We start from the raw sequence: 115,343 nt of genomic DNA, 5'->3' as shown, positions 1-115,343 counted from the left end.
AAGGAGGAATACCGGGTAGCTATTGAAAACTACCTGGAGCCGCTCATGAACTACTACGTGGTTGAAAGCTACGATGACGCAGTGAAGGCTATAAACCTGCTCAGCAATTCGGCTAAAGGGCGTGCAAATTTCTTTGTGCTGAATAATTATGCAGGCGAGGCGCCTGCCCAGGTCGGCTTTGAAAAGGAGGGGGCTATCCCTGCGCTGAGTGTTATTGAGGTTGATAAACATTACCTGCCGCTTTGTAATTACCTGCTTAAGGGTGTTTATTTGGTTGATGACGATAAGGAAGGGCAAATCAACAGCGAAACTTTGCCGCAGGGCGTGATGCTGATTGGTAAAAGCGGCAAGTTCAATAAATCAAAACATACTATGGCCGGTGGGTCGGTGGGTTTGTTTGAGGGCAAAAGGATCGGTCGTGCTAAAAACCTGGAAAATTTAGCCAAAGAGATTCGCGGCATAGAGAACCAGGTAGGGGCGTTCAGAACAAAATCTGATGAATTGCAGAACAAACTTGCTGCTTTGCGTTCGTCAACAAAGGCAGCTGAGATCAATGAGCAGCAACAAATTCTGAACAGGTTAAATAACGAACTCATCACCGTTAAGACCCGCCAGGAGCAATATCAAACCTTTATTGAAAACAGTCTTAACCGCAAAGAAGACATCGCCCGCAAAATTGCAGGGATAAAGGATGAAATGGCTGCCCTGCAACCGCAGTTGGCCGAGCTGAAAACCCAGCGGCAGATCCAAAGTGATTTATTGGCCGATAAGCAAATGGCTTTTAATGAACTGAACGAATACGTATCGGTACAATCAAACGCTTACAACCAGGAAAACATCCGTTTCCATCAGCAGCAAAATAAGGTATCGGGTTTAGTGAAAGACCTTGACTATCGTGATACCCAGCAGGAAGGCCTCGAAACACGCATAAGGCAAAATAGCAGCGAACTTGAAAAGGTAAAAGTTGCCATACAGGAAAACCTGAAGCTGGCCGATAACTCGGACGATAACCTGCTTGAAATGTACGAGCAGAAGGAAAACCTGGAAAAAGCTACGCAGCAAGCCGAACAGGAGTATTATCAATGGCGTGGCCTGATCACCGAAAATGAAAACCAGGTAAGCTCGTTAAGGCGAAAAAAAGAAAACAGCGAAGTTATTGAGAACGAGCTGCGCGATGAACGAAATAATTTAAAGATAGACCTGAACGCGCTGAAAGAACGGCTTTCGGTGGAGTTTAATATAGATATTGAAGACTTGCCCGAAAGCGAAGTGCCTGAAGGTGAAAATGAGCAGGACCTGCGTGAAAAAGCCGAAAAGCTGAAAAAACAACTGGATGATTTTGGCGCCATAAACCCGATGGCAGTTGAAGCTTATAACGAAATGAACGAGCGTTATACCTTTATCCAGGCGCAAAAGAAAGATCTGAGTGAGGCTAAAGCTTCGTTGCTGGCTACCATTCAGGAAATTGATGATACCGCTAAGGATAAGTTCATGACCGCTTTTATTATGGTGCGCGAAAACTTTATCAAAGTATTCCGCTCGCTGTTTAATGAAGAGGATTCATGCGACCTGATCCTGACTGATCCTGATCATCCGCTCGAATCGGATATCGATATTATCGCGAAGCCAAAAGGCAAACGGCCATTATCTATCAACCAGCTATCGGGCGGGGAAAAAACGCTTACGGCAACGGCTATCCTGTTTTCACTGTACCTGCTAAAACCGGCCCCGTTCTGTATTTTTGATGAGGTTGACGCGCCGTTGGATGATACCAATATTGATAAGTTCAATAACATTATCCGTACCTTCTCCAAAGATTCACAGTTTATCATTGTGTCCCACAACAAACGGACTATTGCCAGTACAGATGTTATTTACGGCGTAACCATGGTTGAGCAAGGGATCTCCCGCGTGGTGCCTGTTGATTTAAGGGAACTGGCCGATTAGTTGCTGAAAGCTTAAAGCTAATAAAACTCTATATCTGTATGATTTTATTAATCACTAAAGTCGGTTAACATAGCATACAGTTGTTGGTGACAACACCAACAACTGCAAAGGGGATTGTGCGATTCCCTCCCTTGGGAGGGTAATAGCCTATAAAAAAGACAGTAACGGGAAATGACAAGCCGTACAGTTGACTCACCCGGTCTCCGCTACGCTGGATTACCCTCTCTATCCTTCGGATAAAGAGGGTAAGAAAAAACAAATTAAAATCCTCTTTACGCTTGCGTAGAGAGGGGTGGCGAGCGCAGCGATGTCGGGGTGAGTCGATATACGCAATGATTTTCACGATTATGCCTTTTGATGGGCTATTACCCCTGGGAGGGTGTAGGGAGGGGTTTCGACGGCAGACTTATCTGCTTTAACGACGCATAAACCCCTCCCTGCCGTTACACGACTCTGCCGCACCCCTCCCCAAGGAGGGAATTGAGAAATCTTCCGAACACCTGTGGTGACAACACCAACAACGGCAAAGGTCGATCAAATAAAGCTTTATGCTTAACGCCTTCGGCTTTTAATAAAAAAGGCGAAAAGCTTTTTAGCCCTTCGCCTTTTAAATGATACGGAAAAATTTTATTTCTTCTTTTTAAACACCGATGGCGTTTTAAGCATCAGGCCTTTTACCTTACTGCGGCTAAACCTGTGCTCCATTTCGCGTTTTTGATCGGCCGAAAGTATATTTTTTGATGAGGTAGCCAGGCTTTGCGTTGTTATTGAGCCGGTTTTATACTTGCCGGTTGTGATATAACTTAAAGCCTGTGCCAATAATCCTTCTGTAGGATCGCCAAAATCTTTGGTTAGATCGTCAGTTGCGCTAACTCCTTTATAAGGATCCTTTCCCGGTGTCATACCGGTATAGTAGTCGCCATTATTCGCCGAGTTTCTGGTAGAGAACATTGGCATATACAGCTGGTATTTATTGATGTCAATACCGTAAAAGCCAACCGGTTTACCGTAAGTAGTTGAGCCTATTAATTGAACGTCAAGCTCAGGGATAAGGTTATTAATGGTTAATTCACTCGCCGACGCAGTGCCACTACCAACTATAAAGAATATCCGGCTTAAATTAAGCGACCCTTGTTTCTGAAAATTAACAGTTTGGTTGCTTACCGAAAAAAATCCTTTGGGGATTTCGTAGAGGTTTTTAAACAAGGTATAGTTATCGCTGGTGAGCTTATCATTAAAATAAGCGGTATACATTTTAGTGCCGTTTTTTGCCGAAGGCACCAAAAGGTTATCAAAATATTCGGCAGTTTCCACTGATCCACCGCCGTTATATCTTAAATCAATGATGAGGTCAGAAATACCGGTGAAGCTGTTTAAGGCCTCTAATATTTTAGGTTTGGCATTAGCCAGATCTGTGAATGAATTGAAAACCATATACCCTGCCGTTTTGCCCGAACCCACGTCTAATGTTTTATAGGTGATAACTGGGTTAATCGTATAATTAGCCGTATTCAGCGTTACATCAATGGTGGTATTATCAGGCCTGGTTAGTGTCATGCTTATAGTTTTACTATAAGCATAGGCCTGTATTACAAACTGTGTAGTTGTACCGCCGTCATCATAAGCAAGGTCCGTACGGCCATTGATCTTTGTGATCTGGTAACCGCGTTTAATACCTTTCTGATCAGCTGGTGATCCGGGGTATACATATTTAATCCTCAGATCTGAGCGGGTAGGGTAGAATACCGAAAAGCCGAAGTCGCCGCCATTGCCACTCAATTCATTTGATACGGACCCATCATCAATAAACGAGTATTTGGCCGTGCCGGTATTATCATAATATTCGTACGGTTGAGAGCTTGCCGGATTTATGGCATATTGCGATAAATGGTCAACCTCGCTGCTTAACCCGGTAATGGTGTCGGTACTGACATAATTACGGGGCTGAAAGTTTTTATAGGTTGGAAGCTGGTTGTACCACAAATAAGTTTCCTGCGGATATAAAAAAACAGAATCTCTTATACGGTCAAGCGCGGTGCCGGTGCTTGACGGTCCCGAGGTATCACCATCACCATTATCCAGCGGCTTGTTTTTTTTACAGGCCGATAATGAAGCAATGGAGATAAAGACTAAAAAGTAAAATGTTTTTCTCATAAGTTTGAGTTTAAGTATTTAAACGCCTTGTTAGTAAGTATGTTATAGCCAATGCTATAAAAAATCTTTAACATTAATGCTGTCAATGCCGCTTGCTTCGGCGCACAGCCTGTCGGTTTCCGAATTTTCAATCATCATTATTTCTTTACGCTGGATGCCATGTTCCTGAATAAGCAGGTTAATTACATCTGGTTCGGGTTTTGGCGCGGTTTCTTCGGTAAAATAGCAGCGGAGATATTTTTCCAGTCCGTGCCATTCGGTTTGTTTTATTTTATTTACCTGTTCCTGTACGTTGCCATTAGTTACAATGAACAGTTTTTTGCGGTCGACCACAATATCCTGCATCAAGGTAAGTATATTTTGATATAAAAGCAGTTTCAGCGGTAGTTTGGCAGTTAAAAGCAGGTTCTCAAATTTATCGCGATATTGTTCGGCCACCGGGAACTGCCCGGTCAAATGGTTAAACGCAGCATCCTTACCTTCAGCTATATACGTATCAGTTAATACTTTGGTTGCTGCTTTTGCATCTATAAGCTCAATATATTCAAGCATGTTTGCAAACAGGTAATAAGCCTGAAAGTAATAATCCTTTGCTGGATAAAGCACATCATCTAACTCAAAAATAAAAGCTGTTTTACGTTTATCAATATCCTTATAGTCCATTAAGCAATTACGTGTAGGTTTATATCGTATTCATTAAAAAGGGTTTCTGCCTTAAGTAAAAGTGCTGTTTCATCGGGCCTTAATAAATAAACCGAATCGATACCCTTATCAAGGCAAAGCGTTAACATTTCATGTGTATAACTTGCCGAAGCTGGTTTGGGCAACAAGATCATTTTGCCTGTTTTTACCATAAAATCGGGCAGGTCCATATGGTCACCCAAAATAATTTTTTTTCCTTCCAGTTTGTTTTTGAGCTGGTAGGCTTGTGCCGATGTAGCGGCGGTAATTAAAATGCTCATATGGTTACTGACCGTTAACAATTAAACCATCCCTCATGGTGACTGTGCGGTCTGACAGGTTTGCAAGATCTTCATTATGAGTAACAATTACAAAGGTTTGCCTGAAATCATTCTTCAGCTTAATAAATAATTCATGAAGTTCAAGCGCGTTAACCGAATCAAGGTTGCCCGAAGGCTCATCAGCAAAAATAAGTGCCGGGTTATTGATCAGCGCCCGTGCTACGGCTACCCGTTGTTGTTCGCCGCCCGATAGTTGGTTAGGTTTATGATGCAGCCTGTCTTTTAAACCCAGCAGGTCAAGCAGTTCTGCTGCTTTTTTTTCAGCATCAAGTTTGGGTTTTCCTGCTATAAAAGCCGGGATACAAACGTTTTCAAGAGCGCTAAATTCGGCCAGCAAGTGATGAAACTGGAATATAAAGCCAATTTGCCGGTTACGGAAATCGCTCAGGTTTTTGTTGCTGAGTTTATTCAGTTCAATATCATTGATGTATAATTCGCCTGAGTCGGGCCTGTCAAGCGTACCTAATATATTAAGCAGTGAACTTTTCCCGGCACCAGAGGCGCCAACGATGGTCACTATTTCGCCCTTTTGTACCTCCAGGTCAACGCCTTTTAATATTTGTAACTGTCCGTATGATTTATGGATAGATCTGGCTTTAAGCATTTGACAAAGTTAACGGATTAGCTGATTTATTTGTTTGGGTTGGATGGATTTGTTATTTCCCGCAAGTGCGCTAAGACGCAAACATTTTTTACGGGTTTGTGCGGAGGCCGCGTTAGGGATAGGAGCGGAAAGCCCGGAGCGTGTGATGGCCCTACGGGTTGGCAAAGCGAGGACTTGTAGCGCATAGCCCGGGCCGCAGGCAACGCCATTATTAATTTCGGATTTCGGATTTCGGATTTCGGATGTTCGATTTCGGATTTTGGAAATATATTGAGGAGGCCTTGATAAAACATAACAGCAACTCCGATAATTGCTGTTTTATTAGTTTTCTTCTTTATGCTTTCGCCGGCTTAAAATAGGTGTCCTAAATGTTATTGTAAATACAATGTTATTTACCCAAATAAGGGCAAATAAACTGAAACAAGGTGTTTACCGTTTCAAACAAAATTGTAGCTTTACCGCAAATTCTTCAAAACATGAATATTCACGAATATCAGGGTAAAGCTATATTAAAAAGCTATGGCGTTAGAGTTCAGGAAGGCATTGTAGCCGATACTGTTGAGCAGGCTGTTGAGGCTGCCCAAAAATTGAAAGAAGACCTGGGATCAAGCTGGGTAGTGATAAAAGCACAGATCCACGCAGGTGGCCGTGGTAAAGGCGGCGGTGTAAAGCTTGCCAAAAACATTGATCAGGTAAAAGAACATACCGGTAACATTTTAGGTATGCAATTGGTAACGCCGCAAACTGGTCCTGAAGGTAAACACGTTAAGAAGGTTTTAGTGGCACAGGATGTTTATTATCCTGGCGAAAGCGAAACCAAAGAGTTTTACATGAGCGTATTGCTTGACCGCGCACGTGGCCGTAACATCATCATGTACAGCACCGAAGGCGGTATGGACATTGAGGAAGTTGCACACTCAACTCCTGAGCTTATATTTAAAGAAGAGATTGATCCTAAAGTTGGTTTACAGGGCTTCCAAACCCGTAAAATAGCTTTTAACCTTGGCCTTGAAGGCGAGGCGTTTAAAGACATGACCAAATTCATTGCCGCTTTATATAAAGCCTATGAAGGTACCGACTCATCACAATTTGAAATTAACCCGGTTTTAAAAACCTCTGATAATAAAATTTTAGCCGTTGACGCTAAGGTAAATCTTGACGACAACGCTTTATATCGTCACCCGGATTACGCTGCAATGCGTGATACTGATGAGGAAGATCCAACCGAGGTTGAAGCCAGTAAATCAAACCTTAACTATGTTAAGCTTGACGGTAACGTAGGCTGTATGGTTAATGGTGCCGGCTTAGCTATGGCTACTATGGATATCATTAAAATTGCCGGTGGCGAGCCTGCTAACTTCCTTGACGTTGGTGGTACTGCTAACGCGCAAACTGTAAAAGCAGGTTTCAATATCATCCTTTCAGATCCTAATGTAAAAGCCATCCTGATCAACATCTTCGGTGGTATTGTACGTTGCGACCGCGTTGCACAAGGTGTAATTGATGCTTATAAAGAGATCGGTAATATCCCGGTTCCAATTATCGTTCGTTTACAGGGTACAAACGCTGCCGAAGCAAAAGAATTGATTGATAATTCAGGTTTAAAAGTTTATTCGGCAATATTGCTGAAAGAAGCTGCCGACCGTGTTAAAGAAGTGTTAGCGCTTTAGGTCTTTTTAGAGATTAGAGGTTGGTGATTAGAGATTAGTTGCCAGCCTTTTAGATAAAAAAAGAGGCTGTATCATGATTTTATGATACAGCCTCTCTTTTTATAATGGCTAAATGATTATAAGTCACTTAACAGGTCAATCTTTTTGGCGTTATATTCTTCCTGCGAAATAAGGCCGTTATCAAACAGGGTTTTCAGTTTTTTTAGTTTTTCGGTAAGCTCATCAGGCTTTGGTGCTGCAGGCGGAGGTGTTTCCTGTACAACAGGCGCAGGGGCAGCAACTGGTGCGGGCGGCGTTACCGGTGCAGCAGGTGCGGTGTAGCCATTTGGCTGAGAAAACGGCTGCGGCGATGCCGGCGGTACAAAAGCACGGGCAGGCGAATTTTCCAGCTGGATAGCACCCGATTCGGCACGTTTTTGCTCCAGGTCGCGCTGGCGGCGGGCTTCACGTTCAACCTCCTTACGTTCCTGGGCGTACTGGTATAATTTACGGCCCTGAACTTTAGGCAGGTAATCAACAGCCATTTCGGCGCCCCCGGTGGTTTTTACGCTGAAAATGGAGCCGATAATTTCTTCCTTGGTATATACATCAACGATATCTTTCCAAACAAAATCAACAAACTTGATAGATAGCCCCAGGTTGGCCGGGGTAAAAAACAATACACGTTTGTTGGTAATAGCTATACAATCAGGAAAAAGGTTTACCAGCGGCTTTTTCTGAACGGCAATGTAGATCACCTCTTCGCCTGAAGAAAGCAGATCAACAAGGCGTGAATAAACCTTTTCAACTGTTTTAGGATCTTGTTCCTCGTTTAAAAATTTCTCAATCATATCTTTAGCATTTATGATGCGCGCAAAAATAACAATTATACCTGTTAAAGAGTCAAGAATCAAGCGTTAAGAATCAAGTTTTCCCCAATCTTGGTTCCTGACGTCTTGATTCTCAAATGGTATTAAGCAATCAGCAAATTACATCCGCGGATGTCTGATTGATCAAACCGGCCCAATACTTCAAAAGAGCCATCAGGGTAAATCCTGCCCAAATCCTGTGTGGCAATAAACGCGCAGGAGTTGATATTGGCCAGGTCAATAACGCTGATACCACCTGTTTTACCAGTTTGTAACGTACTGAGCGGATCGTTAGTATCACGGATGATGATCTTCATCCATGGCGGGCAATTGAAAATGCCGGCGCCTTTGGAGTAAGCTTGTGATAGCAGCTCCGTCATCCCATATTCGGAGTGGATCTGCTTTACACCAAAACCTTTGCCCAAAACGGCGTGCAGCTCCTCGCGGATCATTTCCTTGCGGCGGCCTTTCATGCCGCCGGTTTCCATTACCACCAGTTCGGGGAAGTTTACCTGGTAGTTTTCAATAAAATCAAGCAGGCCGAAAGTTACCCCAATTAAAAGTGTAGGTTTCCGGGCATCCTGTTGTTTTTTTAGCTGTTGAAAAAGCTCATCATGATTATACAAAAAGAAACCGCTGTCCGGGTTGTTTGATTGTTTAATAAGGTCATCAACCATGTAAATAAGCGATGAGCCTTCGCGCTCCAGGTAGGAAGGCAGCAGAGCTAAAACAGTATAGTCCCTGATATCGCCATAAAAAATAGCAAATGCTTTACGGAAACTATCTTCATACCAGGTTTTATCGGTGACCCGGTGACTGCTGGTGATTATACCTGTAGTGCCTGAGCTTGTAAAGGTTACTTCAACAGGCCCACCGGTACTTAATATGGTATGTGATTTAAAAAACTCAATAGGTAAAAATGGGATCTGGCTGTAAGATTTAATTGCTAACGGATCAATTTTTAACCCTTCAATAAACTGCCTGTAAACCGGGTTATGCTTTGCCTGGTAATTAAAAACCTGCAAGGCTGTTTCATTAAATTGATCATCGGTACTGATAGAGAATACCTGCTGTTTACCGGGTTTGTCCATTAGGGGCAAAGATAAGGAAAACCAAGATTTGAACCATGATTTGCCTGATTATGGGATTTCCATGATATCAGGACGAACCATGATTGGCTTGATTATAGCATTGGCACGATATCAAGGTAATCCGTCAATCCTATAAATCAGGTTCATTCGGATAAACTCCGCAAGTTTCGGATTGAAATGCTTTGCTTATCGCCTGAACTTTGATCTATCTAAAAAAAAATAATCATGAACACATTTAAAATTGTACCGCTATCAAAATCATTCGCCAAAAAAATAAGGACAACCATGACTGACGATTTTGGAGGTGAAGTGGTTGAACAACTGGCTACCGGACTTGGGCCATGCCGGGTTTCGCTTAAACCGTTTAAACGTAATGTTGATAAACGCCTGTTGCTAAAGCATTCGCCTTTTGAAATTGAAAATGCCTATAACCAGCCAGGGCCGATTTTTATTCATGCTGAAGATGTGGAGGAGTATAGTGATATTTATCGTTTCCCGCCAGAGATTAAGGCTAATAAAAAAAGTTTCCCGCTATCGCTTATAGGTTACAGTAAGGCTCAGCAAATGATTTTAAGCCGGCTTGTTGGCGATGCAGATGTTGATGAACTGATCAGCGAAATATTTGCCGAAAATGATAACATTGAATATTTGCATGCCAGAAATGCCCAGGCATGTTGTTTTATATGCAAAATTGAGCGTGTTTGACTTTCCTATTACATAAAATTAAAAAACAAGTACGTGTTTTGGCGGTTAGTTAAGTATTGAAATATATATAATTAATAATATTAATCATCCATCCCCATGAAAACATTAAAATTCTTGAGACTCCCGGTTTTGTTAGGTCTCTTTTTTGTAATGATATCGGCAAAACCGGCCGATGACAGCAAGCAGACAGAGCGCATCCATAATTCGTCAAATGTGTTGAAAGAGTTTGCCAAGATGAAAGAAAGCATCCCGCATCAGCTGCTGGAAGAATATGAAGGCATTGTTATCATCCCCAAACTGATTAATGCCGGTTTTGGTATTGGCGGTAAACGCGGCAAAGGCGTGGCCATGGTGAAACTGGGTAATGGCAAATGGAGTGATCCGGTGTTTGTTACCTTAACAGGCGGTAGCTTTGGCTTGCAAATCGGCGTACAATCTGTCGACCTGGTGCTTGTGTTCCGCCATAAAGGTGTGTTAACCAAAGTTAAAAATGGTGATTTTACTATTGGTGGTGATATTTCTGCCGCAGCCGGCCCTGTTGGCCGCAGTTCAACCGCAAGTACCGATTATAAGTTGCAGGCCGAGGTTTATTCATACTCACGCAGCCGGGGTTTGTTTGCCGGGATAACCATCAATGGTTCAAACCTGGGCATCGATAAAGATTCAAATGCTGCTTATTATGGAGCCAAAGCCACCTCGCAGGATATTTTTGCGCAATCAAGCAGCAATACCGAAGCGGTTAAAACATTAAAGGAAACATTGGCCGCGTTTTAAAACAAATGCGCTGATAACAAAAATGCCCGGGTTAAAATTCCGGGCATTTTTGTTTTAATGCTTTTGAAAGGCCCGTTTGAGCAACAGCCCGGAAAGTGCCGCCATGCCGCCAACCAAACCTCCTAAAATGCCTGTTACAGCTAATATGTAACCCCAGCCCGGCAGGTGGAATAAATGGGCTATCCTTGTGGCCATGATATGGTCATTAGGTATGCTTTTAAAGAGTGCCAGCACCGTCCACACAATCAAAACAGCAATAAAGGCTTGCCAAAAGGAACTTCTTGCTGTAGTGCCAATAATAAGGGCCGTTAAAAAAGATATAATGGCAACTATCCACCAGGGTAAAAAATATCCGCTGGCAAATGAAAGTATAAGTATAATGAGGAATAACATAGTGCTATTATTTACCGGTTAATGTATAAGTTGATTTAATGCGGGTTGACTGTTCATTTGCCGATTGCATGAAAAGCAGTTCTTTTAACTGTCCCTCATTCCAGGTTTTGAACATATCATTATAGAAGAAACTGCCGGGATTGCCTGATTCGCCACCGGGGAAAATACCGTAACCTTTTACTTTTGGCCCCATTTGCACCACCATACGCCATGACGGGCCATGCCCGTCGTGAAGGGCATTAACTGTTGATGCCGTGCCACCCGATTCAAAATTGCCCGAACCAAAAGCCGGCTGGCGCGATAGGCTGGCTATCTCCATTTTTTTAAATTTACCCCATTGCCAGTTTGATCCGGGTTTACCACATCTGTCGGTAATCTCCTTTACCGCAGCTGCAAAAGCTTTATTAACGATATCTGCAGCAGTTTCCTTTGCCGGTGTGCGGACGTCATCAAACCATTTGGACGCGGGCTCTTTAAGCAGCAGTTTTTCTGTACGATCTACTGAAGGAAAGTTCTTCTGCAGGGTCTTATCTGCAAAATCATCCCCCCACACAGCATTGTACAATTGCGTCCACCAATTGGCAAATACAGTAGCGCCTATTGAATTGGGCGCGAAATTTTTATCCCACATATTGATTTGATCATAAGCGCTAAGTTGTGCAGCATTAAGTTTGGTTGGGTCGATATATTTAAGCAGGGTTGGTAAAATGTCCTGTGCCCGGATACTGTATACATCAGTTTGGAGGATACGCATACTATCAACGGTGGCCTTGGTCATAGCGGAAAGTCTGTCGTTAATACGTTTACCGCGTTCATATGGCGCAAATGACCAGTTGATATAATAGGGATAAGACGGGTCTGTTGATGATTGATTAGCCGAGCTTACAAACCCACGAGCAGGATTTTTAATGGTGGGATCCTGCCCGAATGGTACCCAGCCATGCCAGTCGTCGGCAGGGTCGGTTCCATCTAAAATAAATTTCCCCTGGCCTTTGTATTTAAGCGGGTATTTACCGTTTGGCGTTATGGCGATATCGTCTTTACTGGCAAAAACAAAATTTGAAGCAGGGGCGCTGAAAAAGGTAAGCGCCTTGCGGTAATCGTCATAGTTTTTGCCTGTATTAAGCAGGTACATAGCCATCAGTTCGTTGGATGATTCGTGTGCTATCCACCTTAAAGAATGTCCAACCGGAACAAAATCAGGGCCATCGGCTTTTTGAGCATTGTTTTGATAAACAACCGGGCCATGGTGCGTATAAACTACCGTATCATAAACCGGTTTTTGACCAAGTATTTCAATTTTTTCAACACGGCGGGTGGTTTTATTCCATTTGTTATTGTACCAGTACTCATCCATTTTGGTATCCCTGAATTTTTCCTGGTACCAGTCCAGCACATCTGCATCAACATTGGTAATACCCCAGCTAATGTTATTGTTAAAACCTAAAATAACACAGGGCGCGCCCGGTAATGATACACCATAAACATTTATACCCGGCGCCGAAAGCTGTACCTGGTACCAAATAGAAGGTAGTGTAAGGTTAAGGTGCGGATCGTTGGCTAAAATAGGATACCCACTTGCTGTTTTACTGCCCGCTACCGCCCAGTTATTGCTGCCGATACCTTCAACACGGGGTTTAATATTAGCACTATCTGTCATTCCGGCTAAAAAATTAGCGGATGGTTTAGGGATGGGCAATGGTTTAAAATAATCCCATTTTGTCCCTGCGGGGATGATGGGATCTTCGTGCATAGGATAATCAGGAAAAAGATCATTTGTAGTGGCCGGGCCAAATGTGCGCAGGATATTGGTCATTGCAAATTCGTTTGAGCCGCCGGCCAATGTTTCAGACATCAGCTTAAGCAAAAAGGCGCAGTTGATAGGCTTCCAGTCTTCAGGGGCATAGTTCAGGAGTTTAAACTCTATAGGGTAGTCCCTCGGGCTCAACTGGTGAACGTAACTGTTGATGCCATCAGTATATGCCAGGATCATATTGCGCACTACCGGATCGGCCATCATTGCCTTTATTGTTTTTTCGGCTCCATAAACCATGCCCATGCGGCGGTGGTAGCGGTCAATATCCAGTACTTTAGGGCCAATAACCTCGGCCAGCCTGCCTGCTGCCTGCCGGGTTTGGATATCCATTTGCCAAAGCCGGTCGGTAGCGGTCATGTATCCCTGGGCAAAGTACAGGTCATGCTCATTCTCGGCAAAAATGTGAGGGATATGGTTTTCATCAAATTTAATGATAACCTTGCCCTGCAAGCCTTTAAGCTTAAGGTTAAGAGTGGGTAAAATGTGTTTGCTTTCGGCATTTTGCCAAAAACCATCGGCCGGGCTCAGGAATTTGCCTAATGGTGGAACGACGTTTATTTTAGTTTGCAATGCCCAGATGAGCAGTAATGTGAAAAAGATGGATATGAATGCTTTAGTAAACTTCATTGCTTGGGTGATGATGCCCCTAAAGTTAACCATTTAGGCTGCATATTCAAGTCTTGGCTTGCGCTTGTGATAATGTTTTTTAGGTTTAGTTTGAAGCGAGTCTGCTTTGGGTTGTTTCTTTTCCCTGCGAAAATCCCAGGGTGGGGTAGGGTTGGCATCCTGCCATAAACCAAGTTTGTTTTCACGCGCCTGTTGTTCAAGCACCGCCAGTTCGGTGCTTTTGGAGTAGGCTTTATATTGCCAGGCGTAACCGTTTTTTACCAGCGCATAATTTACATTAGTGCCATCGGTAAGCACCACCTGTGCAACCGTACGGCCGTAACGGTCATGCTCATTACCAATTAATTTTACCTCTTTACCAAAGCACAGATCGGAAGTGAATTTTTTAGCTGCCTGTCCAAACGCCTGCGATTTTTCAGGGCAGTCAATTTCGGCAAGCCTCACGGTAATCTGCTGATTATCGCCGGTAAGCAAACCTAAAGTATCACCATCTTTAATCTTCACAACTTTGTAAACACCCGCATTGGTTTGCTTGGTATTGTTGGGGTTACAGCCGGCAATTATAAGTAATACAAGAACGAGAAGTGCGGAGTACTTTTTAAACATGATATATTAATGTGCAGATTTTGGATGTGCAAATATGGTATCTGAACCGGGATTAAATGAAAAGCATTAAAGGATTTGACCGGCAAAAATCCCGGGAATCCGAAAAATCCCCCTCCCCAAATCACGGTTCTATTTCGCATGCAGGCTCAGCGCGTTTCCGTCGGGATCTTTAACGGTGGCAAAGCGGCCCCAGGGAGTTGTGTCAACATTGCCCACTTCAAGGCCTTTGGCTTTAAGGTCTTCTATATCTTTATCCAGGTCGTCGGTTTTAACTACGAGACCGCGTACACTACCCGCCGGCATTTCCGGGAACCAGTTTACCAGGGTGATGGAAACCGGCGAGCCGGGAAATGCCATTTGGATCCAGGTTTGTTTTTCAAAATTTGCTTCAACCAATATTTCAAAGCCAATTTTTAGGTAAAACGCTTTGGCTGCCTGCTGGTCGGTTACAGGGATCGAGATAATTTCAATTGCTTTCATATACTTAGCTTTTGCTTATAGGGCTTATAACAGGTTGGCCTAACCCGCACTGAATGTCGAATTTATCTTTTAAATATCCCACAATAAAAAAATATTTTTCACATCGGCACCGCATCGTTTTTCGATTGAACCGGATAGCTGGCGTTGTAATAAATCCCGGTTCAGATAAAATTGGAGGATTAAAGCATTAACTTTGCTATTTATTAACACAGTCTTAATAATTGCCATTATGAGCAAATTTACCATACCCGATAAAGTACTGTACGTATGCGTAGGCAGCAAATGCGGAAAGCGCGGCGGCAAGGATATGTATAAGATAGCCAAAGCTTATATTAAACACCACCACGGCCCTGAAGAATTAGAGGTTATTGAAACCGAATGTACCGACAGGTGCAAATATGCGCCGGTATGCAGTATTCAACCAGGCAATACCTGGCTAAAGGAATATCATGCAAAAGATGTTTTGAAGTTGATGGATTTGGTAAAGTAAGCCTTCCTTTAACTCTACTTGTTGTATTGTGGACTTTACACTTGTTAAGTGCTTATCCGCTGTTGGTAAGGATCGTCCTGCCACCATTTTTCAGCTTCATCCCATAAACTGACGACTTCTTTGGCCTTTGCTTTAAAAATATCGGGAGATAAAGTTTCGTCAAATAGAAACCAATAATCCTTTTGATGTTTAATACTACCAATTCGAAATCTATTAGACATATCATGAGCTGTGCATTTGGCCGGAGGGATATGTAAGCCCCATATCATTGTTACGCCATTTAAGGAACAGTTGGCAATTTCGACAACAAACCTTGAAGCGCTCATGCTAAATTGAAATGTCAACAGGTTAATCCTGTCACCGGTTATTCTCCTAAAATGAGGAAATGATCCTTTGAAACCTTCTTTACGCAAAAAAGGAATTGTAAATTCTTTAATTGCTTTATCCATTAAAAGCCGCTTTTCTTTGGCCGACATCATAGATAAATATAGATACTTGAGATTAAATAAAAAAGCTCCTCCTGTTTGTAGCAGAATGGAGCTTTTATTTCTTTTTTTATTAAAAAAAGAGGGGCTTACGCCTCACTATCATATTTTATCTGACCAACATGTTTGTCAATCTGCCATCTGCCGGTACCTTCTTCGCCGATAACTTCAAACAGCTCGAGGGCACGACGGGCTTTGTATTCTTCTTCGCGTTGTTCTTTCAGGAACCAGTTCAGGAACTCCATAGTTACAAAGTCCTGTTCTTTCATGCAGCGTGCATAAATGTTTTTGATAGAGTTGGTTACGCTGATCTCCTGGTCAAGGGCTTCTTCAAACACTTCGCGGAACGAATTATATTCCTGTTTAATGCCGGTTATCTCAGGTGATACGGCATTGCCGCCCATATCAAGGATATATTTATAAAATTTTAACTGGTGATGGCGCTCTTCTTCGGCTTGTTTGAAAAAATATTCTGACGAAAAATCATAACCGTTGCGGTTGCACCATGATGCCATGGCCAAATATGCTGATGAAGAAAATGCTTCTTTTTTAACTTGCTGATTTAAAAGTGCTTCGATATCTGATGATATCAGACTTTTTATGCGGAGTAGGTCTTTCATGATCTTAATAAATTAAATGTTATATGTCTTATCGCAGGAAATTATATGCAATAATAATGCTGTAAAAGCATATTAGTTTAATTTAAAGATAATATGAAATTAATCTAAATTGTGTTGATAATTAGTCTAAATTACAGTGAGTTACTGTACAGGCGGTCATGGATAATGTGGTTGAGTTCCAGCATTACAAAAGTGCCCTCTAAAAGCTCTTTCAGGCCGATGATCTGAGCCAGTGAAAGTACATAACAATGATCACAGGCGCAGATGAAAATGATCTCCACATCAGGATCGGTAGTGGTGTTCAACAGTTTTTGCTCAATATCGATGGCATAAACCGTTTTGCGTAATTTCAGGAAATTGCGATGATCAAACCGGGCAACTTTACCGGCGAAATCGACATACCAGCAACGCTCTGCGTCGCACTGGTAAACGGCACCTGTTTTGGTGCTGAAAACGTCGGTCCATAAAGTTAGTTCGGTGGTCGCAATCATATAACGGATGCAAATATTGGTATTATTTGTAATCAATCCAAATAAAGATAGAAAATTATTTAGTACGCGAATGATTAGCATACCGCCCACAATTTATTCGAATTGTACGAATTACGCTGTACAAGCTGATTGACTTAATTCGGGTTTAGAAATTTTAACACGAACGCTTAGCGCCTTGCGAGCAATTAAACGAATTACACAAATCATAGCATATAATTAATTCGTGTAATTCGCCTTAATTCGAAATAATTAGTGTGAATTATTTTTTTTCATACAAGCAATCAATTTTATTATAAATTTGGAACGTGGTTACGGGCTTGTCTGCAACCAAACCAATTATCCTTTTATCATTTTTTATATGAGAAAAACCTTACTATTCGCCTTATGCTGCTTGCTTGCTGCTTTAGGTGTAAAGGCACAAACGCCTGCACTTGAGCGTGTTGAGCCCATGTCCTGGTGGGTTGACATGAGCAATCCCAATCTGCAATTAGTTGTGCATGGCAACAATATTGCCACCCGTAATGTAGTGCTTGCTTACCCTGGTGTAAAGCTGAAAGCAGTGCATAAAGTTGAAAATCCGAATTATTTATTCATCGACCTGAAAATTTTTTCATCGGCTATTCCGGGAACGTTCCCGATAAAATTTAAAAAAGCCGGCGAAAAAGATCTTACTTATAGCTATACACTTAACAAACGTGACAGGTCTGCAAGCAGGGCTCAGGGTGTTACCAGCAAAGACCTGATCTATTTGATTATGCCTGACAGGTTTAGCAACGGCGATGCCGCTAACGATTCATTTGATAACCTGCGCGAGCGCGGCATTCACCGCGATTCGATGTTCAGCCGTCATGGGGGAGACCTTCAGGGGATCATGAACCATTTGGATTACCTGAAAAATTTAGGGGTGACCGCTATTTGGCTTACACCCGAAATTGAAAACGATGAACCTCACGCATCATACCACGGTTATGCCGTAACTGATTATTATAAGATCGATCCCCGCTACGGTACCAATAATCTCTACAAAAAGTTTGTTGAAAAATGCCACGGCATGGGCCTCAAGGTTATTAAAGACCTTGTTCACAACCATGCCGGTACCGAAGGCTACCTGATACAGGATATGCCGATGAAAAGCTGGGTACACCAATGGCCAACCTATACCAAGTCAAACTTCAGGGATGCGGCGGTGATGGACCCTCATGCTTCGCCAATGGACCGCAAGCTGATGCAGGACGGCTGGTTTGATCATCGCATGGCCGATCTGAACCAAAATAATGTTTACGTACAAAACTATCTTACCCAAAACCATATCTGGTGGGTGGAGTATGCCGGTATTGATGGTTTCAGACTTGATACCTACCCGTATAATGAGCCGGTGTATATGGCTAAATGGGCAAAAGATATTAAGGCCGAGTTTCCTAAACTATCCATATTTGGCGAAACGCTGGTATGGTCGGCAGCCAACCAGGCATTTTTTACGCAGGGAAATACCGTTAACCGGGACTTTGATACCCAATTGCCCGGCGTAACCGACGCCGTTTTAAAAGATGCCATTTATGAAGCTATTAATGGTAACGATGGCTGGACAGAAGGCGTTGGTCGCTTGTATTCGGTAGTAGCACAGGATTTTTTATACCAGGATGCTACCCGCAACACCATATTTATGGATAACCATGATATGAGCCGTTTGTTATCAATGGTGGGCGAAGATGTAACAAAATATAAATCGGCTATGGCCATGTTGCTTACCATGAGGGGTGTGCCACAGATGTATTATGGCGATGAAATCCTGATGAAAAACTATTCAAACCCCGATGGTTTGGTGCGTGAGGACTTTCCCGGAGGCTGGGCTGGTGATAAAGAAAACAAGTTTACCGCCGAAGGCCGCGATAAAAAAGAGAATGATGCTTTTAACTATGTGAGCAAGCTTGCCAATTACCGCAAAAACACTACAGCCCTGCAAACCGGTAAAATGATGCAGTTTGTACCTGAAAAAGGTATTTATGTTTATTTCAGGTACGATGCTCAAAAAACGGTGATGATCATGTTCAACAGCAGCGATAAGGAGCAGGAAACGGCCACTGCACGGTATTTTGAACGCATTGGCGATGCTAAAAAAGCAAAGAATGTGCTAACAGATGAGGTGATAGGCATGGATAAAGTCACTATACCGGGCAAGACAACTTTAGTGTTGGAATTAATCCCCGGTGTTACTCATTAAAATAATATCTTAGGGGACTAATTCCCTGTGTTTTACCCAAAAAAATGAATACTATAAAAGCCTGTATCTTTGACCTCGACGGTGTAATTGTTGATACCGCCGTTTATCATTATAAAGCCTGGAAAAGGCTGGCCAACTCGCTTGGTTTTGATTTTACCGAGCATCAGAACGAACAACTGAAAGGTGTAAGCCGTGTGCGTTCGTTGCAGTTAATATTAGGGTGGGGTGGCGTTACCAAAACCGAAGCTGAGCAGGAGCAGTTGGCTACTCAAAAAAACACCTGGTATATGGAAATGGTAAACCAGATGAAACCTGAAGAGATCCTGCCCGGAGCTAAAGAGTTTTTAACAACCTGCCGCGCAGTAGGCCTTAAAACTGCGCTGGGCTCGGCCAGTAAAAACTCCATGACCATATTGGAAAAAATTGGCATCACCGATATGTTTGACGCGGTAATTGATGGCAACAAAGTAAGCAAAGCCAAACCCGATCCTGAGGTGTTTTTAGCAGGTGCGCTGGCCCTGGGCGTTTTGCCCGAAGAGTGCGTGGTATTTGAAGACGCCATTGCAGGTGTTGAAGCAGCCATTGCCGGTAACATGAAAGTGGTAGGCATCGGCTCGCCGGATGTACTTACGGGGGCCAACCTGGTGATTAAAGGGTTGAATGAAATGACCCTGGATAAATTGTATAAGTTGTAAGCCGAACGGCCCCACCCAACCCTCCCCGGAAGGGAGGGCTTTGAAAACATAGTGGTAAAGTCTCCCCTTCCGGGGGAGATTTAGAGGGGGCTGGTTGATTGATTAAAAGATAATTAAATGAAAAACTATATAAAAGCTGATGAGTGGAAGATAATTGAAGAAGGCTTCGATCCTCATTACAATAAAATTTCTGAAAGTATCTTCAGCTTAGGTAACGGCCGCATGGGCCAGCGTGCCAATTTTGAGGAAGCTTACAGCGGCGATACCCTGTTAGGTAACTACGTGGCCGGGGTTTATTATCCCGATAAAACCCGTGTAGGCTGGTGGAAAAACGGTTACCCCGAATATTTTGCCAAAGTACTTAACGCCGCCAACTGGGTAGGTATTGACGTAGTGTTAGATGGCGAACAGCTTGACCTTGCCAAATGCGAAGTGCTGAACTTTCGCAGGGAGCTGAACATGAGGGAAGGTTACCTTAAGCGGGATTTTCACGCTAAAACCGCTTCGGGTAAAGAGGTTAAGGTGGAGGCAATCCGCTTTTGCAGTATGGCTGATGATGAAACGGGTGCTATTAAATACACCCTTACGCCGCTAAATTTTAGTGGGGCCATTACTTTAACGCCGTCAATTGATGGCGATGTGGTGAACAAAGATTCCAACTACGACGAAAAATTTTGGGACGAGGTAAGCAAGGCAACACAAACCGATGGCGGTTACATCGTAATGCGCACCAAAAAAACGGGCTTTGAAGTTGCTACAGGTATGCAGTTCAGTATTCTTCAAAATGGTGAAATTATTGAACTGACTACCGAAGCTATCGAAAAAGAAAAATATGTAGCTGCTAAAATTGATCTGCAGGCAAAGCAGGGCGAAAGCATTACCATCATCAAATATGCTGCTAACTTGTCATCTCAAAATTATAAGCCCGAAGAACTGGTTGATCAGTTGAACACCACGTTAGATCGTATCAGCGCCAAAGGTTTTGATACCATGCTTACCGAACAAGCTGCTGCCTGGGCCGAAAAATGGAAGCATAACGATATCATTATCGAGGGAGATGTGTCGGCTCAGCAAGCTATCCGCTTCAATATTTACCAGCTTAACCAAACTTATACCGGCGAAGATGACCGTCTGAACATCGGCCCCAAAGGCTTTACTGGTGAAAAATACGGCGGTTCAACCTATTGGGATACCGAGGCTTATTGTGTGCCTTTTTACTTGTCGACAGCACCGCAAAAGGTTACCCGGAATTTGTTGCTTTATCGTTATAAGCAATTAGGTAAAGCTATTGAAAACGCTCAGTTATTAGGCTTTAAAAACGGCGCGGCCCTGTACCCTATGGTTACCATGGATGGTACCGAATGCCATAACGAATGGGAGATCACTTTTGAAGAGATCCACCGCAACGGGGCTATCGCTTTTGCCATTTACAACTACGTGCGTTATACCGGCGATGAGGTTTACCTGGGCGATTATGGTTTGGAAGTGCTTTTGGCTATCGCTCGTTTTTGGTCGCAAAGGGTTACCTGGTCTGAAGATAGGGAGCAGTATGTAATGTTGGGTGTAACCGGGCCAAACGAGTACGAGAATAACGTAAACAATAACTGGTACACCAGTACTTTGGCTACATGGTGTATGCAATATGCTATGGCTGTTGCCGCTAAAGTAAAAGCCGCGGAGCCGGCAAAATATGCTGCATTGGTAAGCAGGATCAGTTTGGATGAGGCATTGGAGTTTAGCAGGTTTAGCCACATTGTAGATAAGATGTATTATCCTTATGATGAAAAGCGCCAGATCTTTTTACAGCAGGATGGATATCTCGATAAAGAGCAGATCCTGGTCAAAGACCTGCCTGCTTCTGAGCGGCCTATCAACCAGAAATGGAGCTGGGACAGGATCCTGCGTTCATGCTATATTAAACAGGCCGATGTATTGCAGGGAATCTACTTTTTTGAAGATCAGTATGATATAGATACTATTCGCCGCAATTTTGATTTTTATGAGCCGCGTACGGTGCATGAATCATCATTGTCGCCATGTGTGCACGCTATTTTGGCTGCCAAATTGGGCGATGAAGCCCGTGCCTACGAATTTTACCTGCGTACTGCCCGTTTAGATTTGGATGATTACAACAATGATACCGAGGATGGTTGCCATATTACCTCGATGGCGGGAACCTGGATGGCCGTTGTAGAAGGGTTCGGTGGGATGCGTGTGAGGGATGGCAAACTTTCGTTCCAGCCGTTCATTCCGGAAAAATGGTCGTCATTTTCGTTCCATATCGGTTTCCGTGGTGCGTTGCTGAACATTAAAGTGAGTAAGGAAGGTGTGCAAATCAAAAATGCATCGGATGTGGAGACTACTGTTGTAATTTATGGTAAGGAGCAGTTGGTGAAGGCCAATGATGAATTATTGGTTGAAGCGTAATGAAAAGGAATAAGGCTTTTGTCTGTTTTATTGCTGCAATAATGTTGCCGTTTATTACGTTGGCACAAGTAAAACATCACAAAAAGAAAAACAAAATGGAACAAACTGCCGATCATAAGCTCATCATATACCAGTTACTGCCGCGTTTATTTGGCAATACCCAAACACTTAATAAAACCAATGGATCCATTGAAGAAAACGGCGTTGGCAAGCTTAACGATATCAACGATAAAGCCCTGCAGGAAATCAAAAAAATGGGTTTTACTTACGTTTGGTATACCGGAGTAATTGAGCACGCCACCATGACCGATTATTCGCAATATGGTATCAAAGCCGATGATCCGGATATTGTAAAAGGCAGGGCAGGTTCGCCTTATGCCATTAAGGATTATTACGATATTGATCCCGACCTGGCGGTTGATGTTAAAAACCGCATTGGCGAGTATGAGGCACTCATCAAACGTACCCATAATAACGGCTTAAAAGTATTGATGGATCTGGTGCCAAACCATGTTGCACGTACCTATGGATCGGATGTGAAACCAGCAGGTGTGCGTGATTTTGGCGAGGATGATGATAAAGGAAAAGCTTTCAGTGCTGCCAATGATTTTTACTATATGCCCGGTCAGCCTTTTGTGGTGCCGGCGGGATATAATCCGGGTGGCGATGAATTTAAAAGCCCGCTGAAGGATGGGCATTTTGACGAAAATCCTGCCAAAGCAACCGGTAACGATGTATTCAGTGCTGCACCATCGATAAATGATTGGTTCGAGACGATGAAGCTGAACTATGGTGTTGATTATATGGATCATCGCCGGGGGCATTTCGACCCTATCCCACCACTGTGGAACAAAGTTTACGACATCCTGCATTACTGGAGCGAAAAAGGCATCGACGGTTTCCGCTGCGACATGGTGGAGATGGTGCCGATTGAATTTTGGGGTTGGGTGATCCCTAAACTGAAAGCTGAGCATCCCGGTTTGGTATTCATTGGTGAAGCGTACGACAAAGGCAAATACAGTGATTATATTTTTAAAGGCAGGTTTGATTACCTGTACGATAAAGTAGGCCTGTATGATGCTATCAAACGACTAACCCGCGGTGAGCACAACTCATCAACCTGGGAAATCAACGCCGTTTGGAACCACGATAGCAAAGGCATCGATGAGCACATGCTTCGCTTTATGGAAAACCATGACGAGCAGCGTATCGCTTCTGATGATTTTGCCGGCAATCCATGGCTGGCCGTACCAGGAATGATCGTAACAGCCACATTAAATACCGGCCCGGTAATGGTTTACTTTGGCCAGGAAGTGGGCGAGCCGGCCGTAGGTACAGAAGGCTTTAGCGGAAATGATGGCCGCACTTCCATATTTGATTACTGGGGAGTGCCCGAACATCAAAAATGGGTAAACAATCATGAATACGATGGTGCAAGACTATCTGCCGATCAGCAGAAATTACGCGGCTTTTATCATAACCTGCTAACGGCTGTACACAACAGTGAGGCGTTAAAAAAAGGTGCGTTTTATGAGCTGATGATAGCTAACGAACACCAGCCGGGTTTTGATACCCGCTTGTATATTTACGCTCGTTATACCAACGATCAGCGTATATTAGTGATAACCAATTTTAACCGGGCCGAACGAAAACTAACTGTAAAGCTGCCGGAAGACCTGTTAACAAAATTAAACCAAAGCGGCCATAAACAATTCACCGACCTGCTGAGCGGTGCTAAATTCAATACCGATGAGATTAAAAATGGTGTTGAAGTAAGCCTGCCCGCTATGAGCGGGATGTTATTGGAGTTTTAGATCAGAATTTACAGAATTAAAGAATTGACAGAATATAATTTTCCGCGCAGTAAACGAGATGGAGTAATAAGCTTTTGTCATCCTGAGCGGTAGCGAAGGATCTTCTTCGATAAGCAGAGCCGCTATACAGGGAGAAGAAGATGCTTCGTTCCTCAGCATGACAAACTTAGATAGGTAAGAAGTAACGATGGTGGAAATAAAGCTTATTCTGTCAATTCTAAAATCCTGAAAATTCTGATTCTGACATTATTAAACCAATTATGAGTAAACCAACCATTGCGCAAAAGCCACGATTAAGCTTTTGGCAGATCTTTAACATGAGCTTCGGCTTTTTGGGCATCCAGTTTGGCTTTGCCCTGCAAACAGGTAATGCCAGCCGCATCCTGCAAACTTTCGGGGCCGATGTGGAGCATCTGTCATGGTTTTGGCTGGCTGCACCTATTACAGGTATGGTTGTTCAGCCTATCATTGGTCATTACAGCGACAGGACCTGGAACCGCCTCGGTCGCCGCCGCCCATATTTTTTAACAGGGGCAATCCTGTCAGGTGTGGCGTTATTTTTTATGCCGAATTCATCTATGCTGGCCGCGCTGATTCCGCCGATCGTAGTTGGCGCAGGTATGCTCATGATCATGGATGCATCGTTTAATGTAGCTATGGAACCCTTCAGGGCTTTGGTGGCTGATAACCTGCCCGATAGTCAGCATACCACCGGGTTCTCTATGCAAACCTGTTTAATTGGGGTAGGCGCGGTAATTGGCTCGTGGTTGCCTTACGTTTTTGCAGAGTGGTTTGGTGTAGCGAAAACAGCTAACCAGGGTATTGTGCCTGATAACGTACTTTATTCTTTCTATATCGGTGCGGCTGTATTAATAGGCGCTATTTTATGGACTGTGGTCCGCACCAAAGAATACCCTCCCGAAGTTTATGCAACCTTTCATGAAAAGGACGAAACAGTGTCGGGGCATAAGGGCGGTTTGCTGGAGATTTTCTCCGACCTGGTCAACATGCCCAAAACCATGAAGCAACTGGGGTTGGTACAGTTTTTTTCCTGGTTTGCACTTTTCTCTATGTGGGTATTTACCACCCCGGCAGTTGTTGACCATGTTTACCACATCCCGGCAGGGGATACTTCCTCAGCAGCCTATAATGATGCTGCCAACTGGGTAAATGTATTGTTTGGTGTATATAATTTAGTATCGGCAGTGTATGCTTTGTTATTGCCGCGTATAGTTAAAAAGATGAGCCGTAAAAAAGCGCATGCGTTTTCATTAACTATGGGTGGATTAGGGTTGATCTCCGTATTCTTTATCCCCGACCCGCGTTTGCTGATATTGTCAATGATTGGTGTCGGTTTAGCCTGGGGAAGCATTTTGGCTATGCCTTATGCTATTCTATCAAGCTCAATACCAGCCAAAAAGATAGGCGTGTATATGGGCATCTTTAATTTCTTTATTACTTTTCCTCAAATTGTAAACGGCATTATCGGCGGGCCGATAGTGAAATATATATACGGCGGACATGCTGTTTATGCTTTGGTAATGGCCGGTGTTTTTATGTTCCTGGGGGCGATAGCTGTTCTTTTTGTTCAGGATGGTAAGAAAATTCAAATAATTGAAGCTGCAAATTGAATAAAAGTTAAGGATTTGGCACGGTTAATGGTTTTTCGTTAATTCAATTGTTGTATATTGCGTAGTAAGGACACTTTATACATATTTGCGGAAGCCACTAATTTGTTTGAATGGAAAGTAATACCCCAAATCCGGAGTTGATAACCAGTAAGTTAATAGAAGCAGAAAACCTGCTTGAAGAAGAAGAGGAGTTTCACCATCTTAATAACCCTGCCGATGGTATTAAGCCGGTTGTAAAAAAGTATCTCGGTGTACCAAATCATGCCGATCAGGTGGGGAATAAGTTCTACTTTACTGATGGCGATGCTAAAGTTGAAGTAATAGTTGTTACCGATGAGATCATCCGTGTAAGGCTTGCCCCGCACAGCGTTTTCCTCGAAGATTTTTCATACGGTGTGCCCAAGCTGCCAACCAAGGCAGCAGGCTTTACGCTGCATGAGAACGAGGATGAGTTTCGGGTATCTACTTATAAAGTGAACTGCCATATCCGCAAAAAGGATTTCTTTATCTCTTTTTCAGATAGCAGCAACCACGTAACCAGCGCCGACGCTGTGCCGATGCACTGGGAGGAGAACGTGCAGGCGGGCGGTTACTACGTGTTTTGCACCAAAACCTGTGCACCCGACGAAAGCTTTTTTGGCTTAGGCGATAAACCAACCGAATTTAACCTGCGCGGTAAAAGGCTTAAAAACTGGAACACTGATGCTTACTCGTTTCAGTGGAACCAGGACCCTTTGTACCGTAGTATCCCTTTTTACATCAGCGTAAACGAGGGCATAGCACACGGTATTTTCTTTGATAATACATTTAAAGCACAATTTGATTTTGGCGCCGAAGACAGGACAAAAACAAGTTTTTGGGCTGATGGCGGCGAATTGCAATATTATTATATCCACGGGCCGCACATGATGGATGTGGTAAAAAGCTATCACGCCCTAACTGGCACACACCCCATGCCGCCGCTTTGGGCGCTGGGTTACCACCAATGCCGCTGGAGCTATTATCCCGAGGCTAAGGTTAGGAAGATAGCCAAAGGTTTCCGCGAAAACCAGATCCCGTGCGACGGTATCTACCTGGATATCGATTATATGGATGGTTACCGCTGCTTTACCTGGAACCGTAAGTATTTCCCCGATCCTAAAAAAATGATCAGCGAACTTGCAGCCGATGGTTTTAAAACGGTTGTAATTATTGATCCGGGGATTCGCGTAGATGATAACTACGAGGTATTTAGGGAAGGTAAAGAAAAACGCTATTTCTGCCGCCGAAGCGATGATTACTTTATGGAAGGCCATGTATGGCCGGGCCGCTGCCAGTTCCCCGATTTTACCAATCCCGAGGTACGCGAATGGTGGGGCGGTTTGTTTGATGAGCTGGTACAAATGGGCGTAGCCGGTGTTTGGAACGATATGAATGAGCCCGCCGTATTTGGTGCAGGTACCTTCCCGGATGATGTACGCCACCAGTACGATGGTTACCGCGGATCGCACCGTAAAGCACACAATATTTATGGCATGCAGATGGTACGCTCAACCTACGAAGGTTTGCGTAAGATCATGAAAAATAAGCGCCCTTTTACCATTACAAGGGCAGGTTACTCGGGCGTGCAGCGCTTTTCATCAGTGTGGACCGGTGATAACGTGGCTTCATGGGAACACCTGAAACTGGGGAACATCCAGTGCCAGCGTTTATCAATCTCCGGGATCCCATTTTGCGGTACTGATATTGGTGGTTTCAGCGGCGAGCCTGATGGCGAATTGTTTACCCGCTGGATCCAGATGGGTACCTTTTCGCCCTTTATGCGTGCACACTCCGCAGGTGATACCAAGGAGCGTGAGCCATGGAGCTTTGGTGAGCCCTTTACTGCTATCAACCGTAAGTTTATTGAGCTGCGTTACCGCCTGATCCCTTACCTGTACTCAACTTTTTGGGAGCATCACCGTTACGGTTTCCCTATTTTGAGGCCGATAGTAATGCATGAGCAGGATATACAGGTAAACCACTTCCGCCAGGATGAGTTTACTTATGGCGATAAAATATTGGTTTGCCCGGTTATGGAGCCCGGTCAGATTAAACGTAACGTATACCTGCCAAAAGGTAAATGGTACAATTTCTGGACCTTTGAGGTAATTGAAGGTGGTCAGGAAGTATCAGTAGATACCCCGCTTGAAACCATGCCGGTGTTTATCAAAGCAGGTTCGGTAATTCCTGAATACCCTGTAATGCAATACGTTGGGCAAAAGGAGATAGAAGAAGTAAAGCTCAATATTTACTATACAGATTATGAAGTAAACTCTTTCCTGTTTGAAGACTACGGCGAAACCTTTGCCTACGAGCAGGATATTTACCTGGAGAAAAAGTTTGTGGTAAATGGCAGCAACAAAAACTTAACCATTGATCAAAGCCTGGAAGGTTTGTATACCCCGCGTTATGACGGATATCACTTTAACCTGATAGGATTGCCATTTAAACCTTCAAAAATTAAGGTAGATGGTAAGGATGTAAAAGATTTCCGGATCAATGATGATAAAACGGTTGAGTTTAAGTTTAGTAAAAACTTTAAGCATGTTGAGATAAGTAAATAGTAAAACTTTTTTCTGCAAGCGTCATTGCGAGGCACGAAGCAATCCCCGACTATACAGGTACAACCTGCTGATTAGCGGCGCTTCATTCCTGACAGCAATGACGTTTTTGTTATTGAAATCCTTGCTCCTCAATGACGGGCTGATGAATGTTTTCGTCCGTCCGTATACTGGTGTCACTATACTTACGGATAAAAGCGGACATACGGAATAGCTTCCGCTTTCCTCGCCACCCGTCATTGCGAGGTACGAAGCAATCGCGAACTGTACAGAGCCGGTTGATTGCTTCAGTCCGTCCGCATACTCCCACCACGCGTCATTGCGAGGCACGAAGCAATCCCCGACTTTACAGAGCGAATCTGCATGGCTACTCTCCACCCGTCATTATAAGGCACGAAGCAAACCCCGACTTTACAGAGCCGGTTGAAACCCAGTGGGCTATTCGGCTACTAAATCCTCATATAGATCCTTCCACTCGGGATTTAATTGATTAACAAGGTCGACTTTCATTTGCCTGTTTCCTCCTTTTAAAGCCTTTTCAGCAGCAATAGCCTCTTCTATATGCGAATAGAAAAAGTAATACACTAACTTATTGCAATTGTATTTAGCAGTAAAACTTTGCGGATAGGTTTTATTCTTGTGATCCCAGATCCTACCAATATCTGATGTTACCCCGGTATATAATACTGAATGTGTTTTGTTTGTGACGATGTAAACACATCCGCCGCGTTGCATAACCATAATGGCAATATATGGTTATTTATTAAACTTTATAATGGCCCTGTAAAGTAGGGGATTGCTTCGTGCCGCAATGACGGGTGGAGAGGAAAGGCAGATTCGCTCTGTAAAGTAGGGGATTGCTTCGTGCCTTATAATGACGTGCATGTAAGTATTTCATAATCAAGCTGCATTTTGAAGAGTAAGGCCAAGTTTTTGCGCTTCTTTTCGCAGACGAGCGATCTTTCTTGCCTTTTGTAGCTCAACATCCTGCTGAACTTTGCTGCTGTCGTAGGCTTCCTGTTTGAGCACCATCTTATAGAAGATAACCGCTATTTTCCTTGCCACTGCCTTTATAGCTTTGGCCTTCCCTTTGGTTGCAGCCAACTTCCGGTATTGCTGTCCCAGAGGACCTTTACTTTGCCAGAGACAATTGGCGGCCAGCCGGAAAGCTTGTGTTGCCGGATTGTGGGTGATCCGTTTTTCATAGCCCACCAGTTTGCCTCCTGTTATTTTGGGTCGAGGCGACAGGTTTAACCAACTTGTGAAATGACCGGCGGTGGGCCATTTGCCCATATCCGGCCCGGTTACGGCCAGGATCGTTAACAGGCCGATCTCGTCCAGTCCTTCTACCGCTGTCAGGTCAACCCCTAATATGGCCAATAAATAATCCTTCAGGTTGATATGGTATTGATTCTTGCGGACCATGCCCTGTTTCTTTGAACTTTTGATCTCCGGCGCCAATAGCTTAAGCGTTTGTTCGATATGCTCCTCATAATAAAGCATCTGATCTTTTAAAAAGTCATAGGCTTTCAGGCTGCCTCTAAGGATATGGATCAGGCTGTCCCGGTAGTCGCCCTCAAGAGAACGCAGTAACTCCTCCCTGCCTGCTTTCAGCCGTTTATGATCGATACTGCAAAGCAGTTCTTCAGGGTCTGATATCCCTGAACAAATCAGCCGCAATAGCTTTATTCCTGATACGCCTTCAATATCGCTGATCAGGTGCTGGAACTTGATATTCATTTTAGTCAGGATGTTTTGGATCCTGTTGAGCGTATCGCTTTTCTGATCCTGGCAGATCTGCCTTTCATGAATGTACTGCCTGAGGTCCTGGTAACAGGCAGGGGCTATATGAGATTCCCGTAAAAGACCATGAGTAAGCAGCTGATGCAGCCACCCGGCATCATTAATGTCCGTTTTTCGTGCCGATACATTTCGGTAATGGCTCGGATTGATCATCACCACCTTCATCCCTCTGGATTCAAGGATACTGTGCAGGGGCATCCAATAAGTGGCTGTTGATTCCATCGTTACGATCTCTACCTTTTCCCTTTGCAACAGGTCCGCTAATTCATATAGACTGGAGGTAAAACTGTTAAACTCTTCCAGCTGGATCTGATCCCGGGCATCGGTATAGGACACAACCATCAACATGCTGCCTACATCGATCCCGGCTGACCTGGGATAAAGAACACCGAACTGAGACATCTTTTTTGAACCAACCGGCGCTCCCGCCTTTTTCCTGTTTTTGTTTTGATTAGCTTTGCCCATATTTTTTGTTATAAAAACAGGGCAAACTCTGTCGCTTTAAAAAGTCTAAGCTTAAAAGCGTGGTAAACCACCAGCCGGCCAGCTGGTGGTTCCCTTTAATGTTTCTTGCAAAAAGTGACAGTCCCAAACTCGCAAGCGGGTTCCTAAGGACCCCAAGGGTTATACGGGGTGTGTAATTTGCCCTGTTTTCAATGGCAAATATCTTTCATTAACCGCGAAGCACGTCATCTCATTTTTTTTCAGGGATTCCTGATGGATACTCGCAATGACGTGGCGGAGAGAGGTAACTTGGCAAATCAAAAATAAATCTCCAAAACCCTGCATAATATATTAATCCTGTTATATTTGATTACATATAAACCAAACTCATCCCTGTGATTTGGGTTATCTAATAACACCCTAACAGGTTATCTATATCATGGCCAAAAAAACAATTAAAACCGAAACTCCCTTACCGGATGCAAAGCCTGTAAAGGAAAAAAAAGCCGTCACTAAGGTCAATGCCGATAAAGTAACGCCTGAAACAGGAGTCCCGGAACCTAAAAAAGTAGCTAAAACAAAAGCAGTAGCCGCAGAAACGCCTGCTGCCGAAAAGAAGGCTGCCCCCGCTAAAGCCAAAGCAGTTGCTGCCGAAAAGCCTGCGGCCGTTAAAAAAGCTGCCCCGGCTAAAGCCACGGCAGCAAAAGCCGAAAAGTCTGTTGAAACTGCTCCTGTACAACCTGTAAAGCTTAAAGCGGTTGAACCATATAGCCGTTTTACCGATTTTGATATCAGTTTATTTAAATCGGGCAAGCATTATAAGCTGTACGAAAAACTGGGTTCACACGTGGTGGAATACCAGGGTGTTGTTGGTACTTATTTTGCTGTTTGGGCGCCAAATGCGCAGTACGTAGCAGTAATAGGCAATTTTAACGGCTGGAACCGCGGTTCGCATAGTTTGAACGCCCGTTGGGATTCATCGGGTATTTGGGAAGGGTTTATTCCAAATGTTGGTAATGGCGAAACTTATAAATATTATATTAAATCATCAACCGGCGAAGACCTGGAAAAAAGCGACCCCTTTGCTTTGCGCTGGGAGCTGCCTCCACGTACCGCCTCGATAGTTGCCGATACTTTTTATGAGTGGAAGGATCAGGACTGGATGCAAAACCGTCATGAACATAATGCGCTTGACAGGCCTTATTCAGTTTATGAGGTGCATTTAGGTTCATGGGCGCGCAACCCGGAAAGCCCGGATGAGTTTTTGACCTACACACAACTGGCCGAAAAAATGGTGCCTTATGTAAAGGAAATGGGCTTTACGCATGTAGAGTTTATGCCGATTATGGAGCATCCGTACTATCCAAGCTGGGGTTATCAGGTAAGCGGTTATTTTGCCGCGGCATCGCGCTACGGTACGCCGCAGCAACTGATGTACCTGATCGAAGAGTTTCACAAAGCCGGTATCGGTGTAATATTGGATTGGGTGCCTTCGCATTTTCCCGGTGATATTCATGCACTATATAAATTTGACGGTACGCACCTATACGAGCATGCTGATGCCCGCAAAGGTTTTCATCCCGACTGGAAATCATATATATTTAACTATGGCCGCAGCGAGGTTAGGGCTTTCCTGATCAGTAATGCGCTGTTTTGGCTGGAAAGGTATCATGCCGATGGTTTGCGTGTTGATGCCGTGGCCTCGATGTTATACCTCGATTACTCGCGTAAGCACGGCGAGTGGGAAGCCAATATGTACGGCGGCAACGAAAACCTCGAAGCTATATCATTCCTGAAAGAGTTTAACGAAGCTGTTTACAGTCATTTCCCATCGGCACAAACTATTGCCGAAGAGTCTACCTCATTTACAGGCGTTAGTCGCCCGGTTTATTTGGGTGGTTTGGGTTTTGGCATGAAATGGATGATGGGATGGATGCATGACACTATTGATTACTTTCATGAAGACCCTATCCACCGTAAATACCACCATAATGAGATAACTTTTAGTACCATATATGCCTTTACCGAAAATTTTATGCTGCCTTTCTCGCACGATGAGGTAGTTTACGGCAAAGGCAGCATGTTGCGCAAGATGCCCGGCGATGAATGGAGACAGTTTGCCAACCTGCGGTTGATGTACGGCTATATGTTCACACATCCGGGCTCGAAACTGCTGTTTATGGGCGGCGAGTTTGGGCAGGGCGATGAATGGGATTTCGGCAAATCGTTACAGTGGCATGTGCTGCAGTATCCAAATCACCGGGGCATTAGCGAAACGGTTAAGGCGTTGAACCATTTATACCGTACCGAGCCTGCTTTGTATGAAAAAGCGTTTTCGCATCAGGGCTTTGAATGGGTTGACGGCGGCAATGCCAATGATTCGATACTGGTTTACCGCCGTATGGGGCATGATAGCAAAAACGACCTGATGATCATCCTTAACATGACCCCGGTTGTGCGTCGCGATTACCGCATAGGCGTACCTGCTGCCGGTAAGTGGAAGGAGATCTTTAATTCGGATAATGAAAAATACTGGGGAAGCGGCATTATTAATTATGAGCCAGTAAACAGCGACCAGGTAAGCTGGCATGGCAAAAGCCAGTCTATCAAAATTACCATACCACCGCTTGCCGCTGCTGTATTTAAACTGGCGCCTGATGTGCCTGCTAAATATGAATTGAAAAGATAAATCCATCAGCAAGACTTACAAAGTTTTTAAACTTCGGAAGTTTGATATAAACCAGGCAGTCATCATGAATTTGTTTCAGGTAAACAAGTTCATGATGATATTGTTAAATGTGTAAATAGCCAATGAACCCTAAATTCAAATATCTTTATCTTATAGGTGGCATAGTAGCAACCATACTGTTTATTGTGCAAATTGTGGCTACCTATCCAAAACCTAATACCGTTGGGGCGATTCTTGGCGCGCTGCCTGCTCTGGCCTTGTTTTACCTGTCGTACAAGGCTTATCATGTTAAAAAGGATAATGAGTTGATGTGATTTGTTATGAAATAACTTCAGGGTTTGCGGCCCGTTGTTCGGTTAGCTTATTTTCGAGCGCTGCTTTTAATTCATACAGATTGTGTTTGAGGGTATTGGCCGAAACAACAATAGGTGAACCGTAATTTTTATAGTTAAGACCAAAACTCTTTTTCTTAAGCAGATTTGTTTGTGCTGCTATGTACTGTTCCGGATCTTTAAGGCCAATAACCAGGAACTGCTGGCTCATTACGCTTGAAATGCTAAAGTGCGTAATGTCATACCAGGGGATCAATCCAATTGCCGTAGCGCTTGAATTATCATAAACACCTTCATTGTTGATAGTCAGGCCGGGTTTTTTATCACTCAGCTTTTTCAGGAAAAAAAATGCCAGGAAGGCAAAAAAAATAATGCAGGCTGTAGATGCACCATATTTTATTACCACATTATCAAACACCGGGTTACCAATATAGGGCTGATAAATTAAAATCCAAAGCCCTATTGCTACGAAAGCCACCGATCCTAAAAGGCCTTTTGTTAATTTAGTTTTACTAAGTGGGATTTCGACAGGGGTATTAATTGCCATAACTGGTTTGGTTTTACCGGATTAAATTAAGTAAAATAATTAATATTGTTAAACTTGATCGAGGTTTTGACTGTGATTATGTTATAGCATGAGATATCCGCGGAGCGAAAGCCTTACTTAGCTGAAAAATGTTGACCAATCACAAAAATCGCAGCCATTAATGCAATAATGGCACCCAGTACTCCCCATAACTGAGCGGGTTTCATATTTGATACTAAATCTCCAATAGTTAATTCATCAGGAACAACTTTCTTTTTTTCGGCAGCAGTATCATTTTTACCGGCACTAAGCTTTTCCACTTTGCTCTTCCAACTCGCCAAAACTCCATTAAACTCTACCGTGGATAATGAACTTTGGCTGGGCTTTACCGTCATCACATACCAATCATTGCCTTTTTCTAATAACCCTTCGGCGCGTACTCCTTCTTCTACTATGATTAAAATCGGGAGATTTTTAGCGTACGCAATCGCCGATTCAATCTGATTCCAGGGAGTGGCAAATTTGGTTACCTGGAGCGTTATTTCATTAGCACTGCCACGCTTTTCAATGCCGCTTTCAAAATAGGTTCGTTCAAGGGCAATAACCAAAATGCCTGAGCATTCATCCATCAAACCTTTTATTGATTTTAAAGGCGAATCAGAACTGAATGTATTCCTGCCAATTGTATTGGGAATCAGATTTTCGCTTCTGAGCCGGTCTTCTATAGATTTTACAAAATCTTCCTGCTGCGGGGTTGATGTGCCACCTACGCTGATAAATACTTTTGGTTGGTCCATAATAATTAAAATAAGGTTGGTTGTTATTGGTTGATAATCAGGTTTGTAATTGTATGTAAGTTAAATATAATACTTAAGCAATACAAGGTAGGAAGCAATCTCCAACTTACCGACCAGCTATGCAAATACCCCAGTTAGTTCGCGATTGATTCGTACTTACAGCAATACGCTTTTGGGGCAGGTACATTTAGCTTGTGGCCGGTGTTTTCACTGCACCACTTCCTGACCTCGTTGTCTGCGTCCGTCCGTCTCCCTGATATCTTTTGGGTCGCCCCGACAACGAACCTCAAAGCTTTTCTAATGAGGAAGGCACAAGTAAGCCACCACACACGTACTAAACAATACTTGCGCCAGGGAAAATTATAAATCCGAAATCGAACATCCGAAATCCGAAACCATCTCAAAACCGCGCAATCACTGTGCGAAAACGAACAGTTTCGTAGATTTGTTTCGACACAAGTTGTTTATAATCAGTGATTTAAAAATAAGGCACGCAATTGGCTGGATTTTAATAGTAAACCCCACAATTATGCTTAAAAATTACCTGCTGGTTGCTTTTAGAAACCTATCTAAAAACAAAGCTTTCTCAACTATCAATATAGTAGGACTGGCTATTGGCATGGCTGCATGCCTGCTTATACTGCAATACGTTAGTTTTGAATTGAGTTATGATGATTTCCACACCAAAAAAGACCGCGTATTCCGGATCAATCAGGACAGGTACAACAATGGCAAGTTAAGTACCCAATGGGCTGGTGGGGCTTTTGCACCAGGCACAGCCTTTAAAGCTGAGCTGCCCGAAATTGAGGAGTACGTAAAGATTTTAGGTGCCGGCCAAACCATTGCTACCTACAAGGAGCAGAAAATGGTGATCCAGAACGTATATTATGTAAGCGAGGCTTTCTTTAAAACGTTTACTTTCCCGCTGATAAATGGCGACCCCAATACAGCGCTTAAAGAACCTAACACCGCGGTAATTACCCGGCAAATTGCCGATAAACTTTTTCCCGGCATAAATCCGGTTGGGCAAACCCTGTATATCAATACAGATAAGCCGCTTAAAATTACTGGGGTAATGAATAACATGCCTGCCAATACGCACATGAATTTTGATATCATGCAATCGTATGTTACACTGCTTAAAGAAAATCCGCCTAATAAAGATTTCAATATTGATAATGCCTGGCTAAACGACGGCTGCACCACTTACCTGTTGCTAAAACCAGGCGTTGATCCGCGTAAATTGGAGGGCAAGTTTATCCCGATAGTGAAAAAGGCTTACGACAAGTACCCCGGCTCGGGCGAAGGCGGCATTTATACGCTGCAGCCGGTAAAGGATATCCACCTGTACTCCAACCGGATGCTGGAGTTTCAGCCCAATGGTGATGGCAAATCAGTATACCTGCTTTTGGGCATTGCCATTTTTGTGATCATCATTGCCTGGATCAATTATATCAATCTGGCTACGGCCCGTGGTATTGGCAGGGCTAAAGAAGTTGGGGTACGTAAAACTTTGGGTTCGGCAAAAGCTCAGTTGATTACCCAGTTTATGTTGGAGGCTATGATGCTTAACGCTATGGCGATAGGGCTTGCTTTACTGATCATTATGGTTTGCTTGCCTGCATTTGCCAATATTTCGGGTATGCAGATGGGCTTTACCTTGTTTACTAAAGCTGCTTTCTGGCTGGCCGTTTTGGGTATTTTCGTGTTGGGTTCGTTCTTCAGCGGGTTTTATCCGGCCCTTGTGTTATCGGCGTTCAGGCCTGTTGAGGTGATGAAAGGCAAGATCCTGGCATCGCCAAGGGGAGTGGTGTTAAGAAAGGGAATGGTGGTATTTCAATTTGCTGCTTCTATATTTTTGCTGATAGGCTCGCTTACCGTGTTCAAACAGCTTAAATACATGCAAAGCCAAAAGTTGGGTGTTAAAATAGATCAAACACTGGTTATCAAAGCCCCGCTGGTTAAGGTAGATTCGTTTTATCGCAGCATGAGCTCATTTAAGCACGAATGCCTGGCTCTATCAGCTGTTAAAAGCGTAACGGTATCAACATCAATCCCCGGCGAACCTGTAGGCTGGAATGCGGGCGGAATTAAGTTGGTGGGCTCTGATCAAAGCACAAGCAAGCAATACCGTATTATTGGCGCCGACTATGATTACCTTAACGCTTACGATATTAAACTAATTGCCGGTCGTAAGTTTTCGAAGGAGTTTGGGGATGAGCCGCATAGCGTAGTGTTCAATAAAAAAGCCGTTGAGCAATTGGGCTTTAGCAAACCTGCCGATGCCCTGGGCAAACGTATTGATTTTTGGGGACAGGTTTATACCATAGTAGGCATAGCCGACAATTTTCACCAGCAATCCCTACATGATGCTTATGACGCCATTATCTTCCGTTGTATCCCCGACGTTAGGGGGCAGGTATCGGTAAAGGTAAGTACCACTAATATGCCCCAAACTATTGCCGAACTGAGGAGAACCTGGGCAAGCTTTTTCCCCGGCGACCAGTTTGATTATTTCTTTTTAGATCAGTTTTTCAATAAGCAATACAAAACCGATCAGCGCTTTGGGCAGGTGTTTGGTGTATTTACCGGCATAGCTATTTTTGTGGCCTGCCTCGGCTTGTTTGGCCTGGTATCATATACTATTGTGCAGCGTACTAAGGAAATCGGGATCCGTAAGGTGTTGGGTGCTTCAGTGAACAGTATTTTGAAGTTGCTGTATAAAGATTTCGCCCTGCTTGTAGTGGTTTCTTTCGTTATTTCGGCGCCAATAGGCTGGTACGCTATTCATCAATGGCTGCAAACGTATGCCTTCAGGATGGATATCAACCCCTTTCTGTTTGTTATACCATTTTTCCTGGTGATGTTAATTGCCTTTGCAACGGTTTCGTTTTTGAGTGTGAAGGCCGCGTTGACAAACCCGGTTAAGAGTTTGAAAACGGAATAAGGGGGGAATAGAGAAATAGAAAACGTGTCATTGCGAAGCGTAACAACCGCATGGAAGCATAGCCATTCGGCAGGCTAAGCTACCAGGCAAACTCACCAATGCGTCATTATAAGTAACCACCGGGGAAGCCCTGGAAAACCCGTGATAACGTGTAAAATATATTTTATCGATGGTAAGCAGGGGCTGTGTCAGGGATTGTAGTGAGCCACAGCGCGGGTTGGGATTGTAAACAAGAAAGGCGACAACAAAAAAAGGCCGGGTTCCGGCCGCGCGGGGGCAGTTTACTTTTGTAACCACAGAATCAAAAAGGCTGCAGCAGAAAGGCTTCTTTGCGCACCAGCAAACCCCTTCTAAATCTCCCCGGAAGGGAGGTTTTTCTGTTGACCTGCATCTTTTCTTTTCAAAACCCCCTCTTTTAGGGGGCTACTGTGTGTATACATCTTTTAAGATGTCATGGGTATGGGTGGGACGCAGTTTTCTGAAAAACGTTACATTTACCGCATGTCTACCATTTCAACCCGCCTGGCAACTTTTAATGATATCCCCGAATTGCAGGAGCTGATCGCTCTTTCGGTTCGCGGGCTAAGCGCCAGTTATTATAATCAACAACAAATTGAAAGCGCCATCAAATACATTTTTGGGGTGGATACCCAATTGGTTACCGATGGTACTTATTATGTGGCCGAAATAAACGGCGTAACTGTTGGTTGTGGAGGCTGGAGTAAGCGCAATACCCTTTACGGTGGCGATCAGCATAAAGAAATTGAAGACCCCCTGCTTGATCCCAATCATGATTCTGCCAGGATCAGGGCGTTCTTTGTTCACCCGGATTATGCCCGCAGGGGCATAGGGAGTTATATCATGAAAGTTTGTGAAACTGCTGCACAAGATAACGGCTTTAAAAGCCTGCAATTAGGAGCAACGTTGCCCGGTGTGCCGCTTTACGAAGCTATGGGGTACAAAGCGATTGAAAATATTGATCAGCCGATGCCTGATGGGGTGGTATTGCCCTTGGTTAAGATGTTTAAGGTTTTATAGTTTGGGGATACATACGGGTTTCATATTAAACCCTCCGTTTCAACGTTATAGCTTAAAGCCAAGCCCACGATCATGCTCAGGAAAATACTGATGGTAATAATCTTATTGATGTCTGTTACATTAGCACACGCCCAAACTGCTGAAGATACCTACAACAAATACCTCGACTTTAATTTGGCACGTTTACAGGGTGAACAGGATAAGGCAATGGACTTGTCCCGGCAAATTATGCAGGATACCGCCAAGCTTTCGGCCAAAGTGAAGATCAATTTTTTCAACTCATTGGCCAAGCTTTATGAAGATGATAATCAAAGTGTAAATGCGATACCTTTATACGAGCGCGTTGTTGCTGCCGAGCCTGATTATTATGTGGCTCATCGGGCTTTAGGGTATCTGTATCTCAAAAATATTCCCGATGCTGATAAGCCTTTAAATAGCCCCTCCGCAGATGCCGAATATATTAAGACTGTTAAGAAAGCTCTGCCCCAGCTCGAGAAGGCACAGGCTTGCGATGCTGACGACAATACTTTAGCACTGATAAAAACGCTTTATAAAAACATCGGGGATGATGTTGGATTAAGCGCATTGGATAAACGGTTGAAAGCTTTGAAAGGAAAGTGTGAGGATATTTTGGGTGATTAGGGGAAGTTAAAATAGTCGCCAGCCTCACATCACCACACGTCATACGAGTATCCATCAGGGAAATCCTAAAAAAAGCGTAATGACGTATGAAATATATTTTAGCGATGGTGCGCGGGGCTGCGTTAGTGATAGGAGTGGATACCGTCCGTCAGCTGACGGATAATGCCGGTGCAGTATGAGCGTATAGCGCGGCCCTTTAGCTAACGGGAACGACCATGTTAAAACCGATTGAAAAAATAGACTTGATAATCAATAACTTACATTGGTTTCATTATAAGGTACGAAGCAATTAGCCTCACCCAACCCTCTCCAAAGGAGAGGGCTTTAAATACTTTTGAAGTCTCGCCTTCCGGGGGAGATTTAGAGGGGGCTAATTGCTTCGTACCTCGAAATGACGAATTTTTATGGATTTATTGTAATTACTTCTGCCTGAAACTATCCCCAATAAATGCCAATGCATCGGTGATGCCGGTGCGCCAGTAGGTCCAGTTGTGGGCTCCGTCGCGGATGCGGAATTCATGTGGCACTTTCTTTTCTGTTAAGGCTATATGCAGCAGACTATTCCCTTTGCTCAGTGCATCGTCATCACCGCAATCTATCCAGTAGCGCACATTTTTCAGCTCATCAGTTGTTTTGCTTTGCACCAAACCCAGTATGGAGTTGGCCTGCCAGGTAGTATTAAGGCGTTCTTTCCCCTTAAGATCGGGGCCGAATACTTTGCCATAAACATCCTTCCAGCGCTGGTCTGTTACAGCCATGAAATCATCATCGGTGCGTACTGCAGCACTTAACGCCGCCGCTGCCGAAAACATATCAGGGTGTTTGAGGCTGTATACCAGTGTGCCAAAACCTCCCATTGATAAGCCCGCTACCCCGCGATATTGTTTAGTACCTTTTATACGATATTCTTTTTCGATAGATGGTATAAACTCCTTGAAAAAGAAGTCTTCATAATTTAGTTTGTCATTGTATGCATTGATGAAAAAACTTGTACCTCCATCGGGCATTACAATGATCATCGGCGGGATGGTACCGTCGGCAATGGCTTTATCGGCATAGCGGTTAACTTCACCAAATTGCAGCCAGCCGGTATGGTCATCACCATAACCATGCAACAGGTATACTACCGGGTAAGTACGATTTGATGTTTCATAATCGGCAGGCAGGTATACCGCGTATTTTACGTTGTGATTTAAAATATCGCTTTTTATGTATTGCTCTTCAACCACCTTACCGGTAGTTTGCGCAAATACATTTGCCGAAATCAGCAATAAACAAACCAGCAAAATCCTTTTTATAGTATTCATATTCTTATTCATTCAATTAACCACCCTTTGCACATCCGAAATTGGCACATTTACTACTTTTGCCTGAAATTATCACCAATAAATTGCAGCGCACTGGTGATCCCTGTACGCCAGTAAGTCCAGGTGTGGGCGCCATCGCGCACGCGGAATTCATGTGGTACATTTTTTTCGGCGAGGGCAATGTGCAACAGGCAGTTGCCTTTGCTCAGAAAATCGTCGTCGCCGCAATCTATCCAGTATCTTACAGATTTTAGCTCATCGGTAGTTTTGGTTTGCACCAGGTTTAAAACCGAGTTGCTTTGCCATACATTGTTAACCCGGTCTTTCCCCTTTAAACCCCGTCCATAAAGCTGTGCAAATATTTTTTCATAAGTATCATCAGGGGTGCTTACAAGCTGATCGTCAGGGAATACAGCTGCACTTAAGGCTGCACCTGCTGCAAACAGATCGGGGTGTTTAAGTGTATAGATCAATGTGCCATAACCACCCATTGAAAGCCCTGCAATGCCACGGTATTTTTTTTCGGCCTTAATGCGCAGCACCTTTTCAATATGCGGCATAAACTCTTTAATAAAAAAGTCCTCGTATTTTTCCTTACCATCGTACGAGTTGATGTACCAGCTCGAATCGGCATTAGGCATTACAATGATCATCGGCGGGATAGTGCCATCGCTAATAGCTTTATCGGCATAGCGGTTAACTTCGCCAAATTGCAGCCAGCCCGTATGGTCGTCGGTATAGCCGTGCAGGAGGTAAACCACAGGGTAGGTTCGATTAGCAGTTTCATAATCCGGAGGGAGATAAACAGCATAGTTTACATTGCGCTTTAAAATTTTGCTTTTTAGGGTTTGCTCCTCAAGCACCTTACCCTGCTGTGCAAATAAACTGGGACTGCTTATCAGCAGCAGGAATAAAAAAACAGGTTTAAGTATTTTCATAGTGTGGATGTTTCAGGTTTAAAAATTAAGGGCCTTTCCCTGTTGCGGATATACCAGGTTTAGGTTTAATTTGTTGGCAGCCTTTAGCTGAACTTTAATTTTACTGATGCTGGTCATCGGCGGCTTTAAATGAGTTACTACAATGTTTAAGCCTTTAATAGCATCTGTACCGGTAAGTATAGCAAGTTTATCCATTTCGGTCATTAACCATTTTGGCGTAAGGTGACCGAATAATGTTTTATCCGGCTGTTCATTGGGGAAAGATACTTCTATTAAAATAGCCTTCAGTTTTTTGCTTTTTATCAGCGGAGCAACGGCCTGCCACAGGCTTTGCATATTGCCGCTTTTTTCTATCTCATCGGGCCCTGTATCTCCTAAATAAAGCAAATAATTATCATTGCTGTTCACCAAAAAAGCAGTACTGGTTAAATTGGAATGACTGAGCGGGAAAGCCCGGACCTTAAGTTCGGTATTTTCGATAGCAGTTTCGGTACCGGGTTCCAATACTTTATAGCGATATTTTTTCAGTGCCGGTGTTTCACCCTGATCGGCAAAGTTGGCCCAGCTTTTCCAGGTAAAGTAGTGGGTTTTTATAGTTTCAATGCAATCATTAAGTGCATAGATGTTTTTGGTGCTATCCTCAGGCGAATTAATAATGAGCCCGGCAATATGGTCAAGATGTGGGTGTGATATAAAGTAACCTTTAATATACTGCCTGAGCACAGTATTTGCAGGGACCTTAAAGCTTTTACACATTACGGCTTTTTCAATGCCGTAATGTATTGTGCCTGCATCAAGGCAGATATAGTTATTGCTGCCTTTGGGTGCCAGCATATAGGCCGATAGGTTACTTTCATCAATACCTCCTAATATTCCTAAGGGTACCAGTCTGAATGTTGAGGCCTTTGGAGTTTGTGCAACCAAAATTACAGGAAACAGGAAAGTATATAGGAATGGCAGTAATTTACACTTAAGGCTCATTTTTGGTAGATTTAGCTTTACTATGCTACGCTACTAAATTAAGGATATGCCTAAATAATCAAAGCAAAGTGCCACCTGTTTTATTAACTTTACATTACATAACGCGTTTTAAGGCAACGTTCACAAAAAAATTTACGAACCGGAAGCCAAAACAGAGTGATTTTTAATAACAAGCCGCGCTTGCGCCTGGTTTTTAAGGGCTCATTACATTTTTTACACCTGTAAACAGCGCGTGGCGTATCTCTTACAATTTCCATTGTTGGGGGAGCAATAGTTTCTGCAAAATTAAATTTTAATATATTTAAACGAAAGTTTACAGGTTTAGGTTCACCCTTTTTTTGAGAATTTATTCGGTTTTCATGGCCTGTGCGGCCGTTTTTTTATACTCATAATCGCCACCTAACAGATATCCCCACGGTTTAAGTGTTTCAATGCGGTCAAATATGATCTTGAATATGGCAATAACGGGAATGGAAAGGAACATACCCGAAAGCCCCCAGATCATTTCGCCTAAAATAATACCTATAAAAGAGATGAGGGCATTGAGCCTAACTTTTGAACCAACTATAGTGGGCAGCAAAAAGTTGGCATCAACTGCGTGAATCCCAATAACACTAACAGCCACCGCTACAGTGTTGCTAATACTGCCTGTAGCAAAAGTTATAACAGTACTTAAAAGTAAGGCGGTGAAAATCCCGATGTATGGAATAATATTGAAAAGGCCAACTATAATGCCCAGCAAAGCGGCATATTTTATACCTATCATCCAAAAAACAGTAATGGCTACGCCGGCTACTATCACCATTTCCAACAGCAGCCCCAATATATATTGCCTCAAAATACTTTGAATATTTTCAACAATATCCATTACCACATGTTCATTTTCGTCCCTGAAAACCCATACCATAAAACGAATGAGCAGGCGCCTGTATAACAGGATAAAAAAGGTAAAGATCAGGATAAACACATAAAACAGCATGAGCGATGAGATGGCCCCGAAAGTAGTGCCAAGTACATCCGTGCCCGATTCCATGAGCTTTTTCGCAGTGTCATCAACATAGGCCATTTGTTTGGCGGCGTTAACGTGAAAAGCATGCTGGATCCATTCCTGCAGGTCCTGTATAGATTGCTTAACCTGCTTTTGGAGCATCGGCCAGTCATTAGCCATGTTCGAGATTTGTGAGCCCACCAGGTACAGGATCCCGCTAATAACACCAACTAATAATAATATAGAAACCAGCGATGCCATGCTGCGGGGCAACCTAAGCTTATTTTCCAGGAAATTACAAACGGGAAGCAAAAGTATGGCGAATATAAAACCAAAGATCATGGGATCAAGCAGATCTTTACCCATAATAATCAGGTAGCCCAGGGCCATAAAACCAATAAGTACTAAAGCAAGACGTTCATAAAATGGAGCGATGAGTTTTTTTGTTGGCATATGAGGCAAATGTAGGGGTATTTATGATGGCTTAACACGTAATTATTTCAGAAGTTTGAAGATAAGTAATAATAGCGAACAGACCGGGTGAAAAGTAACAAACGTTTAAATCCTGCCCGATTTAGTAGCAGTTGCGATTTTTTTGCAACAGCGGCAGGAGCGGGCGGCAGTTTGTTGTACTGCTATCATAGTTGTTAATCTGCTACTTAAGACTACTCCTGTCACTATTAAAAAACTGCTGCTGGTTTTATATTTTGGCAAATATTTTGCTTTGTAATATTATCATTTACTTAAAAAGTAACATTATGGCAAAGTATTCAGAAAAAGCCGGCGAGAAGGTTGAGAAAACCATGCACGAAATGAAGGAAGGCAAGCTGAAAAGCGGCAGCGGCAAAAAAGTAACCAGCAAAAAGCAAGCGGTAGCGATAGGCCTTTCAGAAGCGCGGAAAGAAGGTGCCAAAGTGCCTAAAAAGAAAAGCTGATAAGTTAATGTGAGAAATTTTTCGGCCCCTGTCGAAGTATGCTGAATTTGAGCACCATGCTTCGACAGGTTTTGGCCTAATTTTTTCTACTTCTTGAATGTGAATGCGTCGATGATATCCATTAGCGTTACTGCTTCTTCAATAGGGCAGGGGTTTGGCCCTTCGCCCTTAAAGTAAGCTACTATTTTGGTTATAAAAGGCTGCTGGATATGCTCGGGATGAGTGAAAGTTATGGTGTCTTCGTCACTATCAGTTTTCCAGCTGATGTAATTGCCAAAAAAGGGGAAAGTGATTTTTCCTTTTGTGCCGATGATCTCGCAGGTATCGGTAGTTTCAGTTTCGGCAACATTAAAGCACCAGGAACCGTTTACCACTACCTTATTTTTAAACAGGATCTGCCCGCAAACGTGATCGTCGGCAGGCGTTGAGTTTGATTGGTTGAGCGAAAAACCATGATACATTTCGGGCTCGCCGAAATAATACAGCATCAAATCAAGCTGATGCGGGGCAAGGTCATGAAAATAGCCGCCGCCTGATAGCTCAGGCAGTACACGCCAGTTGGTTTCTACATCGGCAATAAGAGTTGGTTTGCGGCTTTGCCACATCCTGATCTGTACAGTACGGATCTCGCCAATCAGCTGTGTATCTATCAGTTCCTTTACTTTTAAAAACATAGGCAAAGCCCGGCGGTAATGGGCAACTGTAAGTTTTGAACTGCTTCCCTTAACAGCTGCTGCCATAGCTTTTGCTTCAGCCGAATTGCGGGTTACCGGTTTTTCGACATAAACGTTTAGCCCTTTTTTTAGTGCAGCAAGCGCATAGTCGAGATGAGATGCGGGAGGGGTGGCTATGTAGATCGCGTTCAGTTCATGATCGTTCAGCAATTCATCGGCATTACTGTACCATTTGCCTACACCATGGCGTGCGGCATAATCGGCCGCTTTTTCTGCATCGCGGCGCATGACGGCCACAAGGTTACTTCCCTCCACTTTTTTAAATGCCGGCCCGCTCTTTTTTTCCGTTACGTTGCCGCAGCCTATAATGCCCCAGTTTATCGTACTCATATTAGCCTTCTAAATTTCCCTGATGGGGATTTGAAAATAGTTATTTTTTTGTCGTCCCCTCAGGGTCTCTCGCAGAGGACCCTGAGGGGACAGGAAAGCGCCACCATAGTGCCCCTTCGCGGGTTAGGGGGCTAAAATTTCTTCTATCCTTGCTAATTCCTCTGCCGAAAACCGGAGGTTATCTAAAGCTTTTAATGAATCAGATAATTGTTCCGGTCTGCTGGCTCCTATCAATACTGATGTTACGCGTTCATCTTTCAGTATCCAGGCCAGTGCCATTTGGGCCAGTGACTGACCGCGTTGCACGGCCAGGCTGTTCAGGTCCCTGATCTGGCTCAGGCGTTCGTCGGTGACGTGGCTTTTTTGCAGGAAGCCGGTTGGCCTTGCCGCCCTTGAGTCTTCCGGGATGCCATGCAGGTATTTATCGGTCAGTAAACCCTGGGCTAAGGGCGAAAAAGGGATGCAACCAACACCCTCGTTACCTAAAACATTCAGCAAACCACCTTCAACCCAGCGCTCAAACATAGAGTATTTAGGCTGATGGATAAGACACGGCGTACCCAACTCTTTAAGTATTTTGATAGCTTTTGAAGCCAGTTCGACGGGATAGTTGGAGATACCAACATACAACGCTTTTCCCTGGCGAACAATCAGGTCCAATGCGGTCATGGTTTCTTCAAGCGGCGTGTTAGGATCCGGGCGGTGATGGTAAAAGATATCCACGTAATCGAGCCCCATACGTTTAAGGCTTTGATCAAGACTGGCTACCAGGTATTTCTTTGAACCCCAGTCGCCATACGGGCCTGGCCACATGGTGTAGCCGGCTTTGCTTGATATGATAAGCTCATCGCGGTAATCGCGGAAATCTTCTTTCAGGATCTTGCCAAAATTCTCTTCAGCCGAACCAGGAGGCGGACCGTAGTTGTTGGCCAGGTCAAAATGGGTGATGCCGCTATCGAAAGCGAGGTGTAGAATCTTGCGGTAATTATCGGCAACGTCAACGTGACCGAAATTGTGCCAAAGGCCCAGTGAAATTGCCGGAAGCTTGATGCCACTGTTGCCACAGCGACGGTATTGCATAGTTTGATACCTGTTGGCAGATGCGATATATGTCATATTTTAAGGTAGGGATTGGGGAAGTAAAAATAGAATTTTAGGCAGATTAATAAAGGTGTTTTTGACTTTACTGAAATTAAAATCAGGGCATAGCAATTATATCATTAACCTGCATCTGGTGTTTGGCCCAATCGCGGAGTAGCTGTAAAAAGGGGAGTAGTTCTTTACCGGTATCAGTAAGGGTATACTCAACCCTTGGGGGCACTTCAACGTAAACCTGCCGTATAATAAGGCAATCATCTTCCAATTCGCGCAGGGCCTGGGTAAGCATTTTTGAAGTTACACCGGTAACTGTGCGGCGCAATTCGCCGTAACGCATGGTGCCGTTGCGTAAACGCCACAGGATGCGGCCTTTGTATTTGCCGCCTATCCGCTGAAAAGCGTAGTCGATGCCACATCTTGGGGCGGCATGTTTTGATTTTTTATCCATCAATTAAAAATAATATAACTGATTTACAGCATGGTAACTTTTTAGTAATCAGGCTACTTTTTTGTGCCTTATTGCTAATGGAATATAGCAAATATAACTTTGCTGCATGAAACATAAATTGCTTTTCGTTTTTTTGCTGCTTGGAGGTATGGCATCGGCACAAAACAAAACAGGGATCGGTAGTTTAACCGGGACCTATGAACTGGTGGCTGTTGATAATATTGCCGCCGACGGTAGCCGCATCCATCTTTACGGAGATTCGCCGAAGGGGATCCTGATGTTCGACGCTATGGGGCATTATACCTTACAGATCTACAGCGAGGGGCGTCCAAAGTTTGCGGCAGGTGATAAAAGTAAGGGGACCGACGAAGAAAACAGGGCTGCTCTTAAAGGATGTAATGCCCATTACGGCAGTTATAAAATTGAAGGGAGCAATATCATCTTCAATATAGAACATGCATCATTCCCCAACTGGGAGGGAACGCAGCAAAAGCGGCCATTTATAATTTCGGGAGATATTTTTAAGTATACCGTACCTGCACCGACCACAGGGGGGGCGGTAACGGGGGAAGTTGTTTGGAAGAAACTGTCCGGATCAGAATTAACAGGATTTAAGAATTAACAGCATGTTTTTCGGCTGATTTAGATTTTATATGACTTGGGATTAATAGAAGGCTTTTTAATAAAACATATCCTAATCTAAAAAACTGTTTCTGCATCAAAATTCTGATTCAGACTATACCACCTCCGCTACCACAAAAGTGCTGCCGCCAACAAAAACAAGATCATTGTCGCCTGCATTTTTCTGTGCCGATAACAATGCTGCTTTTACCGATGGATAAGCTTTGCCAATTAAGCCGTGAACTTCGGCCTGCGCTTTCATGATCCCTGCGTCCAGCCCGCGGGGGATGTCGGGTTTGCAGAAATAGTATGCAGCATCTTTCGGAAACATTGGCAATACTTTGCCGGTATCCTTATCGTTCACCATCCCGATAACCATGTGTAGATGGTTGTATTTAACAGAAGCAATATTTTTCATCACTTCCTCAATACCATCCGGGTTGTGCCCCGTATCACAAATGGTAAGCGGGTTAAGGCTTAAAGTTTCCCAGCGGCCATGTAGACCAGTTAAGGTTTTTACCTGTTTCAGGGCCGTTTGAATATGAACATCAGAAATAATAAAACCTTGTGCTATTAGCTCATCAACGGCTGATAGAACTGTTTTTGTATTTTTAAGCTGATAGGTACCTGTTAGGTCGAGTCCGAAAGTCCGAAAGTCCGAAAGTCCGGAAGAGGTATGGCTCAATGGGTTTCGTTTCGCAATAATCTCAAGTAGCCCTTCTTTTTCTTTCCGACTTTCGGACTTCCCAGCTTCCGGACTTGAAATCATCCACTCTTCCGATGCAAACCGGAGCCTACTATTTGTTTTACCTGCTTTTTCAATAAAGACGCCGGCGACTTCCTCCTGTTTCTCTCCAATGATCACCGGGATGCCCGGTTTGATGATGCCTGCTTTTTCACCTGCTATCAGCGGCAGGGTATTGCCCAGCATATTCATATGGTCCCAGCCGATATTGGTAATTACAGACAGGAGCGGGGTGATCACATTGGTCGAATCCAACCTGCCGCCTAAGCCTACTTCAATGATGGCGATATCTACCTGTTGTTTGGCAAAAACATCAAATGCAAGTGCAACGGTCATCTCAAAAAAGGAGGGCGCTATTTCATCAAAATCGCCCCTATGATGTTCAACAAAGTCAATTACAGTTTGCTCGCTGATCATTTGGCCGTTAACGCGGATGCGCTCGCGAAAATCTTTAAGATGGGGAGACGTATAAAGCCCTGTTTTATAACCTGCTGTTTGCAAAACGGCAGCCAGCATGTGCGATGTTGAGCCTTTGCCATTGGTGCCGCCCACATGTATACTTTTAAATTTGTGCTGAGGATTATCCAACCGCCTGCAAAGTTCAAGCGTATTGGTCAAATCTTTTTTAAATGCCGAAGCTCCGTCACGTGTAAACATGGGAAGCTGGGTGTATAGGTATTGGAGGGTTTGCTGGTAGTTCATGGTTCATGGTTCATGGTTCATGGTTTGAACCACTACTTTACGAGGCAAAAATAGCACTGTAGCTTTTTAAAAATAGCGAAGAATTGTAATATTATTCCATTAAAAAGCTATGAACCATGAACTATGATCCATTCGCTTTTGTAAAAATCAATTTACCTTAAATACAAAAACAACAGTACCCTGCTGCTGATCGGGGGCATTATCAAGCGGGTTAAGCTTGGAGTTTTTTACAGCATCTTCGCATTTTTGAAGCAGGCCTGCATCTGATATGGTGGTACCTCGGGCGCCGGCACGGGCGTAAGTTACGTTACCATCCTTATCAACCCGGATATCAACTACAATTTTACCGCTTTGGCGGTTATCGTCACTTACAGAGGGACGGCTCACAAAGTTACGCTGTGCCATGTTGAGGCTGCCGCCATTGCCCGATCCTGTTCCGTTATAGTTATTGGTCAATGTAGTACCTGTAGTTTTACCCTGATTGCCCGGCGTTTTGCCTGTACCATCGCCCTCTCCTGTGCCTGTTGATGCTTTCCCTTTGTACAATGCATTTTGGTTAACAGTAGGTTTGGCAGGCTGTGTTTTTACAGGAGGGGTAGGGGCTACATTCTGGCTTGGTTTTTTTGTAGGCGCAGCCACTTCAGGAGCATCCTCCGTATTTTGGGTAACTACCGTTTTCTCGCTGCTTTCGGGCGTTGGTTTTTCTTCGGTAGGTTTGGTTTCGGTAACTTTATCGGGTTTGGTGTGGTTGGCTTTTTCAGCTACCGAAGGTTCTTCAGTGCTCATGTAATCATCGCCCATGCCTTCATCAACCGTACCATAGTTTACCAATATGCCGCCTGTCCCGTTCTCTTCAACCGGCGGGTTTTTGAATACGATAAAATAACATGCCGCTATTAACACAGCCATGATAATGCCTGTTGCTATAAATGCTTTCGGATAGTTATTTTCTTCCCTGTACTCCATTTTAAATAAGTGCAATTTTTAATTAGTCGCGGTTTTTAATTAGTTGCGGCGGCCGTTTAAAGTAGCATTTGCAAAGTTACTATAACCATGTTGATAACTGCTGCCGGAAACTGCCATTGTTACTAAAAAGTGCTACTAAAAGAGTGGCAGTTTGTTTAAACGATTACGGTAATTTACTGCAATAAACTACCGCAAACTTTAAACTGCAACTGCCACTGTTATCCCTTAGGTTCTGTTGCCAAAACCAGTTTAATGTTCAATTTTTGTGCCACGTCCATCACCTGTACCACATCCTGTATGGCTACCGTTTTATCAACATACAAAACTATGGTAAGTTCGGTAGCCAGGGTTTTATAGCCCGCCAGTGTGGTTTGCAAAGCATCTACCGGGATCTCCTTTTTATCTACGTAGTACTTCAGATCTTTGGTTACCGATACTGTTATGGTTTTTTTAGATACCGACTGCCCTGTTGATGATTTAGGCAACACCAGCTTAATAACGTTAGGGTTGGTAACTGTTGAGGCTATGAGGAAAAACAGCAGCAGGAAGAACATGATATCGTTCATTGCCGATGTATGTACCTCTGCCGATGCGCCCCTGTGTCGTTTTCTTAAATTCATTTGCTCGGCTCCTCTAACAGGTCAATAAATTCAATGGCATCGGTTTCCAGCTTCAGGATCACCTTGTCAACCATCATATTTAAAATGTGATAGCAAACATAAGCTACGATACCTACAAACAAACCTGCGGCTGACGTTACCATCTTTACATATAAACCGCCAGAGATTACGCCCATGCTGATGTTATCGGTTTTTGAGATATCATAAAAGATTTTGATTACACCGGCAATAGTACCCAGGAAACCAAACATCGGTGCTATACCGGCTACGATACCCAATATACCAATGTTTTTTTCCAGTTTGGATACTTCCAGCTTGCCAACGTTCTCGATGGCGCCTTCAATATCTTTTATTGGCCTGCCAATGCGCAATAAGCCTTTTTGCAGCATGCGCCCAAGCGGGGTATTATTGTTACGGCAAATAGCAATGGCCGATTCCAGGTTACCCGAGTGGATACTGGCACGTACCTGTACCATCAGGTTTGATTCATTGCGGGATGCTTTTCTGATAGTAAAGTATCGCTCAAAAAAGATTACCAGCCCCAGTACAGCTAAAACACCTATCGGGATCATTACCCAGCCACCTTTGATCAGCAGGTCGCCAAAGCGAAGTTCTTCAGTTGGCAGGGCTGCAGTTGTTACGGCGTGGTTTGCGGTATCTGCCAGGTGCTTGGCGGTATCTGTAAGTTGCTGTATTAATAATAAAGTCATTTCGTGGAATCAGTAATTTGTTTTGAGTATGTGTCTTTAGTTATTTTTCCTTGTGATACGAGTTTTTTTCTCGCGGCTTCCGCTTCATCAGATGACGAAAAACCTCCAATGATGATCTTGATCCGCGGACCGGTTCCGGGACCTTTCAGCAGGCGGGCATCAATTCCCCTGCTTTTATAATCTTTAACAGCCTCGTTGCTTTTGGTTACCGTTTTAAACGATCCCAAAAATATCGCAAACTCGGGCTGTGCTATGGTATCTGTTTTAGCTGCCGGTTTATTTAACGCTTCAACAGGTTTAGAAATTGCCTTTGCCGTATCAGCAACAGTTGGAGTGGAATCCTTTTGGATACTATCCGGCCCGGCCACGGGAGCGGCCCTGGGTTTTTCAACCCCTGGTTGTTCTTTAGTGCTGCCACCGTTAAGATGTAACAGTGCGGGGTTATATTTATATACGCCAAACGCTGCTGCGGCAAGTACAACCACTGCTATTGCTATTATAACCCAAATGCTAATACCCCGCTTAACTTCGGGTTCATCATCAAAATACCCAGGCTGTTCCGCAACAGTGGTGGTTGCCGGTGGGGACGTATAGGTTTGCTGTAGAGATATAGCCGTGGGTAAAGGTGGCGGTGGCGGCGGAGGTGCCACATAGTTCACCTTGTTAATTGTAACCGGGGTAAGGCCAAAGAACACAGGATCGCTGCCCGGCGCCTGTTCCTGCGGCCTGAAAGCAACTTTGCCTTCCTGCATATAAAACCAGCCCAGTTGAGCAAAAGGTACTTCATGCAGCGCCAGTTCCTGCTTAAGGCTGTTGATGTATTTTTCGGTGAAATATTTGGATGATGCCAGCGAGATCTTTTTCTTTTCGGCAATATGACGTGTCAGGATCTCATCGTCTTTGGCCTGCTGATCAAAATGCAGCTTGTGCGCAGGCGGATAAAAGGTTGCCTGTACATCATCATAATAGCCATTTACGCGCAGGCGCGAAAAGCAGCCCAAACCAGGTACACTTATTTCGGTGTACCGGTCAAGTAGTTCGCTTAAATAATTGGCTATATCCATCCGGTAAAAATACGGTTAATTTTAAAACATCAAACAGGGCTTAAAACGAGTACCCTACGCCGCCAAAGATATTAAATCCGTAGTTAGGGTAGTATAACCAATTTTGGTACGAGCTGCTTAGGATATTATTAGCCTGGGCAAATACCGAAAACCTGCTGTTGATCCTGTATTCCACGCTGCCGCTCAAGTCGCCAAAGCCTTTAATGGGCTGCTTAACCTGGTTATAAACCGGGCTTCCCGGGGTAGAAGTTGGTGCCAATACAAGCAACCTGTCGGTAGTTGAACCACGGATAAGCAACGAACCGGTAACGGTTAGTTTGCTGTCGATATGTATTGCGGTACCTGCAGTTAGTAAAAATTTAGGCAGGTTCCATGGCTCGCTTTCTTTAGCCATTTGATAATCTTTTATTTCAACGCGGCCAAAAATGTTAAAATCATCTGTAGCTTTAAAATCCAGCTCGCCGTTAAAGCCGTTTACGCGGGCTTTGCCATCATCGTAAATAACAGTGAATTTGTTGCCTTCGGCGTTGAAGTTGCTAACCATTAAAGGCATATTTTTAATGCTGTTGCGGTATATGGCTGCTTTAAAGCTCAGGCCAGGGGCAAGTGTACCTTTCAAACCTGCGCTGATGTCCAGTTGGTCAACCGAGTTTTTGATGTTGATGTTTTGGCCGATGAAGGGGTTAGTCATAGCAAAATCGTGCAGTGAAGAGCGGTTAACATCTCCTTTGGCTTCAACAAACAGGCGTACATATTTAGGCACTACCTGTACCTCAAGCTTGGCAGCTGGGAAAATGTAAAACTTTCCAAAATCACCAAACTCTTTTACAATGTTTACCCCTGCATCTATCTTGTAGTTATCTCCCTGAAACTTAATATAAGGGTTAACCCTTGCAATGTTATTACCAAGGCTGTAAAGGCTGTCTTTCTGGCTGGCCAGATCTAATGACCCGCTTAAACCTGCATAAAACTGCTTAACTGTTTGATTCAGGAAGCCTGATATAACCACATTGTTTTCACGTGCCTGGTAAGCATTGCTGAAAGCGTAGCCTTTTAATTTTACAGCGTAGGTGAAAGCGTTTTCAACATCCTTATAGTTTTTAGTCAGCTCAACCTCACCGCTTATGGTGTTGAAGTGTTGTTTGGTTGGTACAAAAGCATTGTTCGGTGCATCCTGGTTATAGCCATAAAAGTAGGTGCCTAAACGGTTGTAATTTATGCGGCCTGATATGTTATTATCGCCAATGATGCTTTTGCCGAATACGCCAACGTCATCGCGGCTTTGGGTTTGCTTTTGCAGCGAGCCAGATTGCGACAGGTGTTTAATGAAACCGCCAAATTGTAAAGCCTGGTCGCGGCCATTGGCAAAGTAGCCCTCGCCATAAATCGTTTTCAGATTGCCAAAACCAACCTTAGCAAAGTTGTTGGTTAAAACCGAATCCTGTTCGGCAGGCCTTTTCATTGCCTCAAGCTGCCTGATCTCGGAGTTTTGCTCCTGGCGCTTATCAAGCGGTGCGTAGGTTAACGGCGCTTTAAAGGGCACTTTATCTTCCAGATCGGGGTTACGACGGATCTTTACCGCATCGGCCAGTACCGGTTTATAGGCAGTGGTCACTACAATTTCTTCTGATAGGCTACCACCATTGGCAGCGTTGTTAGGGTTATTGCCGCCTCCCTTTTTAGTAGTATCCTGAGCAGTTTTTGCAGCAGCATCGCCTAAGTTTTTATTGTCGGTAGCTTTTTTAGTTACAGGTTTTGGCGCAGCCTTTTTTGGTGCCGGTTTAGCGGCAGGCTTTTTAGTTGCAGTTTTTACTGTTGCTTTTTTGGTAGATTTCTTTGTTTGTGCCTGGGCAGGAACAAAGTATAATGCTATTATTAAGGTAAGCAGCGTATATGTGTATCTTGAGTTCATTGCTTGTCTTTTTTTTATATTACTCTTTGTTACTGTTTGTTAGTTGTATCGGGCTGGGCAGTTTCTTTGGTGCCTGCGGCAGGGGCTTTGGTTTTACGGCCGCTCAGTTTATCCAGCTTCTCTTTAGCAGTAGGTAATATGTCGTCATCGGCTTTATAGTTATCAATGATACTTTGCAGGGTTGCTTTTGCCTGGAAGGTATCTTTCAAGCCTACATAGGTATCAGATAACAAAATGTATGTTTTGGCTACCCAGTAATCATAGTTTGGCATTTCCTTGGCCAGGTCAAAACACATTTTTTGTGATGTTTTATAACGGCCTTTTTCATACTCAATAAGTGCAAGATTATAACGGGCTTCAGCAGCGGCAACGGTTTTGGTATTAGTTGCAGTATAGGTGAACTGTTTAATGGCCAGGGTAGTATCACCGGTTGAAAGATAAGCCTTGCCCTCGTACAAGCCGGTTTTAAACTTGTCTTCCTGCGATGTTTTATCATTGGTTTTAACCAGTTCGGCGTACTTGATGGCGTCGTCGGTCATTTGCATCTCCGAATAACAGTACATCAGGTTAGTGATAGCGAAGGTATAATCAGCTTTATATTCTGAGTTGGTTTCGAGCCTTTTCAGGAACACTACAGCTTCGTTATATTTCTTTTGCTGCATGTATAATTTAGCCATGCTTATCAATGCTTTTTCGCTGTAGGCGCTGGTCCAGTCGTTCAGGATCACATTGTAATCAACAACAGCTTCTTCTGTACGACCTAAATTAGCCAATCCCTGTGCACGGATAAAGCGGGCTTGTTTTTCGTAGATCTGCTTGCCCGGGAACTTATCAAAATAAGCGTTCACTGCGCTTACAGTGCCCTGCCAGTCGCCTTTAAGGTAAAGGTTGTTGGCAGCGGTTATCATGATGCTTTCCTGGTCGGAGGTGGTATAGTTACCGATAGGTGTAGTACCCGCATAGTTAATGAATGTTTGGGCATCACCTTTATCGGTATAAATTTTCTCGATCTGTTTTAAAGCCTGTTTGGCCTCATCGGTTGATGAATAATCCTGCACCACTTTTTTAAATGACTCAACAGCAAGGTCATCATTGCCTGCATTGTAATCAATCAAACCAATGGTAACCAGCGCGCGCGGTACGTAGCTGCTGCGTGGATATTTCTGGATCATCGCATTCAGATCGCTTTTAGCTTTATCGCCGTCTGTTTTCAGGAAATAGGTATAAGCTATCTCAAAAGATGCATCATCGGCGTAATCAGAGTTAGGGAACTTGTTCAGCACATCATTCAGGGTACTGATCTTGGTATCTAACGAACCCTGTAAGCCCTGGATCATACCACGTTGAAACAAGGCATAATCTTCGCCCTGATTGTGCATGGCTATAATGCGGTTATAATAGGTCATGGCACTACCATAGCTTTTCAGTACAAAATAGCTGTCGGCCAGGCGGGTTATTGCATCGTTTTGGGTATTTACGTCTTTTACATCTCCCTGTAAAAACTTCTCAAAGTAAGTGGCGGCTTTTTTATACTGCTCATCGCCAAAGGCTGCATAAGCTAATGCATAGTTGGCATAGTTCGCTACATCGGTTTCCTTAGCCTCAGGCATGCCCAGGAACTTTTCAAAATTCTCTACCGATTCACCATATTTACGAACCTCGAACATGGCCTCTGCCATCCAATAGGTGGTTAAAGCTTCGGTTTTACTATCAACCGGATCTTTTAGCGAGCGCAGAAAAATGCCGATGGCGTTTTCAAAAGCACGCTCATTATAAAACTCCAAACCGCGGTAATAAGTAACTTTTTGATAAGCCAAACGGGCACTCTGGGTTTTGTTGGGGATTGGCTCCAGGATCTCAACCGCTTCTTTATAGCTGCGTGAGTTCAGTAATTCCTCGCCTAACAATACCTTCACTTCATCAATACGTTTCGAGCGCGGATAGTTAGCTAAGTATAACCTTGTAGCCCCTAAAGCCTGCAGGTTAAAGTCAAGCTCGTATGATAGTTTGGCGTACTCGTAAAGAGCATCTTCCTGTAATTGCTTATCATAATCAAGCTTGGAGGCGTTGAGGAACGCATTACGGGCGCTTTGTTTGTTGTTCATTTTCAGGAACACATCGCCCAGGGTATAGTTACCGCTTTGGCTGTAAACATCATGTTGCTCAACCAATTTTTCCAGTTCGCTGGCAGCTTTGGCGTAGTTGCCTACCTTATAATAGGTATAACCCATCTGGTAGCTGTCCTGCGTGTTTTGGGTACGGCCCTGGTCGCGGTCTTCAAAACGGCCGTAGTATTTAACCGCGTTGTCATAATCGGCTTTGGCAAAATATGATGCGGCGATGATGCGCAGCATTTCAGTTTCGTTTTGCTGATGGGTGCTGTTTACAATAGGCACGGCGTAATTGATCACATCATCATAGCGCTTATCTAAAAAGTAAACTGCCGAGATGTAGTAAGGATAGCTGTTTTCGTATTTCTTCGAATTTTTAAGCTTTTCAAAGTTTACCAGTGCAAGGTGATAGTCCTTGTTTAAGTAGGCTATATACGCAAAGTAATAAGTAGCATCCTCGGTAAACTCCGAACGTTTATTTTTAACCTCGCCAAAAAGCAGCTGGGCATTTTTGTAATCCTTTAACGAAAAGTAGGCATAACCTTTACGGAATTTATACTCGGTATTGTCATGCCCGTTAAGCTCACCTGCCTCAACTTTGTTAAACCAGCGGATGGCGTCTTCATATTTACCTTGCTTAAAATACGATTTGCCGATCTGGAAAAAAGCCTGTTTGGTAAGCGGGTTTTCGGGGTGTTCTTTTATAAAACGGAGAAACATGCTTTCGGCATCATCATTACCCAGGTTAAGGGCGCAGAATGCTTCATAATACTGGCAGTTTTCTTTAGTGAGTGATAGCTCGGTTTCAAACTGCGGCTGTGTGCTTGTTTTAATTTTGTAAGCTTCAACCAGGCGGAATTGTTCGGCCGCCGAAGCAAATTTTCCTTTGTCCATCAAATCAATAGCCGCGTGATATGTGCGGTAGATTTGAGTAGAAGGGTTTTGCTGGGCTCGTGCAGCTGAAAATAAAAATACGGGAATGAGCAGGGTGATGTATCTTGTTTTGATCATAAAGCGCATACTAACGATAGTGCGAAAATAGCTAAACCAAAAAGAGGCTTTTCACATTAGAAATTAACAATTGTGGATAACACTTCTTTTAACGAAGGTAATACTTAAGATAATATCCATGTGGAAAACTTTAAAATTGTTGAGTACTGCCGTGGTACCGGCTATGGACAATCAAAAGTAATAATTACACGCTAAACAGTGCAATTTATTTGTATTTTGAGCATTATAATACCCAGGGGGCAATGTGCCCCATCCATTATTTTTACCAATTATGCATAGCGTTCTTAACAGAGGGAGATTGTGGCTGCGGGTGATTTTGTACATGTTGGTGTTTTGTCCGTTAAATTCAAAAGCACAAAAAACAAATGCCGAAATTGTTTTAACAAACAGGCCGTTAAATGAAAAATCGAACGAATTTTATATTGCAAATGTTGTTGATGAACGGCCAGACCGGAGCGCTGTTGCCTGGTTATTGCCGGCCCCCGGTAATTTGCCGGCAGTAAAGTATAAAGTTGATTTACAGGGGGGGACAGCAACTGCAGTTAAGCAATTTGCTGATTATGCTATCCCTGTTAATAAGACATTACGCCCGGTGGCTATCCGCATCAAAAAGTTAAAGCTTACTGAAACGGCGATGGCCGACGGCAGGGTAGAAGGCCGGCTGGAAATACAGTTATGGTTTGAATTGAAAAGAGATGAAGGTAATGTGCATTTGATTGACTACCCGGCTGCCTCAACGTACTATCGCAGCACGGGGCAACAGTATGATACCGGGATACTGGTGAGCCGGGCCCTTGAAGCCGGCCTGGTGTATTTTAATAGATGGATGAACCGTGAAGTGGACACTAACATCAAACTGGCTAAGGGAGTAAAGTTAATCTTTACCGATTATTCGGAGCAGCCGGAAGGCGATACCATCTACTATTCGGCAAATCGGCCCTTAACCTGGAATGATTTCCAGGAAAAACCCCGCAGCGGAAAATATGTTGCCGAAGTACTGCCAAGTTTCGGTTACACCGAAAAGGTGGAGGTAGTGAAGTCGGTAGTTGTGGTGAGAATAAGCATGCGTGTGTTTTTGCCTAAAAGTGCCGCCTGGGTAAAACAGGAAGGCCGTAACAGTTACGCGCTAAATCATGAACAGCGGCATTTTGATATAGTAGCGATAGTAGCCCGGCATTTTAAGCAGGCCCTTATGGATATGAAACTTCCGGCTGATAACTATGACGGTTATATTAATGTACAATACCTTGACTCGTACCGTGAAATGAACCAGTTACAAGAGCAGTACGATAATGAAACCAGTCATGGCACAAACCAATATTACCAACAAGAATGGAATACGAAGATAGATGGGCTTTTAAAAAATTAGAGATTGGGACAGGGCACTCAATGCACCCGCGCCGGGAGGGAAGTAAATAGCAGATATATGAATTTAATTTCATGGCTGTCAGCATAATGTTACATGGTGTAATACATCTTTGTGTTGTGTAGGACTTATTTTTCTTATGTTTACTTTCCTGTATACAATTGGATTGTTAATTTTAGGATCATAAGCAAGGGGATGAAATGAATTTTGGCGGAGTTACCATAAAGGATATTGCTAAAGAGTTAGGAATCTCACCCTCAGCGGTTTCCAAGGCCCTTAAAGACAGTCATGAAATTGGTGAAAAAACCAAGGCGCTTGTATTGGAGTGTGCTAAAAGACTCAACTATCAGCCCAACCTTAATGCCCAAAGCCTTAAACGGGGCAACAGCAAATCCATCGGCATTGTGGTTTCCACCATCGAGAACCAGTTTTTTTCGCAGGTAATTAACGGTATCGAATCTGTAGCACATAGTAAGGGATATAATGTGTTCATTACGCAAACCCATGAGTCGTACGAGCTGGAAATACAAAACGTACGTCACCTGACTTTCCGCTCCATTGATGGTTTGCTGATCTCTCTATCAACCGAAACCCAAAATATTGATCACCTGAAAAACCTGCATGAAAAAGGTTTGCCGATTGTTTTTTTTGATAGGGTAAGCGATGAAATTGATACGCATAAAGTAGTGGCCGATAATTTTGCCGGGGCATATAATGCTACAACCCAATTAATTGAGGCCGGCTACCGTAAAATAGCTCATATTACCAGTTCGGTAAACGTATCCATCACCGCCGAACGGCTCCGGGGATATAAACAGGCACTTGAGAAACATGGCATACAACCTGATGAAAAGCTGATCAAATACTGTCCGCATGGTGGTAAAGACCTTGCCGAGATAGAAAAGGCATTAAGCGAGTTACTTTATGCCGATGACAAGCCCGATGCTATTTTTACAGCATCTGACAGGATCACCACTACCACCTTATCCCTTCTGCATAAATTAGGTTTCCGGATCCCTGCTGATATCGCTTTGCTCGGCTTCACCAACACCCAATTAGCCGAAGTTTTAAACCCACCGTTGAGTGCTGTTTACCAGCCCGGTTTTGAAATGGGAAAAAAAGCAACTGAAATGTTGATCAGTATAATTGAAAGCAAGCGGCCTGTTACCGAGTTTGAAACCACTGTATTGCCAACCCAGGTTTTTATCCGCAGTTCCTCTCAACCGGTAAAAGCATAATATAACCCGACCATTTTTGGTAATAAATGTATTCTTAACATTTGTTGCTTTTGTAAAATCTTTTGCAGACTTTTAGCGCATTATAAACCCAGCTAAAACCTTTCAGCCTATGAAAAGATTGTTTAATGCCTGTTTGCTGCTGCTCTTATTTTCTAAAGCTGCCATTGCACAAAGCACCGGCGATAATACTTTTACTAATCCGTTGCTGCCATCAGGCGCCGATCCCTGGGTGATCTGTAAAGATGGGTTTTACTACTATACCAATTCAACAGGGGGCAATATTGTTATCTGGAAAACAAAAGATATTACTAAGCTGGGTACTGCACCTAAGAAAGCTGTTTGGGCACCGCCCGCCGGTACGGCTTATTCCAAAGATTTGTGGGCACCCGAACTGCATTTTATAAAAGGCAAATGGTATATATATTTTGCTGCCGATAATGGCGATAACAATAATCACCGCATTTACGTACTGCAAAATAGCTCCACCGACCCTACCGAAGGTTCGTGGGAGTTTAAAGGAAAGATTAGTGATAGTACCGATAAATGGGCTATTGATGCTTCAGTATTTGAAAATAGCGGAAGCTGGTATATGATCTGGTCGGGTTGGGAGGGAGACCATAACGGGCAGCAGAACATTTACATAGCCAAAATGAAAGATGCCTTAACTATTGGCAGCGAACGCGTAAAAATATCAAGTCCGGCTTATCAGTGGGAAACCAACGGCGATTTGCATGATGCCGGCAACCCGGCACATGTGAGTGTAAATGAAGGTCCGGAGATCTTAAAGCGTGGCAAAAAGCTGTTCCTGATCTATTCTGCCAGCGGCTGCTGGACAGATTTTTATGCTTTGGGTATGCTTACGGCTTCTAAAAACAGCGATTTGTTAAACCCTGCGTCATGGATAAAAACGGAGCAGCCGGTGTTTAAGCAATCGCCGGAAAATAGTGTTTATGCGCCGGGCCATAACTCATTCTTCAAATCGCCTGATGGCCGGGAAGACTGGATCCTGTACCATGCCAACTCAAACCCAAACGAAGGCTGTGGTAATAAACGTTCGCCGCGCGCGCAAAAATTTACCTGGAATAAAGATGGTACACCCAATTTTGGTGTGCCGTTAAAAGATGGACAACCTTTGGCTGTGCCTTCGGGAACGAAGTAAGAGGCTTTTGTAAGTAGTTGTTTAGCAAAACGTATAAAATACATTTAAGTGATGGCGCGTGGGCCCACGTTAGTGATAGGAGCGGATACCGTCCGTCGGCCGACGGATAATGCCTTGTGCAGTATGAGCGGATAGGTACTGTCTTTAGCTAACGGGAACGCCCATATTTATAAAATCACTCCAAAAAACACTTTTAATAATTAATAACTTACAATCACGTCATTATAAGATACAAAGCAATCTCATTCACCACCCGTCATTGCGAGGTACGAAGCAATCCCCGATTTGCAGAGCGGCTAAGCTGGTGACCTTGTACAGTTCGCGATTGCTTCGTGCCTCGCAATGACGATACCGTTACAAAATCCCGGTTTTCTTGATAAATATCAATTTCCTTCTTATCAAATATCAATGTACAGGTTATTGCGCTGCGGTAGATTTGTATCAACAAAAGAACGATACAAAATGTCAAAAACAATTTTTATAACCGGAACAAGCACTGGCTTTGGTAAGTTAACCACCATAACCCTTGCAAATGCAGGCCATACCGTAATAGCAGGTATGCGCGGTATAAATGGTAAAAACAAAGCTGTAGCTAAAGAGCTTTCGGCCCTGCCAAATGTTGAAGTAGTTGAGGTAGATATTACTGACGATGCTTCAGTTAAAGCAGCTTTTGAATATACATTAACCAAATACGGCCATATTGATGTATTGGTGAACAATGCGGCAGTTTCAGGCTTTGGCGTGCTGGAAGCTTATTCACTCGATCAGATCAGGCAGATGTTTGAAGTGAATTTTTACGGAACGTTGCGCACTATCTTTGCGGTTCTGCCTGGGATGCGTAAAGCTAAAAATGGCCTTATCATCAATATTACATCGGGTGCAAGTGGCCATACCTTGCCGTTCATGATCCCTTATCTTGCCTCAAAATTCGGCGTAGAAAGCATTACCGAAGGTTTACAGGATGAACTTGCTGCCTATAATATTGAAAACGTGAGCATTCAACCCGGTGTTTATCCAACCGAAATGAATAACGGCAGCAAAGCAGGTATCCACGCCGATAAACAGGAAGTTGTTACCGAATACGGTGAAGCCTCAGCACAGCAATTTAACGCTATGGGCACTGCGCTTTTCAGCAAAATGGCCGAGTTCAACATGGACCCGCAAACGATTGCCGATGGTATATTGAGGCTGGTTGAAATGGAAAAAGGCACCCGACCGCTGCGTTACCCGCTTGATGCTGTTGCGCAAGGTACCGACCAGGAATTTATTGATGCCCGCGCCGCAATCAAAACCAAATGGTTAAGCAAATATACCGCATAACCTAATTATAAAATATGACCCCGAACAAGCGCAAATATCCCCGGATAAAGGGGATATTTGCGCTTATATGTTTGAGCTATTTAAAGAGTACATCAGCCAGAAAACAACACTCGCCGAAGCCGACTATGCTAAAATTGAAGCGGTTTGTATTTACAAAAGGCTCCGTAAAAAGCAATACCTGTTGCAGGAAGGCGATGTTTGGAAGTATAACGCTTTTATAACCAAAGGCCTTGTACGTTTTTACAGTGTTGATGAAAATGGCCGCGAAAACATAGTAAGCTTTGCCAAAGAAAACTGGTGGACCGGTGATCGTGCCAGCCTGCTTACAGGTGAACCGAGCAAAAATAACATCGATGCTATTGAAGATACCGAACTGGTGCTGATCACCAAAAGCAATTTCGATAAACTTTGCAGTGAAATACCTGCCTTTAATGATATGGTGAACGCCATCCTGAACAAAAGTTTCATTACCAGCCAAAACCGTATCCATTCGGCTATTGCTTTTACAGCTGAACAAAAATACCTTGATTTTGTACAGAGATATCCCGATCTGTTGTTGAAAGTGCCACAGGCAATGATCGCATCTTACTTAGGTATTACACCTGAAACTTTAAGCCGTGTACGAAAAGAAACTATAAAGAAACATTAACCCTGAAACTTCATCAGTTCAATGTTTTTCTCTTTCATGGCCTGCAATATCGTTTTACCGTATTCCGTAAAATATTGATGCTGTTGTAAAAGGCTTAAATTAAGGCTATGCCATTCTTTGTCACTGTATTGCTTATCCAAATGTACTTCCCATTCCTGTTTTAAATCATGGGCAAAATCCAGGTAGTTTACAGATGCAAAATGGTGCATATCGGCATCGCAAATAATTTGCTGGATAAGGTTTTTTGGGGATTGCGGGACTTTTGTTGCTTCAATACAATCCCATACCTGTTGTATAAAATCGTTATTATAGTGGTGCTGCATTAAAAAGGTACCGGCAATGATCATGCTGGTGTCTTCATGCCCCTTATAATGATAAAGGTAACCTGTATCGTGAAACCAGGCGGCTATTGTTAAAATGGTTAGTTCCTGCCTTTTTAATTTACAGTGTGCTGCAATTTCTGTTGCTGCGTTAACAACGCCCAATGTATGTTTCAGGTTATGAAAGTACATGGTTGATGGGAGGTTTTCTTCCATCAGCGAGGTGACGTAGGCAGCAGCCCTTTTTACTATACTTATTGCAGGCATAAGACAGGTGCGATACTACCCTCACATTCTGTAGAAATTCTGGATAAATATTAACCGGCTAATCTCTCAACAAAAAGATGACACTTTTATCGTACTTGTGTAAACATGGTATAGGTGTTTCTAAAGCAGGCTTTTAAAGCGTTATTTTAGATGCATAATTTGTACATAATATGAAAAACACACTTCAAATAGCACAGCTTTATTTCCGCTTTGCTTTAGCAATAGGTTTCCTGCTACCCGTGGCCGATCGTTTAGGGTTCCTGGGGCCGGCAGGGCAACATTCGGTAAGCTGGGGCAGCTGGGATAATTTTGTAGTTTATACCAACACGCTGATGCCTTTTCTAAACCGCTCATCGGCTGGGGTAATGGGCTTTTTAGCCACGGTTTGTGAGGTTTGCATAGCCATTATGTTTATGGTAGGTTTTAAGATCAGGACAGCTGCTTATGCAAGTTTTGCACTTACATTTACATTTGCCCTGTGCATGACTTTGTTTTTAGGGGTTAAGGCTCCCTTTAGTTATTCGGTTTGGGCCGATAGCGCAGCCAGCTTAATGCTGGCAGGTATATCTACCTATCGCTGGAGTATTGATTTTAAATACGACGAAATGTAATTCAAAACTTAAAAACCATAATCAAATCAAAGCACGTTTAATTAGCACAGGTAATTTGATTGGTTTACAAGTATTTTATTGCGATTGAAAAATGTTGACTTACGTACTACTTGATAAAGCTGTAGCAGGTGGTCAAGACCCGCTTCCCCAATAAATTAATAATTACCAGCGTATTCACCATGTGTTACCGGGTATAACTATGGTTGTAATTAATTTACAGGGGAAGGGGCAGTATGCTGCTATCTCCAGTAGTTGTTTGCTGCAGCTATTGTAGCAAATTCGGTTGCTACGGTTTGGCCTACCGCTATCAGCATAGCGGCGTCTTCCGCGTAAACACCCCTTAGCCTGCCACGTATTTCTGCATCGGGCTGGGTTACTTTGATGATAAGTCTGGCCATTTTAATAGCAAGCTCCCGGCCTTCTTGCGGCGTTGCAGTAATTAATGAATCGCCTGGGATTAGTTGTATTGATTCTGACATAATATGGAGTTTAATTGGTTGGCTATCAGTGTAATTAAATGAGTTTGTGATGTGCTGTTAAAAAACAGGTTGTAATATTGTGCCCTTTTTCTTAAAATCAGAAAAGCTGATACCGGTAGCGTTTTTAAAAAATTTACTGAAATGGGCCAGGTCGCAAAAGCCCAGGTCGTATGCTATTTTTTTCATACAGCTATCAGGATGTATGGCCTGCCGTTTTGCCTCGGCGGCAACCCTTTGCCTGATATGATAACCGGCCGGCTGGCCTGTTAGTTTTTTTACCACTTCGTTGAGATAATTGGGGGTTACCGATAGCCTGTCGGCATAATCGGCAACCATTTTATTCTCTCTGAAGTTTTTATTGAGCAAGGTCATGAAATTTTGCAGGATGGCGGTATTTCGTGACTGTTTTGGCGCCTGTTCCGTCGAGTCAAGCTGGCGTGAAAGATAAATCAGGAAGATCTTGAAGTAACGCTTTAATATTTCGGAACGGTAAAGGTTATGCCTGCTGTATTCTTTCATCATTATTTCGGTGATATCATTCATGTCATCAGCCAACTCATTGTTTATGGTGATGATCTGTGTTTGGTTAAACATTTGATAAATGGGACTGTATACAGGTTCCCTGCCGTAATCCTCTATGTCTAAAAACGAATCGGTGAAAGATATTACATAACCTTGCAGGCCGCTGCTAAATTTAAGGTCATGCAGGCGTCCGGGTTTTATCAGCAGCAACTGATTGGTATTAACAGCTTCTTTTTGCAAATTGAGCCTGTAGTGACCATTGCCGGCCACTATCCATATCAGCATGAAATAATCGTTGGGAAGATCAATGCCGTTTTCTTTGACCCACTCAATAGTATGTATCTTAAAAGGAAGGCAACAGGATGCTTTCTCAAAATGTAGCAGCGAAAAATCATTAGCGTGTTTCATAATTGCTTAGTTTAAAGCTTATAATACATGTGCCGCAACTCTAATTTCGTGCCGTTGTTTTTATTTTTCTGATAGTCAGTTATTTGTGGTTTTTCTGGGCGCCGCTTCTTAACGAAATATCATGATATTCCTGATGGAGAAGCGAAATATCGTACGTTATATTCATATGCCTAACCATGTAAGTGGCATTATTATCGCATGTTAACAGGAAGCAGGTTATCAAAAGGTACCGGAAAGGCATAAGTAAGCTTCTTTTTTTGCCGTCGATAGGGGAGGACCACCGGGAGAGGAGGTGCCAGCATTTTGGGCCTGCCTTAGTCATTTACATTCACAAATGAATAAGCTTAAAATGGGTAAGTCTGATATCTAATATTTTGATTCTTAATTATATAAGTTAATATATGCTTTTGTTGTAAGCAGGTGAAACAATACATAATTTATACATCAAAATCCATATTTAATACATCGGCCGGGTTTAAGCAACATATTATTTTTATAAGTTGAATTTGAGGGCATGTTTATTTGTGTATAAACATGCATTGTGAACAGGATTTTTGGTTTAGGCCGGTAATAAAAATAATATCAAGTGAATATCAATATAAGCTCACCCCGGTTTTATTGCAAGCTGATACTTACAGGTTTTTTGCTTTTGATATCCACGAACTCGCCGGCACAGTATTATGATCATATCCCCCCCAATATTTTGCGGGCAGAAAGTAGTTTACTTTTTATTAAATGGGATCTTATAATTGTTGGCATTGTGGCGCTGCTTATCATTTTGAGCCTTGCTTATGTTAGCTTGCAGCAAAAGCAACAGAGCGGTAAACAGTTGCAGTTAAAGCAGAAGGAGATCAGCGAGCAAAATCAAATACTGCAGCATTTAACTGCGGATAAAAATCGCCTGCTTGATGAAAAGGACTGGTTGTTGAAAGAGGTGCATCACCGGGTAAAAAATAACCTGCAAATAGTGATGAGCCTGCTTAACACCCAATCGGCATTTTTAAAAAATAATGCGGCGCTTGCCGCCATCCGTGAAAGCCAGAACCGGGTACAGGCTATTGCGCTGATCCATCAAAAATTATACAGCAGCTCAAATGTAGCCTATATTGATATAGCTGTTTACATCAGCGAACTGGTTAATTATCTTGCCGATTGTTATGACGCTCATGACCGCGGTATCAGGTTTGAACAACAAATTGAACCTGTTAAAATGGACGTTGCCCAGGCTGTACCTGTTGGCCTCATGCTCAATGAAGCTATTACCAATGCTATTAAATATGCTTTTCCGCACAGGCGCGGATATATAGACATCAGGCTTGGTACATTTGATGATAATAATATCATGTTGAGCATTGCTGATAACGGAATCGGGCTGCCGCAGGGTTTTGACATTAAAGAGGCTTCGTCATTAGGTATGGAAATGATGAAGGCCCTGAGCAAACAGCTTGGCGGGAATTTTAAAATGGAGAATAATGAAGGCGTAGTGATAACCCTTGTTTTCCGGGCCGAAAAGAATTTCGGGAACATCGAAAATGAATATTATCCTATATAGTATTAGGCCCCGATTGCCTTGGGCTATATGTAATTTGTACTACTGAAACCATAATTAGTACATTGATTTCGGGTACCTCCAGCCCGAACTTTACATTGTTAAATAACAGTTAATAATTAAGCATTAATTAATTAATTAATTAATTAATTGTGCGATAAACGTGTAAAGCCCTCATGCTATGAAAAAGTTTATTTGTTTGGCAGTAGCCTTCTTTACAAGTGTGTTGATGTTTATAGCAGCAGGTTTATTTATCAAGCTTAACACAAGTTTGATGGAACCGCTGGTGCCTGCCAGGTTTTTCGTAATCGTGCTGTATGGTATATGTTCATTGAAATTTGCTTTACTGGTTATTATGCTTATGCCGGGTAAACCTGTGCTTAAGCAAATTGGCATAGGTTTTATCGCGGCCGATATGACTTTACCGCTACTGGGCAGTATCGCCAATTTAGCAATAAGCTTACCTGTATCGCTAATTGTAATACAGGTATTACTCCTTCTTTTTTACATGGCTTTGCAAGGTCGTTTATGGCTTTACAAAATCAATACAAACACTATTGAAAATGAACTGATGGTATCACCTGTTTAATTAATGACAATATGCACCATGATGACGAACAATTGATAAACCTCATTATTGATCTGCAGGAGCGGGGCTTTAATCACGATTTTGTGATTGAGAACGAGCATATCAGGTGTTTGCAATACAACGAGCTGATCTCGCCCGATGACTTTGAGATATTGGAAACTTATCACTGCAAATCATCGAGAAAGAATAATGATTGCAGTTTAGTGTATGCCATCCGGTTAATGAACCATGACATGAAGGGCATATTGATGAGCGACTACAGGGTATACATTAAAGGGATGTCATTAAGATTATGGTCAAAATTTAATAGTGTGATCAGGTTAAATCTATCAGTAACAAAATAAAATTTAAGAAAAACATATCCAAATGAACAGGGAAATCAGAAATATGGATAGCCGGGCAGGGGTAACGCCTGAACACACCATAGGAGGAGCATATATAGGCAACTGGAAAATCCAGCTCCGGTCAAATAAGATATCCTTTTGCCCCCGGATGCGCAAAATGCTTGAACTATCAAAAGGGTATGACGAAAATATTGAAGAACTTTTGGGGCTGGTTAAACCCGGACAATTGAGCGGGCTCATCCATGAGTTTAAGGTTTCCTGCTTTAATGGCACCAAATTTGAAAAACAAGTGCAAATTGTAACTCCATCCGGTAACGAAAAATGGATCCGGCTTACAGGTGTTTTATATTCACGCAGGTGGGGAACTGCCGAACAAATGATAGGTACCGTTGAAGATGTTACCCAGAAAGTTAACGAAGAGTGCCTGAGCATGGCTATTGTGAACCACGAATTGCGCGCACCTTTAACTATTATAAAACTCAATACCCAGTTTTTAATTAACCATCTTGCATTCAGCATCAATAAACAACCGGTAAGGTTGCTGAACATGATTGATCAGCATATTAACGGAATGACCAAACTGATCGATGAATATTTATCACCCTCAACCGGCGAAGACAGGTCAGCGCAACTCAATTATAGCCTGTTTGATGTTAACGACCTGGTTGATACAGTGCTTGGTGAAATGAGGATCCTTTATCCCGGCCACCGCTTTTGTAAATATCCTGCTGCCGATAGCATTTTGGTTAGGGGAGATAAATACAAGATCATCCAGGTGCTGATCAATTATTTAACCAACGCTGCCAAGTTTTCGCCGCCATGCTCACACATCAACATTAATATAGACTGTAACGAAAATGAGGTTGAAGTATCGGTGCATGACGAGGGGGTAGGTATTAATGAGGAAAACAGCCAGGCGCTGTTCCAGAAATTTTACCAGTGCAATCAAAAATCGGTACGGCAAAAAAACAGTAAGGGCCTGGGTTTATATATTGTGAAGAGTATTATCCAAAAACATGGCGGTACAGTGAAGGCCGAAAGCGGGAAGGACGGAGGTACTATATTTTCTTTTAGCCTGCCGCTTAGCCATCAAAGTAAATTTAACACTACCGGGCAGGAGGCGATAAAATTAATGGCTTAAACAGTCATATTTAAGTAAGGAAACAATAAAAGATAAAAATATCTTTTATTGTTGGTTGAAATAACTACTTTTGCTTTATAAAGCAATGGGGATATTTTCAAAAACATGTGAGTACGCGGTAAGGGCAGTATTTTTTATAGCCCAACATACCGCCGATGGCAGCAGGGTAGGCATAAAGGAAATAGCCGTAAACATTGATTCGCCCGAGCCTTTCCTGGCCAAGATCCTCCAGGATTTAAGTAGGAGAGGTATCATCCAATCGGTAAAAGGGCCTAACGGTGGTTTTTATCTTGATGCACGAAGCCTTGGCCGCCCGCTGTCGGATGTGATAGAAGCCGTTGATGGCGGAGGCATATTCAGGGATTGCGGTTTAGGGTTAAAGGAGTGTTCATCAAAAAATCCATGCCCTTTGCACCATGATTTTTTAGACGTAAGGAACCGCCTGCAAAACATGCTTGAATCTATCACCATAGGCCAGTTCAATGAAGATCTGAACCTGGGAATAGTAGTGCTGAAAAAATAAACCGTCGGCCCGAAAGATTTAAAGCGCGGTCAAACCATCCCATTTTAATGAATTAAATAAAAGAGGATGTTGAAATAGTTAATTAAAGGATAAAAAGGTATTAATATATTGTATGAAAGTCAAATTAATACCCCAAAGAAATCCGGTGGACTTTGAGGTGATATGAAAAAGCGGAAGACTTACGAAGTTTCAAAAACTTCGTAAGTCTGGGTTCTGCAACTTGTCGCGAATAGCCAGTTGAAGCACAATAAACGGGCCGTTACGCGCGATTCTTAGACCGGTTTACACGGGCAAGCTTTTTTTGCTCAATGGAATAATAATTGTGATGGTTGCTACTAAATAACTTGTATTCAACAAAATAAACAAACCGATGAACGATATAGAAGACATAACATCGATTAAAATACTGGTTGATGAATTTTACACCAGGGTACGGCTCGACGAATTATTGGGGCCCGTTTTTGCCGAAGTTATAAAAGACGACTGGCAACCGCACCTTGATAAAATGTATGCTTTCTGGAATGCTGCCCTATTTGGCGTCCCTGGTTTTAGGGGCAATCCCTTTGCCAAACATGCGCCGCTGCCTATTAGTGATGATCATTTTAACCGCTGGCTGGAGCTGTTTACCCAAACGGTTGATATGCACTTTGCCGGGCCAATGGCTGATGATGCCAAGAACAGGGCAGGCCTGATGGCGGTAATGTTTCAGAGTAAGCTGGCTAATATGAAGGGTGGGGCGGGCAGGACTATCGTGTAATTCCATAAACCCTGGGAGTTAAGAAAAAGGCTGGGAATTGCGATCTCCCTTGCAGCCACAATTAATTATAAATATATACTGTTAAACGATGATTACTAAAGAACAAAAAGAGCTGGTTAAGGCCACTGTGCCTGTATTGAAAGAGCATGGAGTATTGTTAACTACTCATTTTTACAACCGGATGTTTACCCATAATCCTGAGCTTAAAAATGTGTTTAACATGGGCAACCAGCAAAACAGCAAACAACAAACCGCCCTGGCCATGGCTGTACTGGCCTATGCCGAGCATATTGAAAATCCGGGTGTGTTGATGCCAGTGCTTGATGGAATTGGTCAAAAACATACAAGTCTTGATATCAGACCTGAGCATTATGCCATTGTAGGCGGGCACCTGATTGCATCTATAAGTGAAGTATTGGGTAACGCGGCCACACCTGAGTTACTGGAAGCCTGGACAGTGGCTTACAATCAGCTGGCAGCCATCATGGCTGGCCATGAACAAAACCTTTACAGCAGGCAGGTTGCAAAAAAGGGCGGCTGGACAGGCTGGAGGCCGTTTGTTGTAAAACAGAAAGTAAAAGAATCTGCCGAGATCACTTCCTTTTACCTTTATCCAACACATGGTGGTGCAGTGCCCGATTTTACTCCGGGGCAGTTTTTAAGCTTGCGTTTGTTTTTGCCTGAGCTTAACCTTTTACAGCCACGACAGTACAGCATTTCAAGCGCGCCAAACGGTGAGTATTACAGGATTTCGGTTAAACGCGAGGCAGGAACTGAGTTGCTTGCCGATGGTATGATCAGCAATCGTCTGCATAATTTTGTTAATGAAGGTGATATCATTGAGGTATCCGCACCGGCAGGTGGTTTCGTATTAAACGGCGATGGCGACCACCCGATAGTTTTTATCAGCGGCGGTGTTGGCCAAACCCCCTTAATGAGCATGATGGAAAGTCTGATAAAAAGCGGCAGCAAACGACCAAAGACATGGGTGCACGGTTGCCGCGATAAAAATGTGCATGCTTTTAAAGAAGTTATTGAACAATGGGAAGGCAAAAACGAAGAAGTTAAAAAGCACATTTTCTACAACGAAGTTGAGGAAGGAATGCCCGACAACTTTTATGAAGGCTGGGTAGATCTTAATCAATTAGGCGAAAACATATTTGAGCCCAATACCGAATATTACATTTGCGGCCCGGCGGGTTTTATTGAACTGCATTACCGTGAACTGGTGAAAAAAGGCATCGACAAGCAGTTGATCCATTTTGAAGAGTTTGGCCCGCAAACTTTGCAGTTGAACTAAAGGGAATTGCTATTTCGTGCTGAAGTAAGCCGTATTTATACAAGGCTATTTCAGCACGAAATAACGATCCAATGTAATTATCCCTTTTTCAGTGTCACCATCCCCTCGTTCGGCTGCGCTTGATATAGCACATAAGTTCCTTGCCCATCTTTAGCGGTATTTACCTTTTTGCTTTTTTTGCCCTGGGTAACCATTGCGCTTGTCCAGTTAGATGATACATAGGTTTTTAGGGTTACCGGCAGATAATACATTTTACTGTCGAGGTTATGGCTTACCTTAACCTGAATACTGCTGCCCACCACCGAGGCCACAGCTTTGCCATGTTCGCGCTCACGCATGTACCGGGTTACATCGCCAAAGGTGGCTACCCAAAGCTTATCGTTTTTGCTTTTGATGTATTGAAAATATTCGTCGAGCAAGGTGCTGGGCAGGGCCTCGTAGCCCATGCCATCAATCCCGTGAAAAACCAGTACCAGCCAGGTATCGGTATGGTTAAGCGCGGTATCAACCCAAAGCTTCATCACAGGCAGCGGAGTTTTGGTAGTTGCCCCGCGTTGCCATTGAATATAATCTTTATCTGTTGAGCCCGGTGTTTGTTTGCTGGCGCGATCAATTTCCTTTAGCCAGGGCTCGGGCATTCGGTTGCGCAGGGCCGGATAGGTTTTCAGGGCATAGCTCATTACCCGGTCGTTTTCAAAACCGTAAGGGCACTCTGCCGAAAAGGTATGTTTTGGGCCAAGCTGGGCCAGGATATCGGCCTTGCTTTTTTCCAGTTCCCAAAGCAGGTTGGGCTCGTCAAGTCCGGGCATGCTGGGATGGGTAATGGAATGACTGGCAAACTCATAACCTTTGGCAGCATCCTTCCTGAAATCATCCCAGGTTGAGCCAATGGATTGTTTAAACTCGTCGTTAGGTTCGTAACCCGATTTCAATTCGCCGTTGCGGGCTTTGGCATAAATATCATCAAGCACTTTAAAAGCTTTTTCCTTTTTACCGCTATCGTACAAACTTCCGGCCTGCGTATGCGAGGCGATAGTACCCATATAACCTAAATATCCTGCGGCCGAGCATCGCTCAAAAAAATTTTGATCATTGGTAGGTATCGTAGCCGATTCTTTGATAATCTCCTTTACCGGGCGGCCAATAAATCTCCCATGGTATTTGGATCCGGGTATGGACCCGGTAATGATAAAAAAGGTAGCCGGCATTTTCAGGCGTTCCATTACGGGCAGGGCTTTTCTGAACTGGTTCATGGAGCCGTCATCATAAGTAAGGGAAACGGCGCCGGTTTTACCGTATTGCCATTTGGTTATTTCGGTTGTGCCGGATTTGGTTTGGGCACTGCTTTGCAGGCATCGCAAGCCTATAAGTGCCGTGAGCAGCAGTGTTTTAAGTGGTTTATGATTGGTGGTTAGCATGATTAAAATTAACTTTTTAAATTAATTTACAAAGTAATATTACTGTTTCAATTGGCGGGTTGTCAATTGAAACAGCATCTTTCAAAAAACTGATAATTTCATTTTGGGGATTGAATTTTCGGCTTTAAGAATGTCCGGTTCATGATATGGCTTGTCCGGTTCACATAGTTAGTGATAGGTCTGCGGCCGATATCAGGGTATCTTTGAGCATACAAAAACAAAAATTATTTAAATAAATAACACAATGGAAACTATTAAAGATTCAGTTATCAATAAGATCAAGGTTATCGAAGATATCTCAGCTAATAAAATCGACAAAGTATTATATACCGGTAAAGTACGTACCGTAGGTGGTCGTGATGGTGGTTCGTCTGTTAGTACCGATGGCCAGTTGGATATCAAACATTCAACTCCCGGAACTCCTAAACCTGGTACCAATCCCGAACAACTATTTGCTGCAGGCTGGTCGGCTTGTTTTGAAGGCGCTATCGGCATTGCTGCTGCTAAAAAAAGGATTGCCCTCCCTGCCGAACTGGCTATTGATGCCGAAGTGGATTTGGGTATTACTACCGGGGCTTACTTTTTACAGGCCCGTTTAAACGTAAGCTTACCAGGTCTGGATGTGGAAGTTGCCAAAGCATTGGTAGAAGAAGCGCATCAAACATGTCCTTATTCAAAATTAACTTATGGTAACATCAACGTTGAAATTAACCTGGTGTAAAGCCCCCTCCGCCCCCTAAAGGGGGTACTTTTGAAAAGCAAAAAAGGCCTGCTTCAATTTAATTGAAGCAGGCCTTTTGCTTTCTTCGGCTTTGTTATTTCATTTTCACGTGATAACAAAATGTTTATGCCGCTCAAATATCTATGCTCTCGCCTATAGCCGGTAAAAATAATTTCAATCCGGCCTGTTCAAATTGTTTAACAGCCTCATTTTTATCTATTTTAATAAAACCAAAGGTGTCGTAATGAACGCCTAAAACCTTATCGGCCTTAACAAGCTTTGCCGCTTCAATGGCGTCATCAATACCCATGGTTAAAACATCGCCTATCGGGAAAACCGCCAAATCAAGATCAACCCAGCTGGCTACCAGGCCCATGTCAAGGGTAAAACCGGTATCGCCGCTATAGTAAAGATTGCCATCGTCGGTCTTTAAAGCATAACCGCAGGCCACACCGGCATAGCTGCCATCCGGAAAGCTGGCCGAGTGCTGGGCAATGAATGATTTCGCAGTACCAAAATCAAAGGTCACCTTACCTCCGGGGTTTAGCGGATGTACATTTTTAACACCTTTCTTGCTGAAGTAATCATATACTTCAAAAATGCCCACAACCATGGCTCCTGTGCGGTTTGCTATAGTTTCCACATCCAAAACATGATCATAATGACCGTGCGATACAAAAATGTAATCGGCTTTAATTTCATCAATGTTGATGTCTTTAGCTAAATCGTTGCCTGTAATAAAGGGATCAAACAGAATGTGTTTACCCCCGGCAATCACCGAGAAGCATGAGTGACCGTAATAGTTGATTTTCATTGGTTTGGTTTTTTATGTTTAATGATGATTAGTTTAAAAGCGGCGTTAAGGTGCCTATAGCCGGCATTGGCAATAGTTTAAAATGATCATAGGTTGTACAGGTAAATTTACCTGTTACAGTATTTATTTTTGAGTATGGAAATGTCATCTTTTTAGGCAGGGGTATATTTGTTGAAGGATAAGCGTCTGCCTGGCCAAACGCTTTTTCAAAACCGGGAGGAACGTTAGTTTCCGGTTGGGTTTGTTTAGCAGTACTACCGATAGGCAACCTAAATCCCGTTGAGATTTGGGCCGGATCAAAGCGGCCAATTTTAGATGAAGGGCTGTGACCTCCCGCAGGCAGGCTTATTTTAAAAGTCAGTGCCTGTTCGGTACAGTTTAATTGATTCGCCTGGGCATAAGCGCCAAGGCTGCAAAATGTAGTGATGGCAATTAACAGTAGCTTTTTCATTTTGTATAAGTTTAAACCATTACGGCCCGATAAAACGGGCCGTAATGGTTATATTGAAATTGGTTAATTATTCTCTGCCGGTTTTTTCTTTCTTCCCGGAACGCAGATCATTTCACAATCCTGAGGGTTACGTTCAAATGGCGCCCTTGTAAGAAATGATAATGAGAACAGTGACAGGAAGCCCATCAGTAACCGGCCTTGCTTCAATTTGGTCATGATCTTTTAATTTGAGTTTGTTATATTTTAGCCACCGCACCACTATTTAAAGCCATTTTTGTAGCAGTTAAAATTTCGCCGTTTGCTTTGTCTTGAATAAAGCCTACCACTTCCCAGCCCTGCGGAGCAAAACCTTTAGGTAAGTTGATGGTAGTTTGACCTTTTTTTGCCTGGTTTAAGGCAACTGTTTTTAAGTCGCGCACTATTTGGGCGTGCGATAAAGTCCTGCCGCTGTTTTCGCCGCGGTCTACTTTGCTTATAGCCGTTTTTTGTACAACTGCAATCAGCAATTGCTGGTTGGTTGAACCTCCGGTTAGTTCGTAATTTACAGTTAGCTTATCGCCGTTTTGTTGTGCCTGTAAAGAAACCTGTGCTGTCTGAACAATTGCCAAAGCGCCAGAAATAGCTTCGCGAAGCACGGGTTCATCCGAGCCTACCATCTCCGTTTTACCATTAACAACAACCTGCGGTGTATAAACCTGGGCGTTTAAATAGTAGCTGTACTCCTTTTGACGTTTTGAAAACATGGCATGGCTAAACACATCTTTCCAGCCAAGGCTGTTCCAGTAGTCAACGTGGTAAGCCAGGATATAAACGGGTTTGCCCTGGGTTTCTTTTTGGATTTTAGCGAGTAGTTCATCGGCCGGAGGGCAGCTCGAGCATCCTTCTGAAGTGAACAATTCAACCAAAGCAAAACCTTTTCCGGGAGTGCCGGTGTTTACTGTTTTAGCAGTATTTATTTTACGGTTGGCATACGCGGCGGTAGCGAGCGCCAGTGCAACAGCACCAACGCAGAAGCTTAAAATTTTGAACGATTGCATATCTTTTGATTTTTATTTATATCAAAATTATGCTGCAACCGGCAGCGAAAACAGCACAAAAAAGCCCAACCGGACATTTATATAGTTCAGTTGGGCATTGTTTGAGTCGAAAGTTCTAAGTCGGAAGTCTTAAGTCAAAAGTTTTTTCTGATACTTAGAGGCCGCTTACGACCATATAGAAGCCGTCATTGCGAGGTACGAAGCAATCGCCAATAGGCAGAGGAGCTATGCAAGTCCGCCCTGTAAAGTAGGGGATTGCTTCGTACCTTATAATGACGTGCATGTAAGTATTTCATAATCAAGCTGCATTTTGAAGAGTAAGGCCAAGTTTTTGCGCTTCTTTTCGCAGACGAGCGATCTTTCTTGCCTTTTGTAGCTCAACATCCTGCTGAACTTTGCTGCTGTCGTAGGCTTCCTGTTTGAGCACCATCTTATAGAAGATAACCGCTATTTTCCTTGCCACTGCCTTTATAGCTTTGGCCTTCCCTTTGGTTGCAGCCAACTTCCGGTATTGCTGTCCCAGAGGACCTTTACTTTGCCAGAGACAATTGGCGGCCAGCCGGAAAGCTTGTGTTGCCGGATTGTGGGTGATCCGTTTTTCATAGCCCACCAGTTTGCCTCCTGTTATTTTGGGCCGGGGAGACAGGTTTAACCAACTTGTGAAATGACCGGCGGTGGGCCATTTGCCCATATCCGGCCCGGTTACGGCCAGGATCGTTAACAGGCCGATCTCGTCCAGTCCTTCTACCGCTGTCAGGTCAACCCCTAATATGGCCAATAAATAATCCTTCAGGTTGATATGGTATTGATTCTTGCGGACCATGCCCTGTTTCTTTGAACTTTTGATCTCCGGCGCCAATAGCTTAAGCGTTTGTTCGATATGCTCCTCATAATAAAGCATCTGATCTTTTAAAAAGTCATAGGCTTTCAGGCTGCCTCTAAGGATATGGATCAGGCTGTCCCGGTAGTCGCCCTCAAGAGAACGCAGTAACTCCTCCCTGCCTGCTTTCAGCCGTTTATGATCGATACTGCAAAGCAGTTCTTCAGGGTCTGATATCCCTGAACAAATCAGCCGCAATAGCTTTATTCCTGATACGCCTTCAATATCGCTGATCAGGTGCTGGAACTTGATATTCATTTTAGTCAGGATGTTTTGGATCCTGTTGAGCGTATCGCTTTTCTGATCCTGGCAGATCTGCCTTTCATGAATGTACTGCCTGAGGTCCTGGTAACAGGCAGGGGCTATATGAGATTCCCGTAAAAGACCATGAGTAAGCAGCTGATGCAGCCACCCGGCATCATTAATGTCCGTTTTTCGTGCCGATACATTTCGGTAATGGCTCGGATTGATCATCACCACCTTCATCCCTCTGGATTCAAGGATACTGTGCAGGGGCATCCAATAAGTGGCTGTTGATTCCATCGTTACGATCTCTACCTTTTCCCTTTGCAACAGGTCCGCTAATTCATATAGACTGGAGGTAAAACTGTTAAACTCTTCCAGCTGGATCTGATCCCGGGCATCGGTATAGGACACAACCATCAACATGCTGCCTACATCGATCCCGGCTGACCTGGGATAAAGAACACCGAACTGAGACATCTTTTTTGAACCAACCGGCGCTCCCGCCTTTTTCCTGTTTTTGTTTTGATTAGCTTTGCCCATATTTTTTGTTATAAAAACAGGGCAAACTCTGTCGCTTTAAAAAGTCTAAGCTTAAAAGCGTGGTAAACCACCAGCCGGCCAGCTGGTGGTTCCCTTTAATGTTTCTTGCAAAAAGTGACAGTCCCAAACTCGCAAGCGGGTTCCTAAGGACCCCAAGGGTTATACGGGGTGTGTAATTTGCCCTGTTTTCAATGGCAAATATCTTTCATTAACCGCGAAGCACGTCATCTCATTTTTTTTCAGGGATTCCTGATGGATACTCGCAATGACGAGCAGGATATAGTAGTTTTATTTAACTGTTTTTAAGCAGCCTCTTAGAACTCAAGACTTAGAACTACCTATTCTCGAGCCAGCTTAAAAACACCGGCGCTTTTTCTTTGTTGATGAGGAGTTTCTCCGGAGTTGGAATTGTCAGTTTCACAAACAGCTTACGCATAAAATAATGCTCAACTTCCTTTATCGCACTAAAGTTTACAATGTATTGCCTGTTCAGCCTAAAAAACTGGTCGGGCGAAAGCTGACCGCTGATCTGGTCGAGCGATTGGTTAACAACATACTCCTGCTGATCAAAAGTCATGATGGTTGATAGTTCGTTGCGGATATAGAAGAAAGCGATGTTATTGGTGAGCACGGTGATGTACTTATTGTTCTTAAATACCAGGAAGCTCTTTTTACCTGCCGGAGGCGTAACCTGTGATAATAGGCTGGTAATATCTGGCTGAGCCCCCCGCTGAAAAAAGTTCCGCAGTTCATCTACCTTTTTAAAAGCATCAGCTATGTCTGATTTTGAAAAAGGTTTCAACACATAATCAACACTATTGGCCTTAAAGGCTTCTAACGAGTATTCATCAAACGCGGTACAAAAAATAATAGGGCAGGACACCTTTACCGATTTAAAGATCTCAAAACACAAACCATCCGAAAGCTGGATATCCATAAAAATAAGGTCGGGCTGCCTGTTTTCTGAAAGATAGGTGACCGAGCTTTCAACGCTCTGTAGTTTTGCTATAACTTTTGCATGTGGCCTTAATTCCAGCACAATATTTTCAAGCGAGCGTGCGGCCTTTAATTCGTCTTCAATTATGATAATGTTCATAGATCAGCGGTAGTTTAACTTTGAATATTTTATCTTCAGATATGATCTCTATTTGTTTATCAAGGAGATGGTTATAGCGCAGGTTAATGTTTTTAAGCCCTACACCGGTCGACGGTTCTTCAAAGCGCTTGGGTTTTATCTCGTTTTCCATAACGATGTTATCACCGTCGGTATAAAGTTTAATGTGCAGGGGATGATCCAGCGATACCACATTGTGTTTAATACAGTTTTCTATTAGTAACTGCAAGGTAAATGGGGGGACCAGTGTGCCGTGATATTGGTCGTTGATAGTATTGGTAAAAATAAAGCCATCCTCAAACCTGGCTTTGAGCAAAAAATTATAGGCGTCCACAATTTCCAGCTCTTCCGATAAATGAATGAGGTCTAACTTACGGCTCTCTAATGTAAAGCGATAAAAGTTGGAGAGTTTAAGGATAAAATCTACCGAATGCTCATCGGCGGTTTCAACCATAGCTTTCAGGGTATTGAGGCTGTTGAAAAGGAAATGCGGATTGATCTGCTGTTTAAGCAGCTCATATTGTGCGCCAAGGTTATCGGCCTTAATGCGCTCCAGTTCAACGTTAACCTGCTGGTTTTGGTAGTTTTGATACAGCAGGTTTATAAGCATATAAAACACCAGGTTAATGAGTATGCCCCTTACCTCAATCATGAGCATCACCGGACCAAAATTCAGGTGCGTTAATATCAGTTGCTGTATGTAAGCTAAAGCCAGCATTACCCCCATGCCTATTACCAGGGTTGTCAGGAGCCGCGAATACGAAATGCTTTTATTGAGTTGTTTATTGCCTGATTGTTTTGGCAGCGTATATATATTATAGTACCAAACAAACAGCGAAAAAGAAGCCGTAACTGCCGAGTTTACTGCTGCTTCAGCAGGTTTGAAGTGACGTTCGGCTATCTGCGGTACAGAAGCCAGCAGGCCCAGGAAAATTGAACTGCTCCATATAATTCCGGGAGAGATTTTAAACGGTGTATCTTTCATTTATTGCAATATGTTACGGAAATATGGTTGCTTGCCGGACAAATATAAAGTTAATTACGGCCTGTAGGCTAAATCCACTCTCATGATGGCCACAGCGATGGTAATCTTAATCTGTTTTGACCAAACACCTTAAATATTCCCCTTTTAGAGCCAAGTTATACCAGATTGCGCTATCGGATTGCGGGTTTATAGTTGAACCGGGCGTTTGGCTTCCCGGATTAGACATTTCGGGACATGAATAATCAACATAGTGTGGATGGGCATGTTATCGCCGGCTTATGATTTTGCAATGGATTCTATAGGATAAAATCAACGGGGAAAATAGTTTTGATCGAGATTTTTTACTTAAAATTGTACATTGTTTCAGTTAACTGTTCTCTTTAAAAAGCAAGCCGCTCAACATTGGAGATTAAAGAACTTATAGATTCCATTCATTACAATGATGATGAATCTGCCTTTAATGAACTGTATAAGCTGCTGATCAATAGCCTTAATCAGTTCGCCTATTCTTTTTTGGGCGATAGAGAAGCTTGCGAGGAGATCAGCAATGATCTTTTTGTGAATATCTGGCTGGGCCGCCACAAGCTTAACAAGATCTCGAACCCCAAAGTGTACTTTTATGTTGCGATAAAAAATGCCTGTCTCAACCACATCCGAAGCAATACGTCAAAAAAAAACCGCGATGCCCAACTTGCAGAAACTTACTATTTTCATTTATCGGTCGATCCGGCTCAATTGCTGATTAGCAAAGAATTGGAAACAGGAGTATTGAAAGCCATAAATAGTTTGCCCCCGCGCTGCAAACTCATCTTTAAAATGGTTAAGGAAGATGAACTCTCCTGCAATGAAGTAGCTGATATCCTTGGCTTATCTAACAAAACGGTATTTGCGCAATTAGCAATTGCACTTAAAAAGCTGGATGAGGCGCTTGGGAATAAGTAAAAACCATGTCATTTGCGGGGAGCGAAACGGGAATGAGTTTGGACGTGGCAAATCGCATGCTATACAGAGTTACAATGCCTCGGTACGGATTGCTTCGTAACCACAATAATATGATTTTATTGGTATTAGAATCGTCTGAATCTCCCCTCAAAAAAATATTTTAATTTCTTTTAGGAAAAACCTGAGGTAGCTGTGTCTTTTAAGCAGAATACCAATTACTATGAGCAAATCCAGGTTTATTGAGTTAATGGCCAAAAGCATGGGCAAAACTGCCAGTGCGGAAGAGTTGGCCGAACTCGACATGTTTCTTGAACAATTTCCTAACTATAAAAAAACGTACCAGGTTACTAATGCTTTAAAAGGAGACGATGTCCAGGCAGCAGAAATTAAACCGGAAGAGATTAATGGCAACCTGGAAGAGATCTGGAACCGAATTAAAGGCTCGAACGAAAATGCTGAGGATAATGCCATGGTAAGGCCCATGTTCAGGTGGCAATGGGTTGCCGCGGCTATACTGGTGTTTATTGCCGCAGGTGCTTTATTTTATAAAAAGATTGTGCAACCGGATTCCATGACTGCAGAAAATATGCTGTATGAAATTCATGTGCCTTATGGTAAAACCCAAAAACTGAAACTGCCTGATGGTACGCGGGTAACATTAAACGCAGGCAGTACTTTTTCATACCCCGAAGCTTTTGAAAAAAACACCCGGGATGTAAGCCTTACAGGTGAAGGTTTTTTTGAAGTGACCAAAAATGCTAAGAAACCTTTCCTGGTACATACCGCTAAGCTTGTTGTAAAAGTATTGGGTACTGTGTTTAACGTAAAGGCCTACAATAACGATAAAACCGTTGAAACTACGCTGTTAAAGGGTAAAGTGCAGGTGGAGTTAAAGAACAACCCCGAAAAAAAGATCATCCTGCTGCCTAATGAAAAATTGATTGTCATTAATAACCGGGAACCCAAAAGTGTAAAACCTAAAGTAGGTAAGATTGAATACCAAGTAACCGAGTTGCCAGATGTTAAGCCCGATGAAGTGAAAGAAACAGCCTGGGTTGATAACCGCATCCTGTTCACTAACGAAATGTTTGAGGATGTGGCTGCGCAAATTGAACGCAAATACAACGTGCAGGTTGTATTTGAAGATCAGGCGCTCCGTACCGAGCAGATAAGCGGTTTGCTTGATAAGGAATCCCTGCAGGAGGCTTTAGGTATTATTGAGATGACCACGCCATTCAAATTCAGAGTGGAGGATAAAACGGTGTTTCTTGCAAAAAAATAAAAACGAAATAAACTAACTAACCACTAACCAACAGCTTATGATATTGAAAACTTACCTGTCAGATTCCTGAAACATCCTCAAACAAATAAGGGAAGAGCTGCCACTCCTCCCCGCAAACAAATAGGATTTTATTAACGGAGTAAGCTATTGTAACACAGCACTTACTCCATCCATTTATTTTCAAAACAAATGTAATGAAAAAAACAAGAAGGGTGTTCCCGCTTCGTGGCGCGCCCGTATGTCTCAAAGTTATTTTGCTGATGAAAGCAGTATTTTTATTGGTCATGGTTACCTGTGTGCAAGTTTCTGCAAAAGTATACTCGCAGCAGAAATTTACGCTTAACCTAAAGCAGGCTGAAGTAAGCAGTATCCTTACCAAAATTCAAAAACAAAGCGATTACCGTTTCTTTTACAACTATGCTTCCATCAAAAAGCTGGGCAAGGTTGATCTCGATGTAAAGGACGCGACAATTGATGAACTGCTTGCCGTTATTATTGATGATAAGCTTTCCTACAAAATGAATGATGATCATGTAGTGATCATCGCTAACCAGGAGGATACCAAAAGTTTAGCCCTTGTAAAGGGAAAAGTTGTTGATGCCAAAGGCGAGCCGCTTATTGGCGTAAACATTAAGCTACAAGGTACTAATCAGGGTACTACCACCGATGTGAATGGTAATTTCAGTATCGACGCCCCTGTAAACGGCGTGTTGGAAATTACCTATATCGGTTATGAAAAAAAGATAGTGACGATAACCGGAAGCCAAACATTAAATATAACCTTATCCCCCCTGCCATCTGCCTTAACCGAAGTTGTAGTGGTAGGTTACGGCACTACTAAAAAAATAGATGTTACCGGCTCTGTAGCCAGCGTAAAGGGTACCGATATTCAAAATCTTCCTGTAGCGTCAGCAACCCAGGCTTTGGACGGCCGTGCAAGCGGTGTTAACATTGTACGTAACGACGGCTCGCCGGGTGCTGCTTCAAGTATCCGTATCCGCGGTACGGGCACACTTAATGATGCCAACCCGCTTATTGTTGTTGATGGTGTGCCTACAAGTAACCCCGACGCCTTAAGCGATATCAATCCAAATGATATTGCTTCAGTTGATATATTGAAGGATGCATCGGCAGCGGCCATTTACGGTACACGTGCAGCCAACGGCGTTGTATTGGTTACCACTAAAAGAGGTACTTATAATCAGAAATTAGCTACCAATATCAATTTTTACAATGGCTTCTCTAATACTACTAAATACCTTAAATTGTTAACCGCGCCCGATTTGTATACATTGAAAAGGGAGCGTTATACCAATGATGGTGTTGCTATAGATGCACCATGGAATGATAGCTATTATGCCACTCAAAGAACCGACTGGCAACGGGCTATTATGAAAACAGGTCACGTAATTAATGGCGATGTTAGTTTACAGGGAGGGAATGATGTATCTACTTATTATTGGTCAACCTCTGTTTATAATGAAGATGGTATCATCGATAAAACCAACTTTAAACGTTTTGTTACCCGTTTTAACTCAGAGCATAAGGTAACTGAATGGCTAAAACTGGGTGAAAATATCCAGTTGAACTACGCCAATAACGTTGGGTTTGATAACAACAACTCTCAAACAGGTTTGATCTTTTCGGCCTTGCGCTTTAACCCTGCCATTCCGTTGGTTAATCCGGATGGAACTTATGGTACATCAAAAGCCTTTGCCAATCAGTTAGGTGATATCAATAGCCCGTATGCTACGATACAGGAAGCAGACAGGTTTAATAAAAAATACCGCGCACTGGCCAACGCCTTTGCCGAGATCACATTCTTAAAAGAGCTCAAACTCCGCGTAAATTACGCTTATGATGGTACTTTAAACCGTGCATATAACTTCAATATTGCTGATGTTAACCAGGCCCGGCAAAATACAACCTCGCAGCTAACCCAAAACGAAGGTGAGTTATCATCACAGTTATTAGAGTCGTTCCTGACTTATGATAAGGTGTTTGGTAAAAGCCATGTTACCTTTACCGGTGGTTACTCATATCAAAACTTTAAAACTTATGGGTTTAATGCATGGCGGGTAGGATACGATGATACCTCACAGGATCAGCGAGTGCTTAGCCTGGGCAACAGCCAATTTAACTCAAGTGTGGTACCCGATGAATCATCATTACAATCGGGCTTTGGCAGGTTGTTTTATGATTACGATGGCCGTTTCCTGGCTACTTTAACTTTCCGCGCAGACGGATCATCTAAATTTGCACCATCAAAAAGATGGGGTTACTTCCCGGCATTCTCTTTAGGTTGGAGGTTATCTAACGAGCAGTTTATCAAAAAATTAACATGGATAAGCAATCTGAAGTTATCAGGTGGCTATGGCGAGCTTGGTAATCAAAACATAGGCACATTCCAATACACCAGCTTAATAAGGTTAGGTAGTACCTATGAAAATAACGGCTATACCTTTGGCGGCACAGGTTATACCGGTGCTGCGGTTTACAGCCTTGCCAACCCTGATATTACCTGGGAACGTACAGCCATGACCAACATTAGTTTAGACGCAGGTTTTTTAAATAATCAGTTAACTACAACATTAACCTGGTTTAATAAAAATACCAAGGATATGCTTTTATCGCCCCCTGTTGTAGGTGCAGCCGGTTCGGTAAATATCCCTAACCAGAACATCGGTACTATGAATAACAAAGGTGTTGAAGTTGAATTTAATTACCATGGCGGTAATGATAAGGTAAAATATTCGGTTGGTGCTAATGCCTCGTTTATCAAAAACAAGGTGACCAAGCTAAACGGCGAAGGTACATTTGTTGGCTCAACGGTTTATGGTCGTTCAAGTCAAGAAATTTCCCGCACTTATCAGGGTCAGCCAATAGCTTCATTTTATGGTTGGAAAACCAATGGTTTATACCAAACACAGGCTGATATCGATAACGACCCGGCGCTAAAAAATGACTCGCGTAAAAGTAGTATCAGACCTGGTGACGTTCGTTTCCTTGACCTTAACGGCGATGGCCTGATTGACGGTAACGACCGCACAAACCTGGGCAACCCTAATCCAAATGTTACTGCAGGTTTACAAGGCAGCATATCATACAAAGGCTTTGATTTTTCGGCAAACTTTACCGGTGTATTTGGCGTGAGCCTTTACAATGCTGATAGGATGCAGGGTATCGACCCAACTTATCCGTTTAACCTTTATGCCGAAACTTTAGGCCGTTGGACAGGCGCAGGTACCAGCAACACTATTCCCCGTTTATCACTTGATCGTGCTAATGATAACTACCGTACATCTGATCTGTTTGTGGAAAGCGGAAGCTATGTAAGCCTTAAAAATGCCACTTTAGGTTACACCCTTCCTGTGAGCTGGGCTAAAAAGGCCACTTTAAAAAGCATAAGATTATATGCAGCCGGGCAAAACGTGTTTTTTATAACCGGTTATAAAGGGTACACGCCCGAACTGGGTTATACTAACGGCAATTTGCAGAGAGGTGTTGACGTAGCTCAATATCCATCGGTAAGGACAATAACATTTGGTGTAACAGTTAAATTATAACATCATCATGAAATCAAACAAACTAATATATACGCTTGTGTCATTGGCCCTGATAGGCAGTGGCTGTAAAAAAGCGCTTGATTTAAAACAACAAGGTGTTTACAGCTCAACCAATTATTTCCGTAACGAAGTTGATGCTGTTAACGCGATAACCGGTATTTATAGCATTTTACCTGAAGAAGATTATATAGGTCATGCCGAATCAACATTTGATACTCCATCTGATGATTACTGGCGCTCAGGCGACCACGGTGAGGACGAAGGCATCGAAAACTTAACTTATGATGCTTCAAACGCGGCTATCCGTTACCCATGGAAATGGCGCTATGAGGAAATTAACCGTGCTACCAACTGCATCATCAATATCCCTAAAATAACAGCCATATCTGCTGATGTTAAAAATCGCAGTATGGGTGAGGCTTATTTTTTAAGGGCCTTCGGCTACTGGCGTTTGATGATCATTCAGGGTGATGTGCCTATTATTACTGAAGCTGATTATACATCGCTGAATTTTAACGTGCCAAAGTCACCAATTGAAGAGGTTCGTAAACAAATAGAATCTGATTTGTTGAAAGCAGTTGATCTATTGCCTGAAAGCTATGGCGCTGCCGACCGCGGGCGTGTGAGCAAAGGAACGGCGTTAGGTTTATTGACCAAGCTGTACATGTATTGGGAAAAACTTCCTGAGGCTATTACAACCGGCCAAAAAGTGATCTCAAATCCGGCTTATGCACTTGCTGCTAATTACCAGGATAACTTTACCCGTGCAAATGAAAACAGCACCGAAATTTTGTTCTCCATCCAGGCGGTACAAAACGTTGTTCAAAACGATTTTACGGTATACTATATTCCGCGCCCATGGGGTGGTTATGGTTTTAGCCAGCCATTACAAGGCCTTGCCAATGAGTTTGAGGCAGGCGATCCGCGTAAAGCTGCAACCCTGTTAAGTGTGGGGGACAAAGTGGATTTGGGTGACGGCAATGGCTTAACAACCTTTACAGCTGATCTTTCTGCCACCGGTTTTGCTTTTAAAAAGTATGCGGTATTTAATACCGCGGCTGCCGGCGGTGGCGTTGACCATAGTTTTGCAGTACCTTTAATGCGTTCGGCTGATATTTATCTGTTAGTTGCTGAAGCACTGATCCGTACACAAGGTGCAGGTGCCGGCGATGCGCTGATCAATCAAATCAGGCACCGGGCCTCAGCTTCATTAAAACCAGTTTCAGGAGCTGGTATGAAGGAGTTGATTCACGAGCGCCGTGTTGAGCTGGCCGGTGAAGACCAGCGTCACCAGGATTTGATGCGCTGGGATAAAAAGAACATCGTTGATATTGCGGCTATTTATAACCTTGCCGTTTCAAAAGCTCCGCTTGATCAAAACAAAACGGTAACCTTTGTGCGTCCTAAAAACTATTACTTCCCTATCCCTCAGGTTGAGATTGATAAGAGTAAAGGCGTGTTGGTACAGAACCCTAATTTTAAATAATAATATCCTCATACCGGCGACAGGGAGAACCCCTGTTGCCGGTATTTATTTCCAGCGTTTAATTATTTGTTGATGAGAAAGTGTTTACTTGTTTTAGCTGCTATTATTTCATTCGGCCTTAAAGCCGGTGCCCAGGTTGATCAAAAAGCCTCTTATGATTTTATTGAAAGGGTAATTCCCGGTAAAAGTAATTTGTTTACTGTTGAGGTTATCCCGCAACAAAACGGCAAAGATGTATTTGAGCTGGAAAGCCGCAATGGTAAAATAGTGCTCAGGGGTAATAACGGCCTGTCAATAGCATCGGCATTAAACTACTATCTGAAAACTTATTGTTTTTGCGATATCGGCTGGAATGGCACCAACCTTAATTTGCCAGCAACCCTGCCTGCTGTTAAAGGGACCATCCATAAAACAACGCCTTACCAGTACCGCTACTATTTAAACTACTGTACTTTTAACTATACCATGGCCTGGTGGGATTGGGACCGCTGGCAAAAAGAAATTGACTGGATGGCCCTAAACGGTATTAACCTGCCGCTGGCTATAACCGGCGAGGAAGCTGTTTGGCAATCAGTTTATAAAGACATGGGCTTTACCGATAAACAACTGGACGAGTTTTTTAGCGGTCCGGCTTATTTTTCCTGGTTTTGGATGGGTAACATTGATGCATGGGGTGGTCCGCTGCCACAGCACTGGATGGACTCGCACAAGGCATTGCAAAAAAAGATTTTGGAGCGTGAACGCTCTTTCGGGATGACGCCCGTATTATCGTCATTCACCGGCCACGTGCCGCCATCATTTAAAGATAAATTCCCCGGTGCCAAGGTAAAAAAAACCAACTGGGATGCCGGGTTTCCCGATGTTTATATCCTTGACCCCGACGACCCGATGTTTGAAAGCATCGGCAAAAAATATATTGAAGCGCAGACCAAAGAATTTGGTACGGACCACCTGTACTCTGCCGATACTTTTAACGAAAACGTGCCGCCAACCAATGATTCAACCTACCTTGATGGCATGAGTAAAAAGGTATTCAACTCCATGGCCGCTGCCGATCCGAAAGCTATTTGGGTAATGCAGGGCTGGATGTTTCACTATAATAACAAATTCTGGCAACCGCAGCAGATCAAGGCCTTGCTTAACGCGGTGCCTAATGAACAAATGATCGTGCTTGACCTGTACAGCGATGCCCACCCGGTTTGGAACCGTACTGAAGCTTACTATGGTAAACCATGGATCTGGAGCATGCTGCAAAACTTTGGCGGCAATATCAGCCTGTTTGGTCGCATGCGCCATGTAGCCGCTGATCCGGCCATTGCCCAGCATGACCCCGAATCAAAAAATATGCGTGGCATTGGTGTTACGCCCGAAGGTATTGAACAAAACCCGGCGCTGTTTGCCCTGATGCTCGAAAACGTTTGGCGCGATACCCCGATAGATGCCGATAAATGGGTTACAAACTATGCTCAACGCCGTTACGGGCAGGTAAACACCCAGGCCGGTGAGGCATGGCACATCCTGTTAAATTCCGTTTATTCAGGCGGCTTAACAGAAGGGGGCCCTGAATCGATCATCGTGGCAAGGCCGACAATGAAGAAATACATCGATAGGGTATTAACCAAGTTGGATTATGATCCTATGCAATTAGTTAAAGCATGGGGCTTGCTCATAAACGCTGCCGATAGCCTGAAACAAAGCGACGGTTTCCGGTACGATCTGGTTGATGTAACCCGGCAGGTACTGGCCAACTATGCAAGTCCGCTGCAACAGAAAATGGCGCAGGCTTATCAAAATAAAGATCAACAGCAATTTAAACTATACAGCGGCCAGTTTTTGGAGCTGATGGACGATATGGATGCTTTGTTAAGCACCCGAAAAGATTTCCTGTTAGGGAAATGGATCAACGAAGCAAGGGCTAATGGTATCACCGACAAAGAGAAAAACCTGTACGAATTTAACGCCCGCGACCTGGTTACCCTTTGGGGCGATAAGGAAAGCGGCTTAAGAGAATACTCCAACCGCCAATGGGCTGGTTTAATAAAAGGTTATTATAAACCACGATGGGCAATGTTCTTTAATCAGCTGGATAAAGCGTTATCAACCCAAACCGATTTTAATGCCGATGCCTTTGACAAGCAAGTGAAAGATTGGGAGTGGCAATGGGTAAATAAGCATGACAATGCTTACACTGATGTTGCTAAAGGCGATGCCGTTGAAAAATCAAAGCAATTGTATGTGAAGTATAATGCGGTGATTTCGCAAACGAAATAAAAAGTTGGTTGAAAATGGTTTGATAAAAGTAGTATAACTAAAAAACGTCATTGCGAGGAACGAAGCAATCCCAAACTATACAGGGTGGCTCTGCAAATAGGGGATTGCTTCGTTCCTCGCAATGACGCCTAAATATTAATAAGACGGGATTACAATATACAAATGAAGCTCCATCACTATATACTAACAGTTATCTTACTGTTAAGCGCCTTTACTAAAGTACACAGTCAAAGCGCTAACGACCATATTTTCCCGGCCTCGGCAGTTGCCAAACCCTACATAGATTTTGACAGCAAAGGTTTTATGGTGAATGGTAAACGCACATTCATTGTATCAGCCGGGCTGGAATATGCCCGTATCCCACACGAGCTTTGGTATGATAGATTATTGAAGATCAAAAGAGCTGGTTTTAATTGCATTGAGATCTACACTATCTGGAACTTTCATGAAGAGCACGAAGGTAAATTTAATTTCACCGGCGACCATGACCTTGGAAAATTCCTCGACATAGTTAAAGATTTAGGTATGTACGCCATTGTGCGCGTTGGCCCGTATTACTGTGCCGAATGGGATAACGGGGGCTACCCAATATGGCTTAAATTTAAAAAGGGCTTGCACGTACGCGAAGACAACAAACCTTTTGAGAAATATGTCGACCACTTTTTTGATCATCTTTTGCCGGTAGTATTCCAAAGGCAAATCAATAAAGGTGGCGCCGTAATACTGGTTCAGCTTGAAAACGAGCATCCCAGCGGCTGGGGCACTATTATGCCCGATGGCTATTTTAAACATCTGCAATCAAAAGCATTGCAAATGGGTATGCAAGTGCCCTATTTTTTCAGCGGTTTACACCATGCCAGTGACCCTGCTGGCGATGATAAACTTGATGACGATAAACGGCCAAACCCATGGTTCTCTACCGAGTTTTGGGCCGTTTGGTATTCGCAATATGGCGCTAAGCCAGGTGATGCCGGTCTTTACGACAGACGTACCTGGAAAATCATTGCCCATGGCGGCAATGGCTATAACTATTACATGGCGCATGGTGGCTCAAACTTTGGTTATACCAATAATGATGAAGATGCTGCTTCATATGATTATGGTACAGCCATAGGCCAGGCCGGCGATTTAAGGCCCATCTATTACACTTTTAAACGTGCTGCCTGGTTTTCGCGTAGCTTTCAGGAGGTATTGGAGAACAGCGGAAGCGTATCGACAGCTTACAAGGATATAGTTGCGGATACTGCCCTGAAAATATCTGCACGCACAAGCCCGGCCGGTGATCTGATATTTTTAGATAATCCGGGTGCTTTTAAAGTAAGCGCATCATTAAATATCAAGGGTGCTGAAGATCTGCTTGCGGGTAAAACCATCAACGTTCAATCTAAGGAGATCTACCCTTTAGTGCATAATTATAAACTCAATGATGATGTTATGCTTGATTGGGCGTTTACACGTGTATTCGGAATAGTTAAACAAGCTAACACTACTACGATAATTGTTGACGCTGAACCCGGCGATCCGCTGTTGCTTCGGTTCAATACAAAAGATAAAGCTTTGTCAAAACCAACTACCGTAAAAGTTGGTAATAATGATGTGTTGATTGATGAGAAAATGCCTGTTGCCGCGGATGCACCTGTGGAATTTACCTTTACCTCCGGCTCGCAGACCATCAGGGTTTTGGCCATGAACCGGACTTTAACCGACAAAACATGGATCATCGAAACTGAAGGCAAAAACTATATCACTACCGGGCTGAACTATGTTGGTGATGCCTCGGTTAAAAATGGTCAATTTAAAATCACTGCAGAAACGCCTTTATCCTCAAATGCAGCTCAAAAAGCAATTTTATATACTGATAACAAAGAGATTGATTTTAATATCGATGCCAAAAAGGGCAGTCAGCAGCAAACCATCAATTTATCTAATTGGCAATATAAAAACGCGGCAGTTGGCGCGGCATCGAACGTAAACACAAGTACATGGCTCAAATCAAAAGCCCCGCAGCCTATGGGCGCGGATGGCGATATTACTGCCGATGCGTGGTACCGGACTACATTAGATATACCATCAAACGGAAAATATACCCTGCAAGTAAAAGGCGGCGGTAGGGGCCAAGCGTTTATCGACGGCAAGCCGGCTGCAAAATGGAAACTAAACGACAATGAGTTATCCCTCGATCTTAAACAAGGGAAGCATACACTTGCCGTCTTTGCTGCGCATGATGGCCGTGATAAGCTGGCCGCCTACCTTGGCCCAATAGATGAAGTGGATAGCAAAGGGCTTTTCGGCAATGCGCTGATCAAAAAGGGAGGGCCGTTTATTACCGAGCTTGAAAACTGGTATGTTACGAAAGCCGCAAAAAAGGAAGATGTAAAACAAGGGCCGCCTGCGTTTGATGCCTCGGCATATAAAAAATATAAAATAGGTGCTGATGTTTTTAACCTGAAAGAGGGCTATGCCTGGTTCCATACAACCATTCCGCAGCAACAAGCAGGTACATCTAAAATAACCATTTTGTTTAAAAGTGTTGACGAAAATGCAACCGTATTTATTAACGGTAAACAGGTAGCCCATCATGATGGCTGGAACCAGCCTTTCGAGGTGAATATTACGGATGCGGAAGCTTTAAGGCGCCCGATCGATCTTTCTGTTTTTATCGAAAATTACTCGAACGAGGGTGGTATCGATCAACCTGTAAAAATTAATGCCATCGGAGATGCTACAGCCGTGACCGGCTGGCAATTGAAGGGCGGTCCAGGCGATGCTCAAGCGGTTCAAGGCTGGGCAAAGCTGGATGTAGCTAAACAAACGAACAGTGTGCCGGCCTTTTATCGCACCACTTTCAGCGTACCTCAATTACCAGGTAGTACATTCATCTGGCGTTTTGATCCGGTAGGATTAGGTCACGGTTCTGTTTGGGTTAATGGGCATAACCTGGGGCGATACCCGGAAAAGCTGGATATTAAAAGTCTTTATATCCCTGAATGCTGGCTCAAGTCAGGCATAAATCAACTGGTGGTTTATGATGAAGACGGTAGCAGTATCAATAAAACCCGCATTGTAGCCGAAGAGGCCGCAGGCCGTTTAATCAATAAAATTTCAATACCCCTTAATTAATATAATTGCAAAAATGGCTGCAACAACCGAAAGATTTACCGCGCTTGATGTTTTCCGTGGTATGACCATTTGCTTTATGATCATCGTTAATGCCCCCGGTTCGGGGGCCAACGTATGGTCGCCGCTTGACCACGCGGCCTGGATCGGTTTTACACCTACCGACCTCGTTTTTCCATCGTTCCTATTTGCCGTTGGTAATGCGCTCAGTTTCTCCAAAAAGAAATTTGAAACTGATGCTGCTTTTATAGGCAAGATCTTTAAACGTACGGTTATCATTTTCCTGTTGGGATACCTCATGTATTGGTTCCCTTTCTTTCACCGGGAGGCTGGTGGCTGGGCATTTAACCCTTTAAGCCATACCCGTATTATGGGGGTGTTACAGCGCATAGCGTTATGCTACTTCTTCGGCGCACTGATAGTTCATTATTGCTCACAAAAAACGACTGTCATCATATCTGTGGTGCTTTTAATAGGTTATTGGGCTTTCCTCATATTTTTGGGCGAACCGGGTAAAGAATATACCATGCTTGGCAATGCCGGCACCAGGTTGGATATCGCGCTGTTAGGTAACGATCATTTGTATCATGACAAAGGTGGCCCCATAGCTTTCGACCCGGAAGGTTTATTGAGCACCATGACCGGGATTGTGAATGTAATTGGCGGCTTTCTCGCTGGCGCATTCATTCAGCGTAAGGGTAAAAATTATGAGTCGGTTGCGCGTTTGTTCATGTGTGGTGTTTTACTGATTGCCGGCTCGCTATTCTGGGCGCAGTTTTTTCCCATCGCCAAAAAACTGTGGACAAGCTCATTTACCTTGCTTACTATCGGTATTGATCTTTTACTGTTAGGTTTCATGGTATTTGCCATCGAAATAAAAAAGATGAAAAAGTGGACAAACTTCTTTCTCGTTTTCGGTCGCAATTCACTGGCAATATACCTGCTGTCGGAATTGCTGCTTACCGTTTTCCAAACCATTTGGATCAAACCACAGCTCAGTTTTTATGACTGGATCAACGAGGTGTTTTATCAAAAGCTATTTCCCGGTGCTTTTGGCACACTGGTATTTGCCCTTTGTTATACGATGCTTTGCTGGCTGGTAGCCTGGGTACTTGATAAAAAGAAGATTTATATTAAAATATAATGATAAATGTAGAGACGCATAATTGCGTCTTTGACTATACAGAGGCGGCATACCATTTTAAATGCCCTGCAAGCGGGAGACGCAATTATGCGTCTCTACATTGGTGTTTTAAATTATTGATTGCACAATTGAAGAAGATAATATATTTCGTCTTAGCCTTGATACTACTGGGCTCCAATCTCTATGCCCAACAAATAAGCCACTTGCGCTATGTTGACCCATTTATTGGCACTACTGTAAGTAACGTGCTTACCAAATGGGGCAATAATGGAGGATGTTATCCCGGAGCAGCTGCTCCATCAGGATCAATACAACTAAGCCCGGAAACACGGGTTACCGGAGCAAGGGGATATAATTTTGCCGATAGCTCAATTTATTATTTCAGCTGCCTGGGGCACATGAGCGGTTTTCCGGGAGGATCATCAGGTTACTTTTTTATAATGCCACTGAATAGTGATGTCAACTTTGAAACCGGTAAATCAAGCCTGCGTTTTTCGCACAAAAAGGAGACCGCCAGGCCCGGTTACTATAAAGTTTATTTTGATGATCAGCGGATTACAGCAGAAGCTACCACTACCGCAAGAACAGGTATGTTCCGTTTTACTTTCGATGGCAATGCTGATCCGCAAATTTTTATAGGCGGCATAGGTGAGATTCAATCCATATCAAATAAAATAATCCATACTTCAAACGCTAATGCGGGTATAAATTTCAGCGAAGGATACACATATAAAAAAGAAGTTACGGGAGGCTGGCTTTTCTCCTTCCCAAAAGCTAAAACGGGCGTTAAAATGATCACCGTGAAGTTAAGCAAATCATCGGTTGGTTATCTCAACGCGCAACATAATATTGATCAGGAGATAGGCAGCCTTAGTTTTGATCAGGTGCGGACGAAGACCGGTAGCGAATGGGCTAAATTATTATCGGTTGTTGATATAACTGACGATAATGAACAGAATAAGAAGGTGTTTTACACAGCGCTTTATCATTCGCTGTTGCTGCCTTGGGTTGCCGACGATGTGGATGGCAGCTACAGGGGAAATGATGGCAAGGTTTATCAAAAAACGGGGCAAAACCAGTATGAAGCTTTTTCTCCGTGGGACACTTTCAGGTCTTTGCATCCTTTACTTACACTGCTTTATCCGCAAAAGCAACAGGATGTAATCCTATCTATACTGGACGTTTACAAGCAAAGCGGGCATCTGCCAACTGAAAGCATGACCGGTAACCATGCTGTTCCCATAATTGTTGATTCATATATGAAAGGGATCACTGGTTTTGATAAAGAGCTTGCTTATGAGGCCATGAAGAAAGATTTAGTCGACGGGCCATTTGTTCAGTCAGACATGGAAGTTTATCATCAAAAAGGCTACGTTCCTTTTACCCGGCAAGAATCAGTCACCCGCACAGTTGAGTATGCCTATGACGATTGGGCATTATCGCAATTTGCAGATAAAGTGATGAAGGATAAATCAACTTACCAGTTATCGGCAGGCAGAGGGATTAACTACCGCAATCTTTTAAATAAAGATGAATTGTTCATGTTCCCGCGAAACGGCGAGGAATTTAAACTTCAACCTGGTACATCAGGTTATAAGGAGGGTGATAAATGGGTATACTCATATTTTGTGCCCCAAAATGGTAAAGACCTGATTAACATGACAGGCGGTAACGAGCAATTCGCCGCCCGATTGGATTCTGCCCTTGGTAACAACTCCATTTTGTTTGATAATGAAACAGTATTTCACCTGCCTTACCTGTTTAACCAGGCCGGCAAGCCCCGGTTAACACAAAAGTGGGTGAGGGATATCATGCTCAACAGGTTCAGCGCTACACCGGGCGGTTTGCCCGGTAATGATGACCTGGGTTCAACATCCAGCTGGTATATCTTCAGCGCCATGGGCATCTATCCTGTATGCCCCGGCAGGCCGCTTTATGCCATTGGTGCACCGTTGTTTAAATCCGGAACACTTCATCTGTCAAACGGCAAAAAGTTTATCATCAGCAGCAATAATTCCTCCTTGAAAAATAGCTATGTACAATCATTGCGGGTAAACGGTAAGGCCTGGCAGCAGTTAATTCTGCCGCATTCGGTATTGGTGAACGGGGGCACAATGGCTTTTGACATGGGTGAAAAGCCGGGTAACTGGCCCGCGAATAAAGATCCAATTGAACTTTCAACCACACAAAAAAACACTGCTTTTAGCGTAGTGAATTATTCAGTCAATAAAAAAAGTGTGGTGCCGGATGAGCCGCTTATAATAAAGTTCAGGCTCAAAAATACAGGTAGCAAAGGTATTAAAACCGTAAAATTATTGGTTGATGGAAAGCCATACGGTTATAAAAATTGCTTGATGGAGTCCGGGCAAACCGTTCAGGATTCCATTGTATTTCGCCTTTACCTGGTTGGGAAATCAATATTGAAGCTTGGTGATACACCTCCGTTTACAATCGATATAAAACTGCCAGCAAAACCTCAAGAGCATCCTTTCAAAATATCTGGGCTGGAAGTAAAATCCATGATTAGGCTAAATGACATTCAGGAAATAAAATATCAGATAAAGAACACAGGCGGCCTCAAGCAAACCTTTATCATACCCGTAATTCAAAATGATTCGGTTGTTTTTACAGATAAGATTAAACTGAATGCAGGTGAGGCTAAAACCATCAGCCATAATATAACAGTCATTAAAAAAGGATTTAAGTACCTGAGGGTTGATACCGCTAAAACTATATATAAAGTTTATGATGACGGTAAGGAATCCTTATTGCTTGATTTCAGGTCGATTGTTCCCGGCAAAATAGTAGCTGATAGTTCGGGATTTAACAATAATGGTAACATTATTTCAACTTCAGCAATGGCCGATAATGACAAACTACTGTTTGGTGACAGCACGTATGTGGAAGTTCCAAACTCACCGGCTTTAGATAGAATGGCTGAATCCATTACCATGATGGGATGGGTTTACCCAATGGGTAACGAGAAAGGCTTGGTTGATATCATTACCAAAGGCGATAACCACGTGCTGCAAATGACCGATAACAAAACCCTTACCTTTTTTGCCGGCGGATGGGGCAGGGGTGATTGTACCGTAAACCTCCCTGCTGATTGGCAACTGCATTGGCACCATATAGCCGGTGTGTGTAATGGCAAAACACTATATGTTTATATCGATGGTGTATTGTCAGGAACCTCGCTATTAGAGGTAAGCGCTGATCTGTCCGTAAATAACAGATGGACATTAGGACGAAATGAGGAATTCCCGTCGGAACGGGTGTTTCATGGTTATATGAACAGGGTAAAAGTATTTAAAGCCGCATTATCCGCTGACGATATCAAAGCCATTGTATCAGCAGAAAGACAGTGACCCGGTATCAATGAAATTATTCCTGAAAAAAACACCAGGCTTTTAACAGATATGATCTGAAAAATCAGAGATTTGCCAGGCCTGTTTAAACAAGCCTAAAAATCTATCTGAAAAATGATCTTAAACATTTGCCCGAAATTTAAACGGAAGATCTATCCGTTGATATTGCTTTCGTTGGTCTCTGTAACAACAAACGCCCAACAAAAAACGACTAAGGTTAAAAAGGATGAGGTTGACTATGTTAACCCGCTCATCGGTACTGCATCAACAGGCTTTGCCAAAGGACTTGATGGCGGCGGCACCATGCCATGCGTAAACGTGCCGTTCGCCATGACCAATTTTGTAGCCCAAACCGGCGAAAATAAAATGAGCAAAATGAGTTATACTTATGAGGATAACTCGGTAATTGGCCTGATGGCATCGCACCAACCTACCGTATGGATGGGCGATTATGGTTATGTATCTGTAATGCCCCAAATAGGCAACCTTCGGGTACTGCCAGAAGAGCGCAAGTTGTTGTTTGACCATAAGGATGAGGTTGCCAAACCTTATTATTATTCAGTAAAACTAAAAGCCGGTGCTAACGCAGGCATCAAGGCCGAAATAGCCGGCGTCAATACCTGTGGCATGTTCCGCTTTACTTTCCCTAAATCGGATCAGGCACATCTTATCATTCAGGGTATTAATTTAAACCCGGCGCTTACCGATTGGGCTAACGACTTTAAGGTGAGAATGAAGGAAATGCGCGGATATGTGCATGTTGATACCGTAAATAATGAAATAACCGGCTACAATCCCGACAGGCAGTCGGCTCAGCTTGGGCCGGCGCTTAAAAACTTTAAAGGCTATTTTATTATCAAGTTTGATAAGCCCATCCGCAGTTATGGCACCTGGGATAATAAGACTATAAAAAAAAGGAGTAAAGAGCAATTTGGTACCCGGATGGGGGCCTATGTATCATTCAAAACAACGGGCAGTACTGTTGTAAAGGTTAAGGTTGCAACCTCATTCATCAGTATTGACCAGGCTCGTCACAATCTTAAAAAGGAAATCCCCGACTGGGATTTTGAAAAGGTAGTGAAAAGCACCCGTGATAACTGGCAGCAGCAATTGAAAAAAGTGCAGGTTGCTGATATCACGGATGGACAAAAAACTATTTTTTACACAGCGCTCTTTCATACCCTGCTTTTTCCAAGGGAATTTTCAGAGTATGGCAGGTATTATAGTGCTTTTGATGATAAGATCCACAATGGTGTTTCTTACAATGATTATTCATTATGGGACACCTTCAGGGCTTTGCATCCTTTGTTGATCCTTACCCAGCCCGGGCGTGTAAACGATATGGTGAAATCGCTGCTGCAAATGTACCAGGAAGGAGGCTGGATGCCGATGTGGCCAAACCCAACCTATACCAATATCATGATAGGTACCCATGCCGATGCTGTAATTGCCGATGCTTATATCAAAGGGTTTAGGGGCTACAATGCTGCCTTAGCTTATGAAGCCTTGCATAAGGATGCCTTTGCTGCTCCTGATGGCGATACTCAAAAAAAATGGGGCGACCGCGACCTTTGGACAAGCTTTGAAGCAAGGGGAGGGCTAACCAATTATCATAAATTAGGCTATATTCCGGTTGATAAAACCAAAGAATCAGTATCGCGCACTGTTGAGTATGGTATTGACGATTATTGCGTTGCCCAGCTTGCAAAGGCCTTAGGCAAAACCAGCGACTATAACCAGTTGATGACCTGGAGCAAGAACTATAAAAACGTGTACAATACTTCAACCGGTTTTATGGCTCCACGGAATGCCGACGGCAGTTGGTCGGCCAAGCCGGATAGTGGGTTTACCGAAGGCACCAAATGGACATATACTTTTGGCGCTATGCAGGACGTACCCGGCATGATAGCCCTCATGGGCGGTGAAAAGGCCTTTGCCGATAAATTACTCCATAATTTTAACGATGGCCATTACCGGGCTGATAATGAGCCGGGGCATCATTACATCTACCTGTTTAACTATTGCGGTATGCCATGGAAAGCGCAGGAACTGGTAAGGCAGCATACCTCATGGCAAAATTTCAGGAATGCACCTATCGGCATAAATGGTAATGATGATTGCGGCCAAACATCAGCCTGGTATATTTTTAGCACCATGGGCTTTTACCCGGTAACGCCGGCATCGGGCATGTATAGCATCGGTGCCCCCCAGTTTCCATATATTGCCCTGAACCTGCAAAACGGAAATAAACTGGTGATCAAAGCTACAGGCTTATCTGCCCAAAACAAATATGTGAAGGTAGTAACCTTTAACGGGGTGGTCATAAAAGATCATATGATATCGCATGAGCAAATTAGCCACGGCGGTACCTTGGCTTTCACCATGACCAATATCCCTCAAAAAGATTAATTGTTAAGAGGCTGTTGATGCCCTTGCAATTAATTGTGATGGCATTACCAGTTCCTGCTCGGTTTCCATAAGCCGCCCGGACAGGCGGCCGAAAAGTATTTCGGCTGCCTGCTTGCCCATATCATACGCGGGTTGCAAAATAGTAGTAAGCGATGGGTTAAGTATGGCCGCGGTAATTTGATTGGTAAAGCAAACAACTTTTACATCACCGGGAATCTGTAGTTTCAGTTCATCGCAGGCCAGGTAGGTAGCGGTCGCCAATTGCTCAACCGTGGCTATGATACCATCGGGTTTAACGGTTGCCAAATGCGCTTTGATCATATTTACGTTTTCCTCCGTATATTTATTTGAGCAGGTTACTATTCCTGTATCTTTAGCTGCAAACCCATTGTCGGTTAAAGCGTTGCGATATCCTTGTTCCCGGGCGGTTAAAATAGTAGGATAGCCGCTGATGGTAACCAATGAGATGTTTTTACATCCGGCCTGTAGCAGATGACAGGCAGCGTTGTAGGCGCTGTTATAGTCGTCGGTTATAATTTTATCGGCAGTAATATCCTCGCATACCCTGTCAAAAAAAACTATGGAGATGCCCGTTTCCTGTAATGTTTTAATATGGCCCGTATCCTGCGTGCTGCTGGCTACCGACATGATGAGGCCGTCCACCCGTCCGCTGGCCAGGTCGTTAAACATGGATGCCTCCCGTTCATAGCTGTCATGAGTAAGATAGATCAGCGCATGGTATTTTTTAGGGGCGATAACGCTTTCAATTCCGTTAATGGCCTGGCTAAAAAAGCTATCAGCAATTTCGGGTATAATGATGGCTATTGTGTTACTGCTTTGTTTGCGGAGACTGCTGGCATAAGCGTTAGGTACATAATTTAAGCGTTTTGCAACTTCCATTACCTTCAGTTTGGTTTCAGGACTGATATCATAGCTATCGCGCAACGCTTTGGATATGGTCGCGGTTGAAAGGTTAAGCTCTTTCGCAAGCGTCTTCATATTCACCTTATCGTTCTTATTACCGCCGGTCATTTTTAGTATTGGTTGTGCTTAATTGTGGAGCAATATAACGAAAAAAGGTGTTCAGTAGTTTCGGCTTCTATCGATCTGACCGGAACTGATTTGGGATGGCCGTTTATTTACCAAAAACAGCGTTGAGCACGGGTTTAAATGCGAAAAGGCACAATTTCTTGTGCCTTTCTGTGATCCCGCTGGGACTCGAACCCAGGACCCCAACATTAAAAGTGTTATGCTCTACCGGCTGAGCTACGGAATCATTCTTTAAATTTTTCGCTTAATGAGGCGGAGCTGTTTAAAGGGCAGCTTTTGTTTTTAAATAAAAAAGCCTCTTTTCAAAGGCTTTGTGATCCCGCTGGGACTCGAACCCAGGACCCCAACATTAAAAGTGTTATGCTCTACCGGCTGAGCTACGGAATCATACTTTTCAACTTCCTTGGTTCGGTTAACCGTTTCCGTTTAAAGTGGTGCAAATATAGGGTTCTTAATTATTCCCTGCAAGCTATTTTTTAAATTAATGTAAAGCTTTTTTTAAGCTATTAAAAACCAGTAAACTACAATTTTAGAACAGCTATTTTACCGCTATTTCCGGCTAATAATACGAGTGTGCCATGTTTTGCCTTACGGCAAACGTTAAAGCTTGTGCCGTCTATTTGCTTCCACGTTTTGCCTCCATCTGTAGTGATGTTGCTCCCGGGAGTGCCTGTGGAAAGGAATATTCCGGATTTTATGTACTCAACACCTGATTGAAAACCTGCCGGCCCTGTTTGTGATGGTGTAAATGTGAGGACAGGGTGAACCGTGTGGATAGTTGCCACTGAATCTGTCTTTTTATCATTGGCATAATCCCCCCCGATAATAATACCGGCATTTTGCCCTGTCGATATTGAAAAAGCCCCTTCACTGCTTTTTCCATGAGTAAGAGGAAGATTTGAATACTGCCATTGATTATTGTGAAGCTGCAAGGAAATAAGCCTTGCACTGCTACCTCCTGAAACGATGTATATCGCTCCTTTGCCCGATACTCTGAGGCATGTTCCACTCGCTGCAAAAGCAGCTTCTCCGGGTAGTGCATCCGGGGCATTTTCCGACTCGTTCCAGGTTTCACCACTGTCTTTGGTTTCCAGTAATAAAAATTTATTGTTGATTGGGTCGCCTAAGATGTAACCGTGATGGTTATCGGCAAAATCCATGGCGTCTAAAAAATAGGTTGTATCTGTTTTTCGATATTTTTCCTGCCAGGTTTGTCCGCCATCAACTGTTTTCAAGATGAGGGACGGCGTGCCCGAACTCATGATCACGGCTTCATGATCATTAAAAGCTTCGATATCCCGAAAGTCGGATTTTTCATAACCCTTTATTTGCTGCCAGTTCCAGGTTTTACCGCCGTCGTTAGTTTTAGCGATGTATCCTTTGCTGCCGCTTATCCATGCCGTATTGTCATCAACTACCGATAAACCACGGATACTTGTTGGCTTATCCTGCTGTAAAATAGTAATAGTTTGTGCTTTCAGGACAGAATTGAACCACACAGAACAGAATAAGGTACCTGAAATAAAAATGCGGTTTAGCTTCATTTAGTTTGATATAAAGTGTTTTATGAAACCTAAGTTAGATTTTCAAATACCGTTAAACAACATAATATTGATTTTTTAATTTATTAGGTTGCAATTTGGCGGAAACGATTATATTTGCACGCTTGTTAATAAAACGATAAGCCCGGATGGCGAAATTGGTAAACGTTGCGGTCTCAGAAGCCGTTGAGAATTGTCTCTTGAGAGTTCGAGTCTCTCTTCGGGCACGCCTTTTTTAAGTAAGAAAAATTAGAATGTGAGAATTGAAAGATTCTCACATTTTTTAAAAGCCCAGGTGGCGAAATTGGTAGACGCACCATCTTGAGGGGGTGGCATTCGTAAGGATGTACGAGTTCGAATCTCGTTCTGGGCACAACCTCTTAAACAATATATTTAAGATCTTTTTCCTTCTTTTAATCCCTGAACTTCCTGCTGCAGCACATTAACTACTGCCGTTAATGAACTCGAAGATCCGGTCGCTTTTATTATAACTTTTAATTTTTGCCTGTAATACCGGCGAAGAGTTGTATATATTTAATGCATCGCGCAGGGCGCCTGCTTTAAGGTTAGGAATATCCTGCCCAACTATGGTGATCACCTGTTTGGGGTTTTCGCAGGCAAGGCAAAACAGCGCCTGCTCAATGGCAAATGTTTTACCGCTGCTGGTGCCTCCCTGGTTAACTACCACATGTGCGGTTGAGAGAAAATTTTGTTTGAACAGGACAGAGCAGTGAAAGCCTTCCGGTTCTTTAAATGTAATGTCGGTGATTATTTCTTCATCGGTCATTTTTGCTGATTTTTTAATCTGATACCTGAACTTACAAACGGGTACCGGGGTTATAGTTTTACCTCTTTTTCACTGCCGGCAGGGGGCGGGCCGGAGCTTAAGATTTTCACTGTTAAAACATTCCCTGCCTCTGTATTTGGTGATGGGTCATGTTTTTCGTTCCACCCCATGTTTTTTAACGCGAACATTGCCCCGGTTGCATTTTGGTGCAGATGAGCCTCATAGCTGGCTTCTACGCGTAAAATCCCCTGTTTAACAGCCTGTGAAAACCGGCCGTGCTGTATATAATCATGAAGCTCCTGCCGGCTGTTAAAGCCAAGTGCAAGGGCCAGTCCCGATAGGGTTGCAGGTTCGGGTTCACGGTCCCAAACCTTTTGTTCAATAGTTTCTGCATTGTCTTTACTGTTTTTTACCGGTTTTTGTTCAATGTGATATTTACCCTTTATGTGGGCAAAATATTTGTCAATAAGCCGCTCAACCTGGGCGGCGTTATTAAAGGAAGATATATCGGGTTTCATTATGTTTTAAATGCCTATTGGCATAAAAGAATAATCAAATGTCGGAAATATTTTTTACAATTGCTAATTTTATTGGTAATTTTTTTATTAAGGCAGATATGGGGAAGGTATAAGAGTAGAATTAATAAAATGTAAATATTTTCTTTTTTAATAGAAAATATTTACATTTGTATATGAGCAAAGCAATTAAACGTAATACAGCTATTGAAGCCAGGCAAGGGCAGGCTGCATCCCGCCCTTATGTATTTACCGATGCGCCTATGCAGGTTTTTAATGATCTGCTGATGCCTTATGAAACCTATTTTAAATCGCCTTTGGCCAAGCTTGGGGCTATAAAACAAGGGTTGCGTTCAAATTCCATCACTGATTTATTAAAGGTAACCGGCGCCACTCAAAGCGATATTGCCAAATGGTTGCATATAACCGAGCCTACTTTGCGTAAGCATTTGCAAAGTACACATGAATTAAACCAGGGGCTTAGTGAGCACATCATTCAACTGTTTGAGCTTTTTGATAAAGGCCTTGATACCTTTGGCACCCTTGACGAGTTTAAGGGCTGGCTAAAACACTATAATCCGGGTATTGACGCTATCCCTTTTGATTTACTTGATACCATAACAGGTATTAGTATTGTAATAAGCCAGCTTATCCGTATTGATTACGGTGTGCTTGCCTAAAAATAATTATTGAATTAATGATTTAGTGAATTATTGATTGTTTCTTTAAAGCAATTTATGTTCGCCAGATAATTTATTAATCTATCTATCTACCTTTTTTGAACGTTTACCGGATAAGCCAAACTAAATATGCCCGTGACCGCAAAGGCTCAGGAATTGACGGCCGATGGAATTCATTGGGGCAATATATGATCTATACAGGTGGTTCACTGGCTCTTTCATGTCTCGAAAAACTGGCGCATTCGCCTGGTACAGCCTTGTACGCCGGCGATTTTTCGGTTATCATATTTCAGATACCGGATAACCTGCCTGTTTTTGAAATCACTGTAAACAAACTTCAAAAGCTTAATACTAACTGGCATAAAGTAATTAACTACCCCGTTACGCAATTGCTTGGCGATACCTGGCTTCGTAAAATGGAAACGGCCGTATTAAAAGTACCATCGGCAATTATTGATCTGGAATATAATTACCTGCTTAATCCGGCCCATCCCGATTATAACAAAATAACTATCAGCAGTGTAAACAAGTTTACTTTTGATCCGCGGCTTAAGGCGCAATAAAATCTTGTACAAACAAATAACTTAAATAATTATTTTATAATTGCACGGATAAACCTTTACTTTTCCTGCATCGAATAATTATAATGGGTATTAATAAAACAAGCATTTTAATTTTTGCAGGCTTGCTCATAAGTATCAGAGTACACGCCCAGGATAAAAGATACATCCCGATAGGGCATACTAAATATAAAGATACCGTACTGGTTACCCATCCTGACACTACCTTTGAAAAAGATATTTTTGATGTTATCGGATCCATTTTTCATGAAAGCAATAAACCCGGCAAGGTTGATTCTGTAACTTCAAAACCGGTAATATCCATTATCCCGGCTATAGGTTACACTTTACAAACAGGGCTGGCGGGTACTATATCAGGCAATGTGATTTTCAGGTTAGCGCCCGATACCCGGATCTCCACCATAACGATCAATCCTGCCTATACTCAAAATAAGCAGGTGATCATCCCTATTCAATCAAACATCTGGTCGAAAAACAACAAATATGATTTTATAGGCGATTTCAGGTTTTACAAGTATCCGCAAAGCAGTTTTGGCTTAGGCAGTAATTCTGACAGGGATAATGAAAACCCGCTGGTTTATAGTTTTTTTCGTTTTCATGAAACTGTTTTGCGCAATATAACCGGAAATTTTTACGCCGGTTTGGGCTATATTTTTGATGACAGGTGGAACATGTACGAGAAAGGGCAGTTAAACGGAAAAACGTCCGACTATGAAAGATATGGACCTGTTAGCCGCGCTATATCAACCGGGATAACGTTTAGCGGGCTCTATGACAGCCGCGATAACCCGATTAATGCATCGCGCGGATTTTACACCTCGTTACAGTACCGGGATAATTATACATTTTTAGGCAGTACAACTGCCTGGCGCTCTTTAATTGTTGACGTGCGCAAATACTTCAGATTTCCGGAAAGCTCGGATAACGTGCTGGCCTTTTGGTCATACAGTTGGTTGGTACTTAACGGCCGGCCGGCATACCTCGATCTGCCCGCTACCGGGCACGACCCTGGCTTTACTACCGGGCGCGGATACATACAGGGTAGGTTTAGAGGGGCGCAAATGGTTTATCTTGAAAGCGAATACCGGTTTAAAATAACCCGTAATGGTTTACTTGGAGGGGTAGCTTTTGTAAACGGCGAGTCGTTTTCGGCAGCACCGGGTACGGCTTTACAAACTATGCAGCCTGGTTTTGGGGCCGGTTTAAGGGTTAAACTCAATAAGGTATCCAAAACCAATATCGCCATTGATTATGGTTTCGGGCGTGAAGGGTCAAGAGGCTTGTTTATTAATGTGGGCGAAGTATTTTAATGGGTGTATATTAATTTGATTTACAGTGTATTGCTTGTAATTTATATTTCGATTTTTATATTTTTGGATGTTGAAAATATTCGAAAACGGGCCGCCGGTTATCCATTTTTTGCATTTTTATTAAAAGTGTTCTATCACACATAAACCGGCAACTTTAGCATGACTATTGACGTATATCATACAAAGGTTAAAAAAAGTAAAAAAATTAATTTGTTTAACCATATTTCATGAAATTTGTAATTATTTATTGCTATGTTTATTCGCCAGTAAGCCTATGATACGTACCAGTTTTACTAAATGGTTTGTTTTACTAAGTTTATCCATTTCGGTGGCTTTAACTTCCTGCCAAAAAGATGAGGAAGTGAAAGATATCAGCGCGGTTAAAACAGCCAGCAGTAAGGACAGCGTATCATCAGTAAACATTATCAATACTCCGGGTAATTTTCTTGCAGGGAAAGGTACTTTAAAAGTTACCATCGAAGATTCTACTTACACTTTTGATGCCAGCCAGGATTCAATTGCATTTATAAACGTGCATAATGGCGATAACAAGTATTTTGGCATCACCGCAATCAACAAAGCACATAACATGAGTTTTGGCATCAGCTCTTTAGGACTGGCTTCGGTAAAAACCAGCAGTGACGTTGCCGGGAGCCAGTTTCTGTTTAACGTTGATGAAAAAAAACCTTTGCTTCAATATACCCTTACCAAATATGCGGGACAGCAGGATTTTGGCAAGATTGATATGGAACAGTATAACCAGGAAAATATGATTGCTAAAGGTACGTTCTTTACCTTTTTAGCTAAAGACGATAAGTCTGACTCTCCTTTTTACCGTGTTGAAGGAAGCTTTGAACTGCAGCTCAAATAAAATTCGTTTCGTTTTCAACATCAGTTTGGAAATTTTATTCAGTAATATTAAGGTAAAAAAGCCATTACCTAATGATCATTAGTACCCGGGAGGGCGGTAATACGGCTCTTTTTTCGTACCTTTATGCAAATTTTAAAAACATTGATGAAAGTATTTATTGCAGGTCTTCCTTTAGAAGTAGATGAGGCCGAATTAACAGCTGTTTTTGGTGATTTTGGGCCGGTTAAATCGCTCAGGATCATTAAAGATCGCGAAACAAAAGAGAGTAAGGGTTTTGGTTTTGTGGAGATGGTTAACGAGGATGAAGCGAAAGAAGCGATACGTTGCATGAATGGAGCAAGTTATTACGGCCGCAGGATCACGGTTAACGTAGCCGAAGACAAAGGTCCTGGCTTTAACGGTGGTGGCCAAAAAGGTGGCTTCAGGCGTAATTAATACCAACTAAAACATTATTCTTCTTTTTAAAAATATTAGCCGGCATTGCCGGCTTTTTTTGTTTTTGGTGATAGGGGTTATATAATTTAAATCATTTAAAATTAGTTGATTAAGTGTTATCGAAAAAGCTTATTTTAGTATGTATATCAGTAACTGATAAACTGATGAGATAAAACAGATTACTATAACCTTACCTGCAATTTAATGGCCAATTATATTTACTCTTGCTATCTTCCAGATCTCCGGGTACCTGAACTTGCTTACAATTTAAAGTAGCCACAAGTGTGTACCTTTCTGAAACCGGTAATAACAGCACTTGTGCTTTGGCTTGTAGCTTTTTCAGCTTTTGGCCAGGCGCCCGATATTACCTATACTACTCCCAATATTTATATTATCGGCAATGAAATATCGCCGCTAAGCCCTACTAATACTGGGGGCGCTGTTCCGGCTACCATTTACGGCGACACTAAGGTTATAGCAGGTACAGGACAGTTTGGTAATGTAAACGGCGATGCAGCTACCGCACAATTTAAATTGCCGTTTGGTATAAGTACAGATGCCGATGGGAATATGTATATAGCCGAAAGCGGCGGCGGGATCCGAATAATAAGTGCATCGGGGCAGGTTTCGTCAATAGGTACCGATGCGCTGCCCGGGCCACCTTTTGATGTGCCTAAGCTTAATAACCCCCGTGGAGTGGTTAAGGATAAAAGCGGTAACTTATTTGTGGCAAACTATAATAATCATAATATATTAAAAATCACCCCGTTGGGTACAGTCACTGTTTTTGCCGGTATTAATAAAAGCGGTACGGCCGATGGCCCGGGTAATATGGCAAATATCATCAATCCCTACGGCATAGCTATCGATAAGGATGATAACCTGTATGTGTCGGATGGTAATAACGCCATTCGTAAAATATTTCCATCGGGTTACGTGTACACACTTGCAGGCCAACCTTCGGCAGGTACTTTAGATGGGCTTGGGCGTGCCGCCAAATTTAAAAAGCCGGCCGGGCTTGTGGTTGATAATGACGGGAACATCTACGTTGCAGATCAGGGCGGTTTTGTAATTCGTAAGATAACTCCCAATGGCATGGTTTCAACAATAGCGGGCAGCGGAAATTTCGGTAGCGGGGATGGGAATGGAACAGCAGCTAATTTTCAATCCCCTGTAGGAATAACTATAGATGTATCAGGAAATTTATACGTAACAGATAGTAATCTCGGCACTGTGCGACGAATTTCGCCGGATGGTGAGGTTAAAACTATAGCAGGCGGAGGTCCGGTAGGGGCCGAAAGCGGGGTTGGCAATGAAGTCCATTTTAGCAGCCCAAGCGGTATAACGATAGGCGCCGACGGTAATTTATATGTGGCCGAATATGGTAAAAACTCTATCAAGCGGGTTACAGCAACTGGTTATACTATAGATAAAGCTTTGCCCGCAGGCTTAACCTTTGACCCTCGTACCGGAATCATCACCGGTACCCCAACTGTGCTCTGGCCCGCTACCAATTATACTGTTACCGCTTATAACGCCGGGGGCAGCAGTAAGTTCATGTTGAGCATAGAGGTTGCTGATGTAGCAACTCCCAATATTAAAAGCAGCAATGTTAGTGGTACTATTGCTGCCTGTATCGGGTCGGCATCTGCAAATTATCAGCAGTTTGCAGTGTCGGGAATTAATCTTACCAATGATGGGATTGTTATTGCCCCTGCCAATTTTGAAGTATCATTGACGCCGGTTGGAGGTTACAGTAGCACAGTTACCATACCGATTGCCGACTTAGAGCCGGGGGTTGCAGTTTATGTACGCACAGCAATAACTGCACCCGCCGGGAGCCTGGCAGGTGACGTTTTGTTGAAATCAACAGGGGCTGCAGATGTTCATGTGCCGGTAAATGGGGTAGTAAATCAGATTGTGACGCCGGAGGTAAGCATTAATCAACAAATTTTAGGTTGCCCCGGTGAGCAGGTAATCCTTGTGGCATTGTCAATAAACGGTGGTGATCATGCCAGTTATCAGTGGTATGTAAACGGAAATCCCCAGGGCCCAAATAGTGTGAATTTCATAAGCTCGGAAATTAGCAGTACCGATGTAATAACGGTAACGATCACTAATACCACCGATTGTACGAGTACGCCATCTGTTACTTCCGCTCCGGCATCACCCATGTATATACCATTAACACCCCCAATGGTAACAGTAGAACAACCGGATTTGGCTTGCCCGGGGCGGTCGGTAACGTTTGTAGCAAACACCCATGGCACCGAGGTCGCTAATTCTGTTTACAGCTGGCAGATCAACAATGTCGACCAGGGCAATCACGATAAAACATTCCCGGCACCGGGCAGCATCACTGCTGCCGATAAGGTAACAGTTACAATGATCAATCCAGGCGACTGCGGCCCGCTGAGTGCGACTTCTGTCCCGGTATCGCCTGTGTATAATTCACAAGTACTTCCAATAGTAACGGTGGAGCAGCCCGGTTTAGCCTGCCCGGGGCAATCGGTAACATTTGTGGCGAATACCCATGGCACTGAGGTAGCTAATTCTGTTTACAGCTGGCAGATCAACAATATTGATCAGGGTAATCACAATAAAACATTCCCGGCACCGGGCAGCATCACCGCTACCGATAAGGTAACAGTTACACTGATGAATCCAGGCGACTGCGGCCCGCTGAGTGCGACTTCCGTCCCGGTATCGCCTGTGTATAATTCACAAGTACTTCCAATAGTAACGGTGGAGCAGCCCGGTTTGGCCTGCCCGGGGCAATCGGTAACATTTGTGGCGAATACCCATGGCACCGAGGCCGCTAACTCTGTTTACAGCTGGCAGATTAACAATATTGATCAGGGCAATCACGATAAAACATTCCCGGCACCGGGCAGCATCACCGCTGCCGATAAGGTAACAGTTACTCTGATGAATCCAGGCGACTGCGGCCCGCTGAGTGCGACTTCTGTCCCGGTATCGCCTGTGTATAATTCACAAGTACTTCCAATAGTAACGGTGGAGCAGCCCGGTTTAGCTTGCCCGGGGCAATCGGTAACATTTGTGGCGAATACGCATGGCACCGAGGTAGCTAATTCTGTTTACAGCTGGCAGATCAACAATGTCGATCAGGGTAATCACGATAAAACATTCCCGGCGCCGGCCACCATCACCGCTGCCGATAAGGTAACAGTTACACTGATGAATCCAGGCGACTGCGGCCCGCTGAGTGCGACTTCCTTCCCGGTATCGCCTGTGTATAATTCACAAGTACTTCCAATAGTAACGGTGGAGCAGCCCGGTTTGGCCTGCCCGGGGCAATCGGTAACATTTGTCGCGAATACGCATGGCACCGAGGTAGCTAATTCTGTTTACAGCTGGCAGATTAACAATATTGATCAGGATAATCACAATAAAACATTCCCGGCACCGGGCAGCATCACCGCAGCCGATAAGGTAACAGTTACTCTGATGAATCCAGGCGACTGCGGCCCGCTGAGTGCGACTTCTGTCCCGGTATCGCCTGTGTATAATTCACAAGTACTTCCAATAGTAACGGTGGAGCAGCCCGGTTTAGCCTGCCCGGGGCAATCGGTAACATTTGTGGCGAATACCCATGGCACTGAGGTAGCTAATTCTGTTTACAGCTGGCAGATCAACAATATTGATCAGGGTAATCACAATAAAACATTCCCGGCACCGGGCAGCATCACCGCTACCGATAAGGTAACAGTTACACTGATGAATCCAGGCGACTGCGGCCCGCTGAGTGCGACTTCCGTCGCGGTATCGCCTGTGTATAATTCACAAGTACTTCCAATAGTAACGGTGGAGCAGCCCGGTTTAGCCTGCCCGGGGCAATCGGTATCATTTGTGGCGAATACGCATGGTACCGAGGTCGTTAATTCTGTTTACAGCTGGCAGATCAACAATGTCGATCAGGGTAATCACGATAAAACATTCCCGGCGCCGGCCACCATCACGGCTGCCGATAAGGTAACAGTTACACTGATGAATCCAAGCGACTGCGGCCCGCTGAGTGCAATTTCCGTCCCGGTATCGCCTGTGTATAATTCACAAGTACCTCCAATAGTAACGGTGGAGCAGCCCGGTTTAGCCTGCCCGGGGCAGTCGGTAACATTTGTGGCAAACACTCATGGCACCGAGGTAGCTAATCCTAACTATCAGTGGCAATTGAACCACGTTAATGTTGGCGAAAACAAGGATAACTTTACCAGTAACACCCTGAAAAACGGCGATTTCTTAACTTGTACAATAAGCAGCTCTGCGCAATGCTCTGTACCTGGTACCAGTAATGAGCTTGTTATTCAAACTAAAGCGTTGCCTACTGTGGCGTTTAACGGAGATATTACTATCAAAAAAGGTGAAAGTATTATCTTATCACCGGTTCTATCAAACGGTGTTACAGATTATAGCTGGTCGCCTTCGGTTGGGTTAAGCAATTCCACTGTCTCATCGCCGGCCGCATCGCCGCTAACAACTACTACTTATACATTAACGGTAACAGCAGGGGGATGCCCGGCATCGGCCATTATTAAAGTCAATGTGTTGGAACAAATGGTTATCCCTAATACTTTTACCCCTAATGGTGATGGTGTTAATGATACCTGGAGTATCGCCGGGCTTGCCGCGTATCCAAACTGCACGGTGAATGTGTTTAATAGATACGGTGCCGGAATATTCCGTTCGGTGGGTTATGCTAAAAACTGGAACGGATCTTTTAATGGGTACGTGCTGCCTGCCGGGACTTATTACTATGTAGTTGATCTTAAGGATGGTAAGAAACCACTGTCGGGATATGTAACACTTTTAAGGTGATACTTAAAGTCAAATATTAAACCGGCGCAATGGAGTAACTTGTTGCTTATGAGGCTTTTGCCAGTGAATTGTTAACATCAAGGTTATTAAGTAAACTGTCAAGCTTGAGGTTAAATTCTTTCAATTTGATATCGCCTTTTTCAAAAGCACCGGTTAAACGTGACAGCTCCTGTTCAATATTTGTTACAATAGCATTGTTGATGTTAGCAGCATTCTTTTGTAAATCTTCAATTACTTCTATTTTATGTTCTGCAGCTTTAAGCAGGTATAGCTGTTGCACATCGGCAGTTATATGACTGCTATCGCCAGCTTTTGTGTTTTGCCGTTTGTTAAATTCAACTAAAATTATGGCAGCAATAATAGCCGCAATTACCAGTATCATGATAGGTTCCATCTTCTTCTCCTTTTGTTACAACTTTATGACTCCGGCAGAGGCCTGCGGTTTATAATTATCATAAATATAACTGAATAAAAAATAAACTAAAAGGTCATTGTTGATAAAATCCCCATTTGTGAATAACTATTGAGAAATAGTTGTGGGTTTTGTGTGAACATGTGAAACTTTAAATAGATGGAAATCGGATAACCATACCCCGATAAATGTTGTTGTTTGTTATTGATTGCTATTGAGCCGTTTTTCGTAGCACAAAAATCTTAAACCTGGTCTTAAATCTAAGCTGATCTCACCTGCCAAAGCGTAGCCCAGCTTTGGGAACAGCCTTTGCGTTGCCAGGTTAGCAATATTGGTGTCAATTCGTAATGTATTAATTCCCCGCCGGATGGCTTCATGTTCGGCTTGTTTGAGAAGTGCTGTCGCAACGCCGCGGCCCTGGTAATTGATGTTCACAGCAAGCCGATGCGTGACTATGGCAGTTTCGTTAATATCAAGCCCGGCCTGGGCATATTCTGCATCCTGGTGGGTAGTTATAGCAGCTACACCTGCTATTGTTCCGGTAATTTCGGCTACCCAAAGTTGGTTAAGGTTAATATCCCGGCTAAATGCTTGTTTATTGGGATAGTCGTTATCCCATTGAAAATTGCCTGCTGCTTTCATAACAGCTATTACATCAGCTATAAAAGCTAATATCTGCGATACATCATTGAGGGTAGCCAGCCGGATTGTCATTTTATCTGTCAAAAAAAATACGGCTAAAAATAGGGAAGTTTTAATTGGTGACAGTTTGGCTTTTGTAATAAACATCAGCTTATTTCGCTGTGCGCCGTTTTCTAAATTCAATTTTTGACGTTGATTTTATTTGCATGATAACCGCCCATGATAGCAGGGCAAGAAGGCTGTAAAACGCAAAGTTTTGTACCCAGTTACCAACGCTGAGCTCATCAATGGCAAGTTTTAACATCTCACTTCGCATGATTAAAAAAATTATCCTGCTTAAACCTTTAAATTTTGATTGCCTGAGTTTTTAAAGGTTTAACAGGCACCGTAATTATAAATCAAGTGTTAGTAAATTTAACCCGTATTATAATTAACTGCGGAGTTGTAAGAATGTTGTAAGGTATCGGATGTTTTTGAATAGGCAGGCCCGGTAACAAGAGCGGTGCAATTTGTTATTCTCTTAACAAATTGCACCGCTATGCAGGTTAATGGTTGTGTTTTTTGTGGATGTCCTTAACAAGGCAAAGCTTTTTGATATCGGCTACCTTTATAATAAATGGTGCATATTTGAGCCGGTTGCCAACCATTTCGGTTGTATTATCTGAATGTGCAATTACCTCATCGGGGATATCCCCGGCAAGCAGGCGTTTATACATGCGATAGTCGCCCCACTCAATGTAATAAACTTCGCCGGGCAGGATCTTTTTATCATGAATTATTTTTAGCGCAACCCAGCAGCCGTTTTCAAGATATGGGTACATACTGTGCCCCCAAACCGGAAGTGCAAAATCGCAATCCTCAATGCCCGGGAAATTCATGTGGCCAACCGGCTGAGAATCGTTTATGTCATTGTATACTTCTACACCTGAAGCGGTTGCAGAAATTTCATACATAGGTATGCCTTCACTGTGTTTGGATACAGGTTTTGATTCAGAGAAATTCTGTTTTTTATCGCCTGTTATGTAGTCTTTGTATCTTTCTTTAAAAATACGGAGTTTTTCTGGATCTATGTTTTGCCTGCTCTTTATTATTTCAGTAATCGAGCTTGGGGAGTTAAAGCCTAACGCCTCAGCTAATTGAGCATTTCCATTAAAAGCTTTTCCTTTAAGCTGATTATAGAGTATGATAAACTCCAATGTTTCGGGGCGTACAATCTTTATTTTGTTTGGTTTTATCTCGTCTTCCATGATGAAAATAATTTAAAGATTATTCTTGATTATAATAAAGATTATTCTGTATATTTGTTTCGTTGATAATTGCTAATGTAAGTCAAATTATTTACAAATCAAAATGTTTAATCCATTTTGTAAAGAGTATTCTTTTGTTAAAATACAATGTTCTGTAATTTAAAATCAAGAAATAATATCAATAAATAATCAATATCATACAACAATGTATATAGCATTTTCGGCCCTACGGCAATCGACAGGAGATAATAATAATCAAAACTGCTCAAATACTTTAAATGAACATGAGGTTTTGCAGCGCTTTGAAGGTTATAGAACTGCATGCGAAAAGTATAGAGATGAAATTGCTGCTATTCAAAAGTATATGCCAGGCTGGATGCCTGCTTTTAAGCGGTAATAACCTGGTTGCAGGTATTACTGCATAATGCCCAATTAAAATAATATGAAATCAATACACTAATTATCATGATA

100 protein-coding genes and 4 tRNA genes (2 of these 104 only partly in view) are annotated in these 115,343 nt (G+C 43.2%); 51 read left to right on the top strand and 53 right to left on the bottom strand.

Features of this window, described 5'->3' with window-relative positions; all coding sequences use genetic code 11:
* Nucleotides 1–1,947, top strand: the 3' portion of a protein-coding gene (gene smc / locus SNE26_RS15165; protein WP_321554780.1) for a chromosome segregation protein SMC. Its footprint begins 1,596 nt before the window's first position; 1,947 of the gene's 3,543 nt are visible here — the last part of the coding sequence; its start codon lies off the left edge, out of view; it ends in the stop codon at nucleotides 1,945–1,947.
* Nucleotides 1,948–2,574: 627 nt separating this feature from the next.
* Here smc and SNE26_RS15160 read toward each other — a convergent pair.
* From SNE26_RS15160 to SNE26_RS15145, 4 genes are read right to left on the bottom strand one after another with little or no spacing between them, the layout of a single operon-like run.
* Complete coding sequence (locus tag SNE26_RS15160) at nucleotides 2,575–4,101, bottom strand: S41 family peptidase (RefSeq protein WP_321554779.1); 1,527 nt, start codon at nucleotides 4,099–4,101, stop codon at nucleotides 2,575–2,577.
* A 54-nt stretch (nucleotides 4,102–4,155) separates the two neighbouring features.
* Nucleotides 4,156–4,764 (bottom strand): HAD hydrolase-like protein, encoded by a 609-nt coding sequence (locus tag SNE26_RS15155; protein WP_321554778.1) that lies wholly within the window; start codon nucleotides 4,762–4,764, stop codon nucleotides 4,156–4,158.
* On the bottom strand, nucleotides 4,764–5,063 hold the full coding sequence (locus tag SNE26_RS15150; protein ID WP_321554777.1) for a hypothetical protein: 300 nt from the start codon (nucleotides 5,061–5,063) through the stop codon (nucleotides 4,764–4,766). Before SNE26_RS15150 ends, SNE26_RS15155 begins: the two co-directional genes overlap by 1 nt.
* 4 nt (nucleotides 5,064–5,067) lie before the next feature.
* Entirely contained in the window at nucleotides 5,068–5,727 is a 660-nt protein-coding gene (locus SNE26_RS15145; RefSeq protein ID WP_321554776.1) for an ABC transporter ATP-binding protein, read from the bottom strand.
* A gap of 476 nt (nucleotides 5,728–6,203) precedes the next feature.
* Between SNE26_RS15145 and sucC the strand changes: the two genes are divergently transcribed.
* On the top strand, nucleotides 6,204–7,397 hold the full coding sequence (gene sucC / locus SNE26_RS15140) for an ADP-forming succinate--CoA ligase subunit beta (protein ID WP_321554775.1): 1,194 nt from the start codon (nucleotides 6,204–6,206) through the stop codon (nucleotides 7,395–7,397).
* A 116-nt stretch (nucleotides 7,398–7,513) separates the two neighbouring features.
* Here sucC and SNE26_RS15135 read toward each other — a convergent pair whose 3' ends face one another.
* A complete protein-coding gene (locus SNE26_RS15135; protein WP_321554774.1) occupies nucleotides 7,514–8,227 on the bottom strand; it encodes a PH domain-containing protein in 714 nt (237 codons plus the stop codon).
* Between the two features lie 122 nt (nucleotides 8,228–8,349).
* Nucleotides 8,350–9,336, bottom strand: coding sequence for an acyl transferase (locus tag SNE26_RS15130; RefSeq protein ID WP_321554773.1), 987 nt, complete (start codon nucleotides 9,334–9,336; stop codon nucleotides 8,350–8,352).
* A gap of 225 nt (nucleotides 9,337–9,561) precedes the next feature.
* Between SNE26_RS15130 and SNE26_RS15125 the strand changes: the two genes are divergently transcribed.
* Both SNE26_RS15125 and SNE26_RS15120 read left to right on the top strand, forming a co-directional pair.
* A complete protein-coding gene (locus tag SNE26_RS15125) occupies nucleotides 9,562–10,041 on the top strand; it encodes a DUF1203 domain-containing protein (RefSeq protein ID WP_321554772.1) in 480 nt (159 codons plus the stop codon).
* Nucleotides 10,042–10,137: 96 nt separating this feature from the next.
* On the top strand, nucleotides 10,138–10,815 hold the full coding sequence (locus SNE26_RS15120) for a lipid-binding SYLF domain-containing protein (RefSeq protein WP_321554771.1): 678 nt from the start codon (nucleotides 10,138–10,140) through the stop codon (nucleotides 10,813–10,815).
* A 54-nt stretch (nucleotides 10,816–10,869) separates the two neighbouring features.
* Here SNE26_RS15120 and SNE26_RS15115 read toward each other — a convergent pair whose 3' ends face one another.
* The 4 genes from SNE26_RS15115 to SNE26_RS15100 all read right to left on the bottom strand — a co-directional run bounded on the left by SNE26_RS15115 (nucleotide 10,870) and on the right by SNE26_RS15100 (nucleotide 14,737).
* Nucleotides 10,870–11,208, bottom strand: coding sequence for a hypothetical protein (locus SNE26_RS15115; RefSeq protein WP_321554770.1), 339 nt, complete (start codon nucleotides 11,206–11,208; stop codon nucleotides 10,870–10,872).
* A 7-nt stretch (nucleotides 11,209–11,215) separates the two neighbouring features.
* Nucleotides 11,216–13,651: a penicillin acylase family protein gene (locus SNE26_RS15110; RefSeq protein WP_321554769.1), complete on the bottom strand. Its 2,436-nt coding sequence runs from the start codon at nucleotides 13,649–13,651 to the stop codon at nucleotides 11,216–11,218.
* Nucleotides 13,652–13,684: 33 nt separating this feature from the next.
* A complete protein-coding gene (locus SNE26_RS15105) occupies nucleotides 13,685–14,257 on the bottom strand; it encodes a thermonuclease family protein (RefSeq protein WP_321554768.1) in 573 nt (190 codons plus the stop codon).
* Between the two features lie 129 nt (nucleotides 14,258–14,386).
* Complete coding sequence (locus SNE26_RS15100) at nucleotides 14,387–14,737, bottom strand: VOC family protein (RefSeq protein ID WP_321554767.1); 351 nt, start codon at nucleotides 14,735–14,737, stop codon at nucleotides 14,387–14,389.
* Nucleotides 14,738–14,966: 229 nt separating this feature from the next.
* Here SNE26_RS15100 and SNE26_RS15095 point away from each other — a divergent pair, with 229 nt between their 5' ends.
* The gene (locus tag SNE26_RS15095; RefSeq protein WP_321554766.1) at nucleotides 14,967–15,227 is read left to right on the top strand and encodes a (2Fe-2S) ferredoxin domain-containing protein; all 261 of its coding nucleotides are present in this window, start codon (nucleotides 14,967–14,969) and stop codon (nucleotides 15,225–15,227) included.
* 44 nt (nucleotides 15,228–15,271) lie between these two features.
* Here SNE26_RS15095 and SNE26_RS15090 read toward each other — a convergent pair whose 3' ends face one another.
* The 3 genes from SNE26_RS15090 to SNE26_RS15080 all read right to left on the bottom strand — a co-directional run bounded on the left by SNE26_RS15090 (nucleotide 15,272) and on the right by SNE26_RS15080 (nucleotide 16,823).
* A complete protein-coding gene (locus tag SNE26_RS15090; protein ID WP_321554765.1) occupies nucleotides 15,272–15,706 on the bottom strand; it encodes a DUF4304 domain-containing protein in 435 nt (144 codons plus the stop codon).
* Between the two features lie 95 nt (nucleotides 15,707–15,801).
* Nucleotides 15,802–16,332, bottom strand: coding sequence for a ferritin (locus SNE26_RS15085; protein ID WP_321554764.1), 531 nt, complete (start codon nucleotides 16,330–16,332; stop codon nucleotides 15,802–15,804).
* A 131-nt stretch (nucleotides 16,333–16,463) separates the two neighbouring features.
* On the bottom strand, nucleotides 16,464–16,823 hold the full coding sequence (locus SNE26_RS15080; RefSeq protein ID WP_321554763.1) for a hypothetical protein: 360 nt from the start codon (nucleotides 16,821–16,823) through the stop codon (nucleotides 16,464–16,466).
* 358 nt (nucleotides 16,824–17,181) lie between these two features.
* Here SNE26_RS15080 and SNE26_RS15075 point away from each other — a divergent pair, with 358 nt between their 5' ends.
* The 6 genes from SNE26_RS15075 (at nucleotide 17,182) to SNE26_RS15050 (ending at nucleotide 28,196) form a co-directional block, all read left to right on the top strand.
* Entirely contained in the window at nucleotides 17,182–19,044 is a 1,863-nt protein-coding gene (locus tag SNE26_RS15075; RefSeq protein WP_321554762.1) for a glycoside hydrolase family 13 protein, read from the top strand.
* Nucleotides 19,045–19,088: 44 nt separating this feature from the next.
* Entirely contained in the window at nucleotides 19,089–19,739 is a 651-nt protein-coding gene (gene pgmB, locus SNE26_RS15070; protein ID WP_321554761.1) for a beta-phosphoglucomutase, read from the top strand.
* 117 nt (nucleotides 19,740–19,856) lie between these two features.
* Nucleotides 19,857–22,166, top strand: coding sequence for a glycoside hydrolase family 65 protein (locus tag SNE26_RS15065; RefSeq protein WP_321554760.1), 2,310 nt, complete (start codon nucleotides 19,857–19,859; stop codon nucleotides 22,164–22,166).
* A 95-nt stretch (nucleotides 22,167–22,261) separates the two neighbouring features.
* Entirely contained in the window at nucleotides 22,262–23,980 is a 1,719-nt protein-coding gene (locus SNE26_RS15060; RefSeq protein WP_321554759.1) for an alpha-amylase family glycosyl hydrolase, read from the top strand.
* 260 nt (nucleotides 23,981–24,240) lie between these two features.
* Nucleotides 24,241–25,611, top strand: coding sequence for an MFS transporter (locus tag SNE26_RS15055; RefSeq protein WP_321554758.1), 1,371 nt, complete (start codon nucleotides 24,241–24,243; stop codon nucleotides 25,609–25,611).
* 110 nt (nucleotides 25,612–25,721) lie between these two features.
* The gene (locus SNE26_RS15050; protein WP_321554757.1) at nucleotides 25,722–28,196 is read left to right on the top strand and encodes a glycoside hydrolase family 31 protein; all 2,475 of its coding nucleotides are present in this window, start codon (nucleotides 25,722–25,724) and stop codon (nucleotides 28,194–28,196) included.
* 21 nt (nucleotides 28,197–28,217) lie between these two features.
* Here SNE26_RS15050 and SNE26_RS15045 read toward each other — a convergent pair whose 3' ends face one another.
* The 3 genes from SNE26_RS15045 to SNE26_RS15035 all read right to left on the bottom strand — a co-directional run bounded on the left by SNE26_RS15045 (nucleotide 28,218) and on the right by SNE26_RS15035 (nucleotide 30,461).
* Complete coding sequence (locus SNE26_RS15045) at nucleotides 28,218–28,523, bottom strand: hypothetical protein (RefSeq protein ID WP_321554756.1); 306 nt, start codon at nucleotides 28,521–28,523, stop codon at nucleotides 28,218–28,220.
* A 108-nt stretch (nucleotides 28,524–28,631) separates the two neighbouring features.
* Nucleotides 28,632–28,934, bottom strand: coding sequence for a GIY-YIG nuclease family protein (locus SNE26_RS15040; RefSeq protein WP_321554755.1), 303 nt, complete (start codon nucleotides 28,932–28,934; stop codon nucleotides 28,632–28,634).
* A 159-nt stretch (nucleotides 28,935–29,093) separates the two neighbouring features.
* Nucleotides 29,094–30,461, bottom strand: a complete 1,368-nt coding sequence (locus SNE26_RS15035; protein ID WP_321554711.1) for an IS110 family transposase — start codon at nucleotides 30,459–30,461, stop codon at nucleotides 29,094–29,096.
* A 418-nt stretch (nucleotides 30,462–30,879) separates the two neighbouring features.
* Between SNE26_RS15035 and glgB the strand changes: the two genes are divergently transcribed.
* Nucleotides 30,880–33,129, top strand: a complete 2,250-nt coding sequence (glgB, locus tag SNE26_RS15030; RefSeq protein ID WP_321554754.1) for a 1,4-alpha-glucan branching protein GlgB — start codon at nucleotides 30,880–30,882, stop codon at nucleotides 33,127–33,129.
* A 122-nt stretch (nucleotides 33,130–33,251) separates the two neighbouring features.
* Nucleotides 33,252–33,443, top strand: coding sequence for a hypothetical protein (locus SNE26_RS15025; protein WP_321554753.1), 192 nt, complete (start codon nucleotides 33,252–33,254; stop codon nucleotides 33,441–33,443).
* 4 nt (nucleotides 33,444–33,447) lie between these two features.
* Here the strand turns inward: SNE26_RS15025 and SNE26_RS15020 are convergent, their stop codons facing one another.
* Together SNE26_RS15020 and SNE26_RS15015 are read right to left on the bottom strand one after the other, a co-directional pair.
* On the bottom strand, nucleotides 33,448–34,008 hold the full coding sequence (locus tag SNE26_RS15020) for an STM3941 family protein (RefSeq protein ID WP_321554752.1): 561 nt from the start codon (nucleotides 34,006–34,008) through the stop codon (nucleotides 33,448–33,450).
* Nucleotides 34,009–34,121: 113 nt separating this feature from the next.
* Nucleotides 34,122–34,784, bottom strand: a complete 663-nt coding sequence (locus SNE26_RS15015; protein WP_321554751.1) for a hypothetical protein — start codon at nucleotides 34,782–34,784, stop codon at nucleotides 34,122–34,124.
* A 529-nt stretch (nucleotides 34,785–35,313) separates the two neighbouring features.
* Between SNE26_RS15015 and SNE26_RS15010 the strand changes: the two genes are divergently transcribed.
* The 3 genes from SNE26_RS15010 to SNE26_RS15000 all read left to right on the top strand — a co-directional run bounded on the left by SNE26_RS15010 (nucleotide 35,314) and on the right by SNE26_RS15000 (nucleotide 39,411).
* The gene (locus tag SNE26_RS15010) at nucleotides 35,314–37,731 is read left to right on the top strand and encodes an ABC transporter permease (protein ID WP_321554750.1); all 2,418 of its coding nucleotides are present in this window, start codon (nucleotides 35,314–35,316) and stop codon (nucleotides 37,729–37,731) included.
* A 501-nt stretch (nucleotides 37,732–38,232) separates the two neighbouring features.
* Nucleotides 38,233–38,769: a GNAT family N-acetyltransferase gene (locus SNE26_RS15005; RefSeq protein ID WP_321554749.1), complete on the top strand. Its 537-nt coding sequence runs from the start codon at nucleotides 38,233–38,235 to the stop codon at nucleotides 38,767–38,769.
* A 72-nt stretch (nucleotides 38,770–38,841) separates the two neighbouring features.
* Complete coding sequence (locus SNE26_RS15000; RefSeq protein ID WP_321554748.1) at nucleotides 38,842–39,411, top strand: hypothetical protein; 570 nt, start codon at nucleotides 38,842–38,844, stop codon at nucleotides 39,409–39,411.
* A 419-nt stretch (nucleotides 39,412–39,830) separates the two neighbouring features.
* On the opposite strand, the gene SNE26_RS14995 is transcribed toward SNE26_RS15000, so the two are convergent.
* The 4 genes from SNE26_RS14995 to SNE26_RS14980 all read right to left on the bottom strand — a co-directional run bounded on the left by SNE26_RS14995 (nucleotide 39,831) and on the right by SNE26_RS14980 (nucleotide 44,078).
* Complete coding sequence (locus SNE26_RS14995; RefSeq protein WP_321554747.1) at nucleotides 39,831–40,718, bottom strand: alpha/beta hydrolase-fold protein; 888 nt, start codon at nucleotides 40,716–40,718, stop codon at nucleotides 39,831–39,833.
* Between the two features lie 53 nt (nucleotides 40,719–40,771).
* Nucleotides 40,772–41,656, bottom strand: a complete 885-nt coding sequence (locus tag SNE26_RS14990) for an alpha/beta hydrolase-fold protein (RefSeq protein WP_321554746.1) — start codon at nucleotides 41,654–41,656, stop codon at nucleotides 40,772–40,774.
* Nucleotides 41,657–41,674: 18 nt separating this feature from the next.
* On the bottom strand, nucleotides 41,675–42,637 hold the full coding sequence (locus tag SNE26_RS14985; RefSeq protein ID WP_321554745.1) for a 3',5'-cyclic-nucleotide phosphodiesterase: 963 nt from the start codon (nucleotides 42,635–42,637) through the stop codon (nucleotides 41,675–41,677).
* A gap of 346 nt (nucleotides 42,638–42,983) precedes the next feature.
* Complete coding sequence (locus tag SNE26_RS14980; RefSeq protein ID WP_321554744.1) at nucleotides 42,984–44,078, bottom strand: AI-2E family transporter; 1,095 nt, start codon at nucleotides 44,076–44,078, stop codon at nucleotides 42,984–42,986.
* 305 nt (nucleotides 44,079–44,383) lie between these two features.
* Here SNE26_RS14980 and SNE26_RS14975 point away from each other — a divergent pair, with 305 nt between their 5' ends.
* Nucleotides 44,384–44,560 carry a DUF6496 domain-containing protein gene (locus tag SNE26_RS14975; RefSeq protein ID WP_167516215.1) on the top strand — a complete coding sequence of 59 codons (177 nt, stop codon included), beginning with the start codon at nucleotides 44,384–44,386 and terminating at the stop codon, nucleotides 44,558–44,560.
* 86 nt (nucleotides 44,561–44,646) lie between these two features.
* Here the strand turns inward: SNE26_RS14975 and SNE26_RS14970 are convergent, their stop codons facing one another.
* From SNE26_RS14970 to SNE26_RS14960, 3 genes are all read right to left on the bottom strand, one after another.
* On the bottom strand, nucleotides 44,647–45,624 hold the full coding sequence (locus tag SNE26_RS14970; RefSeq protein ID WP_321554743.1) for a Gfo/Idh/MocA family oxidoreductase: 978 nt from the start codon (nucleotides 45,622–45,624) through the stop codon (nucleotides 44,647–44,649).
* Between the two features lie 123 nt (nucleotides 45,625–45,747).
* On the bottom strand, nucleotides 45,748–46,740 hold the full coding sequence (gene mgrA / locus SNE26_RS14965; protein WP_321554742.1) for an L-glyceraldehyde 3-phosphate reductase: 993 nt from the start codon (nucleotides 46,738–46,740) through the stop codon (nucleotides 45,748–45,750).
* A gap of 82 nt (nucleotides 46,741–46,822) precedes the next feature.
* A complete protein-coding gene (locus tag SNE26_RS14960) occupies nucleotides 46,823–47,170 on the bottom strand; it encodes a helix-turn-helix domain-containing protein (RefSeq protein WP_321554741.1) in 348 nt (115 codons plus the stop codon).
* A 106-nt stretch (nucleotides 47,171–47,276) separates the two neighbouring features.
* Here SNE26_RS14960 and SNE26_RS14955 point away from each other — a divergent pair, with 106 nt between their 5' ends.
* Nucleotides 47,277–47,792: a lipocalin-like domain-containing protein gene (locus tag SNE26_RS14955; protein WP_321554740.1), complete on the top strand. Its 516-nt coding sequence runs from the start codon at nucleotides 47,277–47,279 to the stop codon at nucleotides 47,790–47,792.
* A 114-nt stretch (nucleotides 47,793–47,906) separates the two neighbouring features.
* Here SNE26_RS14955 and SNE26_RS14950 read toward each other — a convergent pair whose 3' ends face one another.
* The 7 genes from SNE26_RS14950 to SNE26_RS14920 form a co-directional block, all read right to left on the bottom strand.
* On the bottom strand, nucleotides 47,907–49,238 hold the full coding sequence (locus SNE26_RS14950) for a folylpolyglutamate synthase/dihydrofolate synthase family protein (protein WP_321554739.1): 1,332 nt from the start codon (nucleotides 49,236–49,238) through the stop codon (nucleotides 47,907–47,909).
* 147 nt (nucleotides 49,239–49,385) lie between these two features.
* Nucleotides 49,386–50,204: an energy transducer TonB gene (locus SNE26_RS14945; protein ID WP_321554738.1), complete on the bottom strand. Its 819-nt coding sequence runs from the start codon at nucleotides 50,202–50,204 to the stop codon at nucleotides 49,386–49,388.
* Between the two features lie 218 nt (nucleotides 50,205–50,422).
* Nucleotides 50,423–50,824, bottom strand: a complete 402-nt coding sequence (locus tag SNE26_RS14940) for a biopolymer transporter ExbD (protein WP_090523411.1) — start codon at nucleotides 50,822–50,824, stop codon at nucleotides 50,423–50,425.
* Nucleotides 50,821–51,534, bottom strand: coding sequence for a MotA/TolQ/ExbB proton channel family protein (locus tag SNE26_RS14935; RefSeq protein ID WP_321554737.1), 714 nt, complete (start codon nucleotides 51,532–51,534; stop codon nucleotides 50,821–50,823). Before SNE26_RS14935 ends, SNE26_RS14940 begins: the two co-directional genes overlap by 4 nt.
* Nucleotides 51,531–52,598, bottom strand: a complete 1,068-nt coding sequence (locus SNE26_RS14930) for an SPOR domain-containing protein (RefSeq protein WP_321554736.1) — start codon at nucleotides 52,596–52,598, stop codon at nucleotides 51,531–51,533. Before SNE26_RS14930 ends, SNE26_RS14935 begins: the two co-directional genes overlap by 4 nt.
* 40 nt (nucleotides 52,599–52,638) lie before the next feature.
* The gene (locus tag SNE26_RS14925; RefSeq protein ID WP_321554735.1) at nucleotides 52,639–54,510 is read right to left on the bottom strand and encodes a hypothetical protein; all 1,872 of its coding nucleotides are present in this window, start codon (nucleotides 54,508–54,510) and stop codon (nucleotides 52,639–52,641) included.
* 29 nt (nucleotides 54,511–54,539) lie between these two features.
* On the bottom strand, nucleotides 54,540–57,632 hold the full coding sequence (locus SNE26_RS14920) for a tetratricopeptide repeat protein (RefSeq protein WP_321554734.1): 3,093 nt from the start codon (nucleotides 57,630–57,632) through the stop codon (nucleotides 54,540–54,542).
* 271 nt (nucleotides 57,633–57,903) lie between these two features.
* Here SNE26_RS14920 and SNE26_RS14915 point away from each other — a divergent pair, with 271 nt between their 5' ends.
* The 5 genes from SNE26_RS14915 (at nucleotide 57,904) to SNE26_RS14895 (ending at nucleotide 63,364) form a co-directional block, all read left to right on the top strand.
* A complete protein-coding gene (locus SNE26_RS14915; RefSeq protein ID WP_321554733.1) occupies nucleotides 57,904–59,001 on the top strand; it encodes a hypothetical protein in 1,098 nt (365 codons plus the stop codon).
* Nucleotides 59,002–59,198: 197 nt separating this feature from the next.
* Nucleotides 59,199–60,236: a LacI family DNA-binding transcriptional regulator gene (locus tag SNE26_RS14910; RefSeq protein WP_321554732.1), complete on the top strand. Its 1,038-nt coding sequence runs from the start codon at nucleotides 59,199–59,201 to the stop codon at nucleotides 60,234–60,236.
* A gap of 109 nt (nucleotides 60,237–60,345) precedes the next feature.
* The gene (locus SNE26_RS14905; RefSeq protein ID WP_321554731.1) at nucleotides 60,346–61,395 is read left to right on the top strand and encodes a glycoside hydrolase family 43 protein; all 1,050 of its coding nucleotides are present in this window, start codon (nucleotides 60,346–60,348) and stop codon (nucleotides 61,393–61,395) included.
* 462 nt (nucleotides 61,396–61,857) lie between these two features.
* Nucleotides 61,858–62,715: an SDR family oxidoreductase gene (locus SNE26_RS14900; RefSeq protein ID WP_321554730.1), complete on the top strand. Its 858-nt coding sequence runs from the start codon at nucleotides 61,858–61,860 to the stop codon at nucleotides 62,713–62,715.
* A gap of 67 nt (nucleotides 62,716–62,782) precedes the next feature.
* Nucleotides 62,783–63,364 (top strand): Crp/Fnr family transcriptional regulator, encoded by a 582-nt coding sequence (locus SNE26_RS14895; RefSeq protein ID WP_321554729.1) that lies wholly within the window; start codon nucleotides 62,783–62,785, stop codon nucleotides 63,362–63,364.
* On the opposite strand, the gene SNE26_RS14890 is transcribed toward SNE26_RS14895, so the two are convergent.
* Nucleotides 63,361–63,951: a hypothetical protein gene (locus SNE26_RS14890; protein ID WP_321554728.1), complete on the bottom strand. Its 591-nt coding sequence runs from the start codon at nucleotides 63,949–63,951 to the stop codon at nucleotides 63,361–63,363. The two genes, SNE26_RS14895 and SNE26_RS14890, sit on opposite strands and share 4 nt — an antisense overlap.
* A 170-nt stretch (nucleotides 63,952–64,121) precedes the next feature.
* On the opposite strand from SNE26_RS14890, the gene SNE26_RS14885 reads away from it, so the two are divergent.
* Nucleotides 64,122–64,562 (top strand): DoxX family protein, encoded by a 441-nt coding sequence (locus SNE26_RS14885; protein WP_321554727.1) that lies wholly within the window; start codon nucleotides 64,122–64,124, stop codon nucleotides 64,560–64,562.
* 239 nt (nucleotides 64,563–64,801) lie between these two features.
* On the opposite strand, the gene SNE26_RS14880 is transcribed toward SNE26_RS14885, so the two are convergent.
* Both SNE26_RS14880 and SNE26_RS14875 read right to left on the bottom strand, forming a co-directional pair.
* On the bottom strand, nucleotides 64,802–65,041 hold the full coding sequence (locus SNE26_RS14880) for a hexameric tyrosine-coordinated heme protein (RefSeq protein WP_321554726.1): 240 nt from the start codon (nucleotides 65,039–65,041) through the stop codon (nucleotides 64,802–64,804).
* Nucleotides 65,042–65,098: 57 nt separating this feature from the next.
* Nucleotides 65,099–65,971: a helix-turn-helix transcriptional regulator gene (locus SNE26_RS14875; RefSeq protein ID WP_321554725.1), complete on the bottom strand. Its 873-nt coding sequence runs from the start codon at nucleotides 65,969–65,971 to the stop codon at nucleotides 65,099–65,101.
* Nucleotides 65,972–66,557: 586 nt separating this feature from the next.
* Here SNE26_RS14875 and SNE26_RS14870 point away from each other — a divergent pair.
* The 7 genes from SNE26_RS14870 (at nucleotide 66,558) to hmpA (ending at nucleotide 72,174) form a co-directional block, all read left to right on the top strand.
* Entirely contained in the window at nucleotides 66,558–67,523 is a 966-nt protein-coding gene (locus SNE26_RS14870; RefSeq protein WP_321554724.1) for a sensor histidine kinase, read from the top strand.
* Between the two features lie 178 nt (nucleotides 67,524–67,701).
* Entirely contained in the window at nucleotides 67,702–68,109 is a 408-nt protein-coding gene (locus tag SNE26_RS14865) for a hypothetical protein (RefSeq protein ID WP_321554723.1), read from the top strand.
* Nucleotides 68,110–68,120: 11 nt separating this feature from the next.
* The gene (locus tag SNE26_RS14860; protein WP_321554722.1) at nucleotides 68,121–68,453 is read left to right on the top strand and encodes a hypothetical protein; all 333 of its coding nucleotides are present in this window, start codon (nucleotides 68,121–68,123) and stop codon (nucleotides 68,451–68,453) included.
* 22 nt (nucleotides 68,454–68,475) lie between these two features.
* Complete coding sequence (locus tag SNE26_RS14855) at nucleotides 68,476–69,594, top strand: ATP-binding protein (RefSeq protein ID WP_321554721.1); 1,119 nt, start codon at nucleotides 68,476–68,478, stop codon at nucleotides 69,592–69,594.
* Between the two features lie 85 nt (nucleotides 69,595–69,679).
* Nucleotides 69,680–70,117 carry an Rrf2 family transcriptional regulator gene (locus tag SNE26_RS14850; RefSeq protein ID WP_321554720.1) on the top strand — a complete coding sequence of 146 codons (438 nt, stop codon included), beginning with the start codon at nucleotides 69,680–69,682 and terminating at the stop codon, nucleotides 70,115–70,117.
* Nucleotides 70,118–70,487: 370 nt separating this feature from the next.
* On the top strand, nucleotides 70,488–70,874 hold the full coding sequence (locus tag SNE26_RS14845) for a group III truncated hemoglobin (protein WP_321554719.1): 387 nt from the start codon (nucleotides 70,488–70,490) through the stop codon (nucleotides 70,872–70,874).
* Nucleotides 70,875–70,962: 88 nt separating this feature from the next.
* Nucleotides 70,963–72,174, top strand: coding sequence for an NO-inducible flavohemoprotein (hmpA, locus tag SNE26_RS14840; protein ID WP_321554718.1), 1,212 nt, complete (start codon nucleotides 70,963–70,965; stop codon nucleotides 72,172–72,174).
* A gap of 77 nt (nucleotides 72,175–72,251) precedes the next feature.
* On the opposite strand, the gene SNE26_RS14835 is transcribed toward hmpA, so the two are convergent.
* Nucleotides 72,252–73,592 (bottom strand): polysaccharide deacetylase family protein, encoded by a 1,341-nt coding sequence (locus SNE26_RS14835; protein WP_321554717.1) that lies wholly within the window; start codon nucleotides 73,590–73,592, stop codon nucleotides 72,252–72,254.
* A gap of 244 nt (nucleotides 73,593–73,836) precedes the next feature.
* On the opposite strand from SNE26_RS14835, the gene SNE26_RS14830 reads away from it, so the two are divergent.
* Complete coding sequence (locus tag SNE26_RS14830; protein ID WP_321554716.1) at nucleotides 73,837–74,313, top strand: organic hydroperoxide resistance protein; 477 nt, start codon at nucleotides 73,837–73,839, stop codon at nucleotides 74,311–74,313.
* A gap of 133 nt (nucleotides 74,314–74,446) precedes the next feature.
* Here the strand turns inward: SNE26_RS14830 and SNE26_RS14825 are convergent, their stop codons facing one another.
* The 7 genes from SNE26_RS14825 to SNE26_RS14795 form a co-directional block, all read right to left on the bottom strand.
* Nucleotides 74,447–75,127, bottom strand: coding sequence for a metal-dependent hydrolase (locus SNE26_RS14825; RefSeq protein WP_321554715.1), 681 nt, complete (start codon nucleotides 75,125–75,127; stop codon nucleotides 74,447–74,449).
* Nucleotides 75,128–75,155: 28 nt separating this feature from the next.
* The gene (locus SNE26_RS14820) at nucleotides 75,156–75,578 is read right to left on the bottom strand and encodes a hypothetical protein (protein ID WP_321554714.1); all 423 of its coding nucleotides are present in this window, start codon (nucleotides 75,576–75,578) and stop codon (nucleotides 75,156–75,158) included.
* A 63-nt stretch (nucleotides 75,579–75,641) separates the two neighbouring features.
* On the bottom strand, nucleotides 75,642–75,794 hold the full coding sequence (locus tag SNE26_RS14815) for a hypothetical protein (RefSeq protein ID WP_321554713.1): 153 nt from the start codon (nucleotides 75,792–75,794) through the stop codon (nucleotides 75,642–75,644).
* A 20-nt stretch (nucleotides 75,795–75,814) separates the two neighbouring features.
* Nucleotides 75,815–76,615 (bottom strand): DUF1223 domain-containing protein, encoded by an 801-nt coding sequence (locus SNE26_RS14810; protein ID WP_321554712.1) that lies wholly within the window; start codon nucleotides 76,613–76,615, stop codon nucleotides 75,815–75,817.
* Nucleotides 76,616–76,913: 298 nt separating this feature from the next.
* Complete coding sequence (locus tag SNE26_RS14805; protein WP_321554711.1) at nucleotides 76,914–78,281, bottom strand: IS110 family transposase; 1,368 nt, start codon at nucleotides 78,279–78,281, stop codon at nucleotides 76,914–76,916.
* A 334-nt stretch (nucleotides 78,282–78,615) separates the two neighbouring features.
* The gene (locus SNE26_RS14800) at nucleotides 78,616–79,377 is read right to left on the bottom strand and encodes a LytTR family DNA-binding domain-containing protein (protein WP_321554710.1); all 762 of its coding nucleotides are present in this window, start codon (nucleotides 79,375–79,377) and stop codon (nucleotides 78,616–78,618) included.
* Nucleotides 79,358–80,380 carry a histidine kinase gene (locus tag SNE26_RS14795; protein ID WP_321554709.1) on the bottom strand — a complete coding sequence of 341 codons (1,023 nt, stop codon included), beginning with the start codon at nucleotides 80,378–80,380 and terminating at the stop codon, nucleotides 79,358–79,360. Before SNE26_RS14795 ends, SNE26_RS14800 begins: the two co-directional genes overlap by 20 nt.
* A 402-nt stretch (nucleotides 80,381–80,782) precedes the next feature.
* Between SNE26_RS14795 and SNE26_RS14790 the strand changes: the two genes are divergently transcribed.
* The 9 genes from SNE26_RS14790 (at nucleotide 80,783) to SNE26_RS14750 (ending at nucleotide 99,965) form a co-directional block, all read left to right on the top strand.
* Nucleotides 80,783–81,322, top strand: a complete 540-nt coding sequence (locus SNE26_RS14790) for an RNA polymerase sigma-70 factor (RefSeq protein ID WP_321554708.1) — start codon at nucleotides 80,783–80,785, stop codon at nucleotides 81,320–81,322.
* 220 nt (nucleotides 81,323–81,542) lie between these two features.
* Nucleotides 81,543–82,604, top strand: a complete 1,062-nt coding sequence (locus SNE26_RS14785; protein WP_321554707.1) for a FecR domain-containing protein — start codon at nucleotides 81,543–81,545, stop codon at nucleotides 82,602–82,604.
* 194 nt (nucleotides 82,605–82,798) lie between these two features.
* Nucleotides 82,799–86,170, top strand: a complete 3,372-nt coding sequence (locus SNE26_RS14780; RefSeq protein WP_321554706.1) for a TonB-dependent receptor — start codon at nucleotides 82,799–82,801, stop codon at nucleotides 86,168–86,170.
* 7 nt (nucleotides 86,171–86,177) lie between these two features.
* On the top strand, nucleotides 86,178–87,656 hold the full coding sequence (locus tag SNE26_RS14775) for a RagB/SusD family nutrient uptake outer membrane protein (RefSeq protein ID WP_321554705.1): 1,479 nt from the start codon (nucleotides 86,178–86,180) through the stop codon (nucleotides 87,654–87,656).
* A 72-nt stretch (nucleotides 87,657–87,728) separates the two neighbouring features.
* Entirely contained in the window at nucleotides 87,729–89,927 is a 2,199-nt protein-coding gene (locus SNE26_RS14770; protein WP_321554704.1) for an alpha-N-acetylglucosaminidase, read from the top strand.
* 162 nt (nucleotides 89,928–90,089) lie between these two features.
* Nucleotides 90,090–93,047 (top strand): beta-galactosidase, encoded by a 2,958-nt coding sequence (locus SNE26_RS14765; RefSeq protein ID WP_321554703.1) that lies wholly within the window; start codon nucleotides 90,090–90,092, stop codon nucleotides 93,045–93,047.
* A 13-nt stretch (nucleotides 93,048–93,060) separates the two neighbouring features.
* Nucleotides 93,061–94,188, top strand: a complete 1,128-nt coding sequence (locus SNE26_RS14760) for a heparan-alpha-glucosaminide N-acetyltransferase domain-containing protein (RefSeq protein ID WP_321554702.1) — start codon at nucleotides 93,061–93,063, stop codon at nucleotides 94,186–94,188.
* 128 nt (nucleotides 94,189–94,316) lie between these two features.
* Nucleotides 94,317–97,556 carry a GH92 family glycosyl hydrolase gene (locus tag SNE26_RS14755; protein ID WP_321554701.1) on the top strand — a complete coding sequence of 1,080 codons (3,240 nt, stop codon included), beginning with the start codon at nucleotides 94,317–94,319 and terminating at the stop codon, nucleotides 97,554–97,556.
* A 114-nt stretch (nucleotides 97,557–97,670) separates the two neighbouring features.
* On the top strand, nucleotides 97,671–99,965 hold the full coding sequence (locus SNE26_RS14750) for a GH92 family glycosyl hydrolase (protein ID WP_321554700.1): 2,295 nt from the start codon (nucleotides 97,671–97,673) through the stop codon (nucleotides 99,963–99,965).
* A 3-nt stretch (nucleotides 99,966–99,968) separates the two neighbouring features.
* On the opposite strand, the gene SNE26_RS14745 is transcribed toward SNE26_RS14750, so the two are convergent.
* The 4 genes from SNE26_RS14745 to SNE26_RS14730 all read right to left on the bottom strand — a co-directional run bounded on the left by SNE26_RS14745 (nucleotide 99,969) and on the right by SNE26_RS14730 (nucleotide 102,559).
* The gene (locus SNE26_RS14745; protein ID WP_321554699.1) at nucleotides 99,969–100,997 is read right to left on the bottom strand and encodes a LacI family DNA-binding transcriptional regulator; all 1,029 of its coding nucleotides are present in this window, start codon (nucleotides 100,995–100,997) and stop codon (nucleotides 99,969–99,971) included.
* A gap of 171 nt (nucleotides 100,998–101,168) precedes the next feature.
* Nucleotides 101,169–101,241: transfer RNA gene (locus SNE26_RS14740), tRNA-Lys, on the bottom strand.
* An 88-nt stretch (nucleotides 101,242–101,329) separates the two neighbouring features.
* Nucleotides 101,330–101,402 (bottom strand) — tRNA-Lys (locus tag SNE26_RS14735).
* A gap of 134 nt (nucleotides 101,403–101,536) precedes the next feature.
* Nucleotides 101,537–102,559, bottom strand: a complete 1,023-nt coding sequence (locus tag SNE26_RS14730) for a YCF48-related protein (RefSeq protein ID WP_321554698.1) — start codon at nucleotides 102,557–102,559, stop codon at nucleotides 101,537–101,539.
* Nucleotides 102,560–102,699: 140 nt separating this feature from the next.
* On the opposite strand from SNE26_RS14730, the gene SNE26_RS14725 reads away from it, so the two are divergent.
* A tRNA-Leu gene (locus SNE26_RS14725) sits at nucleotides 102,700–102,783 on the top strand.
* 62 nt (nucleotides 102,784–102,845) lie between these two features.
* Nucleotides 102,846–102,929: transfer RNA gene (locus SNE26_RS14720), tRNA-Leu, on the top strand.
* A gap of 69 nt (nucleotides 102,930–102,998) precedes the next feature.
* Here the strand turns inward: SNE26_RS14720 and SNE26_RS14715 are convergent.
* Nucleotides 102,999–103,343 (bottom strand): hypothetical protein, encoded by a 345-nt coding sequence (locus SNE26_RS14715; protein WP_321554697.1) that lies wholly within the window; start codon nucleotides 103,341–103,343, stop codon nucleotides 102,999–103,001.
* Between the two features lie 50 nt (nucleotides 103,344–103,393).
* Entirely contained in the window at nucleotides 103,394–103,861 is a 468-nt protein-coding gene (locus SNE26_RS14710; RefSeq protein ID WP_321554696.1) for a terminase small subunit, read from the bottom strand.
* A 173-nt stretch (nucleotides 103,862–104,034) separates the two neighbouring features.
* Between SNE26_RS14710 and SNE26_RS14705 the strand changes: the two genes are divergently transcribed.
* The 6 genes from SNE26_RS14705 to SNE26_RS14680 all read left to right on the top strand — a co-directional run bounded on the left by SNE26_RS14705 (nucleotide 104,035) and on the right by SNE26_RS14680 (nucleotide 112,571).
* Nucleotides 104,035–104,538 carry an antitoxin Xre/MbcA/ParS toxin-binding domain-containing protein gene (locus tag SNE26_RS14705; RefSeq protein WP_321554695.1) on the top strand — a complete coding sequence of 168 codons (504 nt, stop codon included), beginning with the start codon at nucleotides 104,035–104,037 and terminating at the stop codon, nucleotides 104,536–104,538.
* Nucleotides 104,539–104,636: 98 nt separating this feature from the next.
* Nucleotides 104,637–105,101, top strand: a complete 465-nt coding sequence (locus SNE26_RS14700) for an RES family NAD+ phosphorylase (RefSeq protein WP_321554694.1) — start codon at nucleotides 104,637–104,639, stop codon at nucleotides 105,099–105,101.
* Between the two features lie 83 nt (nucleotides 105,102–105,184).
* Nucleotides 105,185–106,429: a hypothetical protein gene (locus SNE26_RS14695; RefSeq protein ID WP_321554693.1), complete on the top strand. Its 1,245-nt coding sequence runs from the start codon at nucleotides 105,185–105,187 to the stop codon at nucleotides 106,427–106,429.
* Nucleotides 106,430–106,703: 274 nt separating this feature from the next.
* On the top strand, nucleotides 106,704–107,300 hold the full coding sequence (locus SNE26_RS14690; RefSeq protein WP_321554692.1) for a hypothetical protein: 597 nt from the start codon (nucleotides 106,704–106,706) through the stop codon (nucleotides 107,298–107,300).
* A 144-nt stretch (nucleotides 107,301–107,444) separates the two neighbouring features.
* Nucleotides 107,445–107,735, top strand: a complete 291-nt coding sequence (locus SNE26_RS14685) for an RNA-binding protein (protein WP_090523751.1) — start codon at nucleotides 107,445–107,447, stop codon at nucleotides 107,733–107,735.
* Between the two features lie 282 nt (nucleotides 107,736–108,017).
* Nucleotides 108,018–112,571: a gliding motility-associated C-terminal domain-containing protein gene (locus SNE26_RS14680; protein WP_321554691.1), complete on the top strand. Its 4,554-nt coding sequence runs from the start codon at nucleotides 108,018–108,020 to the stop codon at nucleotides 112,569–112,571.
* 46 nt (nucleotides 112,572–112,617) lie between these two features.
* Here the strand turns inward: SNE26_RS14680 and SNE26_RS14675 are convergent, their stop codons facing one another.
* The 4 genes from SNE26_RS14675 to SNE26_RS14660 all read right to left on the bottom strand — a co-directional run bounded on the left by SNE26_RS14675 (nucleotide 112,618) and on the right by SNE26_RS14660 (nucleotide 114,872).
* Nucleotides 112,618–112,965, bottom strand: a complete 348-nt coding sequence (locus SNE26_RS14675) for a hypothetical protein (RefSeq protein ID WP_321554690.1) — start codon at nucleotides 112,963–112,965, stop codon at nucleotides 112,618–112,620.
* Between the two features lie 219 nt (nucleotides 112,966–113,184).
* Nucleotides 113,185–113,697, bottom strand: a complete 513-nt coding sequence (locus SNE26_RS14670) for a GNAT family N-acetyltransferase (protein WP_321554689.1) — start codon at nucleotides 113,695–113,697, stop codon at nucleotides 113,185–113,187.
* Between the two features lie 79 nt (nucleotides 113,698–113,776).
* Entirely contained in the window at nucleotides 113,777–113,941 is a 165-nt protein-coding gene (locus SNE26_RS14665; protein ID WP_321554688.1) for a hypothetical protein, read from the bottom strand.
* A gap of 229 nt (nucleotides 113,942–114,170) precedes the next feature.
* Nucleotides 114,171–114,872 carry a S24 family peptidase gene (locus SNE26_RS14660; protein ID WP_321554687.1) on the bottom strand — a complete coding sequence of 234 codons (702 nt, stop codon included), beginning with the start codon at nucleotides 114,870–114,872 and terminating at the stop codon, nucleotides 114,171–114,173.
* A gap of 205 nt (nucleotides 114,873–115,077) precedes the next feature.
* On the opposite strand from SNE26_RS14660, the gene SNE26_RS14655 reads away from it, so the two are divergent.
* Entirely contained in the window at nucleotides 115,078–115,269 is a 192-nt protein-coding gene (locus SNE26_RS14655) for a hypothetical protein (RefSeq protein WP_321554686.1), read from the top strand.
* A 68-nt stretch (nucleotides 115,270–115,337) separates the two neighbouring features.
* Nucleotides 115,338–115,343 carry the 5' portion of a hypothetical protein gene (locus SNE26_RS14650; RefSeq protein WP_321554685.1) on the top strand. Its footprint extends 411 nt past the window's final position, so only the first 6 of its 417 coding nucleotides appear in the window; its start codon is at nucleotides 115,338–115,340; its stop codon lies beyond the right edge, outside the window.

It is taken from the genome of Mucilaginibacter sp. cycad4 (assembly GCF_034263275.1).
Lineage (GTDB): Bacteria > Bacteroidota > Bacteroidia > Sphingobacteriales > Sphingobacteriaceae > Mucilaginibacter.
The sequence above is the reverse complement of the archived record's forward strand: the minus strand, read 5'-3'. Positions and strand labels throughout refer to the sequence as shown.

What these genes read in the sequence shown, in the direction of transcription:
- SNE26_RS14975 (WP_167516215.1), top strand. Translation starts at nt 44,384, where the DNA reads ATGGCAAAGTATTCAGAAAAAGCCGGCGAGAAGGTTGAGAAAACCATG.
- sucC (WP_321554775.1), top strand. Translation starts at nt 6,204, where the DNA reads ATGAATATTCACGAATATCAGGGTAAAGCTATATTAAAAAGCTATGGC.
- SNE26_RS15090 (WP_321554765.1), bottom strand. Translation starts at nt 15,706, where the DNA reads ATGATGTCGGCCAAAGAAAAGCGGCTTTTAATGGATAAAGCAATTAAA.
- SNE26_RS14850 (WP_321554720.1), top strand. Translation starts at nt 69,680, where the DNA reads ATGGGGATATTTTCAAAAACATGTGAGTACGCGGTAAGGGCAGTATTT.
- SNE26_RS14730 (WP_321554698.1), bottom strand. Translation starts at nt 102,559, where the DNA reads ATGAAGCTAAACCGCATTTTTATTTCAGGTACCTTATTCTGTTCTGTG.
- SNE26_RS14970 (WP_321554743.1), bottom strand. Translation starts at nt 45,624, where the DNA reads ATGAGTACGATAAACTGGGGCATTATAGGCTGCGGCAACGTAACGGAA.
- SNE26_RS14990 (WP_321554746.1), bottom strand. Translation starts at nt 41,656, where the DNA reads ATGAAAATACTTAAACCTGTTTTTTTATTCCTGCTGCTGATAAGCAGT.
- SNE26_RS14915 (WP_321554733.1), top strand. Translation starts at nt 57,904, where the DNA reads ATGCATAGCGTTCTTAACAGAGGGAGATTGTGGCTGCGGGTGATTTTG.
- SNE26_RS14805 (WP_321554711.1), bottom strand. Translation starts at nt 78,281, where the DNA reads ATGGGCAAAGCTAATCAAAACAAAAACAGGAAAAAGGCGGGAGCGCCG.
- SNE26_RS15010 (WP_321554750.1), top strand. Translation starts at nt 35,314, where the DNA reads ATGCTTAAAAATTACCTGCTGGTTGCTTTTAGAAACCTATCTAAAAAC.
- SNE26_RS14810 (WP_321554712.1), bottom strand. Translation starts at nt 76,615, where the DNA reads ATGCAATCGTTCAAAATTTTAAGCTTCTGCGTTGGTGCTGTTGCACTG.
- SNE26_RS15000 (WP_321554748.1), top strand. Translation starts at nt 38,842, where the DNA reads ATGCTCAGGAAAATACTGATGGTAATAATCTTATTGATGTCTGTTACA.
- SNE26_RS14670 (WP_321554689.1), bottom strand. Translation starts at nt 113,697, where the DNA reads ATGACAATCCGGCTGGCTACCCTCAATGATGTATCGCAGATATTAGCT.
- SNE26_RS15155 (WP_321554778.1), bottom strand. Translation starts at nt 4,764, where the DNA reads ATGGACTATAAGGATATTGATAAACGTAAAACAGCTTTTATTTTTGAG.
- SNE26_RS15020 (WP_321554752.1), bottom strand. Translation starts at nt 34,008, where the DNA reads ATGGCAATTAATACCCCTGTCGAAATCCCACTTAGTAAAACTAAATTA.
- SNE26_RS15040 (WP_321554755.1), bottom strand. Translation starts at nt 28,934, where the DNA reads ATGGTTATGCAACGCGGCGGATGTGTTTACATCGTCACAAACAAAACA.
- SNE26_RS14920 (WP_321554734.1), bottom strand. Translation starts at nt 57,632, where the DNA reads ATGATCAAAACAAGATACATCACCCTGCTCATTCCCGTATTTTTATTT.
- SNE26_RS14880 (WP_321554726.1), bottom strand. Translation starts at nt 65,041, where the DNA reads ATGTCAGAATCAATACAACTAATCCCAGGCGATTCATTAATTACTGCA.
- SNE26_RS15120 (WP_321554771.1), top strand. Translation starts at nt 10,138, where the DNA reads ATGAAAACATTAAAATTCTTGAGACTCCCGGTTTTGTTAGGTCTCTTT.
- SNE26_RS14985 (WP_321554745.1), bottom strand. Translation starts at nt 42,637, where the DNA reads ATGAGCCTTAAGTGTAAATTACTGCCATTCCTATATACTTTCCTGTTT.
- SNE26_RS14655 (WP_321554686.1), top strand. Translation starts at nt 115,078, where the DNA reads ATGTATATAGCATTTTCGGCCCTACGGCAATCGACAGGAGATAATAAT.
- SNE26_RS15050 (WP_321554757.1), top strand. Translation starts at nt 25,722, where the DNA reads ATGGAAAGTAATACCCCAAATCCGGAGTTGATAACCAGTAAGTTAATA.
- SNE26_RS14835 (WP_321554717.1), bottom strand. Translation starts at nt 73,592, where the DNA reads ATGCTAACCACCAATCATAAACCACTTAAAACACTGCTGCTCACGGCA.
- SNE26_RS14800 (WP_321554710.1), bottom strand. Translation starts at nt 79,377, where the DNA reads ATGAACATTATCATAATTGAAGACGAATTAAAGGCCGCACGCTCGCTT.
- SNE26_RS14955 (WP_321554740.1), top strand. Translation starts at nt 47,277, where the DNA reads ATGAAACATAAATTGCTTTTCGTTTTTTTGCTGCTTGGAGGTATGGCA.
- SNE26_RS14785 (WP_321554707.1), top strand. Translation starts at nt 81,543, where the DNA reads ATGAGCAAATCCAGGTTTATTGAGTTAATGGCCAAAAGCATGGGCAAA.
- SNE26_RS15110 (WP_321554769.1), bottom strand. Translation starts at nt 13,651, where the DNA reads ATGAAGTTTACTAAAGCATTCATATCCATCTTTTTCACATTACTGCTC.
- SNE26_RS15060 (WP_321554759.1), top strand. Translation starts at nt 22,262, where the DNA reads ATGGAACAAACTGCCGATCATAAGCTCATCATATACCAGTTACTGCCG.
- SNE26_RS14710 (WP_321554696.1), bottom strand. Translation starts at nt 103,861, where the DNA reads ATGAAACCCGATATATCTTCCTTTAATAACGCCGCCCAGGTTGAGCGG.
- SNE26_RS15125 (WP_321554772.1), top strand. Translation starts at nt 9,562, where the DNA reads ATGAACACATTTAAAATTGTACCGCTATCAAAATCATTCGCCAAAAAA.
- SNE26_RS14875 (WP_321554725.1), bottom strand. Translation starts at nt 65,971, where the DNA reads ATGAAACACGCTAATGATTTTTCGCTGCTACATTTTGAGAAAGCATCC.
- SNE26_RS14940 (WP_090523411.1), bottom strand. Translation starts at nt 50,824, where the DNA reads ATGAATTTAAGAAAACGACACAGGGGCGCATCGGCAGAGGTACATACA.
- SNE26_RS14930 (WP_321554736.1), bottom strand. Translation starts at nt 52,598, where the DNA reads ATGGATATAGCCAATTATTTAAGCGAACTACTTGACCGGTACACCGAA.
- SNE26_RS14815 (WP_321554713.1), bottom strand. Translation starts at nt 75,794, where the DNA reads ATGACCAAATTGAAGCAAGGCCGGTTACTGATGGGCTTCCTGTCACTG.
- SNE26_RS15065 (WP_321554760.1), top strand. Translation starts at nt 19,857, where the DNA reads ATGAAAAACTATATAAAAGCTGATGAGTGGAAGATAATTGAAGAAGGC.
- SNE26_RS15115 (WP_321554770.1), bottom strand. Translation starts at nt 11,208, where the DNA reads ATGTTATTCCTCATTATACTTATACTTTCATTTGCCAGCGGATATTTT.
- glgB (WP_321554754.1), top strand. Translation starts at nt 30,880, where the DNA reads ATGGCCAAAAAAACAATTAAAACCGAAACTCCCTTACCGGATGCAAAG.
- SNE26_RS15085 (WP_321554764.1), bottom strand. Translation starts at nt 16,332, where the DNA reads ATGAAAGACCTACTCCGCATAAAAAGTCTGATATCATCAGATATCGAA.
- SNE26_RS15080 (WP_321554763.1), bottom strand. Translation starts at nt 16,823, where the DNA reads ATGATTGCGACCACCGAACTAACTTTATGGACCGACGTTTTCAGCACC.
- SNE26_RS14895 (WP_321554729.1), top strand. Translation starts at nt 62,783, where the DNA reads ATGTTTGAGCTATTTAAAGAGTACATCAGCCAGAAAACAACACTCGCC.
- SNE26_RS14705 (WP_321554695.1), top strand. Translation starts at nt 104,035, where the DNA reads ATGAGCAAAGCAATTAAACGTAATACAGCTATTGAAGCCAGGCAAGGG.
- SNE26_RS15150 (WP_321554777.1), bottom strand. Translation starts at nt 5,063, where the DNA reads ATGAGCATTTTAATTACCGCCGCTACATCGGCACAAGCCTACCAGCTC.
- pgmB (WP_321554761.1), top strand. Translation starts at nt 19,089, where the DNA reads ATGAATACTATAAAAGCCTGTATCTTTGACCTCGACGGTGTAATTGTT.
- SNE26_RS14855 (WP_321554721.1), top strand. Translation starts at nt 68,476, where the DNA reads ATGAACAGGGAAATCAGAAATATGGATAGCCGGGCAGGGGTAACGCCT.
- SNE26_RS14885 (WP_321554727.1), top strand. Translation starts at nt 64,122, where the DNA reads ATGAAAAACACACTTCAAATAGCACAGCTTTATTTCCGCTTTGCTTTA.
- SNE26_RS15015 (WP_321554751.1), bottom strand. Translation starts at nt 34,784, where the DNA reads ATGGACCAACCAAAAGTATTTATCAGCGTAGGTGGCACATCAACCCCG.
- SNE26_RS14715 (WP_321554697.1), bottom strand. Translation starts at nt 103,343, where the DNA reads ATGACCGATGAAGAAATAATCACCGACATTACATTTAAAGAACCGGAA.
- SNE26_RS14910 (WP_321554732.1), top strand. Translation starts at nt 59,199, where the DNA reads ATGAATTTTGGCGGAGTTACCATAAAGGATATTGCTAAAGAGTTAGGA.
- SNE26_RS15075 (WP_321554762.1), top strand. Translation starts at nt 17,182, where the DNA reads ATGAGAAAAACCTTACTATTCGCCTTATGCTGCTTGCTTGCTGCTTTA.
- SNE26_RS15055 (WP_321554758.1), top strand. Translation starts at nt 24,241, where the DNA reads ATGAGTAAACCAACCATTGCGCAAAAGCCACGATTAAGCTTTTGGCAG.
- SNE26_RS14660 (WP_321554687.1), bottom strand. Translation starts at nt 114,872, where the DNA reads ATGGAAGACGAGATAAAACCAAACAAAATAAAGATTGTACGCCCCGAA.
- SNE26_RS14995 (WP_321554747.1), bottom strand. Translation starts at nt 40,718, where the DNA reads ATGAATACTATAAAAAGGATTTTGCTGGTTTGTTTATTGCTGATTTCG.
- SNE26_RS14980 (WP_321554744.1), bottom strand. Translation starts at nt 44,078, where the DNA reads ATGCCAACAAAAAAACTCATCGCTCCATTTTATGAACGTCTTGCTTTA.
- SNE26_RS15105 (WP_321554768.1), bottom strand. Translation starts at nt 14,257, where the DNA reads ATGTTTAAAAAGTACTCCGCACTTCTCGTTCTTGTATTACTTATAATT.
- SNE26_RS14795 (WP_321554709.1), bottom strand. Translation starts at nt 80,380, where the DNA reads ATGAAAGATACACCGTTTAAAATCTCTCCCGGAATTATATGGAGCAGT.
- mgrA (WP_321554742.1), bottom strand. Translation starts at nt 46,740, where the DNA reads ATGACATATATCGCATCTGCCAACAGGTATCAAACTATGCAATACCGT.
- SNE26_RS14890 (WP_321554728.1), bottom strand. Translation starts at nt 63,951, where the DNA reads ATGCCTGCAATAAGTATAGTAAAAAGGGCTGCTGCCTACGTCACCTCG.
- SNE26_RS14935 (WP_321554737.1), bottom strand. Translation starts at nt 51,534, where the DNA reads ATGACTTTATTATTAATACAGCAACTTACAGATACCGCCAAGCACCTG.
- SNE26_RS15160 (WP_321554779.1), bottom strand. Translation starts at nt 4,101, where the DNA reads ATGAGAAAAACATTTTACTTTTTAGTCTTTATCTCCATTGCTTCATTA.
- SNE26_RS14925 (WP_321554735.1), bottom strand. Translation starts at nt 54,510, where the DNA reads ATGAACTCAAGATACACATATACGCTGCTTACCTTAATAATAGCATTA.
- SNE26_RS14775 (WP_321554705.1), top strand. Translation starts at nt 86,178, where the DNA reads ATGAAATCAAACAAACTAATATATACGCTTGTGTCATTGGCCCTGATA.
- SNE26_RS14845 (WP_321554719.1), top strand. Translation starts at nt 70,488, where the DNA reads ATGAACGATATAGAAGACATAACATCGATTAAAATACTGGTTGATGAA.
- SNE26_RS14690 (WP_321554692.1), top strand. Translation starts at nt 106,704, where the DNA reads ATGATACGTACCAGTTTTACTAAATGGTTTGTTTTACTAAGTTTATCC.
- SNE26_RS14665 (WP_321554688.1), bottom strand. Translation starts at nt 113,941, where the DNA reads ATGCGAAGTGAGATGTTAAAACTTGCCATTGATGAGCTCAGCGTTGGT.
- SNE26_RS14900 (WP_321554730.1), top strand. Translation starts at nt 61,858, where the DNA reads ATGTCAAAAACAATTTTTATAACCGGAACAAGCACTGGCTTTGGTAAG.
- SNE26_RS15135 (WP_321554774.1), bottom strand. Translation starts at nt 8,227, where the DNA reads ATGATTGAGAAATTTTTAAACGAGGAACAAGATCCTAAAACAGTTGAA.
- SNE26_RS15005 (WP_321554749.1), top strand. Translation starts at nt 38,233, where the DNA reads ATGTCTACCATTTCAACCCGCCTGGCAACTTTTAATGATATCCCCGAA.
- SNE26_RS14745 (WP_321554699.1), bottom strand. Translation starts at nt 100,997, where the DNA reads ATGACCGGCGGTAATAAGAACGATAAGGTGAATATGAAGACGCTTGCG.
- SNE26_RS14860 (WP_321554722.1), top strand. Translation starts at nt 68,121, where the DNA reads ATGCACCATGATGACGAACAATTGATAAACCTCATTATTGATCTGCAG.
- SNE26_RS14750 (WP_321554700.1), top strand. Translation starts at nt 97,671, where the DNA reads ATGATCTTAAACATTTGCCCGAAATTTAAACGGAAGATCTATCCGTTG.
- SNE26_RS14770 (WP_321554704.1), top strand. Translation starts at nt 87,729, where the DNA reads ATGAGAAAGTGTTTACTTGTTTTAGCTGCTATTATTTCATTCGGCCTT.
- SNE26_RS15025 (WP_321554753.1), top strand. Translation starts at nt 33,252, where the DNA reads ATGAACCCTAAATTCAAATATCTTTATCTTATAGGTGGCATAGTAGCA.
- hmpA (WP_321554718.1), top strand. Translation starts at nt 70,963, where the DNA reads ATGATTACTAAAGAACAAAAAGAGCTGGTTAAGGCCACTGTGCCTGTA.
- SNE26_RS14675 (WP_321554690.1), bottom strand. Translation starts at nt 112,965, where the DNA reads ATGGAACCTATCATGATACTGGTAATTGCGGCTATTATTGCTGCCATA.
- SNE26_RS14950 (WP_321554739.1), bottom strand. Translation starts at nt 49,238, where the DNA reads ATGAACTACCAGCAAACCCTCCAATACCTATACACCCAGCTTCCCATG.
- SNE26_RS14760 (WP_321554702.1), top strand. Translation starts at nt 93,061, where the DNA reads ATGGCTGCAACAACCGAAAGATTTACCGCGCTTGATGTTTTCCGTGGT.
- SNE26_RS15100 (WP_321554767.1), bottom strand. Translation starts at nt 14,737, where the DNA reads ATGAAAGCAATTGAAATTATCTCGATCCCTGTAACCGACCAGCAGGCA.
- SNE26_RS14865 (WP_321554723.1), top strand. Translation starts at nt 67,702, where the DNA reads ATGAAAAAGTTTATTTGTTTGGCAGTAGCCTTCTTTACAAGTGTGTTG.
- SNE26_RS14780 (WP_321554706.1), top strand. Translation starts at nt 82,799, where the DNA reads ATGAAAAAAACAAGAAGGGTGTTCCCGCTTCGTGGCGCGCCCGTATGT.
- SNE26_RS15035 (WP_321554711.1), bottom strand. Translation starts at nt 30,461, where the DNA reads ATGGGCAAAGCTAATCAAAACAAAAACAGGAAAAAGGCGGGAGCGCCG.
- SNE26_RS15145 (WP_321554776.1), bottom strand. Translation starts at nt 5,727, where the DNA reads ATGCTTAAAGCCAGATCTATCCATAAATCATACGGACAGTTACAAATA.
- SNE26_RS14825 (WP_321554715.1), bottom strand. Translation starts at nt 75,127, where the DNA reads ATGAAAATCAACTATTACGGTCACTCATGCTTCTCGGTGATTGCCGGG.
- SNE26_RS14820 (WP_321554714.1), bottom strand. Translation starts at nt 75,578, where the DNA reads ATGAAAAAGCTACTGTTAATTGCCATCACTACATTTTGCAGCCTTGGC.
- SNE26_RS14945 (WP_321554738.1), bottom strand. Translation starts at nt 50,204, where the DNA reads ATGGAGTACAGGGAAGAAAATAACTATCCGAAAGCATTTATAGCAACA.
- SNE26_RS15095 (WP_321554766.1), top strand. Translation starts at nt 14,967, where the DNA reads ATGAGCAAATTTACCATACCCGATAAAGTACTGTACGTATGCGTAGGC.
- SNE26_RS14765 (WP_321554703.1), top strand. Translation starts at nt 90,090, where the DNA reads ATGAAGCTCCATCACTATATACTAACAGTTATCTTACTGTTAAGCGCC.
- SNE26_RS14695 (WP_321554693.1), top strand. Translation starts at nt 105,185, where the DNA reads ATGGGTATTAATAAAACAAGCATTTTAATTTTTGCAGGCTTGCTCATA.
- SNE26_RS14960 (WP_321554741.1), bottom strand. Translation starts at nt 47,170, where the DNA reads ATGGATAAAAAATCAAAACATGCCGCCCCAAGATGTGGCATCGACTAC.
- SNE26_RS14905 (WP_321554731.1), top strand. Translation starts at nt 60,346, where the DNA reads ATGAAAAGATTGTTTAATGCCTGTTTGCTGCTGCTCTTATTTTCTAAA.
- SNE26_RS14830 (WP_321554716.1), top strand. Translation starts at nt 73,837, where the DNA reads ATGGAAACTATTAAAGATTCAGTTATCAATAAGATCAAGGTTATCGAA.
- SNE26_RS14685 (WP_090523751.1), top strand. Translation starts at nt 107,445, where the DNA reads ATGAAAGTATTTATTGCAGGTCTTCCTTTAGAAGTAGATGAGGCCGAA.
- SNE26_RS15130 (WP_321554773.1), bottom strand. Translation starts at nt 9,336, where the DNA reads ATGGACAAACCCGGTAAACAGCAGGTATTCTCTATCAGTACCGATGAT.